Below are 114624 nucleotides of genomic sequence, written 5' to 3' on the forward strand. Positions count from 1 at the left end.
CGAAGGCGTAGGCGTACCGGGGACGCCACCTGCGGGCCGACTTGAAGTGGTGGTGCAGGAACTCGGCCTTGTAGGTGGGCATGTCCACGTTGACGGGGCAGTCGTTGGTGCAGCCCTTGCAGGCCAGACACAGATCGAGCGCGTCGTAGACCTCCTTGGACTGCCAGCCGTCCTCGACGGTCTCGCCGCGCAGCATCTCGTGCAGCAGCCGGGCCCTGCCGCGGGTGGTGTGCTTCTCCTCCCGGGTGACCTGGTAGCTGGGACACATGGTCTGTCCTTGGGACGCGTCGGGCACCCGGCAGGCGCCGATCCCCACACAGCGCAGGCTGGCGTGGGCGAAGTCGCCGTCGTCCTCGGTGTAGGCGAACTTGACCTCGGGCCTCGGCGGGTTGAAGTCGGGGCCCAGCCGCAGGTCCTCGTCCAGCCGGTAGGCGTCCACGACCTTGCCGGGATTCATCTTGGCCTCGGGGTCCCAGATCTGCTTGAACTCCCGCATGGCCTGGACGAGTTCGCTGCCGTACTGCCGCTCCAGCAGCTCACCGCGCTGCTGTCCGTCCCCGTGCTCGCCCGAGAGGGAGCCGCCGAAGGACGAGACGAGGTCGGCGGCCTCCTCCATGAACGCGCGGTAGTCGGCCATCCCCTCGGCGCTGAGCAGGTCGAAGCTGATCCGGGAGTGGATGCAGCCCTGTGCGAAGTGCCCGTACATGGCGCCGCGCAGCCCGTGCTTGTCGAGCAGTCCGCGCAGTGCCGTGACGTACTCGCCCAGCCGGGCCGGTGGCACCGCGGAGTCCTCCCAGCCGGGCCAGTGGTCGCCGTCGGGCGGGAAGGCGGTGGCGCCCAGCCCGCTCTCGCGGACCTTCCACAGGTTCTTGGCGGTCTCCTCGTCCTCGTCGCTGGTGGTGATGCGGTCGGCCGCGTAGCCCCGCTCGCCCGTCAGCCAGTCCCGGAAGCGGTGCGCCTGGGCGTGTGCTTCCTCCTTGGTGTCCGCGCCGAACTCGACGAGCAGCCAGGCGGCGCCGCCCTGCCTGGGCAGCTGTTCGAGGGAGGCGAGGTTCATGTGCTGGAGTTTCTGGTCCTCGATGAGCTGCTGGTCCAGGGCTTCCAGGCCGATCGGGCGGAACTGGTGGGCGCAGATGTTGGCGTCCTCGGCCGCGGCGGCGATCTGCTCGTACTCGACGACGACCAGCGTCCGCTGCAGCAGCGCGGGGGTGAGCTTGACCTGCGCCTGGAGGACGGTGGCGCAGGTGGACTCGGTACCGACCAGGGCGCGGGCGACGTTGAACCCGTTCTCGGGCAGCAGTTCGTCCAGGTTGTAGCCGGAGACGCGGCGGGGCATCTCGGCCACCGAGGGGAAGCCGGCCCTGATGGCGTCGGCGTACCGGTCGCGCAGGTCCCGCAGCTTGGCGTAGATCTCGCCCTTGGGTCCACCCGCGGCGATGATCGACTCCAGCTCCTCCTCCTCGTCGACGCCGACCCAGAAGCGGTCGCCGCCGTAGGTGACGATCTCCAGCGCCTCCACGTTGTCGGAGGTGCGCGGCCCCGGCCCGTACAGCTGGGACTGCACGGAGTGGGTGCCGCAGGAGTTGTTGCCGATGTTGCCGCCGAGCACACAGCGGGAGTGGGTGGAGGGGTCGGGGCCGAAGACGAGGTTCCAGGCGCCGGTGTGCCGGTTCAGCTCCTCGTTGATGACACCGGGCTCGACCGTGACATGCCGCTCCTCGGCGTCGACCGCACCGATACGGGTGAGGTGTTTGGAGTGGTCGATGACGACGGCGTAGTTGACGGTCTCCCCCGACAGGCTGGTGCCGCCGCCGCGGTTGAGGATGGGGGCGCCGTACTCGCGGCAGATCCGGTGGGTGGCGACGACGTCCTCAAGGGTCTTCGGGATCACGACGCCGATCGGCACCTGGCGGAAGTTGGAGGCGTCGTGGGCGTAGAGCCCCTTGGCCGAGCTGTCGAAGCGGACCTCCCCCTCGATCGCCTTGCCCAGCGCCCTGGCCAGCTTCCCGACGGCGATCACCTGGCGGGCGCGGGGCGGCCCCGCCACCGCGGGGTCGGTCTTCGCGGGGACCTCTTCGGTACGTGAGGTGCGGGGGCGGGTGCGGTCGGGCGTCGTGGCCATAGCGGGTCGCCTTCGGTCGTGTGCGGTCGGTCCCTTCGTGCGGGCGTTCGCCCGGTGGCGGTGATGCTCAGCCGGGCCGACGGCCGCGGACCCGGTACGGCTCGGCGTCCGCCCACCGCATCTCCAGGCCGAGCCCCGGCCGGTCCCGCGCCGGGTGCAGCGCCCCGTCGACCGGCCGCCGCACTCCGTCGAAGAGCAGTTCCTCGACCCGCACGTGGTCGTGGAAGTACTCCAGATGGCGCAGCCGCTCCACGGCGCAGAAGGCGTGGGCCGAGACGGCGGGTGCGCAGTGCGCCGACAGGTCCACACGGTGCGCCGCGGTCAGTCCCGCGACCTGGAGCAGCCCGGTGATACCGCCGCAGCGCGTCACGTCCGCCTGCAGACAGTCCACGGCTCCCGCGTCCAGCAGTGCGGTGAAATCGCCCAGGACGAATCCGTACTCCCCCGCCGCGATCTCCAGCCGCCCCGGGCCCTGGTCGCGCAGCAGACGAAGGCCCGGGGTGTCCTCGGAACTGACCGGCTCCTCCAGCCACCGCACGTCCCACTCCTCGGCCAGCCGCCGCGCCCAGTAGAGGGCTTCCTTGCGGGTCAGCGCCCCGTTGGCGTCGGCGTACAGCTCCACGTCGGGGCCGATGGCCTCGCGCGCCGCCGCCAGCCGGGCCGGGTCCTGCTCGGGGTGGCGGGAGGTCTTCAGCTTGACCCGGGGGATGCCCTGCTGCACCCAGCCGGAGAGCTGTTCTGCGAGCCGGCCCAGGGGATAGTTGGTGAAGCCGCCGCTGCCGTAGACGGGCACCTGGTCGTGCAGGGCGGGCAGCAGCTGGTGGAGCGGCAGCCCCAGCAGCCGCGCCTTGAGGTCCCACAGCGCGATGTCGACGGCGGAGACGGCCATGGCGCCGAGCCCGGGCCGGCCCGCGTTGCGTACGGCGGCGAACATCCGGTGCCACTGGGCCGCGGGCGCGAAGACGTCGCCGCCGCGAACGACGGAGGCGAGCTGGGAGTGGATGAACCCGGCGATCGAGTCGTCGCCGTAGGTGTAGCCCAATCCGGTGAACGGTCCGGCGTGTGCCTCCACGACGACGGCGGTGGTGGCCTCCCAGCGCAGGGTGCCGTCCTCCTCCGCGCCGTCGGGGCCGTCGGTGGGCACCCGGAAGGCGTGGAGGGTCAGGTCGTCGACGGTCACCCGGCCCGACCCGGCCACCTGCCGCGCTGCACCTTCGGTGGTCACCCTGTGCCGTCCCCTTCCGCTGTCGGCGTCCTCCTCCACCCCGCGCGGCCCGGGCCGCGCGGGTCATGGGTACCTCGTCGGCGGCCCGTGAAACGGCACCGGTGGCTGAGCAGCGACTTGTTTGCGGCCCTGCGCAGCGTGGGACCCGGCTGCGGACCGTCGCGTCGACCATGTGAATGGGGAGTACCAATGGCGCAGCAAGTAGCCGACTACGTTCTTCAGCGCCTCCGCGAGTGGGGTGTGCACCGGGTCTACGGGTACCCCGGCGACGGCATCAACGGCATGCTGGGCGCCTTCGACCGCGCCAAGGGGGATCCGGAGTTCATCCAGACCCGGCACGAGGAGATGGCGGCGTTCATGGCGTGCGGGCACGCCAAGTTCACCGGCGAGGTCGGAGTCTGCGCCGCCACGTCCGGGCCGGGCGCGATCCACCTGCTCAACGGGCTCTACGACGCCAAGCTGGACCACCAGCCGGTGGTGGCGGTCGTCGGGCAGCAGAAGCGGCTCGCCCAGGGCACCCACTACCAGCAGGAAGTCGGGCTCGAACAGCTCTTCTCCGACGTGTCGGAGTTCTGCCAGATCGTGATGCACCCGGGCCAGATGCGGCATGTCCTGGACCGCGCGTTCAAGACGGCGCTGACGACCCGTTCCGTCGCCACGGTCATCATTCCCGAGGACATCCAGGAGTCGGAGGCCCAGCCGTCGCCGCCCAAGACCCACGGCTCGGTCTACTCCAGCGTCGGCTGGAGCCAGCCGCGGGTGCTGCCCAACAAGGAGGAGCTGCGCAAGGCCGCCGACATCCTCAACGAGGGCCGAAAGGTCGCCATCCTCATCGGCCAGGGCGCCGCCAACGCCGAGGCCGAGGTCGTGGAGGTCGCCGAGCTGCTGGGCGCCGGGGTCGCCAAGGCGCTGCTGGGCCGCGAGGTGGTCCCGGACGATCTGCCGTTCGTGACCGGCCCGATCGGGCTGCTGGGCAGCAAGGCGAGTGACGACATGATCATGAACTGCGACACCCTGTTCATGATCGGCAGCAGTTTCCCGTATGCGGAGTGGCTGCCGGACGAGGGCCAGTGCAAGGGCGTCGAGATCGACATCGACGGCCGCATGATCGGCATCCGCTATCCCATGGACGCGCACCTGGTCGGCGACTCCAAGGAGACGCTCCGGGAGCTGATCCCGCTGCTGCAGCGCAAGGAGGACCGCTCCTGGCGCGAGCAGATCGAGGAGAACATCCGCACCTGGAACACGGTGCTGGAGAAGCGGGCCGCGCAGACCTTCGACGGCAAGATCAACCCGCAGGCCGTAGCCCACCAGGTCTCCTCGATGCTGCCGGACGGCGCCATCCTCACCGCGGACTCGGGTTCGGCCACCAACTGGTGGGCGCGCCACATCAAGCTCCGCAAGGGCATGCAGGCCTCCCTTTCCGGCACCCTGGCCACCATGGGCCCGGGGGTCCCGTACGCCATCGCGGCGCGCTTCGCCTATCCGGACCGGCCGGTGATCGCCTTCGTCGGAGACGGTGCCTTCCAGATGAACGGCATGAACGAGATGATCACCGTCAAGCGGTACGCGGAACGGATGGCGGGCTCGCCGCCGCTGATCTTCTGCGTCCTCAACAACCAGGACCTCAACCAGGTCACCTGGGAGCAGCGCGCCATGGGCGGGGACCCCAAGTACGAAGGCTCCCAGTATCTGCCGGACTTCCCGTACGCCGAGTACGCCGAACTCGCGGGGCTGCGCGGCATCCGCTGCGACGACCCGAAGAAGGTCACCTCCTCCTGGGAGGAGGCGCTGGCCGCCGACCGTCCGGTCGTCCTGGAGTTCGTGGTGGACAACGAGATCGCGCCGATCCCGCCGCACATCATGAAGGAACAGGGCAAGAAGGCCGCCAAGGCGGCAGTTCGCGATCCCGAACGTACCGGGATCGCCACCCGGGGCTTCCGGCAGAAGCTGACAGAGGTCTACGAGAACCTGCCGGGCCGCAAGCACGACTGAGATGCAGCAAACGTGCAAACTCAACTGGGGCTCGTAGCCGCCCGGTTGTGGCGGGCACGATCCGGGGGCTGGAAGTGGGCCCCCGGACCTTCGCCAATTCAGCCGTCTGACTGACGGGTCGTCGTCGCCTCGCTACCGTGAACGCCATGGACGACAGGGACGCCGACCCCGCCGACACCTGGCCGCTCCCTCCCGTGTGGATGTGGGGGTGCGAGAAGTGCATCGAGCTGTACAAGGCGATGAAGCACGCCTGCGAGGTGACCAACGCCGCTCGTGAGGAGTACGGGCCGGCGTTCGACTGCGACCCGTTCGACACGGTTCTCACCAGCCAGATCCGCCTCGCCGAGCACCTGGCCACCCAGCACACCGAAGAGGTCCCCGACAAGGACCCGGCGTGTGCCAAGTGCATCTCCCCGGAGATGGTCCATCTCCCCGAGCGTTTCGTCCTGGAGCACCGGGCCCGCCATCTGTTCGCCCCACCCAGCATCGTCGATCTGCTGTGAGGCGGCGTCACCACCGCGGCGGGCCCCGGCTCGCGGCCGACCGCTACACCGTCGGCTTGAGGCCCACCGCCGCCCAGCAGCCGACCTCCTCGGGGCTGATGGAGCCGGGCGGGCGGCGCATGCCGTCCTGACTGTCGACCATCTCCGGGCGCCAGTCGCAGGTGGCGACTATGCCGGGCTCGACGAGGGTGAGCCCCGTCGCGGTGAAGAACTCGCGGACGTCCTCGGCGCCGCGCAGCTGCACGGTGATGCCCTGCGCCCCGTAGATGTCGACGACCTTGCGCAGGGTGACGTCGAGTTCGTCGGTGCCGTGGGACATGATCAGCGCGCTGCCCGGTACCAGCGCGTCCACAAGAGTGCGCACGATGCCCTGCGGTTCGTCCGCGTCGCCGATGAAGTGCAGCAGGGCGACGAGGGAGAGGGCGACGGGCCGGTCGAAGTCGAGGGTGCCGCGGGCGTGGTCGAGGATGCGCTTGGGGTCCCGCGCGTCGGCTTCGATGTAGTCGGTGGCGCCCTCGGGGGTGCCGCTCATCAGGGCTCGGGCGTAGGCGAGCACGATGGGGTCGCTGTCGGCGTAGACGACCCGGCAGGTCGGGTCCTCGCGCTGGGCGACCTGGTGCAGATTGGGGGCGCTGGGGATGCCGGTGCCGATGTCCAGGAACTGCCGGATGCCCTGTTCGCGGGCCAGATAGCGGACCGCACGGTGCATGAACTCGCGGTTCTCCCGGGCCGCGGTCGCCACGTTGGGGAACGCCGCCATCGCCTGTGCCGCAGCCTGGCGGTCCGGACCGTAGTTGGTCTTGCCCCCGAGGAAGTAGTCGTACATCCGGGCCGAGTGCGCCTTGGCTCCGGTCGACTCGGGCATCTGGTGGCTCATGAGCGGCGGCTCCTGGGTAGGGGAACGAGCACGAACGTCTCCCGGGCCCGCCTGGCATATGCGGGCCTGTTGGAGACAACTACTTTCGTACACGCGGGGTTTGAAATCCAGGGAGCCCCCCTCGGAACGAGGGCCCAAGTCCCGGAAGCGCGGTGGCGGTACGGCCGGAGTGGGCCGTACCGCCGTCGGCAACCGCGCACCTGCCGGGGCCTGGTTCAGGAGGCGGGCAGCTTCGCCTTGATCCGCATGAACGTGACCGAGTTCGGCGCGAAGGTGTGGGTGAACTCCTCGTCGACGCCGTGCAGGGTGGACTTCTCGGGCTCGATCGGCCGCTCGGTGGCGGTGTTGACCGCGTCCGGGTCGCCTTCGAGCGTGGTCAGCCTCGCCGTGTCGCCCAGGACCCTGGCCCGGCCCAGTCCGATGCGGGTCCTGGCCTGCGTGTCCTGCGCGTTGACCACCTTGACGACGAGCTCGCCGCGCTTGTCGTCGTAGGTGACGACCTGGCGGAAGGGCTCGGCGGGCTTGTCGGTGAAGCTGCCCCACTTCTCACCGTCGAGGTAGAGCGTGACCTGACGGCCGCGGACCTTGACGTGCAGGTCGTACTCCTTGCCCGCCGTGATCTTCGTTCCGTCCTCGATCACCGTGTCCCGGGCGCCGCCGCTGGCCTGCTCGACCGCGGATCTGGTGTTGTTCCAGCCACCGAGGTTCCACCAGTAGTAGTTGCCGGTGTCCTTGACTCCGAAGGCGAGCATGAAGCCCTCCTTGCCCGCCTTCTTGGTGGCCTTCGCCCGGACGTCGTAGTCGTGCCACTTCGGGTCGCCCGCGGTGACCATGGTGTCCTCGGCCGCCGTGTCCGACTGGACGTAGGCGCCGTCCTCGATCTTCCAGGAGCCGCGCTGGGAGGCGGGGGTCCATCGGGAGTCGCCGTGCGAGAAGTCGTCCTTGAGCAGGGTCTCACCGTCGGCCGAGGTGACCGAGACGTCGTCGAAGGCGGCGCTGGTGGCCCACGTCGACAGCCCGATGCCGCCGCTGATCGGCGTGTTGGCCGAGGGTGTCCCGGACGCGGTGCTGGGCACCACCCGGTCGCCCACGTTGTTCATGAACAGCTTCTGCGTCTCGTAGTTGGCCGAGCCCCATGAGGTGTGGTTGTTGAACCAGATCATGTCGGGCTTCCACTGCACATAGTCCTCGTTGGCCAGCAGCGGCGCGTAGGAGGCGAGCCGCACCACGTCGGCGTTGCGCTCCAGTCCGGTCATGAACGCGGCTTCGGCCAGCGCGTTGCGGAAGCGGTTGTCCCGGGAGGCGTACTCGCCGAGGAAGACCTTGGGCCCCTTGCGGTCGTAGTCGTCGTAGCGGTCGTTGTTCTCCAGGAACCAGGCCGGGCTGTTGTAGTAGTGCTCGTCGACCATGGCGACGTCGGATTGCCGGTTGAGGTCCCAGTGCCTCTCGAAGACCGGTCCGGAGTCGTCGGGGCCCGAGTTGCTGATGACGGTGATGTCCGGGTGCTCGGCCTCGATGGCCTTGCGGAACTCCTTGAAGCGGGCGTGGAACTCGTCGGGAAGGTTCTCCTCGTTGCCGACTTCGAGGTGGGTGAGGCCGAACGGCTTCGGGTGGCCCATCTTCGCCCGCTTGGCGCCCCATTCGGAGCTGGTGGGCCCGTTGGCGAACTCGATCAGGTCGAGGGTGTCCTGCACATGGCGCTCGAGCAGTGCGGGATCGTCGGTGGCCTTGTTCTGACCGCAGCCGGTGACCAGCGCGGGGACCACGGGCAGCGGCATGGCTCCGACATCCTCGGCGAACTGGAAGTACTCGTAGTAGCCCAGGCCGTAGGACTGGTTGTAGCCCCAGAAGTTGGCGTTGGTCGCCCGCTGCTCGACCGGGCCGATGGTGTCCTTCCACTGGTAGGAGCGGCGCCGGTCGAAGTCGGGCGCCTCGTAGCCCTGGTGGCTGCCGGTGTTGACGAGGCAGCCGCCGGGAAAGCGGAGGAAGCCGGGGTCGAGATCGGCGATCTTCCGGGCGAGATCCGGGCGCATACCGTTCGGCCGGTTCTTGAACGTCTTGCGGGGGAAGAGCGAGACCTCGTCCAGCCGGAGGGTGCCGGGCCCGCCCGCTCCGACGGTGAGCCTGCCGTCGTTGCGGGTCGCGTCGGCGGTCAGGGTGCCGGTGTACTTGGTCCAGCGGTCGCCGCGCACGGTGATGCGCAGCGGGTCGGCGAGGGCGCCGCCCGATTTCGCGCCGGCGAGGGAGACCGTCAGCGGCGTACCGGAGGCGCGGTCGGTGCGCGCCCATACGGAGAAGTCGTACCGCTCGCCCTTGCGTACGGCCAGGCCGGAGTTGTAGCCGGCGTTGGTGAGGCGGAACTCCTTGCTGCCGCCGGCGAGGGAGACGCGCAGATAGCGGCGGTTGCGCTCGTTGAGGCGCGCCGCGTCGTCGGCCACCTGCGCCGCGGTCGCGCCGGAGCTGGTCCAGGCGGTCATGGGGGTGTAGGAGTCGTTGTCCGCCTTGTCGTACTCGAAGGAGCGGTTCTGAACGAGCTCGGCGTACAGACCGCCGTCGGCGGCGCGGTTGATGTCCTCGTAGAACACTCCGTACATGGAATCGGCGATGTCGGGACCGCGTTCGGCGGCGTCGACGGTGAGCGTGTAGTCGGTCGGCTCGGCGGCGGGCTCCCCGGACGCCACGGCCGGTACGACGCCGACGGTGCAGGCGAGCAGGGCGCCTACGGCGAGTCTCAGACGTGGTCGTAGTCGCCTTCCGACAGGTGCGCGTGATCCGGTGGGGCGGGTCTCCATCTGCTCCTCCTCGACCCTGATGTTCGAGATATCGAATGCAGTTCGGTATTGCGCAGCCTGAGAATGAGGGAGCCTTCGACGCCGGGTCAATGAGGCTGCACGGAACCCGATTTCAGACGCCGCGAGTGTTGACAGCCCGAAGGCGGAGCTCTTCACTGGTGCCGCGTTATCGAACGGTGAACGAGATATCGAACATTCGCCCAGGCCGAGGAGCCACAGCACCGATGACGACGAGCAGACGCACACTCCTGGCGGCAACCACCGGCATCGCGACGGCAGCCGCCACCACGACGGCGGCCACGGCCGCCGCCCCCACGACAGCCGCCCGAAGTTCACGGACCGGCAGCCACCAGCCCCCGACCCGTGAGCACTTCGGCACCCTGGACAACGGCGACCGCGTCGACCGGTGGACGCTCGCCAACGGCGGCACCCGGCTGCGGATCCTCTCCTACGGCGGCATCGTCCAGTCCCTGGAGCTCCCCGACCGGCGGGGCAGGACGGCGAACGTGTCGCTCGGCTTCGACTCCGTGGACGGCTATGTGGCGGACAGCCCGTACTTCGGTGCCCTGATCGGCCGCTACGGCAACCGCATAGCGGGCGCGAAGTTCACCCTGGACGGGAAGACGTACCAACTGCCCGCCAACGACGGACCCAACAGCCTGCACGGCGGCACCAAGGGGTTCGACAAGCGGGTGTGGGACGTCGAGCCGTACCGCAGCGGCGGCGATGTCGGCCTCACCCTGCGGTACGTCAGCAAGGACGGGGAGATGGGCTACCCCGGCACGCTGCGCACCCGGGTCCGCTACCTCCTCACGCCGCGCGGTGAGCTGCGTATCGACTACACGGCGACGACGGACAAGGCCACCGTCGTCAACCTCACCAACCACACCTATTTCAACCTCGCCGGCGAGGGCAGCGGCAGCATCGAGAGCCACCGGCTCCGCATCGCGGCCTCCCGCTACACCCCGGTCGACGACACTCTCATCCCGACCGGCGAGCTGGCGCGGGTAGCCGGGACACCGTTCGACTTCCGGCGCGCGAAGCCCATCGGGAAGGACCTCCGCGACGGCCATCCGCAGATCCTGCGCGGCCAGGGGTTCGACCACAACTTCGTGCTCGACAAGGGCCTCACCGAACGCCCGCGCCCGGTGATCTCGGTGACCGAGCCCGAGTCGGGCCGCACGATGCGGGTGGCCACCACCGAGCCCGGAGTGCAGTTCTACAGCGGCAACTTCCTCGACGGCACGCTCAAGGGAAGCTCCGGCCGCGTCTACCGCGCGGGGGACGGCTTCTGCCTGGAGACCCAGCACTTCCCCGACTCCCCCAACCAGCCCGGCTTCCCGTCGACCGTGCTGCGCCCCGGGCACACGTACCGCTCCTCGACCGTCTACTCCTTCGGCACGGACGGAGGGCGCTGACGGGACCGCCGATACGGTTCGAGCCCCGGTCGGGCCGGACGGCCGAACCGTCCGGCCCGATTCCCGCGCCCTCCCCGTGATCGTCATCGCACGCGGCTGCTCGCCCGGCAGCACTGCTGCGTCACCCGTCGGCAGTCCGCCCCCTGATGCGGGCTCTGGCTCTGTCGTACAGGCCCTTGAGGATCATCACGGGAAACAGCACGGCGCAGAAGATCGGGAGCCCCCCGACGATCAGCAGGAACGCCCCCATGAAGAGCACGATGAACAGGGCCTTGCCCCAGCCGTCGCCGGCGTAGGCCTGGTCCTGATCGGTGCCGGTGAGCCAGTTGTCCGGCTCGGCGCGGATCAGCCGGGCCGCGACCGTGCGGCCCGCCTCGCAACCGCCCTCCACATGCACGCGGATGTCCTTCAGGGGCGCGCCGCCTGCGGCGGGAGCGAAGTCGCCGAAGCAGTGCGTGACCGTGCTGCTGCCGCCCCGGCCGCCGCCCTCGACCACCCGCTGGGAACGGTTGACGGTGACGGTGCCCCGCTCCCCCGACCAGTCGAGCCCGGCCGCCACGACTCTGGCCGAGTACACGGGTACGTCATTGATGAGGTGCCCGAAGAACCAGGCGAGGGGCAGACAGATCAGCAGCCACATCCACAACAGCGGACCGACCGCGATCTCTCCCCCGCTCCACGCCCTGCCCCAGGCTCGGACCGCGCTCCTGGACTGCTTGCCGTCCGACTTCTTCCCCCCGGTCACACACCCATTGTGAGGTATCCGAACAGCACATCGACCCCGCTCCCAGGCAGCACCGCAGTCGGTCGCGGGGTGTGATCACTTGCCCTTGGCGAGCTGATCGACCCGCGGTACCGAGAGGCCGAGCAACTCCGCGATCTCCCGGAGCTTCATGTTCTCCCGCAACTCGACCACCGCCTCACCCCGTACCGACTTCACGCGCCGGGCCGCTTCGGGCAGCAGGTCGTCGGCCAACGCCCGGGCCGTGACCTCGCGGTCGACCGGGTCGGGGATGGAATCGAGGCAGGCAAGCGCGGCTTCGATATGAGCAGCCATGGCCGCGCGCACTCCGGGCGCCACCTTCGGGAGGGGAGCGGGCGTGTCGGTCATACGGTAAGCCTACGGCCCTCCGCAGGCCTCTTCTACCCCCTCTTGATTTCCTTCTAGCCCCCCTCTAAAAAAGGTGGATGCGCCGATGGTAGGGGGTCTTCATGAGCAAAGGGGACGTGACCCTCATCCTCACGGCAATCTCAGCACTGTCCAGCGTGATCATCGCGATCGGGACCATCACCTCCGTCTGGATCGCCCGCGAGGCGATCAAGCAGCGCCGCAAGCACCGCCGCTGAACCGGTACCGGCCACGCGCCCCCTCACTGGAGCCCCCAGCGGTGGTTCGCCGTCGCCACCTTCAACGACATCACCTCCGCACGGGTGGCTGCCCGCAACTGCTGCGGATCAGCCGTCCACGCGGGCCCGCCAGGGCGTACGAGCCGCACCATGCCGTCCTGCTCGATCGAGTGAACAACACCCGCCGTACGACGGGCGAGGTCGGCAACGACCTCGCCCCGACGCCATCCGGTACCGCTCAACGCGCGTGCGGCGCGCACAGCGCCTTGGCCAGCTTCTCCGCCGTCGCCAGATTGCACCCGCCCAGCTCCAGAAGCGGCCCCCGCCACGTGCTGTTCGTGACATCCACACAGGAGGCCAGATCCACCCGCAGCGAGGGCAACACGATGTCCGCCCCGACGAGTGCGACGCGGAGCCGTTCGCATGTCTCCTCCGCGTCGCGGAGCTTGGCCAGTGTCGGGTTCTCGTGACGGCTCTCTGCCATGGAACTGCGCCTTTCTTGGGGGACTTTCACGTTCTGTGGTCCCAGCGTGGCGCTCCGGACATAGCCTTGTGGAGAGCAACCGCTGTGCACCTGTGCTTGTCAAGAGGCGGAGAACCGGAGAACGGAATGACGGCAGAGCGCCCCCGGGTCGACGGCGACCCGAAAGCCGACCCCAAGGTGTCGACCCTCGCCTACTTCGGCACCGAGTTGCGGATCAGGAGAGAAGAGGCCGGACTGAGCCAGGCCGAGCTGGGACGGCGCACCTTCTGCACCCACTCGTACATCTCGCGGATCGAGTCCGCGAGCCGCGTCCCGAGCGAAGAGTTCGCCCAGCGCTGTGACGATGTGCTGGGCACGGGGGGAATGTTCGCCCGGCTGTGGCCGGTCGTGATCGAGCACGCCTACCCGGACTGGTTCCGCCCCTTCGTGGAGCTGGAGAAGGACGCTGTCGCGATTTGGAATTTTCAGAATCAGGTGGTGCCCGGCCTGTTGCAGACGGAGGCGTATGCCCAAGCGCTCTTCGCAGCAGGCAAACTGGCCAATACGGAAGAGCTCGTAGCAGCACGAATGACGCGTCAGCACATCCTGCAGCGGGATAATCGCGCACGGCTGTGGGCGGTACTCGACGAGAACGTGCTGCGGCGAGTGGTCGGGAGCCCGGCCGTCATGGCACGGCAACTGGAGGTGCTTGTCGAGGCGGCTCAAGATCCGCGCACAGTCGTCCAGGTCATCCCATACGAGGTGGGAGCGCACGCCAGCATGGACGGGCCCTTCTCCGGGCTGACGATGGACGAAAGTGCCGACCTCGTTTACATCGACGGCCGTGCTCGCGGCTACATCACAGCTGCTGCGGAGGACGTGGCCGAGTACCGCCATACCTATGATCTGCTGAGGGCAGACGCCCTTCCTCCCCGGGCGTCAATCGCGATGATCGCCGCGAGAGCAAAGGAACTTGCCTCATGACCCGCACGACCGACCTATCCGCCGTGGTGTGGCGGAAGAGCAGCTACAGCGGCCAGAACGGCGGCGACTGCCTGGAGGTCGGCGTCGACCACCCCGGCGCCGCACTCCCCGTCCGCGACTCCAAGAATCCCCACGGCCCCGCGCTCCTCATCGGCCCCCATGCCTGGCAGGCATTCATCGCGCACGCGCGGGCGGACGGCTTCGGGCGGGGCTGAGACACGCCGGGGGAGGTCCGATTCGTTCAAGATGGTGGCGTCGGGCAGCGATTAACGTCGCCGTCATGAACGACAGCAAGGAATCCCGGCACCTGAGCGTCCATATCGACCGTCCCCTCGCGGAGGTCTACGCCTACGCTGCCGACCCCGCCAACCTTCCGGCGTGGGCCCAGGGCCTGGGCGGCTCCATCGAGAAGAGCGGCGGTCGGTGGGTGGCGGACTCCTCCCCCATGGGACGAGTCGTGATCGATCCCGCTCCCCCGAACGAGTGGGGCGTGCTCGACCATGACGTCACCCTGCCCTCCGGGGAGACCGTCTACAACCCGGTCCGGGTGATCGCTGACGGCGCGGGGAGCGAGGTGGTGTTCACCCTGCGCCGGCGGCCGGGGATGAGCGACGCCGCCTTCGAGCGTGACGCGGGCATGGTCGCCGCCGACCTGGCCCGGCTCAAGGAGCTGATGGAGCGCGCCTGAACGCTCGGCGTCACCGCTCGGCGTCACCGCAGCAGCGGTCCCGTCATAAGGGGCAGGACGGCGCCACCCACCAGCCCGAGGAGCAAAGACGCGGCGCCGGCGGTGTAGGCCGTACCGGCTGTCAAGGCGCCCGCCAGGGCATGGCGGTCGGGGGTGTCTCCGGGCGGCCGGAACACCGGCGCCAGCCAGCGCAGATAGTAGAAGAGCGAGGCGACGGTGTTGGCGACGGCCAGGGCGGCGAGCCAGGTGTGGCCGCCGTCCACGGCGGCGCTGAAGACTTCGAGCTTGCCGAGGAAGACGCCGGTCGGCGGGGTGCCCACCAGGCCCAGCAGACAGACCAGGAGGACGGCGGCGAGGCCGGGCCGGTGCCGGGCCAGTCCGCGGTAGTCCTCCAGCGAGCGGGCGTCCGGCAGCGCGGTGACCACCGCGAACGCGCCCAGGTTGGTCAGCGCGTAGGCGGCCAGGTAGAACAGCAGGCTCCGCTGCGCGAGGTCGCTCCGGGTGGCGACGGCGAGGGCCATCAGCAGATAGCCCACCTGGCTGATGGTGGAGTAGGCGAGCAGCCGTTTGGCGCTGGTCTGGAAGAACGCCGCCAGGTTGCCCCAGGTCATGGAGACGGCCGCGAGGACGGCCAGCAGCAGGGGCCAGTTGACCTCGCTCAGCGGCAGCGCCTGGTGCAGCAGCCGGTAGCCGGCGATGAGTCCGCCGATCTTGGGCAGGGTGGTGACGTAGGCGGCGACCGGTGCGGTGGCGCCCTGGGTGACATCGGGCACCCAGAAGTGCGCGGGTACCGCACCGATCTTGAAGAGCAGTCCGGCCAGTACGGCGACGAGGCCGACGGCGACCAGGCCGTAGCCGGCGGTGGGCAGCCCGATGCGCAGCTGCCCGTAGAGGGTGGCGCCGCCCGCGCCGTACAGCAGTGCGATACCGGCGAGCATGGTGGTGCCCAGCAGGGCGCCGAACAGGTAGTACTTCAAGGCGGCTTCGGTGCCTGCGGCGTCCTTGGCGAAGGCGGCCAGGACGTAGCCGGGAAGGCTGGCGAGAAGATAGCCGGCGAACAGCGTCAGCAGGTCGTTGGCGCCGACCATGACCAGGGTGCCGGCGCCGGTCAGCAGCAGCAGGACGTGGAACTCGGTCTCGCGCTTGTGGCCGCGTACGGCGTCCGAGGACATCGCCACGATCAGCAGCAGCGCGGACAGCACCGTCAGCCGTCCGGCGTCCGTGGCGGTGTCGATGACGAAGGTGTGGGAGAAGACGGCCTGTTCGCGGCCGGTGGCCATGGTGAGCGCGGTGGCCACCAGCCCGGTCACGCACGCCGCTGCGGCGAGCACCGCGATGGCCCACTGGCGGCGGCGCGGCAGCCAGCTCCCGGCGAGCAGACCGCAGACGGCGGCGGCGACCAGCGCCGTCTCGGGGACGAGGGCGGCGACGTTCTCGTTCACCGGGCCACCAACTCGGTCACGGCGCGGCCGGCCGGTTCGACCACGTCCAGCAGGAACCGCGGGACGACTCCGATGATCAGGGCCAGGCCCAGCAGCGGAACGGTGGCCGCCGCCTCACTGGGGCGCAGGTCGACGATGCCGGTCGTGGGGATACCGGCCGGCAGGCGCGGCGGGCCGAGGAAGATGGCGCGCAGGGCCCGCAGGAACAGCGCCGCGGTCAACAGGATGCCCAGCAGCGCGATGGCGGTCGCGGTGGCCTGGGAGGCGAGGCTGCCGGTGAAGATCTGGAACTCGGCGATGAAGCCGGAGAAGCCGGGAAGACCGAGGCTGGCGAACGCGGCGACCCCGGTGGCTGCGGCGAAGCGCGGGGTGTGTGCGGCCAGTCCGGAGTACGAGCCGATCGCGTAGGTGCTGCCCCGGTCGTACAGCACACCGGTGAGCAGGAACAGGGCACCGGTCAGCAGGCCGTGGCTGACCATCTGGACGACGGCTCCGGTGACCGCGAGGGAGCGCGCTTGTGCGTCGGAGCCGACCAGGGTTCCGGCGGCGCCGACGGCGAGGACGACGTACCCCATGTGGTTGACCGAGGTGTAGGCGATCATGCGTTTGAAGTCGGTCTGGGCCAGGGCGACCAGCGCGCCGTACACCACCGAGACCACGCCGACGACGACGAACACCAGCGCGTACTGGCGCCAGCTGCCCGGCAGCAGCGGCATGGCGATGCGCACGAACCCGTAGGTGCCCATCTTCAGCAGCACCCCGGCCAGGATCGCCGAGCCCGCGGCCGGCGCGTCGGTGTGGGCCGGGGGCAACCAGGTGTGCAGGGGCACGGTCGGCGTCTTGACGGCCAGTCCGACACCGACGGCCAGCAGCACGAGCCCGGCGTACAGGCCCTGTCCGGCCAGCGGGTTGCTGCGGGTCAGCTCCACGAGGTCGAAGGTGTGCGGGTCGGCCGCCAGATACAGGCCGATGAAGCCGAGCAGCAGGGCGAGGGAGCCGGTGAAGGTGTAGAGGAAGAACTTCAGCGCTGCCGCGCGGGCGCGTTCCCCGTGGCCCCAGCCCGCGATGACGAAGTACATGCCCACGATGGACAGATCGAAGAAGACGAAGAACAGGATCAGGTCGAGGGCGACGAACAGGCCGACGCTGACGGTCTGCAGGAACAGGAACAAGCCCGCGGCGGCACGCACCCGGCGCGTCTCGCGCAGCGAGTAGACGGCCACCGCCAGGAAGAGCACGCAGACCATCGCGACCAGCGGCAGCGACAGCCCGTCCACACCGACGTGGTAGCTCACTCCCGCGCTGGGCATCCAGCGCACCCGCTGCTCGTACTGCATACCGCCGTACGGGTCGAAGCCGGCCCAGAGTGCGACGACGAGGGCGAGGTCGGCGGCGGCCGTACCGATCCACACCAGGACGCAGGCCCGGTCGCCGACCGTACGCGGCAGCAGGGCGAGTACGGCGCAAGCCAGCAGAGGCAGGAAGGTGACAACGGTCAGCACGGGTGGATTACCTCACCAACAGCACGATCAGGGTCAGCAGTGCGAAACCGACGACTGCTTGGGCGTAGTACTGGTGCAGCAGCCCGGTCTGCGGGCGCCGGGCCCAGGAACCCAGGCGGCGTGCCCCGGACGCGACGGCACCCACAGCGGCGTCCAGCCCGCCGTCGTCGACGCGGCCCGCCAGCCGGGACAGGGCCGAGCCGCCCCGTGTGAGCTGCCGTACGGCGCCGTCCACCACCCGGTCGTCGAAGGCGGCCAGCGCACGGGCCAGCCCCATGACAGGCCGGACGAGCAGCGCGTGCGCGGCCCGTTCGAGATGCAGCCAGTCCTGGGCCCACGGAACCGCCGCCCGCTCGGTACGCGGCGTACGGGACAGCCACCACCAGGTGGCGGCCACCGCGGCGAGCGCGAGTACCGCGGAGACCCCTGCCTCCCACGGGTGCGGTGACGGCTCGCCCCGCGCTCCCAGGAGCGTGCGCAGCCAGTCGGCCGGGCCGGGCAGGGCCAGCACCCCCAGCACGGCAGCGGCGGCGGTGAGGACCCACAGCGGCAGGTGGGCCCAGCGGGCGAGGTGCCCGGTGCCGCGCCCGGCGCTCCGCTCAGTGCCGTGCCCGGCGGCCGGTCCGGCGGGCAGCGGCCGGGTGACGTACCACAGCGCCTTGACGCTGTAGACGGCCGAGACGGCCCCCGCCGCCAGGCCGACCGCGTACAGGCCCGGGCTCTCGGCGCGGGCGGCAGCCAGGACTTCGTCCTTGGCCGCCCACAGCGACAGCGGCGGCAGCCCCGCCAGCGTCAGCGCGCCCACGGCGAAGGCCCCGCCGACCAGCGGACGCCCGCGAGCCGCCCCGCTGAGCGCGGGGAGTTGCTTGGTGCCCAGTACGGTCAGCCAGGCCCCGGCGGCCAGGAACAGCCCGGACTTCACGGCGGCGTGCGCGACCAGTTGCACGGTGCCGGCCGCCACGCCCCGGCTGCCCGCGGCGAGCACCATGAAGCCCAACTGCGCTGAGGTGGAGGCGGCCAGCAGCTGTTTGAGGTCGCGCTGGGCGGCGGCGACGAGGCCCAACGCCAGTGCGCTGACGGCACCGGTCCAGGCCACCAGCGGCCCCGCCCAGTCCGTCGCGGTCAGCAGCGGATGCAGCCGCAGCAGCAGATAGGCGCCGGCGGCGACCATGGTGGCCGAGTGCAGCAGCGCGGAGACCGGGCTCGGGCCCTCCATCGCCCGCGACAGCCAGAACGAGAACGGCAGCTGCGCCGACTTGCCCAGCGCGGCCACGACGACACCGGCACTCACCACGTGCAGCCACGCCCCGCCCGTGTGGGGCAGCGCGTCCAGCCGCAGGGAGCCGACACCGCCCGCCATGGCCGCGCCCGCCGCCAGATACAGGCCGAGATCGGCGGTGCGGGTGGTCAGGAACGCGGTGTCCGCGGCGCCCGCCCGGTGCGGCTGCCGCCACCAGTAGCCGATCAGCGCCCAGCTGGTGGCGCCCATCAGCTCCCAGGCCATCAGCAGCAAGGGCAGCGTCGTGGCGGTGACGGTGACGAGCATGGCACCGGCGAACAGCAGCATGACGCCGAAGAAGCGCCCCCGGTTCTCGTCCCTGCCGAACTCGGCCGTCGAGAAGGCCAGTACGGCGGTGGTGACGGCGGCGACGGTGATGACCATGACGGCCGACAGCCCGTCCACCCGCAGCCCCGCCCGTACCCCGGTGAACAGCGGGGCCTCCACGCCGGGGCGGGCCAGGGCAGCGGCCACGGCCAGCCCGAGGGTGACCGCAGCGACCACCGTTGCGGCGAGGGGAGCGACGGCGTTCACTCGCCGCCCGCCCAGCCCCAGTACCGTCCCGGCGCCGAGCGGAAGGGCGATCAGCGCCCACAGCAGTGCGCTCATCCCTTCAGGTCCTCGGCCATGTCGGTCATGTCGACCTGGCGGGCGCGGTAGATCGCGGTGGTGACGGCGAAGCCCATGGCCATCTCCACCGCCATCGCCACCACCGCCGCGACGACGATCACCTGCCCACCGGCGGCGGCCGGGGCGAGGAAGTGCCAGAACGCGGCCGCGGCGACGATGATCCCGCCGATCATCAACTCGATGCCCATCATGATCATGACGATGGACTGCTGGGACAGCGCACCGAACAGCCCGACGGAGAAGAGCCCGGCCGCCAGGACGAGTACGAGTTGGAAGGTCACCGTCCCACCCCTCCCCGTACCGGGTCCCGGGCGGGGCGCTGGTCGAGGTCGTCGCCGAAGCGGTCGTAGCGGCCGCGGTGGGTGGCCAGCACGGTGGCGCCGACCATGGTGGCCAGCAGCACGAAGCCGAGGACCACCATCGTCAGCATCTGCTCGCCCATCAGCGCCTTGCCGACCTGGAAGGTGGTGTCCGACGGCGGCTCGCCCACCTTGGCCGGCCAGGGCGTCACGAAGACCGCCGTGACCAGCGCGACGAAGACCGCACCGCTGACGGCGAGCGAGCCACGCTTGTTGTGCAGCATCGACATCGGCATCAGCCCTGCCGGGTTCATCATGTAAGCGATCATGAAGACGGCCATGACGACCATCTCCATGACCATCATCAGCACGATCACCACGCCCAGATACGGCAGCCCGAGCACCGTGACCACGCCCCCGACGCAGCACAGGGAGCCCAGCAGGGCGAAGGTGACCCGGGCCATCGAGTTGCAGGTGAAGACCAGTACGCCACCGGCCAGGGCGAGCACGCCCAGCGCCGCCAGCACCGCCAACTGCACCGTGTCCACGCTCCGCCTCCCTCGGTTGTCTCTCGTCGGTCGGTTGTCTCTCACCGTCCGGTTGTCTCTCGCCGTCCGGTTGTCCGTCCTCAGCGGTTCAGTACGACCAGCGCGGGGACCAGCGCCTGCAGGATGCTCAGCGGGACGAGGACCACCCAGGCCAGCTCCACGTACCGGTCCGCACGCAGCACCGGCAGCCGCCGCAGCACCCACACCAGGAGTGCGAGGACCAGCAGCGTCTTGAGGGCCGACCACGCCCACGCCGGCAGGCCGGGGCCCGCCCCGCCGCCCAGGAACAGCGGCACCGCCATGGCGGCACCGGAGGTGAGCCACAGCCATCGCCCCGCCTGCAACAGCAATCGGTCGACGCCCGAGGTCTCACCGAGCACCCCGGAGGCGATGTCCCGGCCGACCGGATAGCCGAAGGGCCCCAGGAAACTGAACGCCAGCACCCCCGCCAGATAGACGACGAAGGCGACAGGCATCCACACGGCGAACCACAACCCCTGCTGCGCCTCGGCGATCTCGCCCACCCGCAGCGACTGGGCGCCGGTCGCCGCGGAGATCAGCGCGAACATCAGCGGCAGTTCGTAGGCGAGCCCCTGAGCGACGAAGCGGTAGCCACCGATCAGGGAGAACGCCGCGTTCGGGCCCCAACCCGCCAGCCACAGGCCCGCCCAGGTCAACACCTCCATGGCGTTGAACCACACGACACCCACCGACAGATCGGCGACCGCCCGGTGCCCGAACGGGACCACCAGCACCGACAGCACCGCCGCCACCGGTACGGTCACCACGCCCGACCGCCACAGCAGCCGGTCCGGGGCAGGCATCCGGCGCGGCTGCGCCGCCAGCAGCCGCACCACCTCCAGCAGCGGACGCACCGCAGCCGCGACAGTGCGCGGCCGACCGGCGTCCCGCGCGGCGAGAAGCGCGTCCCCGGCGACGGCCAGCACCGCCCCGGTGAGCAGCAGTGCGGGTGCCGCCGGCAGCGACCACCAGCTCGCCGTCTCAGTCACGCGCCGTCACCCCCCGTGCGGCGGCCGCCAGTTCGTCCGGGTCCGGATCGAGGCTGGCCACGATCAACCGGGCCGCCGCCAGCTCGGCGCCCTCCAGCAGGTCGGGCAGCAGCCGCGCCAGCGCTGCCGACGGCCATTCCCCGCCGGCCGGCCGACCACGCGGGCCCTCCTCGTCCGCAGGCAGCGGCGCCGTCTCCGCCAGCCGGTCCACATCCCGTACGACATCCGCCAGCCAGGTGCGGTAGCGGGCCGGGACATCCCCGTCGGCCCGGGCGGCGGGGCCGCCGACCCCGGCCGCCCGTGCCCGGCTCCCGGCCAGCGGGCCCAGCCCGCGGGTCAGCCAGTACAGCGTCCGGGACCGGCCGACCCGGCGCGCGAACCGCCGCACCCCGGGCCGCAGGGCGGCACCCGGTGCGCCGTCGAGCAGGTCGTCCCGCAGCCGCCGGGCCGTGGTAGCCTCACCGGCCCACCCCGCGACCGCCAGCAGCCGCCCCAGACTGTCCAGCTGGGCAGCCGCCCGGCGCCGGGCCGCCTGCCCGATGCCGATCCGCTCCCCCTCGGCAGCCCGCGCCCATGGCTCCGCCCAGAACGGCACATCCCCGCCGTCACCGAGCTGCTCCCCCGGCTCCTCCAGCTCGGCCCGCTGGATCACATCCCCCTGCAACGTCAGCCGGACGGTCGGTCCGGTGGGCCAGTCGATGAGGAACGGCCCCAAGGCGATGTGCAGTTGGTCCAGCTCCAGCCCGTCCCGATCCGGCCCGGTCCCGGCCATGGGCAACCCTGCGGGCATCTCCATCCCCCCGTGGTCGTGGTGGTCGCCGTGACCCTTGTGGCCTTCGTGGTTGCCGTTGCCGTTGCCGTCGCCGTCGGAGGAGTGCCCGGCGTCGACTCGGGAGGGACGGGTGAGATCGGTGCGGCAGCGCTCCAAGGCCGGGCCGATCGCGTCGGGAGTGGCGGCATGGGCTCGGGCGCGGGGGGCCGGGAGGTGCTGCCACAGGCGGTCGACGGCGGGCCGCAGGCCGGGGCGGTCGGGGCCGGCGACCAGCAGGATGTCGGCCTCGGCCGGAGTGCGGGCGAGTGGCAGGTCGTCGAGCCGCAGACGGCGCTCGGCGGCCAGCCGGGCCGCCGTTCCTCCCGGCGTGGCCACCAGCAGCACATGCGGCCGGGCGGCCACGGCCCGCAGCGCACCAGCTGTCAGGTCCATCGCAGCGCGCCCTCCCGCCAGGCGTACAGCACACCGGCGACCAGCACCGCGAGGAAGACGAACATCTCCGTCACCGCGCCGGGTCCCATGGCGGAGATGACGCGCGTCCACGGATACATGAACACCATCTCCATGTCGAAGGCGAGGAAGAGCATCGTGATCGTGTACCAACGGACATGGAAGCGGCTGACCGCGTGCTCGCTCGGTTCCACTCCTGACTCGAACGGACCGGCGGGCAGCGGCTCGGACGTGCTCCGCAGCGCCCGGGCGGCCCCGTACACCGTGCCGACCCCGAGCAGAGCGACCCCCAGCAGCGCCAGGGCAGCGGTGGTCCCGGTCATCGGATGCCCGCCGCTTCCGTACGCCGTTCGTGCCGTACCGCCATGCTCGTTGCTCACTTCCTTCCGTGCCGCTGGTGGCCCGGCGTACCCCTAGGGGGCATACTCAATCGCCCCGATTCCCACCTCGGCTTCTTGAGGGTGCCCGCTGCCGGACCGGCTGGACCGCACGCCACGCCCGCGACGATCGAGCGACGATCTGTGGTGCGCGGACGCTTGTCGGGGTCCCCGGCTGCTGTTTGACTGCGTGTTCGGCTGCGCCACGTCGGTCCGGCTCTCCCGGGGAGGCCCCATGGAGATCACGCGTAGACATGTGTTGTCCCTCCTGTCCGCTGCCGGGCTGGCAGCGGTGATTCCCGCCTCCGAGGCGTCCGCCGCGTCGGGCGCCCCACCGGGCCGACTCCGCGACACCGGCGCGGGCACCGGCACCGGGGTCGAGCGACTGCTCGGCAACGCCCGTGCCGTGCTCGCCGGGACGGCCGAGTCCAACTCCCGTCCCGAGACGGCGGCGAAACTGGCGGCGGTCGCCCGAACAGCGCGCGGTCATCTGGCGGACATGGCCGCAGCGGGCGAGAACGAGTTGTTCCGCGGACTGCCGCTCGGCACCAGCGACGCCAACCTGAACACGACCTTCCGGCGGCTGTACGAGATCGCCCTCGCCTCCCGCACGCCGGGACTCCCCCCGGGCGGCCCACCGAACGACCCGGCCACCCGGCGCCGGGTCGTCGACGGGCTGGTCCGACTCCACGAGCGCTACTACGGCGACCAGTCGCAGGGCTACTACGGCAACTGGCACCACTGGGAGATCGGCATCTCCACCAGCGTCACCGCCACCCTCCTGCTGCTCGCCCCCGAGGTCGCCGACGAACAGCCCGAGCTGACCCGCCGCTACGTCGCCTCCATGGACGCGTACCTGCGCAACGGCAAGGACGGAGACGTCGACCTCGACTCGCGGTTCCACACCGGCGCCAACCTGGCCGACATCACCACCAACCGCATCCTGCAGGGCGCCCTGCTGGACGACGGGGCCCGGATCCGCAAGGCCCTGGAGGACCAGCTCACGGTCTACGCGACGATCGACCCGTACCAGCTGCGGCACGGCGTCACCGACGGGCACTACGCGGACGGCTCCTTCATCCAGCACGCCTCGGTCGCCTACACGGGGTCGTACGGCAAGGGCCTGCTGGCCCGTGCCGTACAGGTGCTGAAGTTCCTGGACGGGACCGGGTACGCCGACACCGGTGCGCTGGTGCCGGTGGTGCACCGGTGGGTGACCGACGGGTTCGCACCCGTCATCTTCGAGGGCTGGATGATGGAGATCGTCAAAGGCCGGGCCGTCTCGCGCACGGGCAGCGGCTACGCCGACAGCGCCGCGGTCGCCGAGGCCGTCACCGATCTGTCGGCCTACGCGGACGACGAGCGGGCCGCCGCGCTCAAGAGCTACGTCAAACACCTGGACGCTGCCTCGGCCGCTCCCCCGGACCCGGCCCGCTTCGCGTCACCGCTCACGGTGGTGCGCCACGCGGAGATCATGGCGGACGGCTCGGTACCGGCCGCGGACCTCAACCCGGCGGCCCGCTGCACCGCCTTCAACGCCATGGACCGGACGGTGCACCGCCGCCCGGGCCACGCCTTCGCGCTCGCCCGCAGCTCGGAGCGGATCAGCAAGTACGAATACATGAACGGCGAGAATCTGCTGCCCTGGTTCCAGGGCGACGGCGCCTACTACCTCTATCTGGCCGGCGAGGACCAGCGGCAGGCCTTCGGCGTCGACTACTTCACCACCGTCCCGCCCTACGGACTCGCCGGTGTCACAGCCCCCGAGGAACGGCGGAAGACGATCCCGGAGCTGTACGGGAAGCCGTACTACGACAACCCGGACCACCCGCTGCACTTCACGGCCTCGTCCGAGTCGCAGAACACCTACGTGTACTTCCCACGCGGCACCGACCGCCACTCGGGCGGCGCCGTGCTCGACGCGTACGGGACCGCCGCGATGGTGCAGTCCGACGATGTGGCGTACGCCGAACGCGACCGGCTGCCCGAGGACTTCGCGGTGTACCGCAACGCGACGGCCACCAAGTCCTGGTTCCTGCTGGACGAGGAGATCGTGGTGCTGGCGGCGGGCATCGGGGACCGGGGCGGGGAGGGACGCGGCCGGCCGGTGACCACCACCGTGGACGCCCGCACCGCCGGCCCCGACGACAGGCTCCTCATCAGCGGGGAGCGACACGGGGGCGGCCGGTGGCCGGGCGGCGCGGGGCCGCGCGGCGAGGCGGCGGACGGCGACGCGCCGCGTGGCGGTACCGAGCGGTTGCGCTGGCTGCGGTACGCGAATGAGAGCCGGGGCACGGCCGTCGGCTACCTCTTCCTCGACTCGCCCGGCGCCGACCGCCACCCGGTGACCGTCGGGCTGGAGACCGTCACCCGCAGCCGCCGGGTCGTGCGCACCGCCAGCCCGGACACCGCCGTCACCCGGCAGGTCTTCCACACCGCCTTCCGACAGGACGCCGGCACCGAGCCGCGCTCCCTCGCCTACGCGCTCGTCCCGCACGCCACCGAACGGGCCCTGCGCGGATACGGCGCCGACGGCGGACCCCTCTCCGTCCTCGCCAACACCACCCGCCTCCAGGCCGTCCGCCACACCGGTCTCGACCTGCTGGCGGTCAACTCCTTCGCCCGGGGCCGGCAGACGGTCGCAGGTCTCCGGGTCGACGGCCCGGCCTCGGTGCTCGTCCACCGCGAGAGGGGCGGACGCCGGGTGACCGTGGCCGTCTCCGATCCCACCATGCGCCGCGACCGGCTCACCCTGCTGGTGCGGGGTCGCCGACTGCGTCCCGTCTCGTCCGATCCCGGGATCCGGGTCGGCCACACCGCCGGCGGCACCCTGCTGCGTGTCCGCACCCACCATGCGTACGGGCGCACCTTCACGGTCACTCTGCGTTGAAGCTCCGCTCACCGTGCGCCGGGCGCTAGACGGCTCGCCGCGCGGGGTACCCGGCGTACCGAGGGGCCGCGCGGTCGCCGCGCCCCGCCGCGGTGAGCGAAAGGAGCATGACGATGAGTGACCAGACCCCCATGCCGTCCCAGGCCGAGGGCGAGCGCGACAACGGCTTCGCCGAGACCCGCTCCATGCTGCCCGACGAGCGCCGCAAGGCCGAGCACCCGGACTGCCCGCGCACCACGCCTTCCCAGGCCGAGGGGGAGCGCGAGGAGGACGCCGGGTGAGAGGCGACGCCCGGTCAGCCGCCCGAGTGGCCGCCGCGCCGGTTCGGGCCGCCGCCGTTGCGGCTTCGCGCCGTTGCCGGGGACCGGTCGTTTGTGGCTGGGCGCGCCGTTCCTCGCGCCCCTGACGGCGGCCCGCCGCTGCAGCCTTGCGCCGTTGCCGGGTGCCGGTCGTTTGTGGCTGGGCGCGCCGTTCCCCGCGCCCCTGACGGCGAACCGCCGCTGCAGCCTTGCGCCGTTGCCGGGTGCCGGTCGTTTGTGGCTGGGTGCGTAGTTTCTCGGGGCCCCTTCGGGGGGTCAGGTGGGGTTTGCTCGGTTTCGGGCTTGGGCCAGGGCCCGGTCGGCTCGGCGAAGGCGGTCTCGGGCCGCTCGTTGTTCCTCCTCCGCCTGCCGCAGTCGCTCGCGCAGCTCCGCGACCTCCCGTTCGACCTGCCGGCGTCGTTCCTCGGCGCGCTCGGCCTCGTCCTGCGCCGCGCGCTGCTCTTCTTCGCGGGCCTTCAGTTCCCGTTCTGCCTTGCGCGCCTCCTCGCGCGCCTTGGTTTCGGCCTTGGCCGGAGGTTTGGCGGCGCGGCGGGATGGGGCGGACGCCACGGCCTCTTCCGTGAAGCCGACCGGGGCCGCCAGGGGTCTGCTCAGGCGGCCGGCCGCCCAGGCACGTCCGGCCTCCTCGTCGGCCAGGGCCGCGTGCAGGGTCTCGGTCACCTCGCGCTGGGCGTCGTCGCTGAGGTGTCCTCCCGCTCGTTCCGCCAGCTCCCGGGCCTGGCGGGCGAGCGCCGCGGTGATCTGGCGCTGCCGGGCGGACAGCTCGCGAAGCTGTCCGCCGTCCAGGTCCCGGTGGGCGCCCCGCATCGCCTCGCCGAGTTCCAGCAGCAGCCGGGTCTCCTCGGGCTCCTCGCGTACGAGGAGATTGGCCGCCCAGGCTGCCGCGGTCGGGCGGCGCAGCTTGCGGATGTGCTCGGCCAGCTCCCGGTCCCCCGCCTTCCTGGCCTGTTGTGCCCGGGCGTCGCGCGTGGCGGTGAATTCGCCGGGCGGGAGCCCGTACAACTCGTCGGCGACAGCGTCCAGGTCCAACCGTCCTCCCACACAGCTCCGGTTTCTGCCCCCAGGGCCGTACCCGCGGCCCCGTCCGGCTCAGCGGCACCCGGGGGAAAGCACTCGGCGGCGCCACCGGGTTGACCCGGATGCCGCCATTTTTCGATGCCGGCGCAATGTCCGGGCGGCCGATTATCCGCTGTTCGCATTCCTGCTCTGTTCGCATTCCGCGGGTGCGGCAGGAGCCACGTGTTTTTGGAGACAGTGTCTGGTGCGATGCGCCCCCTGCCCAGGTCATGCGCCCCCGGCGCTTCCGCTCCGCACACTCGGGGGGTTAACCGCCAAGTCTCTTGCTTTCCTGGCTTCCTGGCCCCTGAATGGATTTCCACTGAAGGCCGTCTCGGCAGGCGGCCCTTCAGCGCAGTGCCTCCAAGGAACACAAAAAGCGAAGCGGAACTCACGGAAAGGCGGAAATTCCGCGGAGTGCACGACCCGGCCGTGGCCAGGCCGGGAGCCTCCTGGGCACCAGGTGCCCCTGGCCGATGCACCGGACGGTCAGGGGCACTGCCCCGGAGCCCTCAGCCGACCCCACGGGCCACGGTGCGGAACTCCAGCGGAGTCCGGCCGTCGCGGACGCGGAAGAACTTGGTGAAGTCCCCCGGGTCGGCGAAGCCCAGCCGTCCGGCGATCTCGGCCGACGACGCCTCGGTGTGCACCAGGAGCCGCTTGGCCTCCAGCAGGATCCGTGCGTCCAGATACTGCTTGGCCGAGGAGCCGGTGGCAGCCCGAGTGGCACGGGTGAGGGTACGGACGCTGTAGCCGAGCGCCGCCGCGTAGTCGCCGACGCGGTGCGTACGGCACAAGTCGCGTTCGACGGCGTCGTGGAAGCGGCGGAACGGACCGTCGGCGCTCGCGGGTGACGGCGCTTCGGGGCGCGCGTGCGCCAGCCGCAGCAGCAACGCGGACAGCAGCAGGCGCAGCGTCTCGATGTGTGCGTCGAGGGGGATGGACGCCAGGTCGGCGTACTCGTGAGTGAGGTGGCGCAGCGCCAGCCGGGTGGCGCGGGCGTGCGGCCCGGTGGGCAGCACCGGGGACGGGTCGTGGGGCGGGCCCTGACCAGGATCGGTGGTGGGGAAGCCGGGCTGCCAGATGACGATGGTGCCCCGGGCGGCGGCGAGGTCGTCGGGGAAGTACCGGTGGACCTGGCGGGGACGCACCCACAGCCAGCTCCCCTCGGTCAGGGTGTGGTCCGAGAAGTCCACGGTGTGCCGCAGTGCGCCGGAGCCGACGTGGATCAGATGGTGGAAGCTCGGACGTTGCGGCGCCGACAGAGTGATGCCGCGCCGCCTGCCGCGCTCCAGCAGCTCGGCGAAGCCGACCACGTCCATACCGATGGGCGCCTGGAGATAGGGGCGGTAGGCGACGTCCGGGATCGTCCCCACAGGCTGTCCGTTTTTCCCCATCATCAGTCCCCAGCGTACCGTCGGCCCCGCTGGCCCCGCTTCTACCGTCGAAAGGCGCACAGACGGTGCGGACGCCGCGCCGAGGTGTTCCCCATGCCGACACAGGGGGACTCGCGCCGACGTGGCACGAAGCGGGAGAGGAGCCGACTGTTGCGGCTGATCGTGGGAATGACCGGGGCCACCGGTGCCGTGCTCGGTGTACGGCTGCTGACACGGCTGGCGCAGCTGCCCGGGGTGGAGACGCATCTGGTGCTCAGCCGCTGGGCGCGCACCACGATCGAGCTGGAGACCGGGCACAGCGCCCGTGAGATCACCCAGCTCGCCGACGTGGCCTACAGCCCCGAGGACCAGGGTGCGCCGATCGCCTCCGGATCGTTCCGCACGGACGGCATGGTGGTCGCCCCCTGCTCCATGAAGACCCTGGCCGGAATCCGGGCGGGCTACGCCGACGGGTTGCTCGGCCGGGCCGCCGACGTGGTCCTCAAGGAACGCCGCCCGCTGGTGCTCGTACCGCGCGAGACGCCGCTGAGCGAGATCCACCTGGAGAACATGCTCGACCTGGCCCGCAAGGGGGTGCGGATGGTGCCGCCGATGCCCGCCTTCTACAACCACCCCGGGTCCGTCGACGACATCGTCGAGCACCTCGTCGCCCGCGTCCTCGACCAGTTCGAGCTGCCCGCGCCCGCGGCGAAACGCTGGGAGGGCATGCGCGCGGCCCGCACCGCCGCCCCCCGCTCCGCCACCCGGCCCACTTCCTGAGTCCCCGCAGAAGGAGAGCAGAGCAGACATGGCGTACGACGACCTCCGCAGCTTCCTCGAAACCCTCGACAAGCAGGGGCAGTTGCTGCACATCGGCGAGGAGCTGTCACCCGAGCCCGACCTCGCCGCGGCCGCCAATGCGGCGGGCCGGATCGGTGACGGTGCTCCCGCGCTGTACTTCGACAATGTGCGGGGCTTCACCGACGCCCGGATCGCCATGAATGTGCACGGCTCCTGGCGCAACCACGCACTGGCCCTCGGACTGCCCGCGGCCACTTCCGTGAAGGACCAGGTCGAGGAGTTCGCCCGGCGCTGGGACGCGTTCCCTGTCGCCCCCGAGCGCCGCGAGGACGCGCCATGGCGCGGCAACAGCCTGACGGGCACCGATGTCGACCTGTTCGCCGTCCTGCCGCTCTTCCGGCTGAACGACGGGGACGGCGGCTTCTACCTCGACAAGGCCGCGGTGGTCTCGCGCGATCCCGAGGACCCGGACAACTTCGGCAAGCAGAACGTGGGCACCTACCGTATCCAGGTCATCGGCCGCGACCGCCTGGCCTTCCAGCCGGTTCCGATGCACGACGTGGCGCAGCATCTGCGCAAGGCCGAGGAGCGCGACGAGGATCTGCCCATCGCGATCACCCTGGGCAACGACCCGGTGATGTCGATCGTCGCGGGCATGCCCATGGCCTACGACCGGTCCGAGTACGAGATGGCCGGTGCCCTGCGCGGCGCGCCCGCGCCCATCGCGACGGCGCCGCACACCGGCTTCGACGTGCCCTGGGGGTCCGAAGTCGTCATCGAGGGCGTGATCGAGGGCAGGAAGCGGCAGCTCGAAGGGCCCTTCGGGGAGTTCACCGGGCACTACTCCGGTGGCCGCCGGATGCCGGTGATCCGCGTGGAGCGGATCTCCTACCGCGACGATCCGGTCTTCGAGTCGCTGTATCTGGGCATGCCCTGGACCGAGGTGGACTACCTGGTCGGCCCCAACACCTGTGTTCCGTTGCTGAAGCAGCTGCGTGCCGAGTTCCCCGAGGTACGGGCCGTCAACGCGATGTACACCCACGGCCTGGCAGTGATCATCTCGACCGCCAAGCGGTACGGCGGCTTCGCCAAGGCCGTCGGTCTGCGGGCGCTGACGACGCCGCACGGGCTGGGCTACGTCAGCCAGGTGATCGTCGTCGACGAGGACGTGGACCCCTTCGATCTGCCGCAGGTGATGTGGGCGATGTCGGCGAAGGTCAATCCGGCCGACGATGTGGTCGTCATCCCCAACCTGTCGGTGGTCGAGCTGGCGCCCGCGGCGTCCCCGGCCGGCATCACCAGCAAGATGCTCACCGACGCCACCACGCCGGTCGCCCCCGACAACCGCGGCAACTTCAGCACCCCGGCCAAGGACCTCCCCGAGACCGAGGAGTGGGTCGGCCGGCTGAAGTCCCTGCTGGCCGCGCGCTGAACCGACCGTCCCCGCACTCCCCCAGCCCTTCCAGGAGCCGTCCGTGATCTGCCCCCGCTGCGCACACGACACGATCGAGACCGTCACCGCATCACCCGTCCCCGGCGTCTGGGACGTCCTGCAGTGCCACCGCTGCCTGTACATGTGGCGCACCACCGAGCCCGAGCGCCGCACCCGGCGCGCGGCGTACCCGCCCGAGTTCCGTCTGACGCAGTCCGACATCGACACCGCGCACGAGACCCCCGCGATCCCGCCCCTGCTCACGCACTGACATCCTCACCGAAGGACGCGCCCGCCGGCTGGAGGTCCCTTCCCCGGACGCCCACCGCGTGACACGGGCCACAGGAACTCCTCCCGCCGCGCGGAGAGGTACGGGTGTGAGGGATTCAGATAACGAGGTGCGCCACCGCGTACGCGAGGGGAACCGTGCGGCGTTCGCCCAGCTGTACGAGGAGTTCGCCCGCGCCGTCTACAACCATGCGCTGCGCCTGACCGGCGACTGGTCGTCGGCCGAAGAGATCATGTCGGAGACGTTTCTGACCGCATGGCGCACACGCGCCCGTGTGCGGGAGGACGGCGGCTCGCTGCTGCCGTGGCTGCTGGGCATCGCCACCCACAAGGCGGACAACGCCCGACGGGCACGGCGCAGACGGCAGCTCTTCCTGGCGCGCCAGCCCCGGCCGCGCGCCGAGGAGGACTTCGCGCCCCGGACGGCAGCGCGCATCGACGACGCGCGGCGGCTGCGCGCCGTCCAGGCGGCGCTGGGCCGACTGCGGCGTCAGGAACGGGAAGTGCTCGCCTTGTGCGTGTGGTCGGGGCTGGACTACCAGCAGACCGCTGAAGCATTGGACATTCCCGTCGGCACCGTACGCTCCCGGCTGTCGCGGGCACGCAAGAAGCTCGCACGGCTCGCGGCCGAGGCTCAGGACGCCGCACAGGAGACCTCGGAACCGCACGCCGCCCGCGGAGAGATGACAAGTGCGGCCGCACTGGCGGCCCTGCCCGTACGGGAGGAGCTCACATGATCGGCAGGCGCACCCCGGCTTCCCCCGGGTCCCACGAGCGGCACGACCGCGAAGAGCTCGCCCGGCTGCTGCCGCCCCCGGCCGACCAGGACCTTCCGTACGAGCAGCACCTTCGTCACAAGGAACTGCTGATGCACCGGATCGACCGCGACCAGAACGCCGCCGACTCCCGCACCCGGGACGCCCGACCGGCCCGGCGGTGGCTGCGGCCCGCCGTTCTGGCACCGGCCACCGCGCTGGCCCTGGCCTGCGCCCTCACCGCGGGAATCGCCCTGAGCGGCGACGACGGCCGGCCCGCCGACACCGCACGGCACGGCGCGGCCACCGATATGCAACCCGCCGCGGCTCTCCTGCACCGCATCTCGGACGCCGCACAGCAGCGGCGCGCCCCCACCGTGCGGGACGACCAGTTCCTCTACACCAGGGAGAAGGCCCGTGACGCGGAGCTGACCGGTGGAAAGGCGAAGATCGGCCCGTTGAGGACCCGGGAGAGCTGGACCGCGCAGCATCCCGGGCCGCTGCACAAGCTCGGCCTCGTCCGGGTCGACGGGGAGACCCTGCCCATCAACGCGGAGCTCGGCGACACCGAGGGCACACCGGCCGGCATCAACCGGCCCACCTACCGCTGGCTCAGCTCCCTGCCCACCGACCCCGACAAGCTGCTGGACAAGCTGTACGCCGAGACGCCCCGGCCCGAGGGCGGCACGCTGGACGAACGAGAGCGCGATCAGGCCGTCTTCGAGCAGATCGGGCAGCTGCTCGGCGGTGTGATGCCGCCCGACACCGGCGCCGCCCTCTACCGGGCCGCAGCCAAGATCCCCGGGGTCGAGCGGGCTCCCCGGGCCCACGACGCCGTCGGCCGGCAGGGGCTGGGCATCGCGCGCGACGACAAGCGGCACGGCATCCGCACCGAATGGGTCTTCGACAAGAAGGACTTCTCCTTCCTCGGCTCCCGTAGCTATCTGACCGAGGACACCGGCTACGGAAAGGCAGGAACGTTGCTGTCCAGCAAGGCGGAACTGGAACACGCCGTGGTCGACAAGGCCGGACGCCGCCCCGGTGGCACGGGCGAGCGTGCGGGTACCGCGCACCGGAGCTGACCGGATCACGCCCGCCGTCGGGCTCCGGCCGCACTCCGCGTGAACCCGCTGGTGTGCCGGGGCCCGGCGCCGGGTCAGCCGGGTCAGCCGGGTCGACCGGGAGCCGGTGCCGTCGGCACCCCGAGCTTCACGAGGAACTGCTCCAGATTGCTGCGCAGACGTTCGATCTTCTGCTCGACCGGCAGCGTCTCCGGGGAACGCCGGTCGCCGCCGCTGTGCTTCTTCCCCCGTATGTAGAGGGAGCAGTCGAGATCCGCGCACAGATAGGTCCCCACCGTGTTGCCCTGCCGTCCCGCCGGACCGACCCGGGGCGCGGCCAGCAGCGCGACTCCGGTGCCGGGATGGGACGTCAGGCATACGGAACAGACCGTCGTCTTGGTGAAGCTGCGCTGCACCCCCTGGGAGGCGCGGAGCGTGACACCGACGAGGCGGCCCCCGTACTCGGTGACGAGGTGGCCCCGGTCGCGGGCGCCCGGATCGCGCCAGCCGAAGAAGTCCAGATCGTCCCATGGGCGCTCGTCCAGATCCCGGGGGACGGCCATCCTCCGGGCTTCTCCCTTGGAGCAGTTGACGAAACAGGTGCGGATCATCCGATCGGTGAGCGGTTCCATGATCGGCGACGCTAGGAAGCAACCGTCCGTGCTGTCATCCGGATTTCCGCAGGTCGCCGCCGCGGATCCGGGCCCGGCGAAGGCAAAAGTGACGGGCGTCACAGTATGGAGTGAGGCCCGCGGTGAACTTTTCACTCGACAGGCGCATCCAATCTCCCGTAAAGCGAACAAGCGCCCTATTGGGAGGGGAAGACCCGATATGACTGAGCAGCACCGCAACACCGCCGCCGCACGGGGGCGCATGGTCAAGCGTGCCGGCGCCGCGGGTCTGGCCGTCGCCGCAGCAGCGGGGCTCGGGCTCGCTGCTGCCGGGGCGGCACAGGCGCTCGGCAGCCAGGCGGCTGCCACCGCGGCGCCCACCTGCAAGACCTCGGACCTCACCGCCTCGTTCGGGGAGAAGCTCGGCGGCGGAATGAACCACGAGGGCGTCGTGCTCAAGCTGAAGAACACCAGCGGCCACACCTGCAATCTGCGCGGCTACCCGGGACTGGGCCTGGAGGACTCCGGCCACCGGACGCTGGGCTCCTCCGTGCACTGGGGCGACACCTACTACGCGCAGGACCCCGGCAAGAAGACGCTGTCGCTCAAGAACGGCCGGAGCGCCGAGGCCGTCATCTCCTGGACGCACGCCAACGCCGGCACCTCCGAAGCCCGGCACGCCGGCTACCTCCAGGTCACTCCGCCCGCCAACACCACCCACAAGACGCTCAAGCTGCCCACCTGGGTGGACCACGGGCGCCTGGAGGTCACCGCCCTCGCGCCGAATGTCCCCCTCGGCTGACCGCGGTCCGTCAGCAAGACGGCCTCGCGCACCCGGTGCCCCCGTCGGCTGCTCGCCGACGGGGGCACCGGCGTCAGAGGCACCGGCGTCGGGGGGCGTCGACGCCTCCCTTCACCCTCCTTCCGAGGGCCGGGCCGTACGGCACCGGTTCCGGCGTCCGGTGCCGTACTGAGCGCCCAGGTCGGGCTGCGGGTCGGCTACTTCGCCGCGACCACCGGCTTCTCCTCGACGGCCTCGGTCACCCCCAAGACCAGCCGCAGCTTGCGCACCGCGTGGTACAGCCGGGACTTCACGGTGCCCGGCGGAATACCGAGGAGGAGCGAGACCTCACGTGTCGACCTGCCGGTGTAGTACGTCTCGTACAGCACCTCCCGATGTGCGGGCGAGAGCGCTTGGAACGCCTTTCCCAGCACCAGGGAGGAGAGCACCCGGTCGACATCGTCGTTGTCGGCCAGCACATCCTCCAGCCAGGCGGTGCCGTCGACTTCCTTGGGGCGTGCCCTGCGCAGCCGGTAGTCGTCGATGACGAGGTTGCGCGCCACCTTGAACAGCCATGGTCGCAAGTCCTGCTCCCCACTGACCAATTGCTGATTCCGCCAGCAGCGCAGCAACGTTTCCTGCACCACGTCCTCAGCTCTTTGCAGATCACCACCGAGCAGTTGGAGTACATATCCCTGTAAGGGCCGTGCGTGCTGTTCGTACAGCGAACGGGTCGCCCGTTCCTGGGCGCTGGCCGCTCCGACTGACCCCAAGACGGTCCAGCTCACGGTTGTATCCCCCTCGATTCGCGCCGCCGACCACGGCGGCCTGGCCTCGGGACTCGCACAGCGGCCCCCTCACGAGGCAGAGAGTTTTCTGAGGGGAGATCCACGCGACGTTGATGACCGATTACCTCGAGGCGGCACGACATCGGGCCGCACGAAGGGCTTGAATCGGTCGTATCCCTGTAAACCAGTTTCTAGTGCGCTTTACGAGGACTTAGATGCGCACTCAGCGGGGGAAGTTCACGCCCGAGCCGGGCAACTTGCTGTGACCCACGTCACAACGACTGTCGATGTACTCCTTTCCGCACCGTCATCTCTCCGGCGTCAATCCGATGTTGATGCCGCAGGTCAGTGGCGTATATCGGCCTCGGCAACGGCACGAAGTCGCTGCCGGACATGACGCGGCAGCACCGTGTCGTCGGCCGCGGGGCCGGCCTCCGAGGCGAGCGCGGCCCACGTGGCGAGGAGCCCCCGGCCATGAGTGAGCACCGCCTGCGGATCCGTGAGCATCTGCCAGTTGCCGGCGGCACGCTTGAGATAGCCGTATGCACGGGAGCTGCCCTGCCGATGGCAGACCCGCGCGAGTTCGAGGTAGATCCCCGCGGCCTTCGCGTAGTTGCCGCCCAGGCGTGCGACGAACGCCTCCAGGTCGCGCGCCTCCAGGGTGTAGGGGTGCTCCTCGCCGTAGCTGCGCACGGCGTGTTCGCGCAGCCGGAAAGCCAGCACCATGGCGCGCTGCGGCTCGCCCCCGCCCGCCGCCCGGTTGATGTGCGCCACGGCTTCCGCCAGTTCGCCGGGGACCGGGGCGGACTGCGGCTCCTCGGACGCGGACTGCGGTCCCTCGGGCTCGGGGGCGGGTCCTGGGCCGGGCTCGGGGCCGGGCTCATCGCCGAGCTCGGGGCCTGGGCCGGGCTCGGAGTCGAAATCGGGCTCGGGCTCGGGGCCGGTGCCGCCTCCGGGGTGCGGGTCGGTACCGGCAGGTCGCCCGTCGTCTGCCGGTGGTACGTCATCGCCCGCGGGGACGAGCAACCGGCTGGAACCGTCCGGAGCGACCTGGATGAAGGTCGCGCTGCCGTTCTCCCGCAGATCGAGGACCGTCGCCTCGACGGGCTCGTCCCGCTCCTGTGCGGCGCGATGCAGCACGTCGAGCACCGCGACGTGGACCTCCTCCCCGTCCGCCGTCGGCATGCGCTCGCCGTTGAGGGCCACGGAGCCGTCGCGGGCGATGAGCACCTCGAACCGGGAAGGCGGCGGCGGAGCAGGCTGCGGCGTCCCGCCGCCTGCCGATACCGCCTGTTCCTCCGTCACTTCTGCGGGTTCCATGTGGAGCATGTGGCGCTCTCCCTCTCCACTCTCGTCGGGGTCGGGCCGTGTCGTGGTCCGGGGTCAGGACTCGGACGCGGGCGGGGTCGGGAACTCGGACGGTGACACGGCGCCGCCGATCCCCTCGAACCGCGGGAAGAGCGACCGAACGGTGATCACATAGCTCTGCGCCGCGCCGGACTCGGGAAGGCCCTTGGCGTCCTGCACGTCCTTCAGCCCCACGTCGTAGGCGGCGAGGGCGAGGTCGAGAACGCTCTGCCCCTCCGGGGCCTGACCACTGTCGACGAGCGGCTTGACCTTCTCGGCCAACGAACACATGTAGCGGCCCTGAGCCATGATCGAGTCCTTGGGATCGGTCGCCGAGGTCTCGTCGTTGTCGTCCTCGTCCTCGCCGAACTCCTCGAACTTGTCCGGCGGCAGCTGCGAGATGCCCTTCTCCCCGTTGGGGCCGAGCATGTCCTCGTTGAACGAGGACTCGTGCTCGATCTGCGCCGCGATGACGACAGGTCCGATGGCGTCGCAGATGCCTCCGGCGTCCTCGATGGTGTCCGCCAGATGTGAGGGCACCGTCTTCGGGTTCAGCTCGCCCTTCCCATCGCCCTGGACCGACTCGGACACCGCGTCGGTGTCGATGTCCGAGGGCGAGACGTCGTCGCCCCCTCCTCCGCCGCCGAAGAACAGGATGAGGGCGATGATGGGCGCGAAGAGGACGCCGAGCCCGCCGAAGACGATCAGCAGGACGATCAGGCCGGCTGCCGCGGCCGGCAGCGTCATGCACCCGCACCCCGCGCCGGCCACGCCGATCATCGTCGCCTTGCTGGACATCCCCTCGTTCTCGCTCATGGGCCCACCACCCGTCTCCCCCTCCCCCTTCACCGAACGTCGCCGCATTGCCCAAGAACGGTGAACCACTTCCGCTGAAGTCCCGTTGTGGCTCTCCGACGGAGGGCACCGCGCTTGCAGATCGGAACGGGCTCGGGGACGAATCGGTTCAATTCGTCTTCCCGCCCGGCCTCGGTCCGGACGCAGGACAGCGGCAGCACAGGAATCCAGGAGTCGTAGGAGAGGAGGCTGGACACGCGATGAGCGTCCCCCCACCGGCGTCAGCCGGCCAGGCACCCGCCGGCCCGCACATGTGGGTACGCGGACCGACGGCACCTCAACCGGCCGCTGAGACGCGGGATCCGGTCGGTCAGGAAGGAGCGCCCACGGACCCGGCAGCCCCGGCGGCTCCGGTAGCCCCGGCGGTCGCGGCGACCGCAGCGCCGGACCCGGCCGCAGTCGCCGGTCCGGCCGGACCGGCCACAGGCTTCCAGGACCGTGCCGTACGGACTCCGGCTCCGGCTCCGGCTCCGGCTCCGGCTCCGGCTCCGGCTCCGGCTCCGGCTCCGGCTCCGGCTGCACCGAATACGCCGTCGCCGGGTCCGGGCACGGTACGCAGCGCGCCGGCCGCGCCGACCGCACCGTCACCGGCCCCGCTCGAACACGGCGCCATGGCCGTCGATCCGGCGGGCCCGGCCACCGTCGCACCCGCGAGCCGGTCGCCGCGCCCTCCGGCGCCCGGGGAGCCCGTCGTCCCCGGCGGCGGTCCCGTGAGCTGGGTCGGTGCCCATGGCGGCGCCGGGACCAGCACGCTCGCCGAAATGGTGGGCGGACACGACCTGGGACGCCGATGGCCCGATCCCTCCCAAGGCGAGCCCGGCCGGGTGCTGCTGGTGGCGCGGACCCACGGCTCAGGACTGCGCGCGGCATCCCGGGCGCTGGAAGCCCTGCACTCGGGAGAACACCCGGCGGGGGTCGACCTGCTCGCCGTGGTCCTCGTCGCCGACGCGCCCGGGCGGCTGCCCTTCCACCTCGCGCAGCGCGTCCGCGTACTGCGCTCGGTCGCGGACGTCCACCGGGTGCCCTGGGTTCCGGCGTGGCGGGGGGAGAAGCGGACCGGGCCCGTACCGAGAACCATCCGCACGCTGGCCGAGCTGGCCGGGACCCAGCTCGCCCCTTCCAAGAAGCGGGAGAAGAAACGGTGACCGCCATGAGCCAGATGCCCCAACTGCTGGCCGAAGAACTCGCCCCGTACAAACCGGGGGGCGATGCGACTCAGATCCTCAGCTGGCTGGCCTGGGCGGCGTCGGGGGCAGGCGTGCTCGGACTCATCATCGTCGGCACCCAGATGTCCCTTCAGCTGCGGCGCGGAGAAATGGGCGAAGGCGCCACGTATTTCCGAGGGTTCTTCGTCGTGCTGGTCGCCTCGGTCATCGCCACAACGGCCGCACCGCTCGTGCAGTGGTTCGGCCCTCTCACTCCCTGAAAAACAGCCGGATTCCTCGGCTCAGCAATTGCGCCATGTCCTCGTACCAGTTGACACCACCTCACAGGAGACCCCGATGAAGGCCACCTTGCTCAGCCTCTACCTGGCGGTACCGCAGCCCAAGCGCCAGGCTCCGGACGGCCTCGGGCCGAAGATCGACAAGATGCTCGGCCTGGCCGCGTGGGCCGGTACCGCGGCAGGCGTGCTGGGAATCGTGATCACCGGCGCGATGATGGGCATTTCCCTGAAGCGCGGCGAGAGCTCCGAACACATGAGCCGGCTCGGCATGGTCCTGGGCGGCTGCTGCCTCGTGGCCTCCGCGGGGCCCTTCGCGAACTGGATCTTCTGAGGAATCCGGCAACTCCGGGGCACCGAGGCGGGAATGAGTAGCAATGTTCTCACGCAAGCAGGACGACGAGGCGATTGACTCGCCTTTCTGGAAACAGCGCGGATGGGTGTTCTCAGCCGTTTTCCTGGCGACAGCGCTGGTCATCGCGGTCGTGTCCTATGTCACGAATTCCGGCGGAGCCCGGGCCGACGGCGCCGACGCACCCCGGAAGGCCATGAAGGGGCCGCTCACCTCGCACCGTTCGCAGCAGGACGGGCGGGCGGCGGACGAGCGGCCCAAGGGCTGCCACACCGAGGACGAGGACACCGCGAGCACGAAGAAGGACACCGGGACCACCGAAGAGGGCACCGCAGAGCGGACCGAGGAGGGGGGCGACCAGCCGCAGCGGGCGGAGAGCGGGGCGGATCCGACCCGGCCGACCTCCCCGCCCAAGGACGTCGCCTGGAAGAGGCTGGACCGCACCAGCGTGCCCACCTCGCCGTCGGCCGGACCGACACGGTTCAACGGGCCGGTGTGGTGGTGCTACGCCCACACGCCCATGGGCGCCGTCATGGCGGCGCACGGCATCCTCTCGCACATGAGCAGCGCCGACTGGCGCACCGTCGCAGAGCAGCAACTGGTCGCCGGAGACGGCAAGAAGCAGTTCATCTCCCAGCGCGCCACGGTCTCCCAGACGGAGGTGGAGAACCAGGAGCCGGGCGTGTACTCCGGGTTCTCGGTGCCCTCGTACTCGAAGAAGGCCGCCGAGGTGCGGCTCCTGATCAAGAGCGCGAGCGGAAGTCTGAGCGCGACGACGGTCTCGATGCGGTGGGACGGCGGCGACTGGAAGGTCAAGCCGCGGCCGAACGGCTCCCTCTTCTCCTCCGCGACCTCCGCGATGAGCAACGGCGGATACGTCAAGTGGGGGGCTGCCTGATGGCGGCGTGCGGGAGCACGGGAAATCCGATCCTGGACATCGCGAAGGGGTTCTTCGACTTCCTGGGCGATCCCATCGGCACCATCATCAAGGGCATCGCGAACGCCATCATGACCGGGGCGCTGTCCGCGTTCACCGCGGTGACCGAGGCGATCCCCACCTTTTCCACCACGGCGTCCAGTCCGGTGCACAACCAGGTGAAGTACATCGTCGTCTACCTCGCCATCGGCTCGCTGCTCTTCGCCTGCATCCGGATGGCCTCGGAACGCCGGGTCGACGCCGGGCAGACCGCGCTGCGGGGCATGGTGCGGTTGATCGTGGTGGCCGGCGGGGGGACGACCATCATGGCCGCCGCCGCGGGAGTCGGTGACAGCTACGCCGACTACCTGTTCAAAGGCGCCGTGAACGCGCAGATCAACAACATGGGATGCGGTTCCTCGGACGACGTACCGTCGTTCCTCTATCTGATCCTCGCGTTCCTGCTGCTGATCGCCGCCGTCATCCACGGGATCCTGCTGTATGTCCGGCTCGGCGTGATGATCGTGCTGTTCGGCACGCTCCCGCTGGCCGCCGCGGCGTCCATGAGCGACTGGGGCGGCGGCTGGTGGCGCAAGCACATCGGCTGGATGGTCGCCTGGGTGCTCTACAAACCCACCGCGGGTCTCGTCATCTACGCGGGCACGGCCCTGACCACGGGCGAGTACGAAGGGGCGGAGACCGCGAACATCCACGTCAAGATCGCGGGCATCTGCGTGATGCTCCTTTCGGCCATCTCGCTGCCCGCGCTGCTGAAACTGGTGGTGCCCGCCACCGCGGCGCTCGGCGGCAGCGGTGCCTACTCCGGCGCCGTGACCGGCGCCGCCGGCGGGATCGCCTCCGGCGCCAAGTCGGTCGCGGGCGCGGCGGCGTCGGGCGGGGGCGGCAAATCGGGTTCCGGCGGCAAGTCCGGGGCCTCCGGAGCCACCGGGCCCTCGGGCGGCAGCGGCCAGTCCGGGCCCGGTGGCCTGGCCGCAGCGGCCACCGGCAGCCGGTCGGGCGGCGGCTCCGGAGGCGGCGGCAGAGGCGGAGGAGGCCCGTCAGGTGGCGGCTCGGGCGGCGGCTCGGGCGGCGGCAGTGGCCCGTCCGGCGGCGGCTCGGGCGGCGGCGGGGGCGGCCGGGGCGGAGGAGGCCCCAGCGGCGCCGCACGCGGTGCCGGCGCCGCCGCCGGACCGGTCGGTGTCGCCGCGGCCGCGGCGTCCGCCGCCAAGGACGTCGCCAAGGGCGCCGGGAATCTCGTCAGCAGCGCGGTGGACGAAGCGGACGGAGACCTCGGCCACCACGGGCCGAGCGGAAACCACGACCGCAACCAGTGAGCGGCTGTCCGGGGCCGGGTGGGCACTCCGCCCGGCCCCGGACACCGCCACACCCCGGCCTCGTCGGCGCCCGCCCGACCGTGCGCCTCGCCTGCACCTCGTGTGCACCTCGTGTGCGCCTCGCTCGCCCCTCACCGCGCACCCCACCGAAAGCCCCTCCCAGCACCAGGACTTCACCCCCTCCCCCTCCCGGGACACGGAAGGAAGCCATACCCATGTCAACCCATGCCGCATCGTCGAGTCCCACGTACGGGAACTGGCGCCGACCGAGGCGGCCAGGTCTCGGGCCCTTCGGCATGATCGGTACCGCGGGCGTCTTCGGCGGACTCGTCGTCACGCTGCTGGCCTCGCTGTTCTCACTGGCCGCCGCCATGGTCATCCTCGTCCCGACGGCGATTCTCATCGCGCCGCTGATGATGCGCACCCAGGACGGGCGCAACATGTACCAGCTGATCGCCGTACGCATCGGCTGGATGCGCCGCAAGTCCAAGGGGTCGACCACCTACGTCTCCGGTCCGCTGTCCCGACGGCAGGCAGGGCGGTTCCAGCCCCCGGGCCTGCTGGGACGGATGCAGATGCGCGAGGGCAGGGACGCCTACGACCGGGACTTCGGCGTGCTGTTCCACCGCAGCCGGAACCTGTACACCATCGTGCTGTGCTGCGAACCCGACGGCGGTTCTCTGGTCGACCCCGACCAGGTGGACAACTGGGTCGCCTCATGGGGCGGTTGGCTGGCGCGGCTGGCGCACGAAACAGGGCTGCGCGGTGCCTCGGTCATCGTCGAGACGGCCCCCGACTCCGGTACCCGGCTCGCGAACGAGGTGCTGCCGCGCCTCTCCCCCGACGCCCCGGCCGCCGCGCGCGCCGTGATGGAGGAGGTGGTCGAGCAGTATCCGCAGGCCTCCTCCGAGATGCACACCTACATCACGCTCACCTACGGGCTGCCGGCCGGGCAGAAGCCCAAGCACGAGGAGCTGATCACCGACCTGGCCACCCGCATCCCGGGGCTGCTGTCCGGGCTCGTCGGAGCCGGGGGCGGCGTCGCCTACCCGCTGTCCGCCGAGCGGATCGCCGAGGTCGTACGGGTCGCCTACGACCCCGCGGTCGCCGGTGAAGTCCTCGACATCCGCACCCAGTACGGCGGCACCGGCCTGGAGTGGGACGACGCGGGCCCCGCGGCCTGTGTCGAGGACGTCGCCTCCTACCAGCACGACTCCGGCGTCTCCCGGACCTGGATGCTCACCCTCGCGCCCCGCGGCACGGTGCGGGCCAACGTACTGCGCGGCCTGCTGGAAGCCTCGCCCGGCACCCGCCGCAAGCGGGTGGCGCTGCTGTACCGGCCCATCGACCCGGCGACCTCGGCCCGCATCGTGGAGGCCGACCGGCGCGCCGCCCAGTTCATGGCCACCTCCGGGCGGGGCATGGTCCAGGCACGGGCCGCCACGGAAGTCCGCGCGGCCGAACAGACCGCGCAGGAGGAGGCGACCGGCGCCGGCCTGGTGGAGTTCTCGCTGATGCTCACCGTCACCGTCGACTCCGTGGAAGAGCTCGCCGACGCCAGCGCCACCATGCGCAACCTGCAGGGGGCGGCGCGGCTGTCGATGCGCCCGGCCGACCGGATGCAGGCGGCGGCCTTCAGCTGCACCCTCCCGGTCGGAATCCTCCCGTGGGAGCTGACGTTGATTCCGCGCGACCTGCGGGAGGCGCTGTGAGCCCGCGCGACGGCAAGAGCGACGCCAAGCAGCAGCAGAGAAGGAAGAAGGCACCGCGCAGGGAGCCGATGGCGCCCTCCCGCGGCTGGCCGGGACCCGGGGGCGGGCAGGTCGGCGGCATGGACCCGCCCACCATGTGGCGGGCGACGACCGTGCAGGCGTGCGGGCTGTGGCCGTTCGCCGCGGGTTCGGGAGCGCCGATGTCGGGCGTCCCGCTGGGCCAGCATCTGCACACCGGTGCGACGGTGTGCGGCGATCCGCTCTCGTGGTTCACCCGGGCCCGCTACATCTCCAACCCGTCGCTGTTCATGCTCGGCATGCCGGGTCTGGGCAAGTCGACCCTGGTCAACCGGATGCTCATCGGGCTGGCCGCGACGGGCGTGGTGCCCCTCGTCCTGGGCGACCTCAAGCCCGACTACGCGGACACGGTACGGGCCCTGGGCGGCCAGGTGATCTCCATCGGGCGCGGCATGGGCGGCATCAATCTGCTCGACCCGGGCGCCATGGGGGCCGCCGCAGCCAAGATCGGCGGCTCGGCGGGTCAGGCCCTGGAGGCGGAGGCGCACGGGCGGGTGCTGAACATGGTGGGCGCCCTGGTCACCATCGTCCGCAACCGCCCCGTGGACGACCACGAACAGGCCGTCCTCTCCGCCGTGCTGCACCATCTGCGCGAGCGGACGCCGCCGGGCCGGTCGCCGGTGCTGCCCGATGTGCTGAAGGTGCTCAGCGAAGGGCCGGACCGGGTCCGGGCGGTCACGCTGGACCGGGGGGACGAGGCCCGGTACCGGGATGCCGTCGACCCCTTGCACCGCTCGCTGCTGGGCATTCTGGACGGACCGCTGGGCGACACCTTCGCCTCGGAGACCTCGACCCGTATCGACCTCAACACCCCGGCGGTGTGCATCGACATCTCCCGGATCGGCGAGTCGGACACCCAGCTGACGGCGGCGGCGATGCTGGCGGCGTGGTCCGACGGGCTCGGCTCGGTCGCCGCCTCCCACGCGCTGGCCGACGCGGGCCTGACCCCCCGACGCTGGTTCTTCACCGTGCTCGACGAGCTGTGGCGACCGCTGCGCGCCGCCTCCGGCATCGTCGACCGCATCGACGCCCTCACCCGCCTCAACCGCACACTCGGCCTGGGCGACGCCAAGATCACACACACCCTCAAGGACGCGGAGTCGCTCGGCTCCGAGGCCGACAAGGCCAAGGCACGCGGCTTCGTCGAACGCGCGGGCATGGTCGTCTGCGCCGGACTCCCGAGGGCGGAGATGGAGGAGCTGGGCAAGATCGTCGGCCTGTCCCAGCGGGAGATCGAACTGGTCTCCTCCTGGTCGTCGCCGCCGGGCTGGGCGATGACCGGCGAGCGTGAGGAACCGCCGGGCCGGGGCCGCTTCCTGGTCAAGGTCGGCGGTCGGCCCGGCCTCCCGATCAGGGTCAGCATCACCGACACCGAGCGCCATCTGCACGACACCAACACCCGCTGGGCGCAGAACGCGCAGCCGGACCCGCAAGGGACCGGCCCGGACCTCGGAACCGGTGCCGGGCCGGACCTCGGAACCAGTACCGGCCCGGACCTCAAAACCGGTGCCGGGCCGGCCCAGGACAGGAGGATCGCATGAGCCCCAGCACGGCAGGGGGGATGCAGGGCCGCGACCTGTGGCCCTGGGCCATCGTGGGAGTGACGGGCCTGGGCCTGACGACATCCGCGGGCATCTGGCTCGGCGGAACGCTGGGAGCCGCGCTGAACGGCGCGGGCTGGCAGCCGCCGCCGTTCTCCCTCACACTGCTCGCCACGCTGTTCACCGAAGGTTCCGGCACACTGTGGCCGCAGGCGTCGCCCGTCGCGGTGTACTGCGGCATCGTGCTCGTCTTCGCCGCGGCCACGGCCGCGGTCGTCCTCCCGGTGTGGAAGCTGGTGTCCCGCTCACGTTCCCGGACGAAGGGACTGGCCGGGCGGCGGGAGTTGGCCTCCATGCTCCCCGCCGGCATCGAGAAGCGCGCCCGGGAGCTGCGGCCCTCGGTCAAGAACGAACCCGAACTGCACCCGGACCAGACCGGCAACCTGCTCGGCGACCTGGAGCCGGACGGACCCGAACTGCGTTCCTCCTTCGAGGACGTGGAGCTCGACCTGATGGCTCCGCGCGCCGGCAAGTCCACCGGCATCGCCGTCCCCCGGGTGCTGCGGGCCAACGGCGCCGTACTGCTGACCTCCAACAAGTCGGACGTCTACGCGGTCACCCGGGCCGAACGGCAGAAGACCGGCCTGGTGTGGACCTTCGACCCGCAGGGCATCGCCCACACGCCCCGCGGCATGTGGTGGAACATGCTGGCCGACTGCCACACCATCGAGGGCGCCCGCCGGCTGGCCGGGCACTTCGTCGCCTCCGTCAACGACGACGCCTCCAAGAAGGACTTCTGGATCTCGGCTGCCCAGAACACGCTCACGGCGCTGTTCCTCGCAGCGGCGCGCGGCGGGGCCGCGGTCACCGATCTGCTCGGCTGGCTGGCCGACCCCGCCGACCGCACCCCGGTCGACCTGCTGCGCGACGCCGACATGATCGCCATGGCCGAACAGCTCCAGGGCACGGTACGGGGCGCGGTCGAGACCAGGGACGGCATCTACGAGACGGCACGGCAGTGCGTGGCCTGCCTGCTCGACCCGGAGATCGCCGCCTGGGTCCAGCCCGACCCCTGGCTGCCCGAGTTCCGCCCGCACGAGCACGTGCTGGGCCGCGACACCCTCTATCTGCTCTCCAAGGACGGCGGCGGCTCCGCGGCCGGGGTCATCGCCGGCCTCGCGGACGCCACCCTGCGCGCCGGGGTGATGGCCGCCGAAAGGATGGGCGGCCGGCTCGACCCCCCGATGACGGCCGTGCTGGACGAGGCGGCCAACGTCTGCCGCATCTCCGACCTTCCCGACCTCTACAGCCACCTCGGCTCGCGCGGCATCAACGTCGTCACCCTGCTCCAGAGCTACCGGCAGGGCGCCCGCGTGTGGGGCGAGGCCGGGATGGACGCGCTGTGGAGCGCGGCCACCATCAAACTCCTGGGCGCGGGGCTGGACGATGCCGACTTCGTGGACAAGGTCTCCAAACTCGTCGGCCAGCAGGATGTGAAGACGCCGTCCTACTCCAGCAGCAAGGACGGCGGCTCCCGTTCGGTCTCCTACCGTCTGGACCCGATCCTGCCCCCGGACAAGATCCGGGCACTCCCCAAGGGCACGGCCCTGCTCCTGGCCACCGGCATCCGCCCGGCGCTGATCCGGCTGCGCCCCTGGTTCAAGGAGCCGGGCGCGGCGGCCATCTCCGCCGCGGCCAAGGCCGAGACGGAGGCGATCACCCAGCGTGCGGCGCAGGCGTGGACGGGTCACGCGGTGGGCGCGGACGCGCCCGTGGGGATGGGCGTCGGCGTCGAGCAGAGCGCCTACGCGCCGGACGACGGATACGCCCGGTATCCGGGGGATGCCGTGTACGCGGAGGACACCGGGTATCCAGGGGACGCCGCATTCCCGGGGAATCCCCCCCACCCCGGGAACCCTCCGTACCCGGAGAACGCTCCGTACCCGGGCGTGCCCGCGTACCAGGAGACCATCGGGTACGCGGAGGCCGACGCGTCCGGCCCCGGGAGCAGCGGGAGCGCGGACGGCTACGCGCCACCGTCCGGCCACGCCGACCACCGGCTCAAGTGGACCCGGGAAGCGACGCCGTGACAGCCGGGGGCCGGGCAGCTGGTCAGTGCCCGCGCCCCCGGGTCGCGGTGTGCAGGACCCGTTCGACCGGCCCGTGCCGGAAGCGACGTACCAGCCGCGCGCTGAGCGCCAGTTGCGCGGCGTAGAGGACCAAGCACCCGGCCAGTACGGGCACCGGGCCGACACGGCCGTGGAGGGCGAGGCCGTAGCCGGTGAAGACCAGGGCCATCACCAGCGACTGCGTCAGATAGTTGGTGAGCGCCAGCCGGCCGGCGGCGGCGAGCACCTCGCCGATCCGCCGGCCGAACCGCGTACGCAGCAACAGCAGCAGCCCGCAGCCGTAGGCCGCGGTCAGGGCCGGGGCGGTGAGCAGACCGACGGCCGTACCGATGTCGTACCAGCGCGCGTCCAACGGCCCGTGGTAGCACATCGCCGTGCAGACGCCTCCGGCCAGACCGATCGGCAGCCCGTATCCGACCAGCCGCCGGGCCTGCGTGCGGTAGCGGTCGAACTCCGCGAGCAGCTGCCGCTTCCCCGCGGCCAGCCCCACCAGGAATGCCGCCAGAATGTGCGGCGCGTAGAGCACGTCCCCGGCCAGCAGATCGTGCCACTGCCGCAGATTGGCGTGGACGACGGATACCGGATCGCCGCGGTAGGCCGCCACGGCGGTAACCGCCTCGGGGGCAGTGGCGCCGCTCGGCACGGTGGCGGCGAGGGCGAGCAGGCCCTTGCCGAGCAGCAGGGCACTGAGGGAGACGACGAGCCCCGCCGCCACGCGAACCGCCGTCCGCGGCGCCAGACCGCGCGCGGCGAACAGCACCAGGCCCAGTACCGCGTACGTCATCAGGATGTCGCCCGGAAACAGCAGCACGGCGTGCGCGAGCCCCAGGCACCACAGAGTGAGCAGCCGCCGCAACTGCCGCCCCGTGAACCCGGCCTGCTCCCGCTCGGCCGAGCGCGCCTGGAGGGTGAAGCTGTACCCGAAGAGGAAGGCGAAGAGCAGATAGAACTTGCTGCTGACCAGCGCGGTGACGAGCCAGGCGGCAGCCCTCTCCCCCGCCGACCCGTACGGTCCCTGACCCGCGTACGGGTCGGCCATCACCTGCACATTGACCAGCAGAATGCCGAGCAGCGCGAAACCGCGCAGCGCGTCCACATCGCGGATGCGCCGCGTCCTCGCGGTTGCCTTCGCGGGTGCGCCGGGTGCGGCGGTCACCGATACCGTTCCCTCACTCACGGTCAATGCCGTCCTCGCCCCTCTCGGCAGCACTGCGACGCAGCGCACGAAGGCTCGACGGCCGCCCACCGTGGGACGGCCGTCGAGGCTGTCAGCGATGCTCGCTCACCGACGTGTCACGGGATCGGATCCGGCGGGACCCGTCCGCTGTCATCTCCCTCCTCCGGCGCCTCCTCCACGTTCCCGCCTGTTGTTTGCTGCTGTCGGCCCCTGTCCGGAGGTGTTGTCATGGCCAACTCTCCGTCCTCTTGGTGAGGTTCTTCCGGCACTACGGAGAAGGCGGGCCCTCGGTTCACCCGCGACCGGGTGCGTACGGCACGTGATCGGCAGAACGGCGAGGACCGGAGGCGGGCGCACTACCTGCCCGGGGCTCTGCCCCGCTGCGGAGCGGTGTTCTGTTGCTGCGTCACCGAGCGGCTGTACGGGGACGGCCTCTGGAGACCCGGGCCTCCGGCCCTTCCCGCCTCGCTGCCGGAACGGTGATGTTCGAGCGACTGGTTGGCCACAGCCGGGCTGAATGCGGGCGAGACCGGCCGCGACACCGGGCTGGGAGGAAACACGGGGCTCGTTGACGGACTGACCGGGCTCACGGGTGGGCTGACCGGGCTCACGGGTCGACTGACCGGGCTCACCGGCGGCATCACCGGGCTCGCGGGGGAACTCACGGGGCCGGCCGGCGGGGACGGCTGGAGCCCGCCGGGAGAGGCGCCCGGGCTTCGACCGGGTTCGGCGCCCGGCGTGTCCAGCGGGATCTTGGGCGGCACGATCGGCACCTTCGGCGGCACGGGCGGCGGCGCCGTGTGCGAGGCGGAGTTCCCCTGAGCCGGAGCCGCCACGCGGGCGACCGCCTGGGTGACGGCGTTCTCCGCGCGGGGGCCGCGCACCTGTCCGGAGGCGTAGTCGGGCAGGTGGGGCAGCCGCGGCGGCGCGGCCAGCCGGGCACCGGCAACAGCGGCGGCGCGGCTGGAGGCGGCGGGCTCCGCCTTGGCCGAGCGCCCCTCGGTGTTGCCGGGCTTCGCCGACCGCCAGGGGGTGAGCCTGGACAGCCAGGACCGTTCGGGCTTGGGCGCCGCGGTGTTCTTCGCCTTGGCCTCGGCCGCCTCTTTGAGCGACGCCGCGAAGGGCACCAGGTTGCGGCGGGCCGCCTCCCGGTAGCGGGTCCTGCCGTCGATGAGCTTTCGCATGGCGTTCTGAACCGCCGTCTGCTGCTCCGGACGGTTACGCAGGCTCTCGTACTCGTCACGGGCCGACGTGGCGCCTTCGGAGGGTTGCTTCATGAGCCGCCGGCCGTCCGGCTGCTGCGCGGGCGGTACGAAGGCCCATTCCGGCCGCGGCGGTGCGAAGCCGGGCCTCTGCGGAGCGAAACCCGGTGCCTGCGGTACGAAGCCGGGTGCGGGAGGGGCGAACCCCGGGCCCTGCGGAGCGAAACCCGGTGCCGCAGCGGGTCGCTGGAAGCCCGGCCCCTCAGCAGCCCAGGGCGGAGCGGCGCTCGCCATGGGTTGGGGCTGCGGCGGCGGAGCCGCCCAGAAATCCGGGCCCTGGACGGGCCAAGGCTGCTGGAAATCCTGCCCCGCGCCCGGTTCTTCCGTCGGCCGACGCCCCCGTCGGTTGCGCAGCCGACGCAACAACTCGCGAAAGAACCCGAACAGCTCGTCCGCCACGTCGTCCGCAGCGCGACCGGTCGAGCCCGAGCCCCGCCCCCCGCGTTGCGGTGCCGGGCCCGAGACGGAGTTGGCGCCTGGGGTGTTCCGCCGCGCGGCGGCCTTCAGCTCCTCGTCGAGCAACCGTCGCGCCAATCGCCTCGGCCTGATGCGGCGTGGACCGGTCGGCTCAGGCATAGCAACGTCCTCCGTGTCGTCGACGACCGATGCTCATGGAAGACACGGACACGTTGGGCGATCGGTTCACTCGCTTCGCTCAAGAGTCCGGGCCGGCCCGAGTGAACCGGGCGCGACGCGCACACGTGGTGCTGTTGAAAACGGTGCCGGAAGACCGGACGACCCGACCGCAGGAGCTCATCGTGATGACCCGAACCAGCGACGCCCCCGAGGGTGCCCGGAACGCCGACGAGCCACCGGGCCGTACGCAGGACAAGGGCGAAGACTCACCGGCGGCCAAGCCCAAGTTCATCCTCTACCTGGACGGACCGGAGTATCAGCAGGAGTTGTACCAGCTCGTCCAGTGGACTCACCATGTCCTGCTCCCGGTCTACGGCCGGGAAGTCACCTCCACCGCCCCTTGGTGCTCACGATGGTGGGAACACCCCGGGGTGGTGGCCCAGCTCCACGGTCTGTGGCTGGCGTGGTCCCAGCTGACCGGTCCCGACGCCGATCTGGCGGGCCCGGCATCGTGGCACCGCGACTTCTTGGGCCCGGTGATGGGTGTACTGCGCGACCCGGCGGGCCCGTTCGCCGGGTGCAAGCCCGGGTATCACCGCCCGAAGGAGGTCCCGCCGGTCGATCAGCTCGCCCCGCCGCAGCCGCACGCGGCCTGAGACCTCCGACCTCTGCGGCGGCGATGAGCGCCTGGCTGGTCCCTCTCGATCAGATCTCGGGTGTGTGACGTCGGGAAGTCCGGGCGGGAACCACTCGGTTAGAAATGCAAGGGGGTACTTCCGGATCGTTCACACCTCGGTAGAGTCGAACTTGTGAACGCGAGTCATACGAACTCCCTGCGCATCACCGTCTTAGGACCTGTCCGGGCCTGGCGCGGGGAGCAGGAACTGGCCCTCGGGTCACCACAGCAGCGAGCAGTGCTGACAGCGCTGCTGCTGCGACGCGGGCGCCCGACGACCGTCGGCGAGCTCGTCGACGCGCTCTGGGGCGAGAGACCGCCGTCGGGAGCGGTCACCGTGCTGCGCACCTATGTCTCACGGCTGCGCAAGGTGTTGGAGCCGCGGCGGGAGGCGGGCGAAGCGCCCCAGGTGATCGTCTCGGCCGCCGACGGCTACCTCGTCCGCCTCCCCGAGGACTGCCTGGACCTGGGCGTGTTCGAACGACGCGTGGCCGAGGCCAAGAAGCTGCGTACCGGCGGCGACCTCGCCGCGGCAGCCGAGCTGCTGCACTCCGCGCTGGAGCTGTGGGACGGCAAGCCGCTGGCCGGTCTCCCCGGGCCGCTGGCCGAGGCCGAGCGGTACCGGCTCGACGAGCAGTGGCTGGGCGCGGTCGAGACCGGGACGGACGTCGATCTGGAGCTGGGGCGCCACGAGGAGGTGGCGGCCCAGCTGTCGTCGCTGACCTGTGAGCATCCGCTGCGCGAGCGGCTGTGCGAACTGCTCATGCTGGCGCTGTACCGGTGCGGGCGCCAGGCCGAGGCGCTGGCGGCCTACCGCAAGCTGCGGGACGCGCTGGTGGCGGAGCTGGGTGTCGAGCCCGGCCCCGCCCTGCTTGACCTGCACGCCCGCATACTGGCCGCCGACCCGACACTGCGTGCACCCGTACCGCCTCCGCAGGCCGCCTCCCCGGCTCCCTCGGTGTCCGCGCCGCCCTCCGCGGCAGCGGCCCGCCCGGCGCAGCTGCCCGCCGATCTGCCGGTCTTCACCGGTCGGGACAGCGAACTGGCGCAGACCAACGCTCTGCTGCCGGCCGAGGGGAAGCGTCCGACCGCCGTGGTCATCAGCGCGATCGGCGGCATGGCCGGTGTCGGCAAGACCACCTTGGCGGTGCACTGGGCGCATGAGATAGCCCATCGCTTCCCCGACGGCCAGCTGTACGTCAATCTGCGTGGCTTCGATCCGACCGGTTCGGCCATGCCTGCCGACGAGGCCGTTCACACCTTCCTGGACGCGCTCGGCGTGCCACCCAGCCAGATGCCGGGCCGTCCCGACACCCGTGCCGCGCTGTACCGCAGCCTGCTGGCCGACCGGCGAGTGCTGCTGTTGCTGGACAACGCCCGTGACACCGAACAGGTCCGCCCGCTGTTGCCCTCCGGTCCGGGCTGTCTGGCCATCATCACCAGCCGCAATCAGCTCACCGGCCTGATCGCCAGCGACGGGGCGCATCCGCTGACGCTGAACCCGCTGCCGCTCGCCGAGGCGCGGGACTTCCTGGCCCGCCGTATCGGGCCGGAGCGGATGGCCGCCGAACCGACGGCGGCGGACGAGATCATCGCCCGCTGTGCCCGGCTGCCGCTGGCCCTGGCCATTGTCGCCGCGCGGGCCGCGACAAACCCCAGCTTCCCGCTGCATGCCGTCGCCGACGAGCTGCGCGCCAGCCACGGCAGCCTGGACGCCTTCACGGGCGGCGACATCAGCACGGATGTGCGGGCGGTGTTCTCCTGGTCGTACCACGCCCTGTCGGCACCGGCCGCCAGGCTGTTCCAGCTGCTGGCCGCGCACCCGGGCCCGGACATCGCGGCGCCCGCGGCCGCCGCGCTGGCGGGCCTCCCGCTGCGCGAGACGCGCGGCCTGCTCGGTGAACTCACCCACGCCCATCTGCTGACCGAGCATTTCCCCGGCCGCTACACCTTCCACGATCTGCTGCGGATCTACGCCGCCGAACGCGTCGGCTGCGAGGAGTCCGCAGCCGACCGGGGCCAGGCCTTCGAACGGGTCCTCACCTGGTATCTGCACACTGCCGACGCCGCGTCCCGGTTCATCACCCCGGAACGCCCCCGAGCGCCCCTCCTGCCGCTGCCGCCCGACTGCCGACCCTTGACCTTCACCACCTACGACGAGGCGCTGGAGTGGTGCTCGACCGAACGCGCCAACCTCGTCGCGGCGATCAACCAGGCGGCCACGGACGGCATGGCCCCACTCGCATGGCGGCTGACCGCCGCCCTGTGGGGGTTCTTCTACCTGCGCAGCCACCGGAACGACTGGCTCGCCTCCAACCGCGTCAGCCTGGCGGCCGCCCGGAGCGCCGGGGACCGGCGGGGCGAAGCCGAGTGCCTGACCGGTCTGGCCAACGCCCTGTCGGTCAACGGCAGCCTGGAGGAGGCCATCGACCACTACAAGCAGGCACTGCCGGTCTTCCGGGAGTTGGACGACGAGAAGGGCGCGTCGAGGATCATCGGCAACCTCGGTGACGTACATCTGAGAGCCGGCCGGATCGAGGAGGCGCTCGGATACCTGGAGGAGACGCTGGAGACCGACCGCGCCATCGGCCACGGCTGGGGCGTGGGGATCTGCCTGAACAACCTGGGCGAGGCGTACTTGCGTCTCGGTCGGCTGGATGAGGCCCGCGCCTATCTGGAGGAGGCCCTGGAGGTCCTGCGGGCCACCGACAACCGCTGGGTCGAAGGCATCACACTGGACTTCCTCGGCACGGTGTACCACCGGCTCCGGCGCCATGACGACGCGGTGCAGCAGTACCACCTCGCGCTGCAGGCGCATCGGGAGGTCGGCAACCGCTGGGCCGAGGCGCACAGCATCAGCCACCTCGCCGAGACCCGGCTGGCCGTGGGCGAGCGGGACGCCGCCCGCACGGGCTGGGGACAGGCGCTGCAACTGCTGGAGGAGTTCAACCACCCCGACGCCGAAGAGATCCGCGACAAGCTGCGCGGCCTCGACGACGCAGTACCCGACGCCCCACCGGACGAGCCGTCCGGCGTCGCGGGCGCCTCCACCGCCTCCCCGCGCGACCCCGGTGGGCGCGCCGGGGGGCGGTGACCCGGCGGCCCCGGCCGCGGTGCGCCCGGTCATGGACACCGGCTCGCGTCGCCTGCGCGGTTCACGGCTTTCGGAAGCGCCATCGCTGCACGGAGTTGTCCTCGCAGCCCACGATCCTCAGTTGGGAGTGGGCCCGCTTCCGGTCCGCCAGGTCCAGGCACAGGTGGCCGCTCTTGTGGTTGCGGACCGAGAAGGTTCCGTCGGACTGCTTGTCGAACCACCACAGCTGGTTGTCGTTGTCGGCGCGGCAGTGGTACTCGGTCACCGGGGTCGTGGACTTGGCGGGACCGAAGGCGGGCAGGTCCAGGCAGAGGTTGTCCTTGACGTTGCGGATCAGATAGAGGTCCGCGTCCCCGGGCCCGGCGTCCTTCTTCTTCAGATCCAGCCGCCACCGCTGATTGCCGCCGCGTGACCCGGCGGAGGTGTCGCAGGCGCCCTGCTGCACCCGGCCGTCCGGCTTGCCCTTTCCGGTGCCGGGCAGATCCATGCACTTGCCCGTCCTCCGGTTGACGACCATGGTCGTCCCGGAAGGGATCTTCGCGGTGCTCCTGCTGACCTTCTTCTCGTCGCCGGACGAGGAATCCCTCTCGTGCGACTCCTCGTCCTTGTCGTCGTCCGAGGCCTCGTCGGACTTCGGCGGTGATGACGGCTCGGACAGTGACGACTTCGGCCTGTCGGCGTCCTTGCCCTTGTCCCTCTTGGACGGATCCGAGGAGGGCGTCCCGGAAGGAGAGCCGGTCGGAAACCCCGGCGGGGACGGCCGTACGGTGCCGGACGGGCCGCGGCCCGCCTCGTCCTTGGAGCCCTCGACATGCTTTTGGCGCGCTTCGTTCTCCTGCTGACCGTCACCGGTTCCGGCCAGCGCCAGCGGGGTCGTGACGAGCGCCGCCACGGCGACGGCCGTCGTGACGACGACCCACGGCTTCTTCAGCAGGCTGCTCGCCTCGAACTCCTCGTCCGAGCCGCGGGAACCGCGTGGCCCCGCCCCACCGCCTCCGGGCGAGCGCCGGCCGAGCGAGGGGCGGGGCAGCGAGGGGATCGGCGGCCGGGGCAGCGAGGGGCGCGGCACCGACGCCGGCCCGACCCGCGGCTTTCCCGCACCGGTTGCGGCCACCGGGTCACCGCCCGCCACCGCCCCGCCCGCGGCTGCCCCGCCCGTCGTCGTCCCGTCTGCCGGGGCACCGCCCGCCGGTGCGGGCCCGCCACCGGCCGCGGGCCCACCGGTCTGCTCCCCCATCGGCCCGGCGGACTCCGCCGCGCGGCCCGCGCCCTGCCCCAGCAGTCGGCTGGAGCCGTCCGGGTCGACCTCGACGCGCACCGAGTAACCCGTGGCGGGGTTCGAGATGGCCGCCGTGACGGGGGATTCCCTGAGCTGCGCGTACCCGTGCAGGGTGTCGAGTATCGCGGTGTCCAGCGGCTGATCGCCGATCACCGGGACCGGATCGCCGTCGATGGTGGCGGCGCCGTCACCGCCGATGACCACCTCGAAAGGGGCGGCGGACGGCTCGGGCGGGGCGCCCGGCGGCCGCGTTCCTCCGTCCTCGCTCATGTGAACCACTTCCTGACGCTTCAGCTTGCGGCGAACGCACTCACCGAGAAGAACGGGCCCTTCGGCGGACCGGTTCACACCGGCCGCCGGGAGCGGTACCGCACACCGCCGGGCGGACGGTCCGGACCGGGGCGCCGACGGCGGCGCGCCCGGCCCGGCTCGGGCGGAGGCCGCGGTGGGGGCGCGGCCTCCGCCCCTCCCTACGGAGCCGGGAGCGGAACGGTTCACCGCGGTACGGCCGCGGATGCCGCCACCACGGTCGCCCGCTCACTTGTTCCACCTCTTGTTGGTGTTGTTGACGGCCAACTCGCCCGGTGTCAGGTCCACATGGAGGGGGATGCCGGGGCGGCTGCCGACCTTGACGAGGAAGTTGCCCAGGCCCGGCGGGTCGGCCTGGCGGCTGCGGGCGCTGTCCCACGCGGGAGGCGTCGACCAGTCCACCAGCAGCCGCTTCTCGACCTCCGTCAGCTCCACCACCTGCCCGAGCTGCGGCATCTCGGCCGGCGGCAGCCCCGCGCAGACCACCATGCCCGCGCGTTCCACGAATCCCTTGGCCTTGATGCGGTCCTCCTCGGTCGGCAGGGCGAGCAGGTCGCCGATGGTGTGGGTGACCATGGCCAGGCCGACGCCGCGCTGCCGGTCCAGCCGGGTGAGGGCATTGACCCGGTCGACGAGGCCCCGCCCGGCCTGCAGCACCCGCCACAACTCGTCCATCACCAGGAAGTAGTTGCGCTGCGGCTCCAGTCCGGCGTCCGCGAGGGCGTGCGCGGCGGAGACCGCGCCGAACCCGTAGGACCAGCACGACAGCAGCGCGGCGGCCTGCAGCAGGGTCTCGCTGTCGTCGATGCTGCTGATGTCGAAGCACACCGGCCGGTCGAGTTTCATCGGCTCGGTGGTCGGCCGGGCGAAGGAGTCGCCCAGCAGGCCGTCCCCCAGCAGCGCGGTCAGCGAGGCTTCCAGGTTCTCGGTGATGTCCCAGTAGCGTGTGATGTCGCCGCGGTCGAGGGCGACGGCGCGCAACGGCTCGGGGGCGTCCTTGATCACCTGCACCAGATCCGCGAGCACCGGTGTCCGTTCGGTGCCGTGCCGGTCGTCGAGGATGTCCAGGGCCGCGGCGAGCAGCGTCTCCTCGCGGTCGCTCGGCGGCTCGGAGCGCAGAATGGTCACCAGGGCGGAAACCATGTGGAGACGGCGGCTGTGGGTGCCGGCCAGCAGCTGGCGGCGCGCGGCGCCGGTGAGGCGGGCGGCGGCCGAGGTGGACTCGCCGGGGTCCAGGACGTTCAAGTGCCCGCGCCCCCGGCCCAGGCTGATGACCTGTCCGCCGATCGCCCTGATCAGGTCGACGTAGTCGGGCTTGAGGTCGCCGAAGACGAGCGGGTGGACCCCGTAGCCGGACAGGCCGAGCGCCATGCGCCGCACCACGGTGGACTTGCCGAGCCCGGGGCGGCCGAGCACGAACATCGAGGGGTTCGCCAGCAGGCCCGTACGCTGGAACCAGCTCACCGGGTCGCAGCACACCGTGGCCCCGGAGTCCAGGTCGCGGCCGAGCGGTACGCCCACCGTGGGGGTGCCCGCGCCGGCGCCGAACGGCCACAGCCCGCAGACCTGGACGGAGGTGCCCCGCCATTCGGGTGCGGGGTCGACATAGCCGACAGCGCCGCCGCCCCGGCCGGGCCAGCCCCGCGCCGTGGGCTGCGACCGCCGGGGATCGCCGGCCTCCCGCGCCTTCGGGGGCTCGCCCGCCTCGGCCGGGCGACGGGTCTTGAGGGTCCTGGGTGCCATCGGGTCCTCCTGTGCTGGATGGCGACTGCTGCTGCGTCGCGTCGGCGCCGGAACTGGCCTGCGCCGGAACTGCCCTGCGCCGCATCGGTCCGCGCCGCATCGGTCCGCGCCGGATCGGTCCTTCGCTACATCGCGTCGCGCACGGTCTGCGGCAGGGCGGTGTGCAGCGGCAGCACCAGCCCCAGCGGCAGCGCCGCGGCGAACGCGGCGGCCTGCGAGCCGTAGACGGGACGGACCGCGATACGCGCCGCGGGGGCCAGGTTGTCCACCGCGGCGGCGGCCCGGGGCAGGTCCTCGGCGGAGTCGACGGTCGCGGTGATCAACATGCCGAACTGGATCACCCCGTGCCCCTGGGCCTGTTCCTCGGCCGCCTTCCTGGCCGCCACCACCTCCACGTCGTCGCTCGCGCGGCCGATCGGCGACTGCTGGGCGGTGAACAGGGCGTTCTTGTAGTCCTGTTGGACGACGCGGGCGCCCTCGGCCCGGCTGTGCGGGCGGTACAGCAGAGTGACCCGCTTCCGGGCGATGTCACGGTTGGGCTGCACCAGGCCGGTCAGTACGTTGGACAGCACCTCCCCCTGGGGGGCCTGCGTCATGGCCCAGGTGATGCTGAAGACCCCGTCGTGCCGATAGTGGTCCCACGCCTCCTGGGCCGCGGTGGGGCCCGCCTCGTCCCAGGACAGTCCGGTGCCGCCGGCCGTACGCGCCTCCTCCACCAGCTGGGCGACGGTCGGGTCGTAGGCGACCCGCACCGCCTCGGCGAGCTCGGTCGTCGTCATCGGTACGGCCGTTCCCGCGCCGGTCATGGACAGCCCGGCGGTCAGACCGGGCAGCCGGGTGCCGATGTGCACCGCCATGTCCTCGACGTTGCGGCGGGGGGCGCCGGGACGGGCGGCGCCGGAGTACGTCAGCGCGATACGGGTGCTGATCTGCGCCGAGCCGCTGGGGTAGGCCGCGAGGACGTCGCGGAGCATCTCCCGCGCCAGTTCGGGGGCGTCCTCGGCGGAGTTGGCGTCGATCTCCTGCTGGAGCCGGACACCGGGGTCGGGGGCCGTCTCCACGGTGACGCTGGCGGCGACGAGACCCGGCTCCGTGCCCAGCGCGGACAGCCACTGGCCCCAGTGCGCCACCCAGGTGTCCACCTGCAGTTCGTCGACCAGCGCCGCACCGTCCGCGTCGCAGGACAGGACCACGGTGTGATGGTTGGTCGCCGGAACGGTGATCATGGCGAAGGAACGGCCGTAGCCGTCCCGCGCCTCGCTCAGGGACGACTGGGCGGCCAGACCGGGCAGTCGGCAGCTGCCGTTCCCCGCCCGGCCCAGCGGACCCGACCGGTACAGATTGCCTCCGGAGGAGGTGGTGCGCCACCAGGCCAGCCGGACACCGGCACGCTGCATCAGCGTACGGCCGTGCCGGTCGCGCACCGCCAGCGGAGCCATCGCCACGGCCAGTACGACGGCCAGCGCCAGCGCGGCCCACAGGGAGACCAGCGTGGTGAGGACGACGGCGATCAGACCGCCGAAGAGCAGCAGCGTCGCCCCCAGGGACAGGCCCCGCAGACCGGAGGCGCGCGGCTTGCGGAAGTTGCCGTAGGTGCGCGGGGTGGATGCTTCAGTCGCTGCCACGGGGTTCCCCCTGCTGGTCGTCGTGGTGTCGGTGGGTCGTCGGCACCGGCGCGGCGGGGGTCGGCTCCCCGTCCGCGGGGCCGGTGGGAGCGGCGGGGATCAGCTCCTCCACCGCGGGGTCGGCGGGGTGCCGCCGGTCGCCCGGCCCGTTCCGGGCGGCCACCGGGTGCGCCTGCCGGGCGCGTTCGCCGACGGTCGCCACGGTGCTCTCGCCGCCCGAGGGGGTGTGCGAGACATCGGCGCCGTACGCGGGCCGGTGGCCACCCGTTGCCCTGCCCGGGGTGCCGTGCGCACCGGTGGCCTCGACGCGGTCCCTGCCCGCCGTGGCCCCGAAGACCGCGCGGCCGGCGGCGAGACCGCGCAGTTGCGGGACGGTCTGCGCCCCGGTGGCCACGACCTCGCCCCCGCTGTCGGTGCGGGAGCTGGAGCGGCCGCCGATTCCCGCGAGCGTGGTCTGGGCGACGGGAGCCGCCAGCCGCAGCAGCGCGGGCAGGGTGAAGCAGGCCAGCACCAGCAGGACGACGCCGGAGACCATGGAGATGATCTCGTTCCCCGCCCCGTCCCGCGCGGTACCGGACATCGAGAACGCGGCCGCGTACACGATCGCGGCGGTCGGTTTGTAGAGCACGAACGCCAGCAGCCAGCCCACGGACTTGCGGAACCAGGCACGGCCGGCCGGCGTGGAGCTGGCCGCCGCCGACAGCGGGAGCGTACCGGCGAGGATCACCAGCAGTGCCACCCGGACGATCATGAGGGCGATCTGCACCAGGCTGCCGCCGATCACCAGCAGCGACATGATCAGCACCAGGAAGGACGAGTCCGTGTCCCCGAGGGCGAGCATGGCCGACACCCGGTTGTCGAACTCGGTCACGCACTGCTCGACCGGCTCGCCGTCCGGGCTGATCTGCCTGCAGCCGGTGGATCTGTCGATGATCCAGACACTGAATTTGTCGCCCGCCACGGTCAGCAGATTGACGGCGGCCACCCCGGCCGAGGAGACGACGACGAGATTGAGCAGACCCTGCAGAGCCTGTCTGCCGGGCTCGCTGCGACGCTGCCAGGCGATGTGCCCGGCCGCGACGAGCAGGCACAGTACGGCGGTGAAGGAGGTGAACCACAAGGTGGAGCCGGTCAGGAACGCCACCGGCCCGCTGTCCCCGCTGAGCCGGGGGCTCTCGATCTGCGTCCACGCACTGCCGAGCGCCTTGACGGTGGAGGCCGCCGCCTCGGCCGCGCTGTCCACGATGTTGTCGAACGCGCTGTCGCCGACGTCCTTGGGGCTGGTGCCCTGTCCCTCGCCTACGCAGTAGCCGCCGACGGTGGGGCGTACGAAACCGAAGTCGCAACCGGCCATCACACACCACCCCATGCGACGTATCCGGCCAGGGAATCGACCGGAGTGGGGGCGGCCGGATCGGCCGGGTACTCCAGCCGCCAGTCCCCGTCCCGCCACAGGGCCGTCGTGGTGGCGGCCTGCATCCGGCCGTCGGGGAACCGCCACACGGTCTGGATCACCGCCGTGCTGCCGGTGTAGGTGACGAACTTGAAGCCGGCGATCTGCCCTTGGCCTGCGCCGTCGCCCGGCTGCCGGTCCGCCTTGCGCTCCGCCTTGGTGCGCGCGTCGATGTAGGACGCGCGGCCCGCGCCCACGGTCTGGGCCCGCGTCACCTTCAGCCAGTCGTCGGCGGCCAGATACCGCACGCTGATCTGGCTGGTGGCGAGCAGGGCACCGACGGGGGTGTGTGCGTAGCAGCGCGCCACGTCCTGCTCGACCACGGCCGGGCCCGCGGCCTTCGACGACGGCAGGGCGACGGTGTGGAAGAGCTTCCAGGACAGGCCCTTGGGCGCTTCGGTGGGCACATCCTGCCGCTTGTCGCCCAGTTCGGGGCACTTGGCGCCGCTGTCCGCTGCGCCGGACGGTGCCGGCTCAGGTGCCGGACCGCCGTCCGAGGGCTGCCGTGCCGCCGCCGTCCTGGACGCCGAGGCGGTGGCGCCGCCTTCGGAGGCGGCGTCCGAGGAGAAGAGGACCACCGCCCCGATGACGGCCACGAAGCCGATGAACGCGACCGCGAGGACGAAGCCGGTCCTCAGCCATGGGCTGTGCGGCTCATCCGTGCCGGCACGGTTGCCGGACTCTGCCATGTCCCTCCTCCTCCCTGTGATCCGCATGTGCGCACTCTCCGCCTCCGGCTGTCTGCCGGGCGGCCTGCTGACGGGGCGTCATACCAGGGCGCCGACGACGCCGGAGGCGGAGCCGACGAGCACACACGCCCCCAGCACGAAGCCCAGCCCCTTGACGTGCTCCCGGCCGCCGCCCCGGGAGTGGTCGACGGCCATCCGCGCGGCGACGCCGAAGATTCCCGCGACGCACAGCGCCGTGACGCTCCAGGCCACCCACTTGAGCACCGTCACCAGTCCGTCGGCTCCGGGAGGTGCCGCACCCCCGCCGACGTCCGGAGGGCCGGAGGCGGCGGAGTGGGCGGCCAGCTGGCTGAGCTGCTGCGAGGCGACCGAGGCGGCCGCCAACAGGCTGGACATACGGTTCCCCTTACGCGGGTCGGATACGGGCGGACGGGTCGGGGGACGCGGGCCGGGCGAGACGGGCCAGGTCACGCGCCAACGGCGCGCACTCCCTGGGCAGATGGGCCGCGGGCGGCTCACCGAGCCGCCACTGCTCCACCCACGGGACCTCCCAGAGCCTGGGCACCGTGCCGGAGACGAGCTGCAACAGGTCCCGCAGCGCCCGGGGGCGCCGGCCGGGGGCGTCCGCGACGACGACCAGACCGAGCAGCTCGACACCGGTGACCATCCGCGAGGCCCACTGCTGTGCGGCGTGCTGCACGGCCTGCAGGCCGCCCGCGCTGGAGCGCGCCACGAGCACGACCGGCTGCGGCACCTCGGACGAGGGCCAGGCGCGTTCCGCGTCCCGTCCGCCGGGCACGGCCCGCTCCAGCGTGGTGACCCCGGCTCCGCCGTGCACACCCAGCCACCACCACGCCGGGCCGGTGACCGGCTGCGGCGAGGCGACCGGCAGCAGTTGCGCGGGCCGCGGCACACCGGCCCCCTGAGGTGCCGTCGGACCTGTCGGCGCCGTCAGCACACTCTGAACCGATCGCTGCGGCTCCCCGTTGTTGCCCCCCGAAGGGCGGGCCGATGACAGCCAGGGGTTGGAGACCGGCGCATCCCCGGCCATGGCATCTCCCTTCGACGCGAACTCGTCGCCGCGTTCCGCTACATGAATTGACAGAGAGTTCGAAGCGCTGTTTTCGACTGCAGGCCCACATACGGACTCTCGATCGAACTGGTTCAAGGGGAGGGGGTGCGGATGACCACGACCACCATGAGAGGGGCGGCGTGCGTCGTCGCGGGACTGCTCGCCTTGTTGGTGGGGCTGTCCGTGGTGGCGGCCGCCGACGAGGAGGAAGCCGGCGCGCCCACCGGGCTCGTCACCGTGCTCGACGCGGGGCGCGTTCCGCCGGAGTACGTGGAGTGGATCGAACGCGCCGGCAAGGAGTGCGCGGAAGTCAGCGCTCCGCTGATCGCCGCGCAGATCGACGCCGAATCGGGCTGGAACCCCACCGCGCGAAGCGGGGCCGGGGCCCAGGGGCTGAGCCAGTTCCTGCCCGGCACCTGGAAGACATGGGGGGTGGACGCGGCCGGCAAGGACGGCAGCGCCGAACCGGACGGTGTCGCCGACCCGTTCACCCCCGGCGACGCCATCATGACCCAGGCCCGCTACGACTGCTGGCTCGCGGACAAGGTCAAGTCGCTGGGGCTGGACGGCGACCCGACACGGCTGATACTCGCCGCCTACAACGCCGGCCCCGGCGCGGTCGAGCGGTTCGGCGGTCTGCCGCCCTACCCGGAGACGCAGAACTACGTCACGAAGATCGTCACCTCGATGGCGGGCTACTCGGGCGATGCCGCCGGGGAGGACGGCGGTACGTTCGGCAACCGGGTGGTGGCCAACGCCAAGAAGTGGCTGGGCACCCCCTATTCGTGGGGCGGCGGGGGCCCCGAAGGCCCCGGGAGGGGGTTCGCCCAGGGCGCGAGCACGGTCGGGTTCGACTGCTCCAGCCTGGTCCAGTTCGCCGTCTACCACGCGAGCGGCGGCAAGACGCTGCTGCCGCGCACCTCCCAGGTGCAGGTCACCGAGGGCAAGGCCGTCCCCCGCGACGAGATGCGGCCGGGCGATGTGATCGGTTTCGACCTGCACGGCAGCTTCGACCACATCGGCATCTACCTCGGCAACGGTCAGTTCATCCACGCGCCGAAGACCGGCGACGTGGTGAAGATCAGCGACCTCGACGACAGCTACTACGCCGGCAGGCCCCAGAAGGTGAGGCGGTTCGGATGACAGCCCCCAGCATGCGCCGTGCTTCCGCGACGGTGCTCGCCCTCGCGTTCGCGCTCGCCCTGCCCGGATGCAGTGTCGGCGGTGACGACGGCGCGGGCGGCAGCGGTGACCAGCGTGCGCGGCCCCGCGCCTCCTCCCCGGCCTCCGACACATCGGCGCCGGACGGCAACGGGTCCGGCTCGCCCTCGCCGACCGGTCCCGCGGACGGCGAGCAGACCGGGAAGCCGCCCGAGGGGGGCGAGCCCAAGGGGGGCGTTCCCCGGCCCGAGGAGATCGATCAGAAGGACGCCGACGCGGTGGCCGAAGGGACGCTCACGGCCATGTGGACGTACGACACCGCCGTCGATCGCGGTCCGCACGACGCCGGCGTACGCACCGCGAACGCCGGCTGGCTGACCGAGAAGTACACCGAGCAGCTCCGCGGACACCGCTCCCGTTCGGCTCCCGGCGCCCAGTGGGACACCTGGGCGCAGCATCGTGCCTACACCACGGTCGAGCTGACGAAGACCGAGGACGCGGCGAAGCCCGCGGACACCGACACCGAGGCCTGGCGGCAGTGGACCGTCACCACCACCCCGCACGGCCGCGACGGATGGCAGCGCAAGCCCACCGCTGTCGTGGCGTACGTCCACCTCGTCCGTGCGCAGGCCGACGCCGCATGGCGGGTCGCCGGCGTCACCGTGCGGTAGTGCCGGAAGTCTCATCCCGAAGGACAGAAGGAGTTCCATGCCCACCACGTACGAGCCCGACGAGGTACCGGCCTGGCCGGCGTACGCCTTCGTCGTCCGAGGCGGCGGCCAGGTGGCCGTCTCCGGCCCGCTCCTGCCCGCCTGCGAACACCCCAGCCGCACCTCGGCCGTCGACGCGGTCGCGGCGGCCGCCGCCGGGCTCGGCCGGCCGGTGCGGGCCGAGGCCACCGAGGCGGACGGCACCGTATGGCATCTGGTCATCTCCCCCGACGGTGCGGTGGGCGAGCTCTCCGGCGGCGCATCGCGCGGCAGGGCCCCGAAGAAGCGCAACGCTCCCGCACCGGCCCCGGCCCAAGCCCGGGCCCAGGCCCCGGACCCGGTGGTGGCGGCGGCCCCGGCGCCCTCACCCGCCCCTTCCCCCGCGCCTGCCTCGCCCGGCGGCCTGCCGGTGGCCTCCGACGCCCTGGCGGAGGGTGTCTCCCAGCTGGAGACGCACGCCGCGGCAGGCCGCATGGACCAGGCCACCGCGCTGGCCGCGCAACTCGACCAGCACGCCGCCGACTCGCTGGGCCTCTCCCACCCCGACGCCCTGCGCACCCGTGAGGCCCGGGCCCGGATCACCGCACTGGCCGGCGACCCCGTCGGCGCGGTGCGGCTCTACCGCGACATCGCCGAACGCTGGCACTACCAGGGAGCCGACGACCAGGCCGAGGCGGTCGCGTCCCGCGCCCACGCCCTGTGGCTGGAGATCCCCGACCTGGAGACGGCCATCGCCGCCGGAGTCGCCATGGTCCGCATGCGCAACCAGATCCCCGGCGAGAACGGCACCGCCTTCGCCGCCACCCTGCAGCACCAGACCCGGCTCGAAGCGGCCAGGAATGCCACCGCGCAGTCGGCGGCGGCCGGATGAACGCCCCGGCGGGCCGGTACGCGGCGCTCCGTCGGCGCTAGAGCGGCAGATGGCAGGCCGCCAGGTGCTGCGGAGCGCCGGGTGCGGGTTCGTCGGCCGGTACGGTGTCGGCGCACACCTGCTCGGCCTTCCAGCACCGGGTGCGGAAGCGGCAGCCCGACGGCGGATCGGTCGGCGACGGGACCTCGCCGAAGAGCACGATGCGCCGGCTCCGGCCGTCCTGCGGCGCCGCCGTCGGCGGGCGGGGCGCCGCGGACAGCAGCGAGGCGGTGTACGGGTGCCGGGGAGCGGTGAAGACCTCCTCGGCCGGTCCCGACTCGACCACCCTGCCGAGGTACATCACCGCCACCCGGTCGGCCACGTGCCGCACCACCGGCAGGTCGTGCGAGATGAACACATAGGCCACCCCCAGCTCGGTCTGCAGTTCGGTGAGGACGTTGAGGACCTGTGCCTGCACCGACAGATCCAGCGCCGAGACCGGTTCGTCGCAGACGATCACCTCCGGGTTGAGCGCCAGCGCCCGGGCGATTCCGATGCGCTGCCGCTGTCCGCCGGAGAACTCCTGCGGATGGCGGCGCGCGTCCCCGGCCCGCAGCCCCACCATCTCCAGCAGTTCGCGCACCCGCCGCTCGCGCCCGGAGCGCGGCACCAGGTCGGGGTGCGAGAGCCAGGGCTCGGCGATCAACTCCCCCGCTGTCATCCTGGGGTTGAGCGAGGCGAACGGGTCCTGGAAGACCATCTGCACCCGGCGCCGCCAGGCCAGCAGCGACTTGCCGCGCAGCGTGAACGGGTCGACGCCGTCGTAGCGCACCGTCCCCGCGTCCGGGCGCTCCAGCATCAGCAGCACCCGTGCCAGCGTGGACTTCCCGCACCCGGACTCGCCCACCAGGCCCAGCGTCTCGCCGCGCCGCACGGTGAGGTCCACCCCGTCCAGTGCGTGCAGCCGGGTGCTGCCCGAGGCACTGCGCGGCACCCGGAAGGTCTTGGTCAGGCCGTGCGCTTCGAGGAGCGGCTCCCCGGCGGTCGGACCGGTGGTGCCCGCACGGTCGGCGGTGCCCGCGGTGTCGGCGGTCTCAGACATCGGCCAGCTCCTTCCAGTAGTGGCAGGCCGACGCCCGCCCCGGCCCGGTGGCGACCAGCGGCGGCAGATCGGTGGCGCACCGGTCGCGCGCCAGCGGGCAACGGGCGCGGAACGCGCAGCCGGTCGGCACCGACCCGGGCCGCGGCGGGCTGCCCTCGATGGACGGCAGTGTGCTGCCGCGCGGGTGACCGGCGGGCACCGAGTCCAGCAGGCCCCGGGTGTAGGGGTGCCGGGGGGCCGCGAAGACCTCCGCGACGGGGCCGGACTCCACGACGGTGCCGGAGTACATCACCGCGACCTGGTCCGCCTGCTCGCCGACCACCGCCAGATCGTGGGTGATGAGCACGAGCGCCATCCGCGTCTCTCGTCGCAACTGGGCGAGCAGTTCCATGATCTGCGCCTGCACGGTGACGTCGAGCGCGGTGGTCGGCTCGTCGGCGAGCAGCACAGAGGGCCGCAGCGCCACCGCCATCGCGATGAGCAGCCGTTGCCGCATACCCCCCGAGAACTGGTGCGGATACGCCTTGGCCCGCAGCCCCGGCTCCGGAATCCCGACCCGCTCCATCAGCTCGACGGCCTTGTTGCGGGCGACGCGCCGGGAGGCCTGCTCGTGGATACGGAACGGTTCGGCGAGCTGCGAGCCCACCGTGTAGACGGGGTTGAGGGCGGTGAGCGCGTCCTGGAAGACCATCGCCAACTGTGGTCCGGCGAGGCTGCGGCGCTCCCTGCGGCCCAGCCGCAGCACGTCCCGCCCGCCCAGCCGCACTTGGCCGCCGACGACCTCGGCGACGGGGTCGAGGAGGCCGGCGACGGCCTGCGCGGTCATGCTCTTGCCGCAGCCGGACTCGCCGAGCAGGGCCAGCGTCTGCCCGGAGCGGACCGAGAACCCGACGTCCCGTACCACCGGTGTACGGCCTCGGGGGGTACGGAGCTCCACGGTCAGTCCGCTCACCTCCAGCGCGGTGCCGCTGCCGGTGCTGGTGCCGGTGCCGGTCTCGGTGCCCGACGTGCCATGTCCGGTCAAGGCCGCTCTCCCTTCCGGGTCTTCCTGGGCACGGTCAGTCGCCAGCGTTGGGCGGGGTCGCCGGCCATCCGGGCCCAGCCCGCGAGCACGGTCATCGCTACGGTCGTCAGGATGATCGCCAGGCCCGGGAAGACCGCGGTCCACCAGGCGTTCTGCAGTTCGGCGCGGCCCTGCGCCACCATCAGCCCCCAGGACACGTCCGGTGGCTGGATGCCGATGCCGAGGAAACTCAGCGAGGATTCGGTCAGCATCACGAAGCAGAAGTCCACGGCGGCCACGGTGAGCAGCGTGGGCAGCACGATCGGCGCGACATGGCGCCGTACGATCGCCCAGTTGCCGGTGCCGAAGGTGCGGGCCGCGTCGGCGAACAGCCTGCCGCGCAGCTCCGCCGACTCCGCCCGCGCGGTGCGCAGATACACCGGGATCCGGGCTGTCGCCAGCACCGCGACGAGGTTGGCGACGCTGGGGTCGAACACGTACAGCACCACCACGGCCAGCAGCAGGGAGGGGAAGCTGAGGATCACATCGGCGATCCGCATCGAGACGCTTTCCCGCCAGCCGCGGTGGAAGCCGGCCCACATGCCCCACACCGAGCCGACCACCAGCGACAGCAGCACTGCCGGGACGGCGACCGACAGCGTCGTGCCCGCCGCGACGACCAGCCGCGCCAGTACGCTGCGCCCCAGGGAGTCGCTGCCGAGTACGAATTCCCAGCCCTCGTCGGTGGAGAACGGCCGCAGTTTCACCGCGCGCAGGTGCTGTTCGCGGGCGAGGTCGCCGAGCAGCGGCGGTCCCAGCACCGCGCACAGCCCGACCAGCAGCAGCACCGCGCAGGCCGCCACCGCCATCCGGTCCGCGACCAGCAGGCGCAGCAGCCCGGCGCGGCCGGTCTCCTCCCCGGCCCTCGCGCTCTGTGTCCCGTCGGCCTCGGCGGCCGGTCCGCTTTGGTTCTCGTTCTCGTTCTCGTTCGCGTTCGCGTTTCCGATCTCGTGCGTACTCACGCCAACGCCCCTTGTCTGACCCGCGGGTCGATCAGCACGTAGCAGATGTCGATGAGGAGGTTCAGCGCGAAGATCGTCAGCGCGGTCAACAGCACCGCCGCCTGCAGTACCGCGAAGTCGCGCTGGAGGATGGAGTCGATCATCAGCTTGCCGATGCCCGGCCAGCCGAAGATGGTCTCCACCACCACGGCACCGTTGATCAGCCCCACGGCCAGATCCCCGGCGACGGTGAGCGTCGGCGCCCCCGCGTTGCGCAGCGCGTGTTTGAAGATCACCCGCCGCTCGCCGGCGCCCTTGCTGCGCGCCACCTTGATGTACGGCTCGGACAGCGCGGTGACCATCGCGCCGCGCACCACCTGCACCAGGACCCCGAACGGCCGGATGAGCAGGGTCGCCACGGGCAGCACCCAGGCCGCGGCGCCGACCGTACCGGAGGTCGGCAGCCAGTCCAGGGTGACCGCGAAGATCAGCACACCCATGATCGCGAACCAGAAGTCGGGGGTGCTCGCCGCCGTCGAGGACAGGAAGCCGGCGATCCGGTCGGCCGGCGAGTTGGGCCGGTAGGCGGCCAGACTGCCGACGACGACCGCTCCGGCGGCCGCCAGCAGCAGCGTGATGCCCGCCAGTTGCAGCGTGGCAGGGAACGCCCGCAGTACGGCCTCGGCGGCGGGCTGCGCGGTACGCAGCGACTCGCCGAAGTCGAGCCGGGCCAGCTGTGCCAGGTAGTCGCCGAACTGCACCAGCAGCGGGTCGTCGAAACCGTGCTGTGCGGAGAAGGCCTCCCGCATCTCCTGCGTTGCGCTGAGCGGCAGGTACAGGTTGGCCGGATCGCCGGTGAGGCGGGCCAGGAAGAACACGCCCAGGACCACGACCAGCAGCGGAACCGCGCTGGAGAGGATCCGGCGTCTCAGGAATGTCAGCATCGTCCCTCTCAGCCCGCCGGGTGGATCTCGGCCAGGTGCATCTCGTCGCCGCTCGCCGAGTCCGGCTTGTACGTCACATCCGGCGCGAGCGCGATGATGCCCTTCATATGGGCGAGTACGGCGTCCCGGACGACCTTCTCGCTCTGGTGGGCGAGGGCTTCGGCGAAGCGGGTCTGCCGCTCGCTGCCCGCGGCGCGCTCCGCCCGCTGGATCCGCTGGTCCAGGCCGGGGGTGCCGTAGCTGCTCTGCGCACCCTTGCTGCCGTAGATCTGTTCCATGGTGAACGCGGCGTCACCGGCCTGGTTACCGTGCTGGGCCTGGAGCAGGGTCGGGCCCGCGTCCTTGGGGAACGGCCGGAGCAGATACTCCGTCCAGGCGTTCACATCCAGCATCTTCACCTCCACCCGGAGCCCGGCGTCCCGCAGCCCCTTCTGCACCACCTCCATCGCCTCGGCGGCCTTGGGGTAGATGCCGTTGCGCCCGATGATCGTGATCTCGGTCTCGACGGGGACGCCGTCGGCGCGGGCCTCGGCGATCAGTGACTTGGCCCGCTTCATGTCGTAGGGCCAGGCCTTGATGTCCGGGTTGTAACCGGTGACGCCGTCCGGGACGAGCTGCCCGGCCGGCCTGCCGAGCCCGGCGAAGACGGAGGCGACCAGACCCTTCTTGTCGATGGCGTAGTTGATGGCCTTGCGCACCCGGATGTCGTCGAGCGGCGGCTTGTCGGCGTCGATCCGCAGGTAGGAGGTCTCGTTGTTCGGGTACTCGACGGCGTGGTCGCCGGCCCCGTCCGCCGGTGCCAGGCCCACCGCGACGTCCGCCTCACCGCTGCTGATCATGGCGGCCCGTACGCTGCCCTCGGCGCGCCAGGTGTACAGCGCCGCCCGGTAGTCGGGAGCCTTGCCCCAGTAGCCGTCGTAGCGGGCGAGCCGCAGATTGATGCCCTGGTTCCACTTGTCGATGCGGTACGGGCCGGTGCCGACCGGCTCGCGCACCCGGGAGTCGGCCTTCGTGCTGGTGGGCACCATCTCCACGAAGGACAGCCGCAGCGGGAGGATCGGGTCCGGCTCCTGGGAGGTGACCCGTACCGTGGTGGCGTCGACGGCGGTCGCGGTGATCTCGCTGTCACCGAAGACATAGCCGTCGACGTTGCACTCGATACCGGAGTCGAGCGTCCGGTCGATGGAGAAGGCCGCGTCCTTGGCGGTGAAGGCCGTGCCGTCGTGGAAGGTGACGCCCTTGCGGAGGGTGAACTTCCAGGTGGTCGGCGACGTCTGCTTCCAGCCGGTGGCGAGCTTCGGCTCCAGCTCGCCGGTCTCGGGCACCCGTTCGGCCAGCGGTTCGGTGATGTTGGAGCGCACGACCCGGCCGGTGGCGGTCAGCGAGGCGTCGCACGGCTCCAGGGTGGGCGGCTCCTCGGGCAGCACGATCTGCACGGTGTCGGCGCCGGCGGCCGACCCGGAGTTGGCGACGGTGCACCCACCCGTCAGCAGCACCGCCCAGGCGACGGCGAGCACGGTGGCACGCCGACCCGGCGGGCCGATGGCCACGGGTGGGCGGAGAGGGGACTTCATGATTGCCGGTGCTGCTGAGGGAGCGCCATGAGGCCAGCCTTCCGTCCGCTTCCGTCCACATACGTAAACGCGATCTGTCATTGTGAACGGGAGTAAAGTGCGGGCGGGACTGGCGCGTCAAGAGATGTGCCAGTGAAATTCCGCGTCGACCGGCAACCGTCGACCGGTCGACGGGGTGCGCGTCGCCAGGCGCTCGCCTCAGCCGCGCTCGCGCAGGTATGTCTCCAACTCGGCGGCGCCGTTCAGCATCGCCCGCCCGCGGGCGGACAGCCGGCCGCGCCAGTCGTCCAGTGCCGCCTCCAGCGGCTCCAGCCCACCGGCCGCCCGCACCTGCGCGAGCAGCGGCGCGATCTGCCCCAACGGCCGACCGCCCCGCCGCAGTTGGTGGGCCAGCCGGGCGTCCCGCACATCGGCCTCGCCGTACACGCGGTACCCGGTCAGCGGGTCGCGGCGCGGGCGCACCACCCCGGCGCGCTCCCATTTGCGCAACGTCGCGGGCCGGATGCCGAGCTTGCCGGCCAACGGCCCGATGAACATGCTGCCGCCGGTCCCGGACCCCGCGGCCGTACCGGACGCCGCAGCCGAACCGGACGCCGCACCGGACTCGTGCGCCGCACCGGACTCCGGCGCCGCACCGGGCTCCAGAGCGCGGAGGGCACTCTCCACGGACTGGAGGGTCCTACGGTCGTCGAGGAGTTGGGCGTGGCTCTCGTCGATGAGGCGGAAGGCCTCATCGACCGCGCCCTCGTTCACCGCTCGCATGATCGACGTCGCGGTCCGGTGGCCGTGGCCGGGCAGCAGGGCGAGAAACGCTCGCAGGGCCCCCGCGTGCAGCGAGGTGTAGGTGCGGTAGCCGTGCGGTGTGCGATCGGCGGCCGGCAGGATGCCGGCCGCCTCGTAGTTCCTGACCGCCTGGGTGGACAGACCGTGCCCGCGCGCCAGATCAACCGGCCTGAGCCTGCCGCCGCTTTGAAGCTTTTCCCCCATGTGCCCGCCGGTAGTGCGAAGAAGTTTCAACCGGAAGTTCAACGATACCGTTGAGGCCCATGGTTACTGACATCAGGGACGCCGTCCATACCGTCGAAGCCGCCGCCGTCATGGCGCTGCTCCCGGCCCGGCCGCGGCTGCTCGCCCTGGGCGAGCCCGCCCACGGCGAGGAGACGCTGCTCGGTCTGCGCAACGAACTCTTCCGGCAACTCGTCGAACAGGCCGGCTACCGGACGCTCGCGATCGAGAGCGACTGCGTGAAGGGGCTGATCGTGGACGACTACGTCACCTCGGGCACGGGCACCCTCGACGAGGTCATGGAGCAGGGGTTCAGCCACCCGGACCTCGGGTTCGGCACCTCCGCGGCCAACCGCGAACTCGTACGCTGGATGCGCGCCTACAACGACGGGCGGCCCGCCGCCGACCGGCTCCGCTTCGCCGGTTTCGACAGCCCCCTGGAGATCACCGGCGCCGCGAGCCCCCGGCAGACCCTCACCGCACTCCACGGCTACCTCGCGGCCCAGGTGGACGCGGATCTGCTCCCCTGCACCGCGAAGACCCTCGACCAACTGCTCGGCGCCGACGACCGGTGGACCGACCCCGCCGCGATGAGGGACCCGGCCCGGTCCGTGGGGCAGTCGGCCGAGGCCGGTCGACTGCGGCTGCTCGCCGACGATCTGCTGGCGCTGCTCGACGCCCAGGCCCCGCACCTGGCCGCAGCCACCTCGCGGGCGGACCTGGACCGGGCGCGCCTGTACGGGCGCACCGCCCTCGGCCTGCTGCGCTACCACTTCTGGATGGCCGACACCTCACCGGCCCGGATGGCCCGGATGGTGGGCCTGCGGGACCAGATGATGGCCGACAACCTCCTCGCCCTCGCCCGGCGGGGCCCGACCCTGGTCCACGCCCACAACGGCCACCTCCAGCGGGAGAAGAGCTCGATGCGCATGCGGGACCAGCCGCTTGTGGAGTGGTTCAGCGCCGGCGCGCTGGTGAGCGCCCGCCTGGGCGAGGAGTACGCCTTCCTGGCCACGGCCCTCGGCACGCTCCGGCACCACGGCGTGGACTCCCCGCCCCCGGACACCCTCGAAGGACTCCTGTACGCCCTCCCGGAGGACCGCCACCTCGTCGACGTCCCCCGGCTGGCCTCCGCCCTCGGCGACACCCGCCCCGCCCACCGCGAGTCCCCCTATTACGGCTACGCCTCGCTCGACCCGTCCCACCTGCCCGGCTACGACGGCATCGTGTTCGTCAAGGACGTACCGGACAGCTAGGACCGTCCTCGATCGGCCTTGCCCGCCCGGCCGGTCTCACGCGCCCCCTCAGCCGATGGTGACGACCCGCGCCCAGGAGGGCGGGGTGTCGGGGGTGTAGTCGGGGTTCTCCTCGTCCACCGCGCCGGCAGGGCGGGGGAAGAGGCCGACGACGGTGCGGCAGGGCGGCGGGGCGGAGGGCCACGGTGTCTGACCGTCCGTCAGGGCGACGATCACATCCGGGCGCGGCCCGGAGCGGAGCGCCCGGGCGAAGCCGGAGCGCAGATCCGTTCCCCCGCCGCCGATCAGCTCGATGTGCTCGGCACGGCAGAGCGGGACGGCGACCCCGGCCGCCGCGTCGCAGGAGATCACCGAGACCAGGTCCCGGCGCCCGCCCACCGCCCGCGAGATCGCCGCCACCTCCAACAGGGCGCTGCCCAGCTCGGCGTCGCTCACCGAGGCGGAGGTGTCGATCACGACGCGGACCCGGGGCGGTGTGCGGCGCAGGCTCGGCAGCAGCACCCCGGGGACACCGGCCGAGCGCCGGGACGGCCGCCGGTAGCTGTGGTCCTCGCCCGCTCCCGGCGCGCCCGCCGCCGAGCGGACCGCCGCCCCCAGCAACTGCCGCCACGGCTGCGGCGGATGGAACACCTCGTCCGCCCACCGGCGCCACCCCTCCGGAGCCTCGCCCGGTCGGCCCTTGATCCCCTCCGCGACCCGGAAGCGGACCGCGTCCCGCTGCTGCCTGCTCAGCCCGTGCGCCCCGTCCGGCCCCAGCTCCCACGGCCGGTGCTGCCCGTCGGCACCGCTGCCGCAGTCCAGCCAGGCCAGGTCGGCGGTGAGCCCGGACATCGACGCCGTCCGCAGGTACTCCTCCATCAGCAGCCCGTCGGGCAGCCGCAGCAGCGACGGCAGTACCGCCCCGGCGGGCCGGGGCAGACCGTCACCGTAGATGTCGTCGTTGATCTCGAAGTCGGCGGCGATGTTCCGCCGCAGCCTCTCCCATCCTTCGGCCGGGGTGGCCGGCGTCCCGCTCCGCCCGCCCGGTCGGTACTCCCGCTGCTCCCCCTGCTCCCGCGCATACCGCTCGCCCCGTCCGTGGTGGTCCCGGAGCAGATGGGAGACCTCGTGCACCCAGACGCCCGCCAGCTCCTCCACCGGGAGGCGGTCCACGAAGCGCGGGGAGACATAGCAGCGCCAGTGCGCGTCCACCGCCATCGTCGGCACCGACCGGTCCTCCACCACGTGCAGCGCGAACAGCGCCTCGGCCAGATAGGGGCGCACCTTGACCGCGTGCAGCCGGGCGGCCAGCAACTTGGCCATGTCCAGGGCGGGTTCGGGACGGCCGACCGGGCCGCCGGAGCCCTCGTGCCGGCTCGGCACCGCGGCCCGCCCGGGGTCCGGGACGGGCGGCGGCGCGGGCCGGGGCACCGGTCGCGGCGGCGGGTGCGGCACCGGGCGCTGTGCGGCCTCCGTCATCGGCACTCCCCCGTCGCACGCCCGGCCTCGGCAGCCGCCGCGGCCCGCTCCACCGACCGGTCGGCGCGCCGGGCGAGGCCGACCACCCCTGCCAGCCGCTCCACCGCCTCCGGCACCTCCCACTCGTCGCGCCGCAGCGCGGCCAGTGCCGTCGCGGGGGCGACCAGCAGGTCCGGGGCGCCGGTCTCCAGCGCCCGGACCAGCACCGCCCAGCCCGCCTCCCACCGCCGGCGCTCCGGCCGCGCCCCGACGGCGGCCACCACCGCCTCCAGTGCCGCCTGACGCAGGTCCCCACGCGCCGGCAGCTCGGCTGCGGCCGGATCGGCCAGCAGCGACTCCGGGTCCGGCAGGTCCATCCGGTCCAGATGGGCGAGGAGTTCGAGTCCCGGCCCGTCACCCACCGCCCCCCGCACCAGCAGCGCGAGCACCTCCCGGGAGACGGAGGCCGCCGTGCCGAAGGCCAGCAGGGTCAACGCGGTCTCCCAGCTCCGGGGCGAGGGCCAGGCGCCACCGCGCCGCGCCTCGGTGCTGGGCAGCCGGTGGATCAGGGTCGGCCGGACCTCCAGGAAGCCGCAGACCGCGCGCCGCGCGAAAGCCACCGCCTCCGGCAGCCGCTCCGGCACCAGCCGGGGCAGCTCCGCCCGCGGCCAGACCCCGCCCAGCCCGCGCACCACCACCTGCCGGTCGTGCACCCAGTTCAGATGTACGAACCGGTTGGCCAGCGGGGGACTGAGCTCCCAGCCGTCCGCCGCCGAGGCGCGCGGATTGGCGGCGGCCACGATCCGTACGCCCGGCGGCAGTTGCAGCGCCCCGACCCTCCGTTCCAGGACGACCCGGAGCAGCGCTGCCTGGACGGCCGGGGTGGCGGTGGAGAGTTCGTCCAGGAAGAGCAGTCCCCGCCCGGCCCGTACGAGTTCCACGGCCCACTGCGGTGGCGCCATCGGCACCCCCCGCACCGCCGGGTCGTCGCCCACGATGGGCAGCCCGGAGAAGTCGGACGGCTCGTGGACGCTGGCGATCACGGTGGTCAGCGGCAGGCCCAGGGAGGTGGCGAGCTGGGTCAGGGCCGCGGTCTTGCCGATCCCCGGCTCGCCCCACAGCAGCACGGGCAGGTCGGCCGCGACGGCCAGGGTGAGCGCTTCGAGCTGCTCGTCGGGGCGCGGCTCGGTGGTGGTCGTCCGCAGGAGGGTCAACAGGTCGTCGGCGACGGCGAGGTGGTCGCCGGTTCCAGATGCGGCGGGTGCGGTGGGTGCGCCGGGCGGGGGCGTGTCGGTGGCCGGGGCGGAGGCGGACAGGACGGTGCTGGTGGTCATGGGCATCACCTGGGGTCGAGTGAGGGGACGGGTCGCCCCGTCCGGACGGCGTGCGGGTGTGCGGCGCGGATCGCGCCGGGTGGGAGAGGACGCTGGGTGGGAGGACTTCGGTGACGGGCGGGCGGTCAGCGGGTCAGGCCCGTGCGGGGCCGGGCCCGGTTGTCCCGCTTGCGGCGCATCGCAGCAGGCGTACGGCGGTCGAGTCGCGGGCGGTGGCCCGCTCCCGCCTCCCGCACCACCGAGGCGCCGTCGCCCCGTTCGGGGCCGGTGCCGGAGCCGGCAGCGGGGTGGACGGCGACCAGCCCCGAGCGGAAGAGTCCGTGGTCGATACGGCGGGCCGCTGCCGTCCGCAGGGCCTCCCGGAGCGGCCCGTCGCGCAGTACCGCACCGGGGCCGAGCAGCCCCTCGACCACGGCCAGCGCACCGGCCACATCACCGTGGCCGAGCCGTTCCCGGACCGCGGGCAGTGCCTGCGGGTCGCGGTGCACCGCGTCGATCGCCCGCAGACAGGGCAGCGCCGGTCCGCCGAGCGCCACGAGCAGCTCCTCCCTGCGCAGTTCGTCCGGATCGTGATCGACCGCCGTCAGTCTCCCGTCCCGCAGTGCGATCCGGTGCACCTCACCCCGACACGCGACCCGGTGCGGATCGCCGGGCTCGGGGACGGAACCGGCCACCGGTGGTGCCGATCCAAACGGCGCCAGCACCGCGGCGACCAGCGGGTGCAGCCGCTCGGCCGTGACCAGCCCGGCGCGCAACAGCTCCAGATCAGGCAGGACCCGGGCCGCCGCTTCCGGCAGCACCGGAAGCGCCGCCACCTCCTGCGGCGGCAGTCCCTCCCGCAGTGGCCGTAGCGCCGGGGCATGGCTGTCGTCGGGAGCGACGAGTTCGAGCACGGCGCGGCTGCGCGTGCCGAGCCGCACGGTGAAGGCCCCGCGAGTACGGCCCGCGGCCCGCAACAGCACCTCCGCCTCGGCAGCCCAACGTGCCACCGCCCAGGGGGAGTCTAGGGCGGTGGACCGTTCGGGCCCCGCGGGCCGCACAGGAGCCGCCATGGACGGTGCGGACGGTGCCTCGTCCGCACCGCACCGGCGCGCCAGTTCACCGCTTCGGTCCACGTCCCACAGGTGCCGGTGCAGATCGAGCCGGAAGCGCCGGTCGGGATGCGGGTGCGGATGCGGGCGTGGGCGCAGCGGGGGCCGCGGGCCGCGCTGCGGGGGCTGTCCGCGGGTGTCGTCCCCGGCCCCTTCCCACAGGGCGAGGGACATCCGCTGCCCGGCGTCCGCCCAGGCCGGCGGTGTGCGCACCACCAACTGCGGGGCCGTGGGGCCGAGGTCCGGGTAACAGGCCAGCGGGACGGTGAGGCCGGGGCGGAGCCGCCCGTCGGGGGCGATCCGGGGCATGTGCCAGCGGAGCAGGTCCGGCGCCAGCCGACGCAGATCCGCGCGGAGACGGGTGACGAGTTCGGTGCCGTGCCGGTTGCGCACGGCGCGCAGAACGAGGTCGACATCGATCCGGGCGGCGGCGCAGGCCCCCGCCCAGTCACCGACCGCACGCCGGGCGGTCGCGGTCTCGATCATGGACGGTGGCACGGCGTACTCACGCACGCGCTGCCACATCAGCAAGCGGGCCGGAATCGGGTTCGCGGGGTGATGTGCCATCAGCACTCACCTTGCGCGAACGATTCCCCCAATCCGCACGAGGAGAAGTTCATCATCTCCGGCATCCTAACCATGCCGGAGATGATCTGTCAGTGCCCGCAGCCGGTCACCGACCGTCGGTGGCGGACGCCGCCGCTGTTCCCGTCACCCCCGTACCAGCGTCACTCCGGTCTCCGCGCAGCGTCCGGCCAGTTCCTCGGGTGCCTCCGCGTCCGTCACCAGCGTCCAGCCGTCCGGGAGTCGGGCCCAGGCGGGCGCGTCGCGCACCCGGAGTTTGGTCGCGTCGGCCAGCACCACGACGCGGTGCGCCCGCGCGGCCACCCGCTCCTTGACGGCCGTCTCCGCCAAGGTCGGCTCCCCCACGCCACGGTGCGGATCCACGGCATCGGCGCCGAGGAAGGCCACCTCGAACGACAGCCGCTCCAGCGCGAGATCGGCCAGCGGTCCGACAAGGCCGTGGCTGAGCGGCCGGACACTGCCGCCCAACATCACCACCTCGACGCCCGGCGCGTCGGCGAGGACCTGCGCGGTCTCCAGGCCGCGGGTGACCACAAGGGCCTGGTGGTCGCCGGCGGCGGCCCACTCCTCGGCCAGGTGCCGGGCCAGCGCGGCGCAGGTCGTCCCCGCGTCGACGAAGACCGCTCCGGTGGCGGGCACCAGCGGCCGGGCCGCCTGAGCGATGGCGGCCTTCGCCCGCAGCCGCAGCCGGGCGCTCTCGGCGACCGGACGCTCGTGGAACGCCTCGGGCACCACCGCGCCGCCGTAGGTCCGGGCCACCTGCTGGTCCACGGTGAGCCGCCGCAGATCGCGGCGGACGGTCGAGGCGGACACCTCCAGCGCGGTGGCGAGTTCGTCCACATGTGTGGTGCCCTCGCGCAGCAGCGCCAGCAGCGCCTTGTGCCGGGCACGGGTGCCGCTGCGTGCGGCGGACGGCTCAGCCATAGGTGGCACGGATGGCCGGGGCGTACGGGCTGTAGTCCACGGCGGCGCGGTAGGCGGAGAGCATGGTGGCATGGTCGGCCCTGCCGGTACCGGCGATGTCGAAGGCGGTGCCGTGGTCGACGGAGGTGCGCAGGATCGGCAGCCCCACGGTGACGGAGATGGTGCCGTCGAAGTCGTAGGTCTTGGCCGGGATGTGACCCTGGTCGTGGAAGTGCGAGAGCACCCCGTCGTAGCGGCCGGTGAGGCCCTGGTGGAAGACCGAGTCGGCGGGCACCGGGCCGGTCACGTCCAGTCCGTCGGCGCGGGCCGCCTCGCAGGCGGGCGCGATGTGCTCGATCTCCTCGTCGCCGAAGGCGCCGTTCTCACCGCCGTGCGGATTGACGGCGGCGACGGCCAGCCGGGGCCGTTCGGTGCCGAAGACCCGCAGTGCCGTCATGGCCTCGTCGACGGAGTTGCGTACCCGCTCCGCGGTCAGCTGGTCGAGGGCCTTGCGCAGCGCCACGTGCCGGGTGGTGAAGAAGATCCGCAGGTGGTGCCCGTCGACCGCGGTGTTGCGGACGACGAACATGGTGTCCTGGCGGGTGACGCCGGTCAGTTCGCCCAGCATCTCGGTGTGCCCGAGGTGCTTCGAACCGGCCTGCCAGATGGCCTCCTTGTTGATCGGGCCGGTGACGATGCCGGCGACCTCGCCCGCCAGGGCCGCGCGGGTGGCGGTCTCGATGGCGGTGACGGCGGCGCGGCCCGCGCGCGCGTCGACGGTGCCCCAGTCGGGCACGTCCGTGCCGAGGACGCCGGTGTCGAGGACGTCGATGACGCCGGGACCGGCGGGCTCGACCGCGAAGTCGGGGACCTCGCGGACCTCCACGTCCGCACCGGCGGCGCGCGCGCCGCGGCGCAGCGCCTCCGCGTCGCCCACGGCCACGCCGTGGTGGTCCGGCTCGCCGGCGACGGCCGCGAGGGTGCGGGCGGTGATCTCGGGTCCGATGCCGACAGGGTCGCCCAGGGTGACGGCGAGGACGGGACGGGCCACGGTGTTCCTCCAGGTGGTGTGTGTGCGGTGTTCCGGTGTGTCTGCTCGGCTCACGGCGGGGGCCGTGGGTCCGTGGCGTCGGCGGCCGGTACCTGGCGCCGCGCCGCCACGGCGGCCCGGCGCAGATAGGTGACGCAGTCGGAGGTCGTACCGGCGTCGCCGACCAGCCCGCCCTTGGTCACCACAGGCAGCCTGGCCCACGGCCCGCCGACGAATGTACCGGCCACCGCGAGCGGTACCAGTTCCTCCTCGACGTCCAGGCCGTGCGCCCCCAACTCGGCGAAGAGCGCGGCCGAGACGTCGCCGCCGGTGGCGAAGAGCCCCTCCACCCCCCGCACATCGGGGCGTTCGAGCGCCCGGCGCACGGAACGGGCCAGTGCGCCGGGCAGCCGTTCGGCGTCCTCGTAGCGGCAGTCGGTGGCGATGTCCGCCTCCTCCAGCACCGTAGCGAGCAGCACCACGTCCCCTCGGTCGGCCGTGGCGAGTGCCGCGCCGAGGGCCTCGGCGGTGGCGTCGACGTCGGGGACGGTCGACTTCCCCCGCAGGCGCGGGCGCACCACGACGACCGGGTGCTCGGCGCGCAGCCGGGACAGCTGAGTGCGGGTGAGGCGGGTGGTGGATCCGGAGACGGCGAGGACCGGGGCGCCAAAGGTGCTGCCGGTCAGCCCCATCGCGGCGGCCAGCGCCAGGGAGGAGGGCCCCGGGTCGACACCCACCCAGACCGCCTCCCCGGCCACCACCGGAGCGGCGTGCACGGCCGCGTCCGCGATCCGGGCCAGATGGGCCGTGGTCAGCGCGTCGGCCACCAGGACGTCCGCGCCGTCCGCGAGCCGCTTCTCCACCAGCGCCCGAAGGGCCGGCTCCGCGCCGGTGACGGCGGATAGCGGCAGATGGGCGATGCGCAGGCCGGGGGCCTGCCGGTGCAGGAGGTCCGCCACCTGCGAGGTGGGCAGCGGAGAGCGCGGGTCCCGGGCCACCTCGGTGTCCTCCAGCCGTGCGCCGTCCAGCAGTTGGGTGCCCTGCACGGTGTGCCGGCCCGCCTCCGGGTGGGCGGGCGCGCACAGCGCGACGGCGCGGCGGCCGGTCCGCTCGCCCACGGCCCGCAGGGCGGCCTGGGTGGACGCCCCGAGGTTGCCGCGCAGTGTGGAGTCGACGCGGTGGGAGACCAGCGTGGCGGCGCCCGCGTGCCGGATGACCGTACGGACGCGTTCGGCGGCCTCCTCCGGCGGGCAGTGCCGGCTGTCGGTGCTGACGACGACGGCGTCGAAGCGGCTGCCGAATCGGGCCGCGGTCCGTGGGTCCTGGTGCGCTCCGACGGTCACCGCCCGCATGCCCGTTCGGGCGAAGCCTGCGGCGGTGGCGTTCGCGCCGGTCAAGTCGTCGGCGACGATCAGTACGGCGGGCCCCGCGCCGCGCAGCGAGCCGGTCCCTTCGCCGGGCGCGGAGCCGCTCCCTTCACCGTGCGCGGCGTCGAGGGCGTTCACAGCACCACGCCCGCGAGCAGGAGCAACGGCAGCGAGCCGAGCCAGACGGCGGTGGTGATACCGGACCAGCCGCGCAGTGCGGCCGTGCCGTCCAGGCCGGTGAAGCGGGTGACGACCCAGAAGTAGGAGTCGTTGAAGTAGCTGAAGACCATCGACCCGGCACAGCAGCCGAGGGCTGCCAGCAGCGGCGTGATGCCGAGCCCGGAGACCAGCGGCGCCGACACGGACGCGGCGGTGATCATCGCGACGGTGCCGGAGCCCTGCGCGAGGCGCACCAGGCTGGCTATCAGGAACGGCACGAGGACTCCGGGCAGGCTCCAGGAGGCGATCGTCTCGGCCATCTCGTCGCCGACCCCGGTGGCGCGCAGCACCTCGCCGAGCGCGCCGCCGGCTCCGGTGATGAGGATGATGAGCCCGGCGGACGCGGCGGCCTGCGACAGCCAGTCGCCGACCTGGCTGCGGGTGGTCCAGCGGGGCAGCAGCACGTACACGGCGAGGACGAGGCCGACCAGCAGGGCCACCACGGGGTTGCCCACGAAGGCGAGGGCTTCCGGGATCGGCGAGGGCTCGTAGCCCTCACCGTCGAGGGTGCCCTGGGCATTCCGGTCGACGGCGGTGGCCACGGTGTTGGCGATGATCAGCAGGAGGGGGACCAGCAGCGGGAGCAGCGCCCGCAGCGGGCCCATCCGGTGCGGCTTCGCACCGGCCGGCGGGGTCCCGAGCGCGGCTGCGGGGTCGTCCTGGGGTCCGTCGGCGGTCGCGGCGGCGGGGTCGTCCCGGGAACCCTCCGCGACTGCCGCTGCGGCAGCCGCCGGGCGATCGGCGGCAGCGCTCCCGGTACCGTCGACGGCTCCGCGCCCGTAGACGGCCTCCCGTACCTCCGGCAGCAGCGAGCCCTCCAGCCGGGGGCCGATCCAGCGCGCGTACGCCACCACGACGGGCAGCAGCAGAACCGCGAAGACGAGCCCGGCCAGCACCAGCCCGCCGAGGTCGGCGCCCAGGATCCCGGCGACCCCCAGCGGGCCGGGCGTCGGGGGGACCAGGTGGTGGGTGAGCGTCATGCCGCAGCCGAGGGCGAGCGCGAGCGTGACATACCCGGCGCGCTTGCGGCGGGCGATGGACCGGGCGAGCGGGTTCATGATGACGTACCCGGAGTCGCAGAAGACCGGGATGGACACCAGTGCGCCGGTCCCGCCCATCGCCCACGGCTCGCGGCCGGCGCCGAGGAGCCGTACGAAGGCCCGCGCGAGGGCGTCGGCGGCTCCGGAGACCTCCAGGATCTTGCCGAGGCCGACGCCGAGGCCGATGACGATACCGATGGAGCCCAGGGTGTTCCCGAAGCCCTTGGTGATCGATTCGATCACCTTCGTGGCGGGGGCGCCGGCGACGAATCCCGTCACCAGCGCCGCGACAAGCAGGGCGAAGAAGGCGTCGAGCCTCGTCCGCAACACGATGACGACGATCGTGGCGATCCCGAGGACGAGCGCCGCCAAGAGCTGAAGATCCACGCCGATCCCCTCTGACGACTGCTGTGCGAGAACGGCTGCCGTGCAAGAGCTGACGGCCTCGCGATGAACGACTGCCGCATCATGCACACCGGAACCTGAGCAAAACAAGCAGTTGGAGCGAGAAAATTGCGCGGACTGGCCAACTCCGTCGAGCGGCCGGGCCCCGCCGTCACATCCCGGTGCCCCAGGGCAGTTCCAGGTGGGCCCCCTGGAAGCGTCGGCGTACCAGCCGGTCGTGCGTCACCACCACCAGCGTGCCGGTGTAGCAGGCCAAGGCCGCCTCGACCTCCTCCACCAGGGCGGGGGCCAGGTGGTTCGTCGGCTCGTCGAGCAGCAGCAGATCGAGCGGACCGGCGGTCACGAGCCGGGCCAGTTCCAGCTTGCGGCGCTGCCCGACGGACAGCTCCCGTACGCGGACGGTCAGATCGGCGGCACGGAACAGGCCGAGCGCCAGCAAGGCGTCGGCGTGCTCGTCGGGGTGTCCCAGCCGGTCGGCCGCGAACGCCGCGAGCAGCGTGCGGTCGTCACCGCGCACGGCGTCGACGAGCGCGCTCGACTGACGGAGGAAACCGACCCTCGGCGCTCGGCGCACGGTACCGCTGTCCGGCGCCAATTCCCCTGCCAGCACCTGGAGAAGGGTGGTCTTGCCGGCGCCGTTCGGCCCGGTGACGAGCAGTCGGTCACCTGCGGCGAGCTCCAGTTCCGGTACGGACAACCGCCCCTGGACCAGGACATCTGTCAGCTGCACCGCTGTTGCCGGCCCCTCGGCCGCCGACGAGCCCTCGACGCGGCCCGTGAACCGCAGCGGCTGCGGGGGCGGCGGCACGGGGTCCTCGGTGAGCCGCTGCAACCGCTCGCGCGCGTTGCGGATGCGGCTTTGCGCACCGTGTGCCCGCGAACGCGCCCGGAAGGCCCCGGCACCGCTGAACGCCCACGGCCCCTTGCGGGGTATCTCGGACAGCAGCCCGATGTTGGAGTCGGCGAGGCGCTGCTGCCGGGCCACCTCGTTGCGCCACTCCTCGTACTCCCGCGCCCAGCGGGCGCGAGCCGCCGCCTTGGCGGTGAGAAAGCCGGCGTATCCGCTCCCGTAGCGGTGGACCGTGCGCCGGTCCTGGTCCACTTCCAGAATCGTCGAGGTGACACCCTCCAGGAACGCGCGGTCGTGCGTGGTCACGACCACGGTGCCCCGGTGGCAGCGCAGCTGCTCCTCCAGCCAGGCCACGGCGCCGTCGTCGAGATCGTTGGTCGGCTCGTCGAGCAGCAGCAGTTCGGGGGTGGCGGCCAGCGTCGCGGCGAGCGCGAGCCGGGAGCGCTGCCCACCGGAGAGGGTGCCCAGCGGACGCCCCCGGTCCAGTGGCGCGCCCTCGCCGAGCCGACGCAGATTCGTCTCGACCCGGCGGTCCGCTCCGTGCCCACCCCGCGCCTCGAACTCGGCCAGCAGATCGGCGTAGTGCTCGAACTCAGCCGGTCCGGCCGTGCCCAGCGCGGCCTCGGCGGACCGGATACGGCGCTCCAGGGCGCGCAGTTCGCCCAGTACGTGGTCCACGGCGTCGCCCACCCGCGCCGTGTCGGGCAGCCCGAGGGTCTGGCCGAGGTGGCCGATCCCGCCCGGCGCCGTGACGGTCAGACTGCCGTTGTCGGCCGGCTCCTGCCGGGCGAGCAGCCGCAGCAGGGTGGACTTTCCCGAGCCGTTGTCCCCGACGATTCCGACCTTCTCGCCCGGCCGGACGGTGAAGGAGACGCGGTCCAGTACCACGCGGTCGCCATAGCGCTTGGTCACCTCGGCAAGGGCGAGCTGGGACCCGGCGGGCGTGGTGGCCGGCACGGTGGTGGCGGTATCAGCAGTGCGCAAAAGCAGTCCTTTACGGGTGGGTGACGGAGCGCGCGACCAGCGGGAACAGCAGCAGCGGAGACAGATACGCAGCAGCCGACTGCCGACCGACGGACCAGAGATTAGACGATACGTACCGTCTCGTCAATGCCGAAGCCAGTGGCCTCGTAGCGCGGCGGCAACCGGCGCCCAGGGCACCGCAGTTGCTCGCCAAGGGCGACCGACAGGATGGAACCGGGCCGCGGTGGGGTTTGGTCAGCGGCGCGGGTGTTACGCGTAGGCGGAGTGAACGGAGTCTGCCCGGGATGGACCCGGCGTGCCGCGGCGCACCCCGGGCGTACCTCCGGACTGACGGGCTGACGGTTTCGGACCAGGAAACGGAACGTCGGCCCCCACGTGCGGGGATGGTCAGTCGGCGGCGGGTCTGCTGAATTCCTCGATGAGCACCGGGTACTGCTCCGCGCCGTGCCCGGCGGCGATCGAACGGTCGGCCATCTTCTTGATCAGTCTCGGCAGTTCGGCGTTGACGCCCAGTGCCTCGCTCTCCTCGATCAGATGGGCCATCGCCCGCGCGTCGGTCTCCAGAGCCGACACCTCGGCCGGGAAGGAGCCGCTGTCGATCTGCTCGGCATACCCGGGCAGCCATTGGGCCACACCGGTAGCGATCTGCCGGGCGAACGGCGCATATGTCGCGGCGTCCACGCCGGCCGTCCGCAGCAGGGCGGTTCCCTGGAGCCAGGCGTTCAGAACGCTCCACATCATGGCCAGACCGGCCACGTCGTACAGGGACGCCAGCCCGTGGTCCGCGCCGAGATGGGTGACGGTGCCGAGGGCGTCGAGCGTCGGCTTGTGCGCCTCGAAGTCCGACTGCGGCCCGCTGTGCAGAATCACCGCCTCGGCGGTCCCGATCGCCTGCGGGACGGCCATGATCGCGCCGTCCAGATAGCGGGCGCCTCGCCGCCGGGCCCAGTCGGCGGTCTCCCGGGCCTGGGCCGAGTCGCCCGAGGTCAGGTTGATCAACGTTCTGCCGTCCAGCTGGATGTCGCTGCCGTCGAGCAGCTCGTGCACGGCCTGGTAGTCGGTGAGGCAGACGATCGTCAGTGGGCCTGCCGCGAGCGCGTCATCGAGCGTGGGCGCCGACCGTGCGCCCTCGGCCACCAACTGGCTGGCCTTGGCCGCCGTACGGTTCCACACGGTCGTGGGGTGCCCGGCCTTGAGGAACGCGCCGGCCAGCGCCTGCCCCATCAGTCCGAGTCCGACGACTGTCACGGGTGTGTCGGGTTTGTTGTTCATGGCAGCATCGTCAACGTTGACACCGGTCTGAAGGTCAAGTGAGGTATTCGATGCTTATCGGGGAACTGAGCCGTCGGACGGGCGTCAACGCCCACCAGTTGCGCTACTACGAGGCCCAGGGCCTGCTGGAAGCGGACCGCGGCGCGAACGGCTACCGCGAGTACGACGAGAACGCCGTGCTGCGGGTGAAGCAGATCCGGCACCTGCTCGGCGCCGGACTGTCCTCCGAGGACATCGCCTATCTGCTGCCCTGCGCCTCCGGAGAGGTCCCGGAGCTGATCGGCTGTCCCGAGTTGCTGGCCGCGATGCGGTCACGGCTGCGGCGGCTGAACGACCAGATGAACGCGCTCGCCCGATCCCGCGACGCGCTCACCGACTACATCGAGGCGGCCGAGCGCACAGGCGCGGAAAGCTATCCGCCCTTCGACGGGACCGGCCGGGAGCCCGTCTCCGCCTGAGCGGTCGGGCACCCGCCCGGGCGGTCAGCCGCCGGCCGCCCGGTCGGCGCCGAGCGGGGAGCGGCGCCGATCGACGATTCCCTCGACGATCCTCATCAGTCGGTCCCCCGCCTGGTCGATACTGCCGTTCTGCGTGCTGACCTGAGCGCCTTCGAGGACGAAGGTGATCTCGGCCGCGGCCTGCTCGGGGTCGGGCAGCCCGGCCCCGGTGCACATCCCGATCAGTCTGCGGGTCTGGCGGGCCTTGTGCTGCTCGATCACTTGCCGTGCGGGATGGGAGCGGTCGGGCAGCTCGGCGAGGGAGTTGATGAACGGGCAGCCACGGTGCGAGAGCGCCGGCAGGCCGTCGGCGATGAAGCGGGCCAGGCCCAGGATCTGCTCCCTGGGCCGGCCGGGGTGTTCGGCCTCGACCCGGTCGAAGGCCGCCTGGTAGTCGGCGGCGACGATCCGCAGCCACTCCGCGACCAGTTCGTCCTTGGTTTCGAAGTGCCGGTAGATCGCCATTTTGGTGGTCCCGGCCCGCTCGGCGATCGTCTGGACGCCCACCCGCCGGATCCCCTCACTCTGGAAGAGCTCTTCCGCCGCGTCGAGGATGCGCTCGCGAGGCGGCAACTTCGCCACCCTGCTCGGCCTTCTGGCGGTCGATGTCATGACTGCTCCGTGACGTCCGGTCGGCTGCGGGCTTCCCCCGACCCCTGCTACGGTACCAGCCCGTTCCTCTTGATACCGCTGGGTATCATCGGGTACTTGTCGGTATCGTTCTTTCCATGGGGAGTGCCAGTGAGAGTGTCCGAGTACGTGGGCTTCGACGCGGTCGGGCTCGCGGAGTTGGTGGCCAAGGGCGAGGTGACCCCCGCCGAACTGGAAGCAGCGGCACGCGAGGCCGCGCACGCGGTCGATCCGCTGATCAACGCCGTCGTGGAGACCTGGCCGGCCGACGACGAGCCGGAACCCGGCAGCACACCACTGGCCGGGGTCCCCTTCCTGATCAAGGACATCGCAGTCGCCATGGCCGGGAGGCGGATGGAGCTGGGCAGCCGGCTCGCGGCCGGGAACGTCGCCGGCGCCGACTCCGCCCTGATGCAGCGCTTCCGCCGCGCCGGCCTGGTGACGTTCGGGCGCACCTCGACACCGGAGATGGCCTACAGCATCACGACGGAACCGGTGCTCCACGGCCCGACCCGCAACCCCTGGGACCTGGCGCGGAGCGCGGGCGGATCCAGCGGGGGCGCGGGCGCCGCTGTCGCCGCCGGGGTGGTCCCGCTCGCACACGCCACCGACGCCGCCGGCTCGCTTCGCATCCCCGCCGCCTACAACGGCCTCTTCGGGCTGAAGCCCACCCGTGGCCGGGTGTCCATGGGCCCCGATGCCGACGAGGTCTTCAGCGGCCTGGCCGTGCACGGCAGCGTCAGCCGCACGGTACGCGACAGCGCGGCACTGCTCGACCGGATCCGCGGCCCGGAACCGGGTGACCCCTACTTCGCCCAGCAGCCTTCCCGGCCGTACGCGGAGGAAGTCACCCGCCACCCGGGCTCGCTGCGGATCGGTGTCCTCGCCCACGCATGGGGCGGCCGCCGCACCACCCCACCGGTCGCCGACGCACTCTCCCGCACCGTGCGTCTGCTCGAATCCCTCGGTCACCAGGTGGAGGAGGTCGAAGTCGGCCTCGGCGTCGGCTGGGAGGAGTTCGTCGAGGCCACCGCCCGGGTGATGACGGCGCATCTCACCGCCTCGGTCGACGGGCTGGCCGCCGCCTTCGACCGCCCCGTCGACTCCTCGACCCTCGAACCGGCGACCCTGGCCGGCTATCGGTACGGACGGCGGGTCGAAGGCGCCCGGTTCGTCGACGCGCTCGCGGTCCGAAACCGGGTCGCTCGAAGCCTGGCGCGGTACTTCGCCGCGCACGACATCCTGCTCACCCCGACCCTGCCGGAGCTGACCATGCCCCTGGGCAGCTATGCCGAGGGCGGCGAGGCGCTGGACGGCCTCGGCTGGATCGGCCGCCTCAACGACCGCTCACCGTTCACCATGGCGTTCAACATGGCGGGCACGCCCGCCATGTCGGTTCCCGTGACGGCCGACCCCGGGACGGGACTCCCGATCGGTATGCAGTTCGCCGCCGGTCACGGGCCCGGGTCCATGGGCCGACGGGGTGGTCAGCCGGCGTCGCGGTAGGCCTTACCGCTCGGGTTGGCGGCGGCACCGTCGTAGAGGCCGGTCGGGCTGGTCCCGGTCGAGAGCGCGAACCACGCGTAACGCTTTACGAAGTCCAGGCTCTCCAGCATCTTCGTCGAGGAGTTGATGAAAGCGGTCTGCTGCTGCTCGCTCGGGTAGCGGGGCTTGTCCTTGGTGAAGTCGATGAGGGCGTACTCGGTCAGCCAGACCGGCTTCTTGTACCTGTCGTGGACGCGCTGCAGATAGTCGGCCAGCTGGCCGGTGGCGGCGGGGCCGAAGTCGGAGCCGTACCAGTGCACCGGGATGAAGTCGACGCGCAGATCGCGCTTCTCGGCCCCCTTCATGAACCGGTCGAGCCAGCCGCCCGGCTTGTCGGCGTCGGTGGCGACCGCCGGGGCCCCCAGGCTCAGGCCGGTCTTCTCCAGCCGGGGCCACAGATCCAGGGCCTGCTCGGGCGTCATGTCGGCCTGCTGGGGCAGATCGGGCTCGTTGAAGGTCAAGAGCCTCTTGCCCTCTTGCGCGGCCTTGCTCAGCTCGGCGTCGGTGACCGAGCCGGGACCCCAGATCGTCGGAACGTACTCGACGCCCTCCGGCTTGGTCAGCCCGCCGCTGGTGGAGGTCCAGTTGTGGTACCAGGAGGCGCCGGAGTCGTTCAGCGCCCGGTCGGCGCCGTCGAGCGGGTTGAGCGCCACGCCCTTGCGGTGCCCGAGTGCGTGGTCATCGCCGGAGCCGGGATCGCCGTGGCCGGGCTTCGGCCCGGGGGGCGGTCCGGGCTTCCCGGAAGCGCCGGAGCCGTGGAAGGTGACGGTCAGGCCCTTGCAGGTGCTGCACTGGCGCACGACCTGATTGCCTTCCTCGGTGTCGTGCTTGGACCAGGCGTACGCCGTGGGGCACTGCTTGGTGAGCGCCTCGCTGTAGGCGGTCTTCGCGTCCCGGTTCGGGTTGACGCACACCAGCCGCTTGCCCGTGGCGTGGTCCTTGGTCAGGTTCTCGGCCGGGCAGTGGGCCAGCAGATCGGTGGGGCAGCCCACCGAGGCGCACTCCCCGCCGTTCTCGGGCGGGGCCACGCCGTCAGGGGTGATGGTGATCGACGACGAGACGGCGTTGACATAGCTGACGTTGTACCAAGGCGCCGCCGAGTCGGCCGGATCGAAATTGAACTCGGCGAGACTGACGGGCTGTTCGCCGGTGCTGCAGCGGTCGGCGTACGGCCCGCAGTCGCCCACCGCACAGTGGAACGTGCTGCCCTCCTGTCCGCTGCAACCCTGGCGGGCGAAGAACTTGCCGCGCCAGTGCCCGGCGTCCGAACGCTCGGGGACGGTGACCGTGGCGGACTGCCCCGGGTCCAGCACCGGCAGTCCGGTCAGCGGCTTGGAGCCGTCGGCGTTGACGGTCGCCCCGACCCAGATGCGGTTGTCCGTCTTGTTCCGCAGGGTGACGGTGTGCTCGGCGCCACCGGCGGCAGCGGCCCCGGTGACGTGCTCCTCACCGCCCTCGGACGGCCCTCGCAGCTGTGCCGAGGTCATCGCCGACACACCGGCGACGACCAGTAGGAGAGCCAACAGGAGGGGTCGGAATGATCGGAACGGTCTCAGCGGTCTCACACGCACAGAACACGCCTCTCGAGTCAGTAGCGTCGATGCACGCACCCACGGATGTACGCGGCGGACGGTTCACCCCTGGGCGGCTCTTCTCGGCCGGGCCGCGCGGAACGGGGGTCGGCTCGATGCCCGAGCAGGAACCGGGAGGCGTTGCGCGGGGCCAGGAGGGCGGCTGCGGGCGGTGCGGCGCGGCACCGGAGCCGGCGCGCGGTCACCGGGCCACGGCCAGGCAGTACTCCTCGTCGGTGGCCAGTAGGTTCCGATGGGTGTCCGCGGCCGTGATGACGCCGTCGTCCAGGACGAGGACACGGTCGGCGGCGTCCAGAAGAGCCGGGCTGCTGGTGAGCACGACGGTGGTGCGGCCCCCGCGCAGCTGAGCGATGTTGCGCGCGATGAGCTGCTCGGTGACCGCGTCGACGGCCGTGGTCGGATCGTGCAGCACCAGGACGTCGGTGTCGGCGGCGAGAGCGCGGGCCAGGGAGAGCCGTTGGCGCTGCCCCCCGGAGAGGTTCGCGCCCCGGTCGCGCACCCCGTGGTCGAGCCCTTCCCGGTGGAGGGCGACGACATCGGTCAGCATGGACGCCTCGACGGCTTCCGGGACCATGCGGCTGGTACCCGACGGGTCGATGTTCGTGCGGAGAGTACCGGCGAAGATCTCCCCGTCGTACGGGTTGACCAGCATGTGCTCGCGGACCGCCTCGATCGACAGGTCCGCGATCTGCTGCCCGCCGACCCGCACCACGCCCTCGTACGCGTCGGGCGGGACTCGCACAGCAAGGATCGACGCCAGATCGGCCGCCGCGCGCGGCTGGTAGGCGGCGATGGCCACGAACTGCCCGGCCGGCACCCGGAAGCTCAGTCCGCGCAGGGTCCCGTACCGGACGGAGTCGACTGCGAGATCTCCGCCCGCGGCAGGCAGCCCCGACCCGGGGCCCATCACCGGCGGTGCGGCCAGCACCAGCGCCATCCGCTCGGCCGACGCGCGCGCCATCATCACGTACTTGGGCATCTCCGAGAACAGCTTGAGCGGTTCGATGATGAACTGCGCGAGCCCCACGGCCATGACGAGTTCGCCGATGGTGATCCGCCGCTCGAACGCCAGCCAGCCCGCCGTCAGGGTCACCGCGGCGGCGAGGAGCGCGTTGAGGGCCAGCGCGGCCCCCTCGTAGGCGCCGTTCACCCTGGCGACGGTGATCGCCTGGCGCTTCGCCTCCGTACTGACCTTCCGGTAGGACAGGAACGCCGGGTGGTTGCCGCCGAAGCCGTGCAACGGGCGCAGGCCGCTGATCAGGTCGGCGACCTTCGCGCCCGCCCGCGCCACCCGGGCCTGCTGTTCGCGGGTACCGGCCCCGATCCACTTGGACATCACGCTGAGGATCGACAGGATGGCGACGGTTCCCACGAGCACCAGCAGGCCGAGCCGGACGTCGGCCACACCCAGCGCGACCGCCGCGACCAGCACCGCGACCAGCGAGCTGACCAGCAGCGGCACCACCTCGATGATGTCGGCGGTCTGGTCGGCGTCCTCGGTGGCGATGGTCAGCACCTCGCCGGACTTGAGGTCGATGTCCCTGGCCACCGGCTGGAGCCCGCAGGCCGCCACCCGCACCCGCCAACGGTGCGCCTCGGTCGTGTTGGCCTTCTGCAGGATGCGCATACCGAACCGCCACGACAGCGACACCGTCGTGATGATCACGGCCAACGCCGCGATCGACAGCGCGAGCGCGCCGAGGCTCCGGTCCCGCATCGTGTGTTCGACGATCAGGCCGAGAGCGATGGGGAAGGCGGTCTCACCCGCCTGGTACATGCCCATCAGGAGGGTGCCCCAGGTCATGGCCCCGAGGTTGCGCCGCAATGCGGTCCACAGGATGCCGGCCCCGGGGCGGGGCCGCTGCCTGGCAGGAGTTGTCATCGGCGTGGTGGGCAATCGCTTCCTGGACGAGTCCGACCGGGGTCCGTTGTGCACAGACCGTCCGGTTGGAGGGGCCATGGCGCCGGTCGGTACGGCTCCACCTGACATGCCCGCGGAGCCGCCCACGGTACACAGGCGTATTCCCGGCCCGGTCCCGGCCCACCCTGTCGCGCGCTCCGGCCCGGACCCGGCCGGTGGGTCGGTGCACGACAGCGCCGCAGGTCACGGATTCCACGGCGTAACCGAATTGAACGAGACGGTTCGTCTTGCTACCGTCGCTTCCCCCGGGAGGATCGGCCCCCTCCCCCCAGACCCCCGACTTCGGGCGCGGACCACACCGTGCAGGACGCCGTCGACCTCGCCCTGTCCACTCCGCGTACCGCCCGGCCTCGACCTGCCCGACAACCACAAGTCCCGCCGAACCGAGGGAGCCGTGCCCCATGACCACCTTCCTGACACCGCAGCAGCTCGCCGACCGCACATCCGCCGCGGTCGACGCGGCCGTCGCGACAGGCCGCGAGCTCGGCCTGACCGTCACCGCCCCCACGGTGCTGCACGACGTCTTCTCGGTCGTCGTCCACCTGGCGCCCTCGCCGACGGTGGCCCGGGTTCCCACCGTTGTGCCGAACCCGGCAGACCTGGACTCCCTCGCGCGCCGCCAGCAGGACGAGTTGGCGGTGACACGTTGGCTCGCCGACCAGGGAGTCCCCGTGATCGCGCCCAGCCCGCTCGTGCCGCAGGAGCCGGTGCAGCGCGACGGTTTCTCGATGACGTTCTGGCAGTTCGTCCCGGAGGACCGGGACAAGGAAGCCGACTACGTGGCGAACGCCGAGAGCGTCGCCGACCTGCATGCGGCAATGCGCTCCTACCCCGGCCGCCTGGAGTTCCTGTCCGCGGCCGACCCGCAGTTCATCGCGGAGAGCCTTGCCCGGCTCGACCGACACCCCACCCTGATCGGTGCGGCCGAGCTGGACCGTGCCCGCCGCGAGTGGCAGGTACTGGAGCCCCTCGTACGCTCCCGCACGGCGTTCGAGGCCCGGTTCCCGGGCGTCGACCTCCAGCCCCTGCACGGCGACTCCCCGCCCGCGAACATCTTCCACGGGGTGGACGGAAACCTCTTCGCCGACTTCGAACTGGTCACCCTGGGGCCCATCGAGTGGGACCTGGCCGCTCTGGGACCCGAGCACGAAGCCGCCTACAACCGCGGCGCGCTGCGCAACGGCACGAGACCGCTCGATACCGAGGTTCTGCGCTTCGTCAACGCCCTGGGCATGCTGCGGGCCGTGGCCACCCTCGCGCTGGTCCCGCAGTTGCCCAAGCTGAGGGAGTACCTCGAACCGGCCGTCGACCACTGGCGGACGACACCGTTCGCGGGCGGCATGGGCAGCTGATACTGGCTGCCGGACCGATTCGCAGGAGCGCGGCCGTCAGCGGTCAGGGAGCGGATGGACTGCCTTCTCGCCAGGCCCGCCACAGTCGGGCGTACCGGCCGCCCGCAGCCACCAGTTCGTCGTGCGTACCGTGTTCCACGACGCGTCCCGCGTCCAGCACGGCGATCCGGTCCGCCGCCATCGCCTGGGTCAACCGGTGCGCCACCAACAGCGTGGTGCGGCCCCGGCACGCCGCCAGGACAGCACGCTCCAACTCGGCGGCACCCTCGCTGCCCGCCTCCGCGGTCGACTCGTCGAGCACCACCACCGGCGACCGGCCCAGCACCAGCCGGGCCAGGGCGATCTGGGCGACCTTGGTGACGTCGAGGCGCTCGCCGCCCTCGCCGACCATGGTGTCGAGCCCGTCGGGGAGCGCGTCGACCCATCCGTCGGCGCCGGCCATGCGCAGCGCGTCCAGCAACTCGGCATCCGTGGCTCCCGGCGCGGCGAGCCGCAGGTCGTCGGCGAGCGGTCCGGAGAAGACGTGCGTCTCCTGCGTCAGAATGCTCACCACGGCACGTGCCCCTGCCTCGTCCAGATCGGCGAGGTCCCTCGATCCGATGCGAACCGACCCGGTCTGCGGGGTTCCGATGCCCGCGATCAGCGCGGCCAGGGTGGACTTGCCCGCCCCCGTCGCCCCGACCAGTGCGAGTGAGCCCCCGGCCGGGATCGTCAGATCGACGTCCCGCAGGACCGGCTCCTCGGCGTCGGGATAGCGGAACGTCAGCCCCTCCACCGTCACCGGATACGGCGCGGTGTCCGCCGGGGCGACGGAGGTGTCTCCCACCAACCGGTCCTCCGCGGCCTCTCCCAGCACCCCCACGAGGCGGACCAGGCTCGCACCGGACTTCTGCGCCTCGTCGAAGGTGAACATGATGGCGCCCAGCGGGGCGAACAGCCCGTGGAACATCAGCGGCGCCGCCGCCACCTCGCCCAGGCTGGCCGCATCGGCCTCCAACAGGGCGTATCCCACCACCAGGATCAGCACGAGCCCGATGAACTCGGCGCGGTTCTCCCTCCCGACGAACCGGCCGAAGAGCCGGAACACCTCGATGCCGAGTTCGCGCACCCGCCATGACTCATGGGTGACCTTCTCGCGGATGGCGTCCTCGAGGCGGTACGCGCGGACCGTGTCGATCCCGTTCAGCCCGCTGATCAGCACCTGCGCACGGTCGGCCTGGGCCGCGCGCTGCTTGCGGTAGAGGGGAGCGGAGCGGGGCAGATACCAGCGCAGGGCCAGCGCGTACGCGGGCAGCGCGCCGGCGCCCGCCAGGCCGAGCCGCCAGTCCAGTCCGAACATTCCGACGGTGGCGATGGCGACCAGCACTCCCGCCGAGAACACCGTGGGGATGGCCGTTCGGATGCCCTTGGACAGCACGGCCACGTCGTCACCGACCCTGGAGAGCACATCTCCCCGGCCGACCTGCTCGATCCGTGCGCTCGGCATTCCCAGCACCGCCCGCACGGCGCCCTCCCTCAGCCGCGCGAGCAGATCCGCACCCAGTCGCCCGATCAGCCAGGTGGAGACCGCGGTGGCCACCGCACCGAGCAGCGCGGCAGCCCCCATCACTCCCCCGAGCGTGACCAGGATGGAGCGCGATCCGCCCTCGACCACCCCGTCGACCACCCGGCCCAGCACAAGCACCGGGAGCACGCGCAGCGCCGCCCCGGTCACCGTGGTGAGCACGGTGGCGACGGTCAGCCACGGCACTTGGCGGCAGTGCGCCGCAACCCAGCGGGTGGCCTCGCGTCCGGTCGCCGTGTGCAGGGTCGCCGGGGCGGCGGGTATGGCGGTCGCGCTCACGCGCGGGCCGAGAGGGGCCGGTGGGCCCGCACGGACCGGGGACGGGAGGGGGCGGCCGGCGTCTCCATCGCTACTCCGCCGACTCGACGAGTTCGTCGATCGCGTACGGCAGTGACAGCAGGGTGCTCTGGGACATGGCCGCGCCGATGGCCGGGCCCTCGCTGTCCAGCAGGTAGGAGACGTTCCCCTTCTTGACCGCCGAGAGGTTGGCGAACAACTCGAACTTCTTCAGCGCCTTCTGGTCCGCCTTGTCGTTGATGACGAAGATGCGGTCGACATCGACCAGGTCGATGCGTTCGGGCGACAGTTCGGTGGAGAATTTGCCGTCCGCGATCTTGTCGATCTTCTTCTGGCCCTTGAAGCCGATGCCTGTCACCAGCCGTCCGCGCACATCGGTGGTGGTGAACGGTGCGATCGAGTCCTTGTACCAGGACAGGACGACAGCGGTCCGGTCCGCGAACTTCGGGTGCGCCTTGCGGGCCGCCGCCAGTTTGCCCTCGATGCCCCGCACCAGCTTGGCGCCCTCGTCCTCCTTGCCGAGCGCCTTGGCGATGTGGCGCGCGTTGTCCTGCCACGGCGCGCTGAACGGTTCCTTCTCGGCCTTGGTGCGGCCCACCGTCGGGGCGATCTTGGAGAGCTTGTCGTACGCGGCCCGGTCGATCTCGGAGTAGACCGCGATGATCAGGTCCGGCCGCAGGGAGGCGATCTTCTCGTAGTTGGGGCCGGAGTCCCCGTTCTTCATGACGACTTCGGGCTTGCTGTCGCCCCACTTGTCCTTCACCCAGGGCCATTGGGTGTTGATGTCGGGGCTCTTGCCCTGCGGGTTGGGGTACTGGTCGACCATCCCGACCGGTTTGGTGCCGAGTGCCAGGACGGCCTGGTCGTCGGTGTAGCCGACGGTGACGACCCGCTGGGGCGCCTTGGTGACCTTTGTGGATCCGAACGCATGCTCGACGGTGACCGGGAATGTGCCGCCCGCGGCAGCCTGGGTGTCGTCGCTCGACCGGTCCGACGTGTCGGAACCGCATCCCGCGAGAAAGCCTACCCCGAGGGTCGCGGCGGACAGTACCGCCGCCCATCGCCGCCAGGACTTCACAAGGGTCGTTCTGTGGAGGAGCATTCGTGATCCTCTGCTTTCGCGCTGTCCGCCGTGCCCCTGATCAGGAGCAGGGAAACTGTACCCGCAGAGGTGAGGTTAGCCTAGCCTAATCCCCCTTCCTCCGGGCCCGGTCGAGGCGGACATGGGTGCGGCCGATCGGCACGATGAGGGGCCGGTCGCCCACCGGGTCGTCGATCACCTCGGCGCGCAGCGCGAACGCCTCGTACAGCAACTCGGCAGTGATCACGTCACGCGGGTGCCCCTGCGCCAGGATCGAGCCGTCCCTCATCACGATGAGGTTGTCGCTGTAGCGCGTGGCCAGATTGAGGTCGTGCAGCACCATGACCACGGCACAGCCCGACTCGTGCAGATCGTCCACCAGGTCGAGCACGTCGATCGCGTGCGCCAGGTCCAGATAGGTGGTCGGCTCGTCCAGCAGCAGCAGATCGGTGCCCTGCGCCAGGGTCATCGAGATCCAGACACGCTGGCGCTGACCGCCGGAGAGCGAGTCGACGGGTCGGTCGGCCAGGTCGGACACCCCGGTCATGGCAAGGGCGCGCTCCACCACGTCGGCGTCGTCCGACGACCACTGCCGCAGCCAACTCTGGTGCGGGTGACGGCCCCTGGCGACCAGATCGGCCACCGTCAGCCCCTCCGGCGCGACCGGCGCCTGCGGCAGCAGACCGAGCTTCTTGGCCACGTCCCTGGTCCTGAGCGTGGCGATGTCCTCGCCGTCCAGCACGACCGTCCCCCTGGCCGGCTTGAGCAGCCGCGACAGGGTCCGCAACAGGGTCGTCTTCCCACAGCCGTTGGGGCCGATGATCGTGGTCACCAGCCCCGGGGGTATCACCGCGTCCAGGTCGTCGATGACGGTCCGGCCCCCGTACCCGACCGTGACGCCCCGGACTGCCAGCCGGGAGACGCCAGTGGTCCCGGACTCCATCCCGGTGCTGCGCTGAGCGGCCACCAGTCCCCCTCCACTTCGGTTCGCCTCACCTTACTTGCCCGCTATTTGCGGTTCGCCCGCACCAGCAGATACACCAGGAAGGGCCCACCGATCGCGGCGGTCACCACGCCGACCGGGAGCGTGATCGGCAGTGCCGTCCGCGCGATCAGGTCCGCGCCGGTCAGCAGCAGCGCCCCCACCATGCCGGAGGCGGCCATCGGCGGCGTCGGGTACCTCGCCAGCCGCATCGCCACCTGTGGCGCCACCAGCGCCACGAACGGCACCGGACCCGCCGCGCTCACCGCCACCCCCGCCAGCAGCACCGCACACAGCAGCAGCACGCCCCGCACCACCGAGTACCGCACGCCGAGGCCCGCGGCGATGTCGTCACCGAAGTGCAGCGGTTTGAACTGGAACGCGACACAGCACACGACGGCCAGCAGGACGAGGGTGCCCCAGAACGCCACCCGGACCTCGCCCCACGACCGGTCGTCCAGCGAGCCGACCAGCCAGGCCTGGGCCCGGGCCACATCCCTGATATCGGCCCTGACCAGCAACCAGGTCGTGATCGCCTGCGTCATGGCGCTCACCGAGATACCGATGAGGATGAGCCGGAAGCCGTCGATCCCACGCCGCCACGCCAGGAAGTACACCAGCAGGCCCGTAGCGAGACCGCCCGCGAGCGCCGCCGCGGACAGCCCCATGGCGCTGCCGATCGCCGCGGCCGTTCCGCCCGACACCGTCACCAGGAACACGGCGACCATGCCGGCGCCCCCGGTGATGCCCAGCACGTCCGGGCTCGCCAGCGGGTTGCGCGCGACGGACTGCGTGATCGCCCCCGACACCCCCAGCGCCGTTCCCACTATCAGCCCGGCCAGCGCGCGCGGCATCCGCAGGTCCATGATGACGAATGCGTCGGCCCGCTCCCCCTGGCCGAGGATCGTGGCGATCACCCGGGGCAGCCCTATGGAGAAGTCCCCGGTGCTGATGGAAAGACAGAACACCAGGAAGGCCGCCGCCGCCAGCAGCAGCGTGACACCGGCGACCCAGGGGCGCCACACGAACGACACCTGTCCGAACCGCACGCCCGGCGGCACTGCTCGCTTCATGTCCGGTCCGTTCATGCGCTCTTGAACTTTCCACGCCACACCAGCGCCGCGAAGAACGGGGCCCCCAGCACAGCGACGACGACGCCCGCGTCCAACTCGCCCGGCCGCACCACCAGGCGCCCCACGATGTCGGAGACCAGCAGGACGACGGCTCCGAGCACGGCCGCGTACGGCACCAGCCAGCGATAGTCGGGGCCGGTCAGATACCGCGCCACATGGGCCACCATGAGCCCGAGAAACGCAATCGGGCCGCATGCCGCGGTTGCCGCGCCCGCCAGCAAGGTCACGGCGACGATGCCGATGGTCCGGCTCCGCGCGATGTGCACACCCAGCCCCCGGGCCACATCGTCGCCCAGGTTGAGCAGGTTGAGTGCGGGCAACGTGACCAGCGCGAGCACCAGTCCGACCGCGACGAACGCGGCCACCGGCCAGATGACGCCGAATCCGACGCCGGCCACGGAGCCCGCGTTCCAGAACCGCAGCGCGTTCAGCGACTTCTGGTCCGACAGCGCGACCGCCGTCGTCATCGCCGCCAGGAAGACCGTGACGCCCTGTCCGGCCAGCGCGAGCGTCAACGGGTTGCCCGCCCCCCGGCCGATACTCGCCAGGCCGAACACGACGACACCGGCGACCGCCGCGCCCACGAAGGCGAACCAGACGTACTGGAACGGGTCGGCGAAGCCGAACACGGCGATCACCGACACCACGGCGAACGAGGCCCCGGCGTTGACCCCCAGCAACCCTGTGTCGGCGATGGGGTTGCGCGTGTACCCCTGGATCAGCGCCCCGCCGACCCCCAGGGCGAGCCCCGCCACGACCGCGAGCACGGTGCGGGGCACCCGCACGGTCTGCACGATGAGCCTGATCTCGGTGAGCCGCCGGTCGGGTTCCGGCGCCGCGAACAAGCCGTGCCACACCTCGCCGGGGCTCAACGCCCGGGCGCCGACAGCCAACGACACCGCCCCCGCGATCAGGAGGAGGAGCACCAGCATGCCCAAACCCACGGCCCGCCGCCGGCGGACGTCTGTTGTGCCCCTGGGCGCGGAGCGCTCGACTGCAGTCGTACACATGTCGACGTACGTTAGCCGTGACGTCTCAGGAGGTCGGTTCCGCGCTGCCCTTCGTGGTCGGTTGCCGGGGAAGGCGCAGAGCGGTTCCGGCTGCCGGTGGGCCGGCGGCGGGGCGGTGTTGCCGCGTGAGCGGATTTGTGCGCGTCACCGTGACAACCGTTCGGCGGCCGCCGGGGTGACGGGGGTGAAGAAGTTCACGAGGTTGCCGTCGGGGTCCCGGAACAGCAGGGACCGGTTGCCCCAGGGCATCGTGGTGGGCCCGCTGACGAAGTCGGTGACGAAGCCGGTCAGGTTCCGGTGCACGCGGTCCACGTCCTCGACGAGGAACTCGGTGATCACGCTGTGGTTGTCCGCCGGGCGGGCAGAGCCGGGGGCGAACAGCGGGACGGTGCGGCTGCTTGCGATCGCGAGGGTGGCGCCCGCGGTCTTGAGTTCGGCGAAGTCCTCGGTGGCCCATATCGCCTGCACCCCTGTGGCGCGCTCGTAGAACTCGACGAGGCGTGCTGCGTCGTCGGTGATGATGCGGATCGAGACGAAGTCCATGGAAATCTCCTTGGTTGTTCCGGGGGCGTGCACCTCGCAGGCTAGGAGAGATAGTGGACAGAATCGGTCCACTATGCGCGTTACGTTGTGCATATGCCTCGACCCACTGGCCGCGTGCTGACGCTCCTGGAACTGCTGCAGTCGGGCGGCACCCGGACGATTGCCGAACTCGCCGACCGGCTCGGCGTCGAAGGGCGCACCGTGCGGCGGTATGTGGACCATCTGATCGATCTGGACGTGCCCGTCGAATCGGTGCGCGGCCGCTACGGCGGGTACCGGCTCGCTCCCGGATACCGATTGCCTCCGCTGATGCTCAACGACGACGAGGCGCTGGCCGTACTGCTCGGCCTGATCGCCGGCCGCCGAGCAGGGTTGGCGACCACGCAGCACACGGCGAACGAGACGGCGTCGGCGAAGATCCGGCGAGTGCTGCCCCGGCATCTCACCCGGCGGCTCGACACGCTCCTGGAATCCCTCGCCTTCACCGACCAGCCCGGCGAGTTCGACACCCCGGACGCCGGCGTCCTGCTCACCCTCGCCGATGCGGTGAGCCACCGCCGCCCGGTCTCGATCCGCTACACCGACCGCGACGGAAGGCGCAGCGAGCGCACGCTGCACGCGTACGGGATCGTCGCCCATGCGGGCCGGTGGTACGTCACCGGCCAGGACGCCCGGCTCGACGAGGACCGCACTTTCCGGCTCGACCGCATCGCGGACGCACGGACGATGCCCGGCTCTTTCGATGTGCCCGGTGGTCCCGACCCGGTACAGCGCGTGCTGTCGGGGTTCGCCACTGCCGAGTACCAGCATGAGGTGACCTTGCGGATCCACGGGACGGTCGAGCAGATCCGTGCCCGTCTTCCCGCCGGTGTCGCGAGGCTGGAGGAGCACGACCCCGCGGCAGGCCGGGACCGGGCCGCCGAGCGCTGGCTGCGTGCCGAGCTACGGGCGGAACGGCTCGACTGGCTGCCTCCGGTGCTCGCCTCGCTCGACCGGCCGTTCGTCATCGAGCGCCCCGACGAACTGCGCGACCTCGTCACCGCGCTCGCCGACCGTCTCGCGTCCTGCGCCCGCCAGGCCTGACCCCAAGGCACCACCGGGACCGGGGCGCCGCCGAGCCGCTGGGCGCTCGCCTACGCCCGTCCGTCCGGGAGCGCCCGGACGGACGGGCGGCTCACGACGGCACAGGCGAAGCGGCCGGGAGTTCCTCGGTCCCGCCGAAGTCGGTGCACCCCTCATCGCCCGACTTCAGCTCCCAGCACGCCCTGACCTGCTGCGGGGCCGGAGCGCCCAGCATGAAGGTGAAGGCCGCGAGATTGGGGTCGTCCGGCACCACCTCGTCGTACCGGCGCTCGTCCTTGCGCACCAGTTCGATACGGTCGCCGGGTGTCGCGGACTTGATGCGCGCCCAGGCGGCACGGCATGCGCTGCTGTAGCGCAGCTCGACGTAGGACTTCCCCACCCGTTCGCTGGCAGATGTCCAGGCGTCCCCGCCGCAGCCCTTGTCGACGGGGTCCTTCCCGTTGCAGGAGTCCCCGTGGCAGCTGACCCGCACATCCTCGACGGGAAGTTTCGAGGCGTCGGCCCCCTCGCGGCTGCCGTTCTCCTGCGACGTCGCCCCACCGGCGAAGGCGAAGGCGGCGAGGGCGCCCGCGACGGTGAGGACGGTTCCCAGCGCCACGGCGACGGCCCTGCCCGTCGGCCGGCGCCCACGCCCGGGCGGCACCGTGCTGCCCAGGGCCGTCACCGACCGGTCCGAGACCTCCGTCTCCCCCGCCGCTTCGGTCTCTCCCGTCCCGGCTGCGCTGTCCCCGCGCCCGGTTCCGCCCCGATCGCTCCACGCGGCCTCCGCGAGCTCCCAGCGGGCCAGCAGTTGCTCGGGGTCCGTACCCGCCCGGGCGGCGAGGGCCTCGACGGCCCACGAGGGCGGGAGCCCGCTGCCGTTGAGGCAGCGCTCCCAGGAGGACTTGCTGTAGGCGGTGGCTTCGGCGAGCTGGGCGAGCGTGAGGCCTGCCGAGTCCTTGGTACGGCGCAGTTCCTCGACGAAGCGCCGCACATCCAGTTCGAGTGCGTCGGGTAGTGCCTTCCACCCACTCATCGGCGTGCGGCCCCTCCTTCGAATCGTCCCGGCGCTGACCGTCTCAGCCCTGATGCACTGGCAATTGTGCATACGCCCTGACCCCCTGTCCCGGCGTGGCGGACAACGGTCACCGGGTGGGGAGAGGATGTTCCCATGTCTCGACGCATGGTTCGCCTCCTGACCCTCTTGGTAGCGCTCACGGGAACGGGCTGTTCCGCCGACAGCAGCGACGCCTCGCCCACCCGGAAGGCCGACTCGCCGTCTCCGTCGGTGGCGGGGGGTCACCTCTATGTGCGGGGTGGCGGCACGGTCACCGACGACTGGGACGACGAGGGCCTTCTGGGCGAGAATCTGCCTGTCCGCAGCGACTTGGCGGCGATGTGGCAGACGGTCCTGTGGGCGGACGGATATCTCGACCGTTCCCGGATCGACTGCCACTACTCGAAGCGCACCCGCCGTGCGACGCGCGCCTGGCAGAGCAACCATGCGCTGCCCGCCGACGGCATCGTCGGTCCGCAGTCCTTCGGACGGGCGACCGAGCGGCTTGTCCGGCGCGGCGGAATGGTCGTCTTCAAGGGCGAGCGGCACGAGGTGCCCTTCAAGCTGGCCCGCGACGGAAGGTATCTGGTCGAGGACTCGGGCACCTACAAGCCGCTGCGGCGGGACAGGCCCACCCTGCGGGTGTGCGGCAGCGCCACCCGTTGAGCCCGTGCCCGTCCGTCGGGCGGGCGTTCGGTCGGTCCGCCCGGCACCTCGCCGGGCCCGCCGTCGCCCGGTCGATCACCCCCGGTCAATCCGTCCAGGCACGCTTCCCGGCGTCCACGCAGGAGTGCCTGTCCGCGATGACGGCGCACACCTGCACGTTCGAGCCGAGGTTCTCGGGCGCCGGCGCCATCGCCGTACGTCCGTCCTGGGAGTCCTCCCACAGCTGTCCGGCGCCGGGGGCGCTCAGCGAGATGCCCTTCACATCGTTCGCGGGCGTCACCGCGCCCCACACCGCCGCGCACCGGATGCTCCGGTAGACCTCGATGCGGTGGTGCCTGATGTCGTAGCGACCCACCACCCGCCCGTCCGCCTGGCAGCCCGCCCGTACCGGATCACGCCCTTCGCACGCCTCTCCCCGGCAACGGGGACGCACCTCGTCGGCCGCGGGGCCGGCGGCCTCGGACGGGAGCGGAAAGGGCCAGGCAGGCCGTCCGATGCCTCTGCCCGACGCGTCAGGTACGCACGCCAGCAGCACAAGAGAGGCGAGCGCTACCGACCATCGGGCCGCTCGGACGGCGACGGACCGGGCGCCGGGGCCGCCCGGGGCCCGCCACCCCCGCACGGCTGCGGTGTTCGGTCCCGCTTCGTCGGACACGCCGGTAGCGGCGGCACCGGCGGAAGTCGCCGCGACACCGGAAGGTGCGGGGGCGGCCGGGGCCGTCGGCACCGGCTTGGTGCGCGCACGCCGGCGGTTCGCCTCCTCCCACGCCTCGTTCGCCGACTCCCACTGCACACTCAGCCGGACCAGCAGGCGGCGTTCGGTCCCCGAGAGCTTCGCAAGTGCTTCGACCGCCTCCCACGGGGGTAGGGTCACCGCGCTGAGGTAGCGCTGCCAGCTGGACGCGCTGTAGGGGGTCTTGGCCGCGAGGGCGGTATAGCTCAGGCCGCTGCGGTCCTTGAGCAACCTCAGCCGCTCCACGAGCCGACGCACTTCCGGCCGCACGTCCTGAGGCAGTGGACGCCAGCGTCCCATCGTCTTCTCCCCTCCCCGAGCGCGGCCGTCACACCGGGCGCCTCACTCCCGGGTCCGGCCGACCCCAGTGTCCCCCACCGTGCTCACGCGGCCGACCCAGCGTCCCACGGGAGTGTCACCCCGGGCCACATCACCGCTGGTCACAGCGCTGGTTTCCCATTCTGCCCCAGGTTGGGGCCGCCGCGTTCCGCTGTCGCCGATCACGGCTCAGGCTGGTCACCGAGCCGGTCGGGACGGCACTGCCGACCGGAGCGAACAGGCGGACAGAGAGCGAGGGTCGGGGTGCATCGGTTTCACGTACGGGTGCTGGGTCCACTGGAGCTGGACCGGGACGGGGAGCCCGTAGCCCTGCCGAGAGGGAGGCAACGTACGCTGCTCGCCACCTTGGCGCTGCGCCCCGGCAGCCCGGTACCGACCGGCGTGATCGCTGACCGGCTGTGGGACGAACGGCCTCCGGCCAGTGCCCAGGTGACCATCCGCAACCACGTCAAACGGCTGCGGCGGCTGCTGGACCCGGCGGGCCGTACGCCTGTCGTCCCGTTCGAGGGCGGCGGCTACCGGCTCGCCGTCGCCGAAGCGCACGTGGACCTGTACCGCTTCCGGGACCTCACCGGGCGGGCCGCCGCCACCGCGGACCCCGAGCAGGAGGCACGGCTGCTGCGGCAGGCCCTGGCACTGTGGCGCGGTCCCGCGCTGGGTGACATCGACAGCGCCTCCCTGCACCGGGAGGTCGTACCGACGCTGGCGGAGGAGTACGCACAGGCTCTGCACCGCCGGATCCGCCTCGACATGCGGCGGGGCGCCCACGCCGAGGTGATCACGGAGCTGCGGCGCCTGGTGAGCGAGGACCCGCTGCGGGAGCGTTTCTGGGCGCAGCTGATGCGGGCGCTGCACCACACGGGCCGGCGGGCGGAGGCACTCGTGTGCTACGAGCAGTGCCGTCGCGCGGTGGCGGACGCCCTCGGCGTGGAGCCCAGCGCGGAACTGCGCGAGCTGCACCGGCAGTTGCTCACGGGGGACGCCGCCGTCCTTCGCCCCGGATCTTCCGCGGTAGGGCAGGACCGCCGGGTGCCTCGGCAACTTCCGCCCGACATCGCACACTTCACCGGCCGCTCACACCACCTCGCAGCCCTCGACAAGGCCTGCGCACCCGCCGCGGGGCGGTCGCCCGCCGGTCTGGTGGCACTGGTCGGCGAGGCCGGTGTGGGCAAGACCGCACTGGCCGTGCGCTGGGCACACCGGGTACGCGAGTCGTTCCCGGACGGCCAGCTCCATGTCGACCTGAGGGGATACGCGCCCGACGCGCCGCTGTCTCCTTCCACGGCACTCGCCACCCTGCTGTCCGACGTGCACGAGGGTCCGCTGCCGGAGGGAGCCGACGCCCGTGGTGCGCTGTTGCGCAGTGTCCTGTCCGGCAAGCGGGTCCTCGTACTGCTGGACAACGCCCGCGACGCCGAACAGGTGCGCCCGCTGCTGCCGGGCGGAGACCACACGGTCGTGGTCACCAGCCGCAACCAGCTGCGCGGGCTGGTGGCCAAGGAGGGCGCCCACCGGCTGCCGGTGGACCGGCTCACCGCCGAGGATGCCGCCGCCCTGCTCGGCGAGTTGATCGGGCACCACCGCTGCAGGGCCGAACCGGAAGCCACCGCGCGGCTCCTGGGCCGTGGCGCCCGACTGCCGCTGCTCCTGCGGAACATCGCGGAGCGGGTGAACCGCTATCCCCGGGCGCTCCTCGCCGAGGTGGCCGACGCGTTGTACGACACGTTGTACGACGGGGATGGTCCGGCGGGGGTGCTGTGCGCGCCCGGTGCCGGGGCCGATCCGTCCGCGCTCGTGTCGTGGACCTACCGCACCCTTCCCCCCGAGGCACGGCGGCTGCACCGGCTGCTGGGCACCCGGCCGGAAAGGGTGGTCGGCCCCCGGGCCGCCGCCGCCGTGTCGGGCACCTCCGTGCGGGAGACGGGCAGGCTCCTGGACAGCCTTGCCGAGGTGAACCTGTTGCTGCAGTGGACCCCCTACGAGTTCGAACTCGACGCCCTCAGCACCTCCCGGGCGCGGGCCGACGACGCGGCACGGCCACCTCACCCCGGCGTCAGCAAGGCCGTCTCGGTGGGGGCGATGTCCAAACGCAGGATCTCGGCGGCGCCCGCGCGGAACAGCGCGATCTCGGTCGGCTCCAGCGACGCCGTCACCTGAGCCGCGTACTCACCCGCCACCGGCAGCACCGCCTCGGCGAAGGAGGCGCCCAGCGCGAGCAGGGCGTCCAGGTCGTGCCAGAAGCCGCCGTGCCGGGGCGCCTGACGGCGCACATGCACGGTGGTGCACCAACGGCCCGCTCCCTCCCCGGCCGGCAGCGGCGGTGCACGCCGCACGTCGGAGATCAGCGCCTGCGGGCCGTGGTCCACGCCCGGCGGTCGCGGAGCGCGGGAGGGCCAGGAGCCGGGATCGTCCTCCAGCGACAGCCGGTCCCCGGCCGCGTCACGCAGCCTCGCCCACAGGGCGGGAGTGCGGGTGGCGGCTGTGACATGCGCACCCACCGCCAGCAGCCGACAGGCCAGGAGCCGGCCGAAAAGGGATTCGCCCAGCACGCCGATCCGCACTCCCAGGACCCGCAGGGTGACGGAGCGCCCCGAGCGGTCGGTGCCCAGGTGGAGGCCGGCGAGTGCGTCGTACAGCGGGAACCCGAGGGCCGCCTCGACACCTTCGCCTGCGGGTCCGGTGCGCCAGCGGGCGGGGGGCAAGGCGGCCAGCCCGGGTTCGAGGGACCGGGGCCCGCCCCGGGACGGGCGGGGCGGGTGCGCTGCCGTGTGCGGGGGTGTGTTCACCGTTCTCCCATCCCGACCGCGAAGCCGGTCGTCTCCACCAGCGACCGTCCGGGAACGCCCAGCGGCAAGGTAGCCACCAGGCCGTCCTCCTGACCGCCCGTCACCAGACCGGCCACGCCGGACTCGCGCACCAGCAGGTCGCGGGCCCGGGCGGCCCGCTGGTCGAGTGGGCTGACCAGCCGCACCGCGGTGCGTACCTCGACGACTGCCTCGCCACCGTCTCCACAGCCACTCAAGTCACCGGGAGCCACGGTCGCCGCGACCACAGCACGCTCCGCCTGGGACTCGGCGACCGCGGTGAGGAGCCTTGACCAGTCGTCGGCCGAGCGGACGTCGGCGACGGCCGTGCAGTGCGTCATGGACGCTCCCGCCCAGCACTCCGGCGTCACCTGCCCGCTCCCCTCAGGATCGCCCACCTCCCTCAACAGCGCCTGTACCGCGGCGGCGTCCAAGGGCTCGGCCGGCGCACCCGCCCGTGCCAGACGGGCCCGCAGCCGCGCGGTTGCGGCGACGGTCGCGGCGCGTGCGCCCACGGTCCCACCGCCCCTGCGTTCGGCGGCCTCGGGCGCTTCCCAGGGCTCGTACCGCAGGACGAGCCAGGCACGCACCGCCACCAGGTGCCGCCGCGCGGGGAGTTGGCGATAGGCCATGGCCGGCTCGAAGCGCTGTCGGAGGTCCCAGGACGGCAGGCCGTGCTGCTCCACCAGCAGTTGCACGGCGGCAGGGCGCACCGGGTCGTTCCGTAGCCAGCTGGCCAGCAGTCCTGCGGGCAGGCCGGGGTGCACGCCGTCGGGAAGCCGCAGTACGGCGGCGAAACCACGCCCGTCGCACGCGACGCCCACCGGCGGCCCGTTGCGGTCGGGAACCGAGGTGACCTCCAGGGTGGGAAAGAGGGATCCGGCGAGGCCGAGGTGCTCCGGGCCCCGGTCGTGCGGCGTGCCGTCCGCCCGGGCGGCCTCGGCCGGATCGGACCTGGCCCGGTACCTAGGGGCGGGAGCAGGAGCGGGAGCGTCGAAGGTGCCGCGGCGCAGCCACCGCACCAGATGTCCGCCGGCCGTCCGGCCCCGTACGCGCAGCAGCGTGAGCCCCGTGAGGAGAACGCCCGCGCCGGCCAGTACGCCGCCGCCCGCGCCGCCGAGGGCGCCTCCGGCGGCGGCGCAGCCCGCAGCCGCCTGCAGCGCGACGAGGCGGCCCCGCCGCACGCGGCGGGGCCATGGCACCGTCGTGGTCATTCCCGCTCCCCCTCGCCGTGCGGCTCGTCCTCGCCCGCGGCCTTGTCCCGGTCCTTGCTCTTGGCCGCGCCCTTGTCCCGACCCGGGTCCGTGTCCGCGCCGCCGTCCGTACGTTCCGTACGGCTGCCGCCGTGCTCCTCGGCGGCCGAGCGCGGGTCCAGCACCGGGCCCGTGGGCAGCAGACCGACGAACCCCTTGGGCAGGGAGGGCGCCTGTTCGACCGGGTAGCCCAGCCGTGTCACCGCGTCCGCGGAGGCGAACGGGTAGGCGGTGCCGGTGTCGGTGACCAGCGTGTACGTGCCGCCGGAGCCGGCCGATGCCGTGGCTCTGACCACCGCGCCCCCACCCGGCGGTACGTACAGTTCGTCCACCCGTCCGAGGGGCTTGCCACCCGCCGCCGACACCGCGGGGACGCCCTTCGGCTGCGGCATCCGCTCCGGCAGCGCCACTGTCGCCTGCCACGGGGCGTCGCCGGGGGTGCTGCCCGGGGCCGTACTGACGCACAGCGGTCGGCCCCGGTCGCGGGACGCCGCCTCGGGCAGCCGCTCGGGCCAGGCCGGATCACCCGGCGCGGAGGCCTTCGACCGTGGGGCGGCGGTCACCTGGGCGGGAGTCAGCTCGTGTTCGTCCACGCCGGTGGTGCGCAGCAGTGTGTAGACCAGCTCGGAGACGGCGACCAGCCCGTCGGCCCGTACCTGGTAGTACTGCGGGTTGACGCCGCCCACATCGCTGCCGGCCAGGTCACCGACGGCGGCGCCACGGACCGGCAGCCGCACGTCGGGGGCTTCGCCCTCGCCCCGCACCGACTGCGGTGTCCGGATCGCCGGCCCTTCCGGGACGGTGGCCAGAACCTCGTCGGACAGCGGTGTCTGCTCGGTGCGCTGGAGGCCCAGCGCGTTGCGGACCGGCACGGACAGCGAGAACCTCCGCCCCTGCGTCAGCAGCCAGAAGTCACCGCCCGGCGCGGTCGCGAGCACGGTGGCGGCCGAGGCGTCTTCCGGGACGGCGTCGGGCACTGCGACATACAGGTGGGTCCTCGCCTGCTGACCGGATTCCTCCCCGGGGACCGTGCACACCGTCCACTCCTCGGTGGACAGCCGGGACGTGTCGGGCAGCGCGTCGGGGGCCGCCGGGATACCGACGGGCAGCCCTCGTGGTACGCCCTTGAGCGCTTCCGCGCGGACCTCGGTCCGTTTGCCGCCGCCCACCAGCAGCGCCGAGGAGAGATTGAGCGCCGGGTGCAGCACACCGTCCGACATCACATAGCGGTCGCCGCTGCCGCTGACCACCACGGCGCCGTCGCCCGGCAGGTCGGGCCCCTTGCCGCCGCCCAGCCAGCCCGCGATACCGAAGCCCGCCATCACCAGGACGCCGAGCGCGATCCCGCCGCCCAGCGAGCGGTTGAGGCGGCGCCGGGGGTCGCGCAGGGCCTCGTCGGTGCCGCGCAGCAGGCTGGTCTGCTGTCGCCGGTTGCCGTACGCGTGGGCTTCCGCCAGTTCTCGTGTGGTCGCCATCAGCTCAACTCGTCCGGTGGGTGCGGTGGGTCGGGTCGGTCCTGCCGCGCCGGGTCCGGGAGACGCCGCCGGTCAGCCCGTCCAGTGCGGGTGCCACCGGCGGCCGGGCACGGTCGGTGCGGAAGCGATCGGCACCGGCACGGTCGGCACCGGCGCCACGGGGCCCGCCGCCGACGGGCGCCGGCCGCCAACGGCGGGCGGCCGCGCGGCGGACGGCGGGAGCGCCGAGCACCGCGAGCAGTACGGTCAGCAGCAGTCCACCGCTCCAGGCGAGCGCGGTCGCACCGGTCGGCGAGAGCAACGGGCGGGGACGCGGCACGGCTTGCACGGGGATGGCACCGGGCCGCGCTGCGGCTTGCCGGTCTTGTTGCGCTCCGGCCCGCCCGCCGTCTCCCGCAAGGTGGGTGAGGGCGCCGAACGGGTCGACGACGCCCGCGCCCGTGCGCTCGTTCGTGCCGCCGCCGACAGGCGCCGCCGCGTCCACCAGCCGCTCGCGCACCTGACGGGCGGACAGTCGGGGAAAGCGGGAGCGGACCAGTGCCGCGGCGCCGGAGACCTGCGGGGCTGCGAAGCTGGTGCCCTTGTCCCGGCGGTACCCCGAGCCGCCTGCCGCCAGTACGACCTCGTCCTGGCCGTAGCCGGCAAGATCCACCCAGCCGCCGCTGTTCGACTCCTTCATCGGCTGCCCCGTCGGCTGCACGGCGCCGACCGCGAGCACACCATCGTAGGCGGCCGGATACATCTTCTTCCCGCTGGTGCCCTCGTTGCCCGCCGCCGCGACCACGACGACGTCCTGGGCCACCGCGCGTTCGACCGCCTTCCGGACGGGAGCTCGGTCGACGGGCAGCGCGAAGGAGAGGTTGAGCACCTGCACGCCGCTGTCCACGACGCGGTCGATGGCGGCGGCCAGCGCCTCGGCGGGTGCGTTCTCCACCCCGCCCACCACCCGCACCGGCTCGACACGGGACGCCGGCGCCACCCCCGTGATACGGGCCTCGCCGCCCCGGCGTGCGGCGATGAGCCCGGCCACAGCGGTGCCGTGGCCCTCGCAGTCGAGCGCGGGGGGCTTCGGCCGCTGGATGCGGTAGCCCTTCTTCGTCCGTACCGTCACCACCTCGGCCCCCTCCCGGACGGCGCCGGACAGTTCCGGGTGCCGGTCGTCCACCCCGGAGTCGACGACACCGACGGTGATCCCCTCCCCCTCGGCGAGGTCCCAGGCCTGTGCCAGCCCGAGGCGGTCGGTGAGGTTGCGGCCCGGAAGCGCGTCGGGCAGCGGCTCGCCCTGCTGCGGGGGACGACGACAGGAGGTGTCGACCCGGTCGGCCGCCAGGGCCGGCGGCGCGGGCAGCGACAGCTGACCCAGCGCCGCCGTGACAGCCGCGGCAGCCAGTGTTCGCCTGCCTCGTCGTCCTGTCATGCCTTCAGCTCCAGCAGAGCCGCATAGACGTCCCACACGGCCAGGATCAGCGGCACCACCGTCAGCAGCAGCAGCGTCTCGACCGTGTCCAGCAGCCGCGACAGCCGGGGGTTGAGCGTGCGACGGCCGCTGAAGAGCCCGACCGCGCATGCCACCAGGGCGATCGTCAGGGCCAGCGGCAGCACCACACCCAGCAGCGGCAGTGGCCGCCCGGCGAAGTCCAGGACCAGCAGTACGGCCGCGCCCAGCAAGGCGGCCACTCCCGTGGCGAGGGCGACAGCCACCTGCGGGGTCTCCCGGAAGAGCCGCGCCCGCAGCAGTGCCAGCACACCGAGCACTCCGGCCAGCACACCGGCCCACAGGCCGCCTGTGCCCAGCAGCACGAGGATGCCGCCGAGCAGTACCGCGTTGCTGCCGGCGAGCAGCCCCGTCAGCAGTTCCCGTGCCCGGTCGACCCGGACCCGGAGGGGGCCGTGGCCGATGAGCCCCGGAAGTCGCTCCAACTCCTCGGTCGCGGAGGCGAGCTGCGGGCCGGGGATATGAGCGAGGCGCAGGGCGAGGGCCGGCCACAGCGTGGTGACGGCCAGCGCGAGGGGTGCGCACACCGACGCGGCCCGGGCGGGGCTGGTGTCCCACACGGTGACGGTGAACGCCCCGACCGCCGCCAGCACTCCTCCCGCCACCAGCGTCGCGAACGGCCCGTCCCCGCTCCCGACCACCACGGGCCCGGCGGCTCCGACGGCCGCCACCACGGCACAGGCCAGCAGCAGTTGCGCGGCGCCCGTCCCACCGAAGGCGTCCAGACCGCGTGCGGCCTGCGCGGTGCCGCCGCCGAGCAGCCGTACCGCGCCGACCGCCGCGAGCAGCGCTGCGAGGACCACGGCGCAGGTGGCCGCCACGGAATCCGCGAACGCCCGGGAGAGCAGGGCGCCCAGCCCGATCCCGAGCAGTGCCGCCGCCAGCCCGAGGAATCCGGCGAGCACTCCGGGGGCGGCGGCCAGCGCCGCCGCGGCTGCCACGACGGCGACCCCGGCGAAGAGGGCGGAGGTACGGCGCACCGCCGCGGTGGGCCAGGCTCTCTCGGCGCTGCCGTCGCCGATGACCTCCACGACGTCGTCGTAGAGGGGAGGGCCGAAGTCCTCGATGCCGTGCCGGAGGAAGAGGATGTCGCCTTCCCGTACCTGCTGGGCGCCGAGAGTGCGGGCGCCGTCCAGCCGCGCCCCGTCGGCGGTCCGCAGGGCCCAGCCCTCGTGCAGCGCGCCACCGTCCGGGCCGGTCTCCTCACCGGCGTGCCGCACCAGTGCCGGCATCAGCCGGGAGAGGGGGACACCGAGCGGTACGGCGAGGTCCGCGCGGCTGCGTGGGCCCGCTATCGCGATCCGGCAGAAGGCGCTTCCGGTGCGGGCGGCGCTGTCCGCCGCCGTGTTCGCGTGCACGCCCGCGTCGGCGTCGGCGTCGCCTGCCGCGGGCAGGGTGGGAGCACTCATGTCACCTGTCCACACTTGAGGTCGTAAGCGGTGGTCGTGCCGAGTCGCCGCCGTCCAGAGCCGGCGCTTCGCAGCGCACCAACTGCACCGGAGTGGTGCCGAGCTTGCGGTGGAGCATCAGGGCCCGGCCGCGCTTGCGCCGGGCCGAGCGGTGGCCCCATACGGCGCTCTCCTCCCTGGGCATGCTCATCAGCAGGCCCGGGAAGTTCAGCTCCCGCATCCGGCCCAACACCGGGTCGCCGGTGGCGCGCGCCGCTCCGCCGGCCTGTCGCGTCACATACAGGTGCAGCCCGATGGCGCGGGCCTGCGGCAGGAACTCCACCAGTTGCTTGAGCGGGTTGCCTGCCGAGGTCGCCACCAGGTCGTAGTCGTCGACGAGGAGGTAGATCTCGGGCCCCGACCACCAGGAGCGGTCGCGCAGTTGTTCCGGGGTGACGTCGGAGCCCGGCAGCCGCTCCCGGAATCCGGCGACCAGGCCGGCCACCACCTCCATGGACGTGTCGTGGTTGGTGGTGTAGCCGAGCAGGCTGTCCCCGGAGAACTCGCGGAGCATGGTCATGCGGTAGTCGAAGATGACGAGTTTGGCCTGCGAGGGCTGCCAGGTGTCGACGACCTGGCGACCCACGGCGCGCAGCAGGGAGGTCTTCCCCGTCTCGCTCTCGCCCAGGGCGATCAACCCGTGGTCGTCTCCTGGCCGGAAGACGACCGGCTCCAGCCTGCTGCCCTCCACGCCGACGACCACGCCCTTGTCCTCGCCGTCCTCCGTCCGCCCCGCGCCGGCGGGTACCTCTTCCAGGGCGTACTGGGTCGGCAGCAGCCGTACCTTGGGGGCGGGGGCGCCCTGCCAGGCGTCGGCGACCCGCCGTACGAGATCGGCGATGCCGTCCGCCAGTCCGGCGTCCGAGCGCTCCCCGTCCACCCGGGGCACGGCGGTGAGGAAGTGCAGCTTCTCCTTGGTGACGCCTCGTCCGGGCTTCCCGGCGGGAACGGTGCGCTGTGCCTTGCGGTCCACCTCGGAGTCGAGCGCGTCGCCGAGCTTCAGTTCCACCTTGGTGCCGATCAGGTCGCGCAGCCCCATGCGCATGTCCAGCCAGCGGTTGCCGGAGACGACGAGGTGGACGCCGTAGGTGAGCATCCGCCCGGCCACCCCCATCAGGGCCTCCTCCAGCTCCGGGTAGCTCTGGCGCAGCACCTGCCAGCCGTCCACCACCAGGAACACATCGCCGAACGGGTCCTCGGACGAGTCGTCGAAGGGGCCGTCGTCGCCCGCTCGCCGGTCCGCGCGCAGGGCGCGGTAGTCGGCCATGGAGTCCACGCCGAGCCCTCGGAAGCGCAGCTCACGCTGCTCCAGCACCTCCAGGACCTCGGCCACCGTGCGGTTGACGACCTCGGCGTCCAATCGCCCGGCGACACCGCCGACATGGGGCAGCCCCGACAGCGCGAAGAGCGTGCCGCTGAAGTCGAGGCAGTAGAACTGCACCTCGCGCGGGGTGTGCCGGAGCGCCAGCGAGGTGATGAGCGTGCGCAGGGCGGTCGATTTGCCGCTGCGTGGCCCGCCGACGACGGCGACATGCCCGCCCGCGCCCGACAGATCCAGGGTCAGCGGCTCGCGCCGCTGGTGGAAGGGGCGGTCGACGGAACCGATCAGGGCGTGCAACTGCGGCCTGCCGGGGGCCGCGCCCAGTCCACGGGTCTCCCGCACGGCGAGATCGCCGTACAGTCCGTCGAGGGTGTCGGGCTCGTCCAAGGGCGGCAGCCACACCTGGTGCGCCTGGGGGCCCTGCCCCTCCATCTGCTCGGCCATCACGCTGAGGACCGTGGTGTGCAGCTCCTCGTCCGCACCGAACTCGTCGTCGGCGAGGTCCGGCTGCGGCTCCGGCTCGCGCAGCCCGAGCGGCACGGGTACGTACCCGTTGGGGAACGGCCGCACGTCGTCGGGGCCGCTCAGTGTGGCGCCGCTGCCTTCGTCGGCGGTGCGGTGGGCGCCGGAGACGTAGGCGGCACGGAAGCGCTTGAGGGTGGTGGTGTCCGTCTTGAGGTAGCCGTGGCCCGGCGCGGAAGGCAGATGGTGGGCGTCGGGAACGCCGATGGCGGTGCGGCTCTCCTGCTCGGAGAAGGTGCGCAACCCGATGCGGTACGACAGATGCGCCTCCAGACCGCGCAGCCGCCCCTCGTCCAACCGCTGCGAGGCGAGCAGCAGATGCAGGCCCAGGGAGCGGCCCAGCCGCCCCATCTGCACGAAGAGATCGGCGAAATCCGGCTTCTGGGCCAGCAGTTCGGAGAACTCGTCCACGACGACGAACAGGCTGGGCAGCGGCGGCAGCGCGGCCCCGCGCTGCCGGGCACGCTCGTAGTCCCGTACGGACACCAGGTTCCCGGCGTCCCGGAGCACCTCCTGCCGGCGGTTCATCTCGCCGGCGAGGGCCTCCCGCATCCGGTCCACGAGGCTGAGGTCGTCCTCCAGGTTGGTGATCACGGCGGCCACGTGCGGCAGCTCGGACATTCCCGCGAAGGTGGCGCCGCCCTTGAAGTCGACGAGGACGAAGTTGAGCTGCTCGGAGGAGTGTGTGGCGGCCATCGCCAGCACGAGCGTGCGCAGCAGTTCCGACTTGCCGGAACCGGTGGCGCCGACCAGCAGTCCGTGCGGGCCCATGCCGTTCTGCGCGGACTCCTTGATGTCCAGCTCCAGCGGGCCGCCCTCGGCGGACAGTCCGATGGGCGTCTTGAGCCGGTCCCGCATCGGGCGGGCCCGCCACAGGGTGTCCAGATCGAGGCGTCCCGCGTCGCGGATGCCCAGCAGCCCCGGCAGCGAGGTGTCGGCCGTCGCCAGGTCCTCGCTGCGTACGGTGGCGGCGTCCAGCCGGAACCCGGCCAGCTGCTGGGCCAGCGCCTCGGCCTCGGGGACCGGGAGCGTGTCCGCGGCGCCGAGTTCGTCGCTGCTTTCTCCCGTGAGCACCCGCAGTGCCCCGTCCGAGACGTCGAGACGCACGCCGTGTGCCTCGGTGAGGGCTGCCGCCCGGCCGTCCAGGTCGAGGACGGTGACGCCCTGCATGCCGTTCGGGTCGAGCAGCGCCTCCGAGCCCATGACCAGCCCGCCGTCGAGCACGACGAGAAGGTGCGGCACATCGGGGTCGGCCTCGGCGTCCCGGCTGAAGCGGGTGCGGCGGCTCAGTTCACTGCCGAGCAGGTCCTCCAGGCCGGCGAGGCTGCTGTGCACCATGCGCACCGGGCCGGCGTGGTCGAGCTCGTCCGGGTGGTGCGCGTGCGGGAGCCACTTCACCCACGCCCAGTCCGCGCCGTCGGGTTCGCGCGTACAGACCAGTACCCGCAGGTCCCGGGGGGCGTGGAAGGTGGCAGCGTGCGCGATGACAGCGCGCAGCAGACCGCGGCACTCGGCCGGGTCCCCGGACACCGCGAGGGAGGCGAACCGGCGCAGCGCCACCTGCACCGGCAACTCGGGGACGACGGAGTGCGCGTCGATGAAACGCTTGAGCGCGACGGCACTGAGCGGGTCCAGGT

The 114624-nt window shown here is 72.1% G+C and carries 98 protein-coding genes (2 of these 98 cut by a window edge); 35 read left to right on the plus strand and 63 right to left on the minus strand.

Translation table 11 applies throughout. The features are described from left to right. Together JW613_RS02730 and JW613_RS02735 are read right to left on the minus strand one after the other, a co-directional pair. A protein-coding gene (locus tag JW613_RS02730; protein WP_209209047.1) for an FAD-binding and (Fe-S)-binding domain-containing protein crosses the window boundary here: on the minus strand, positions 1-2122 show its 5' portion. Its footprint begins 1052 nt before the window's first position; only the first 2122 of its 3174 coding nucleotides appear in the window; its start codon is at positions 2120-2122; its stop codon lies beyond the left edge, outside the window. Between the two features lie 67 nt (positions 2123-2189). After that, positions 2190-3347 carry an enolase C-terminal domain-like protein gene (locus JW613_RS02735; RefSeq protein WP_307865761.1) on the minus strand — a complete coding sequence of 386 codons (1158 nt, stop codon included), beginning with the start codon at positions 3345-3347 and terminating at the stop codon, positions 2190-2192. A 189-nt stretch (positions 3348-3536) separates the two neighbouring features. Here JW613_RS02735 and JW613_RS02740 point away from each other — a divergent pair, with 189 nt between their 5' ends. Together JW613_RS02740 and JW613_RS02745 are read left to right on the plus strand one after the other, a co-directional pair. Continuing rightward, a complete protein-coding gene (locus tag JW613_RS02740) occupies positions 3537-5342 on the plus strand; it encodes a thiamine pyrophosphate-requiring protein (protein ID WP_209209048.1) in 1806 nt (601 codons plus the stop codon). Positions 5343-5488: 146 nt separating this feature from the next. Further along, a complete protein-coding gene (locus JW613_RS02745) occupies positions 5489-5845 on the plus strand; it encodes a hypothetical protein (protein ID WP_209209049.1) in 357 nt (118 codons plus the stop codon). 43 nt (positions 5846-5888) lie between these two features. On the opposite strand, the gene JW613_RS02750 is transcribed toward JW613_RS02745, so the two are convergent. Further along, complete coding sequence (locus JW613_RS02750; RefSeq protein ID WP_209209050.1) at positions 5889-6722, minus strand: SAM-dependent methyltransferase; 834 nt, start codon at positions 6720-6722, stop codon at positions 5889-5891. A gap of 215 nt (positions 6723-6937) precedes the next feature. Continuing rightward, positions 6938-9514 carry an alpha-L-arabinofuranosidase family protein gene (locus JW613_RS02755; RefSeq protein WP_209209051.1) on the minus strand — a complete coding sequence of 859 codons (2577 nt, stop codon included), beginning with the start codon at positions 9512-9514 and terminating at the stop codon, positions 6938-6940. Between the two features lie 224 nt (positions 9515-9738). On the opposite strand from JW613_RS02755, the gene JW613_RS02760 reads away from it, so the two are divergent. After that, positions 9739-10932: an aldose epimerase family protein gene (locus JW613_RS02760; RefSeq protein ID WP_209209052.1), complete on the plus strand. Its 1194-nt coding sequence runs from the start codon at positions 9739-9741 to the stop codon at positions 10930-10932. A gap of 121 nt (positions 10933-11053) precedes the next feature. On the opposite strand, the gene JW613_RS02765 is transcribed toward JW613_RS02760, so the two are convergent. After that, positions 11054-11677 carry a hypothetical protein gene (locus JW613_RS02765; protein ID WP_209209053.1) on the minus strand — a complete coding sequence of 208 codons (624 nt, stop codon included), beginning with the start codon at positions 11675-11677 and terminating at the stop codon, positions 11054-11056. 75 nt (positions 11678-11752) lie between these two features. Continuing rightward, positions 11753-12043: a hypothetical protein gene (locus tag JW613_RS02770; RefSeq protein ID WP_099885195.1), complete on the minus strand. Its 291-nt coding sequence runs from the start codon at positions 12041-12043 to the stop codon at positions 11753-11755. A 101-nt stretch (positions 12044-12144) separates the two neighbouring features. Between JW613_RS02770 and JW613_RS36265 the strand changes: the two genes are divergently transcribed. Further along, positions 12145-12279, plus strand: a complete 135-nt coding sequence (locus JW613_RS36265; RefSeq protein WP_280635082.1) for a hypothetical protein — start codon at positions 12145-12147, stop codon at positions 12277-12279. A 23-nt stretch (positions 12280-12302) separates the two neighbouring features. Here JW613_RS36265 and JW613_RS02775 read toward each other — a convergent pair whose 3' ends face one another. Continuing rightward, entirely contained in the window at positions 12303-12539 is a 237-nt protein-coding gene (locus JW613_RS02775; RefSeq protein ID WP_209209054.1) for a hypothetical protein, read from the minus strand. Continuing rightward, positions 12518-12763, minus strand: coding sequence for a hypothetical protein (locus tag JW613_RS02780; RefSeq protein ID WP_209209055.1), 246 nt, complete (start codon positions 12761-12763; stop codon positions 12518-12520). The genes JW613_RS02775 and JW613_RS02780 overlap by 22 nt, the downstream gene beginning before the upstream one ends. 126 nt (positions 12764-12889) lie before the next feature. Between JW613_RS02780 and JW613_RS02785 the strand changes: the two genes are divergently transcribed. The 3 genes from JW613_RS02785 to JW613_RS02795 all read left to right on the plus strand — a co-directional run bounded on the left by JW613_RS02785 (position 12890) and on the right by JW613_RS02795 (position 14414). Next, positions 12890-13726, plus strand: coding sequence for a helix-turn-helix domain-containing protein (locus JW613_RS02785; protein ID WP_209209056.1), 837 nt, complete (start codon positions 12890-12892; stop codon positions 13724-13726). Next, the gene (locus tag JW613_RS02790) at positions 13723-13941 is read left to right on the plus strand and encodes a DUF397 domain-containing protein (RefSeq protein WP_209209057.1); all 219 of its coding nucleotides are present in this window, start codon (positions 13723-13725) and stop codon (positions 13939-13941) included. Before JW613_RS02785 ends, JW613_RS02790 begins: the two co-directional genes overlap by 4 nt. A 65-nt stretch (positions 13942-14006) precedes the next feature. After that, positions 14007-14414 carry an SRPBCC family protein gene (locus tag JW613_RS02795; RefSeq protein WP_209209058.1) on the plus strand — a complete coding sequence of 136 codons (408 nt, stop codon included), beginning with the start codon at positions 14007-14009 and terminating at the stop codon, positions 14412-14414. A 23-nt stretch (positions 14415-14437) separates the two neighbouring features. Here the strand turns inward: JW613_RS02795 and JW613_RS02800 are convergent, their stop codons facing one another. The 8 genes from JW613_RS02800 to JW613_RS02835 all read right to left on the minus strand — a co-directional run bounded on the left by JW613_RS02800 (position 14438) and on the right by JW613_RS02835 (position 22669). Then, positions 14438-15856, minus strand: a complete 1419-nt coding sequence (locus JW613_RS02800; RefSeq protein ID WP_209209059.1) for an NADH-quinone oxidoreductase subunit N — start codon at positions 15854-15856, stop codon at positions 14438-14440. After that, on the minus strand, positions 15853-17358 hold the full coding sequence (locus JW613_RS02805) for a complex I subunit 4 family protein (protein ID WP_209209060.1): 1506 nt from the start codon (positions 17356-17358) through the stop codon (positions 15853-15855). Before JW613_RS02805 ends, JW613_RS02800 begins: the two co-directional genes overlap by 4 nt. Before the next feature lie 7 nt (positions 17359-17365). After that, the gene (locus tag JW613_RS02810) at positions 17366-19246 is read right to left on the minus strand and encodes an NADH-quinone oxidoreductase subunit 5 family protein (protein ID WP_209209061.1); all 1881 of its coding nucleotides are present in this window, start codon (positions 19244-19246) and stop codon (positions 17366-17368) included. Further along, entirely contained in the window at positions 19243-19548 is a 306-nt protein-coding gene (locus JW613_RS02815; RefSeq protein WP_209209062.1) for an NADH-quinone oxidoreductase subunit NuoK, read from the minus strand. The genes JW613_RS02810 and JW613_RS02815 overlap by 4 nt, the downstream gene beginning before the upstream one ends. After that, the gene (locus JW613_RS02820; protein ID WP_209209225.1) at positions 19545-20105 is read right to left on the minus strand and encodes an NADH-quinone oxidoreductase subunit J; all 561 of its coding nucleotides are present in this window, start codon (positions 20103-20105) and stop codon (positions 19545-19547) included. The genes JW613_RS02815 and JW613_RS02820 overlap by 4 nt, the downstream gene beginning before the upstream one ends. Positions 20106-20194: 89 nt before the next feature. Beyond that, positions 20195-21124 carry an NADH-quinone oxidoreductase subunit H gene (locus tag JW613_RS02825; RefSeq protein ID WP_209209063.1) on the minus strand — a complete coding sequence of 310 codons (930 nt, stop codon included), beginning with the start codon at positions 21122-21124 and terminating at the stop codon, positions 20195-20197. Next, positions 21117-22328, minus strand: coding sequence for an amino acid adenylation domain-containing protein (locus tag JW613_RS02830; protein WP_209209064.1), 1212 nt, complete (start codon positions 22326-22328; stop codon positions 21117-21119). Before JW613_RS02830 ends, JW613_RS02825 begins: the two co-directional genes overlap by 8 nt. Continuing rightward, complete coding sequence (locus JW613_RS02835; RefSeq protein ID WP_209209226.1) at positions 22319-22669, minus strand: NADH-quinone oxidoreductase subunit A; 351 nt, start codon at positions 22667-22669, stop codon at positions 22319-22321. Before JW613_RS02835 ends, JW613_RS02830 begins: the two co-directional genes overlap by 10 nt. A gap of 289 nt (positions 22670-22958) precedes the next feature. On the opposite strand from JW613_RS02835, the gene JW613_RS02840 reads away from it, so the two are divergent. Beyond that, complete coding sequence (locus tag JW613_RS02840) at positions 22959-25613, plus strand: polysaccharide lyase family 8 super-sandwich domain-containing protein (protein WP_209209065.1); 2655 nt, start codon at positions 22959-22961, stop codon at positions 25611-25613. 113 nt (positions 25614-25726) lie between these two features. Beyond that, positions 25727-25894 carry a hypothetical protein gene (locus JW613_RS02845; RefSeq protein WP_180289804.1) on the plus strand — a complete coding sequence of 56 codons (168 nt, stop codon included), beginning with the start codon at positions 25727-25729 and terminating at the stop codon, positions 25892-25894. 294 nt (positions 25895-26188) lie between these two features. Here JW613_RS02845 and JW613_RS02850 read toward each other — a convergent pair whose 3' ends face one another. Further along, positions 26189-26962, minus strand: a complete 774-nt coding sequence (locus JW613_RS02850; RefSeq protein ID WP_209209066.1) for a hypothetical protein — start codon at positions 26960-26962, stop codon at positions 26189-26191. 539 nt (positions 26963-27501) lie between these two features. Then, positions 27502-28365 (minus strand): helix-turn-helix domain-containing protein, encoded by an 864-nt coding sequence (locus JW613_RS02855; RefSeq protein WP_307865762.1) that lies wholly within the window; start codon positions 28363-28365, stop codon positions 27502-27504. Positions 28366-28536: 171 nt separating this feature from the next. On the opposite strand from JW613_RS02855, the gene JW613_RS02860 reads away from it, so the two are divergent. The 5 genes from JW613_RS02860 (at position 28537) to JW613_RS02880 (ending at position 32723) form a co-directional block, all read left to right on the plus strand. Next, positions 28537-29145 (plus strand): non-oxidative hydroxyarylic acid decarboxylases subunit B, encoded by a 609-nt coding sequence (locus JW613_RS02860; protein WP_209209228.1) that lies wholly within the window; start codon positions 28537-28539, stop codon positions 29143-29145. 28 nt (positions 29146-29173) lie between these two features. After that, positions 29174-30598, plus strand: coding sequence for a non-oxidative hydroxyarylic acid decarboxylases subunit C (locus JW613_RS02865; RefSeq protein ID WP_209209067.1), 1425 nt, complete (start codon positions 29174-29176; stop codon positions 30596-30598). A 43-nt stretch (positions 30599-30641) separates the two neighbouring features. Next, a complete protein-coding gene (locus tag JW613_RS02870) occupies positions 30642-30869 on the plus strand; it encodes a non-oxidative hydroxyarylic acid decarboxylases subunit D (RefSeq protein ID WP_209209068.1) in 228 nt (75 codons plus the stop codon). 127 nt (positions 30870-30996) lie between these two features. After that, positions 30997-31623, plus strand: a complete 627-nt coding sequence (locus tag JW613_RS02875; protein ID WP_209209229.1) for an RNA polymerase sigma factor — start codon at positions 30997-30999, stop codon at positions 31621-31623. Continuing rightward, on the plus strand, positions 31620-32723 hold the full coding sequence (locus JW613_RS02880) for a CU044_5270 family protein (RefSeq protein ID WP_209209069.1): 1104 nt from the start codon (positions 31620-31622) through the stop codon (positions 32721-32723). Before JW613_RS02875 ends, JW613_RS02880 begins: the two co-directional genes overlap by 4 nt. Positions 32724-32806: 83 nt before the next feature. Here the strand turns inward: JW613_RS02880 and JW613_RS02885 are convergent, their stop codons facing one another. Continuing rightward, positions 32807-33334 (minus strand): FBP domain-containing protein, encoded by a 528-nt coding sequence (locus tag JW613_RS02885; RefSeq protein WP_209209070.1) that lies wholly within the window; start codon positions 33332-33334, stop codon positions 32807-32809. 199 nt (positions 33335-33533) lie between these two features. Between JW613_RS02885 and JW613_RS02890 the strand changes: the two genes are divergently transcribed. Further along, entirely contained in the window at positions 33534-34115 is a 582-nt protein-coding gene (locus JW613_RS02890; protein ID WP_209209071.1) for a DUF4232 domain-containing protein, read from the plus strand. Positions 34116-34312: 197 nt separating this feature from the next. Here the strand turns inward: JW613_RS02890 and JW613_RS02895 are convergent, their stop codons facing one another. The 3 genes from JW613_RS02895 to JW613_RS02905 all read right to left on the minus strand — a co-directional run bounded on the left by JW613_RS02895 (position 34313) and on the right by JW613_RS02905 (position 37045). Next, complete coding sequence (locus JW613_RS02895) at positions 34313-34882, minus strand: sigma-70 family RNA polymerase sigma factor (RefSeq protein ID WP_209209072.1); 570 nt, start codon at positions 34880-34882, stop codon at positions 34313-34315. A 345-nt stretch (positions 34883-35227) separates the two neighbouring features. After that, positions 35228-36211 carry a hypothetical protein gene (locus JW613_RS02900; protein WP_209209073.1) on the minus strand — a complete coding sequence of 328 codons (984 nt, stop codon included), beginning with the start codon at positions 36209-36211 and terminating at the stop codon, positions 35228-35230. A gap of 54 nt (positions 36212-36265) precedes the next feature. Continuing rightward, positions 36266-37045, minus strand: a complete 780-nt coding sequence (locus JW613_RS02905) for a transglycosylase SLT domain-containing protein (RefSeq protein ID WP_209209074.1) — start codon at positions 37043-37045, stop codon at positions 36266-36268. Positions 37046-37695: 650 nt separating this feature from the next. Between JW613_RS02905 and JW613_RS02910 the strand changes: the two genes are divergently transcribed. The 8 genes from JW613_RS02910 (at position 37696) to JW613_RS02945 (ending at position 46548) form a co-directional block, all read left to right on the plus strand. Beyond that, positions 37696-38229, plus strand: coding sequence for a DUF6668 family protein (locus tag JW613_RS02910; RefSeq protein ID WP_209209075.1), 534 nt, complete (start codon positions 37696-37698; stop codon positions 38227-38229). A gap of 5 nt (positions 38230-38234) precedes the next feature. After that, positions 38235-38510 (plus strand): hypothetical protein, encoded by a 276-nt coding sequence (locus tag JW613_RS02915; RefSeq protein WP_245224800.1) that lies wholly within the window; start codon positions 38235-38237, stop codon positions 38508-38510. A 76-nt stretch (positions 38511-38586) separates the two neighbouring features. Then, positions 38587-38859 (plus strand): hypothetical protein, encoded by a 273-nt coding sequence (locus tag JW613_RS02920; protein ID WP_209209077.1) that lies wholly within the window; start codon positions 38587-38589, stop codon positions 38857-38859. Positions 38860-38902: 43 nt separating this feature from the next. Next, a complete protein-coding gene (locus tag JW613_RS02925; RefSeq protein ID WP_209209078.1) occupies positions 38903-39775 on the plus strand; it encodes a DUF8175 domain-containg protein in 873 nt (290 codons plus the stop codon). After that, complete coding sequence (locus JW613_RS02930; RefSeq protein ID WP_245224802.1) at positions 39775-41127, plus strand: hypothetical protein; 1353 nt, start codon at positions 39775-39777, stop codon at positions 41125-41127. The genes JW613_RS02925 and JW613_RS02930 overlap by 1 nt, the downstream gene beginning before the upstream one ends. Before the next feature lie 215 nt (positions 41128-41342). After that, positions 41343-42839: an SCO6880 family protein gene (locus tag JW613_RS02935; protein WP_209209080.1), complete on the plus strand. Its 1497-nt coding sequence runs from the start codon at positions 41343-41345 to the stop codon at positions 42837-42839. A 134-nt stretch (positions 42840-42973) separates the two neighbouring features. Further along, positions 42974-44458, plus strand: a complete 1485-nt coding sequence (locus tag JW613_RS02940; RefSeq protein ID WP_372447891.1) for a putative type IV secretion/conjugal transfer ATPase — start codon at positions 42974-42976, stop codon at positions 44456-44458. Then, a complete protein-coding gene (locus tag JW613_RS02945) occupies positions 44455-46548 on the plus strand; it encodes a type IV secretory system conjugative DNA transfer family protein (RefSeq protein ID WP_245224806.1) in 2094 nt (697 codons plus the stop codon). The genes JW613_RS02940 and JW613_RS02945 overlap by 4 nt, the downstream gene beginning before the upstream one ends. Before the next feature lie 22 nt (positions 46549-46570). On the opposite strand, the gene JW613_RS02950 is transcribed toward JW613_RS02945, so the two are convergent. Both JW613_RS02950 and JW613_RS02955 read right to left on the minus strand, forming a co-directional pair. Continuing rightward, entirely contained in the window at positions 46571-47764 is a 1194-nt protein-coding gene (locus JW613_RS02950; protein ID WP_307865764.1) for a DUF418 domain-containing protein, read from the minus strand. A 356-nt stretch (positions 47765-48120) separates the two neighbouring features. Further along, positions 48121-49041, minus strand: coding sequence for a hypothetical protein (locus JW613_RS02955; protein ID WP_209209081.1), 921 nt, complete (start codon positions 49039-49041; stop codon positions 48121-48123). A 746-nt stretch (positions 49042-49787) separates the two neighbouring features. Here JW613_RS02955 and JW613_RS02960 point away from each other — a divergent pair. Both JW613_RS02960 and JW613_RS02965 read left to right on the plus strand, forming a co-directional pair. Continuing rightward, complete coding sequence (locus JW613_RS02960) at positions 49788-50258, plus strand: DUF4913 domain-containing protein (RefSeq protein ID WP_209209082.1); 471 nt, start codon at positions 49788-49790, stop codon at positions 50256-50258. Positions 50259-50411: 153 nt separating this feature from the next. Continuing rightward, positions 50412-53372 (plus strand): AfsR/SARP family transcriptional regulator, encoded by a 2961-nt coding sequence (locus JW613_RS02965; protein WP_209209083.1) that lies wholly within the window; start codon positions 50412-50414, stop codon positions 53370-53372. Positions 53373-53433: 61 nt separating this feature from the next. On the opposite strand, the gene JW613_RS02970 is transcribed toward JW613_RS02965, so the two are convergent. From JW613_RS02970 to JW613_RS03000, 7 genes are all read right to left on the minus strand, one after another. After that, positions 53434-54921 (minus strand): RICIN domain-containing protein, encoded by a 1488-nt coding sequence (locus JW613_RS02970; RefSeq protein WP_209209084.1) that lies wholly within the window; start codon positions 54919-54921, stop codon positions 53434-53436. Positions 54922-55188: 267 nt separating this feature from the next. Next, the gene (locus JW613_RS02975) at positions 55189-56703 is read right to left on the minus strand and encodes a putative type IV secretion/conjugal transfer ATPase (protein WP_245224808.1); all 1515 of its coding nucleotides are present in this window, start codon (positions 56701-56703) and stop codon (positions 55189-55191) included. A gap of 125 nt (positions 56704-56828) precedes the next feature. Next, entirely contained in the window at positions 56829-58328 is a 1500-nt protein-coding gene (locus JW613_RS02980) for an SCO6880 family protein (RefSeq protein ID WP_209209085.1), read from the minus strand. Continuing rightward, positions 58315-59682 (minus strand): hypothetical protein, encoded by a 1368-nt coding sequence (locus tag JW613_RS02985; protein ID WP_209209086.1) that lies wholly within the window; start codon positions 59680-59682, stop codon positions 58315-58317. Before JW613_RS02985 ends, JW613_RS02980 begins: the two co-directional genes overlap by 14 nt. Continuing rightward, positions 59682-60470 carry a DUF8175 domain-containg protein gene (locus JW613_RS02990; protein ID WP_209209087.1) on the minus strand — a complete coding sequence of 263 codons (789 nt, stop codon included), beginning with the start codon at positions 60468-60470 and terminating at the stop codon, positions 59682-59684. Before JW613_RS02990 ends, JW613_RS02985 begins: the two co-directional genes overlap by 1 nt. A 78-nt stretch (positions 60471-60548) precedes the next feature. Next, complete coding sequence (locus tag JW613_RS02995) at positions 60549-60866, minus strand: hypothetical protein (protein ID WP_099885165.1); 318 nt, start codon at positions 60864-60866, stop codon at positions 60549-60551. Between the two features lie 10 nt (positions 60867-60876). Continuing rightward, positions 60877-61383: a DUF6668 family protein gene (locus JW613_RS03000; RefSeq protein ID WP_209209088.1), complete on the minus strand. Its 507-nt coding sequence runs from the start codon at positions 61381-61383 to the stop codon at positions 60877-60879. Positions 61384-61653: 270 nt separating this feature from the next. Between JW613_RS03000 and JW613_RS03005 the strand changes: the two genes are divergently transcribed. From JW613_RS03005 to JW613_RS03015, 3 genes are read left to right on the plus strand one after another with little or no spacing between them, the layout of a single operon-like run. Continuing rightward, complete coding sequence (locus JW613_RS03005; RefSeq protein ID WP_209209089.1) at positions 61654-62685, plus strand: bifunctional lytic transglycosylase/C40 family peptidase; 1032 nt, start codon at positions 61654-61656, stop codon at positions 62683-62685. After that, positions 62682-63374, plus strand: a complete 693-nt coding sequence (locus JW613_RS03010; protein WP_209209090.1) for a hypothetical protein — start codon at positions 62682-62684, stop codon at positions 63372-63374. The genes JW613_RS03005 and JW613_RS03010 overlap by 4 nt, the downstream gene beginning before the upstream one ends. Positions 63375-63411: 37 nt before the next feature. Continuing rightward, a complete protein-coding gene (locus JW613_RS03015) occupies positions 63412-64284 on the plus strand; it encodes a hypothetical protein (protein WP_209209091.1) in 873 nt (290 codons plus the stop codon). 37 nt (positions 64285-64321) lie between these two features. Here the strand turns inward: JW613_RS03015 and JW613_RS03020 are convergent, their stop codons facing one another. The 6 genes from JW613_RS03020 to JW613_RS03045 form a co-directional block, all read right to left on the minus strand. Continuing rightward, positions 64322-65365 (minus strand): ABC transporter ATP-binding protein, encoded by a 1044-nt coding sequence (locus JW613_RS03020; protein ID WP_209209092.1) that lies wholly within the window; start codon positions 65363-65365, stop codon positions 64322-64324. Beyond that, entirely contained in the window at positions 65358-66389 is a 1032-nt protein-coding gene (locus tag JW613_RS03025; protein WP_209209093.1) for an ABC transporter ATP-binding protein, read from the minus strand. The genes JW613_RS03020 and JW613_RS03025 overlap by 8 nt, the downstream gene beginning before the upstream one ends. Continuing rightward, positions 66386-67390: an ABC transporter permease gene (locus JW613_RS36270; protein ID WP_307865765.1), complete on the minus strand. Its 1005-nt coding sequence runs from the start codon at positions 67388-67390 to the stop codon at positions 66386-66388. The genes JW613_RS03025 and JW613_RS36270 overlap by 4 nt, the downstream gene beginning before the upstream one ends. Further along, positions 67387-68313, minus strand: coding sequence for an ABC transporter permease (locus JW613_RS03035; protein ID WP_209209094.1), 927 nt, complete (start codon positions 68311-68313; stop codon positions 67387-67389). Before JW613_RS03035 ends, JW613_RS36270 begins: the two co-directional genes overlap by 4 nt. 8 nt (positions 68314-68321) lie before the next feature. Beyond that, positions 68322-69887, minus strand: a complete 1566-nt coding sequence (locus tag JW613_RS03040) for an ABC transporter substrate-binding protein (protein ID WP_209209095.1) — start codon at positions 69885-69887, stop codon at positions 68322-68324. Positions 69888-70085: 198 nt separating this feature from the next. Next, positions 70086-70874 (minus strand): TioE family transcriptional regulator, encoded by a 789-nt coding sequence (locus tag JW613_RS03045; protein WP_209209096.1) that lies wholly within the window; start codon positions 70872-70874, stop codon positions 70086-70088. Positions 70875-70933: 59 nt separating this feature from the next. Between JW613_RS03045 and JW613_RS03050 the strand changes: the two genes are divergently transcribed. Next, positions 70934-72148 carry an erythromycin esterase family protein gene (locus tag JW613_RS03050; protein WP_209209097.1) on the plus strand — a complete coding sequence of 405 codons (1215 nt, stop codon included), beginning with the start codon at positions 70934-70936 and terminating at the stop codon, positions 72146-72148. A gap of 48 nt (positions 72149-72196) precedes the next feature. On the opposite strand, the gene JW613_RS03055 is transcribed toward JW613_RS03050, so the two are convergent. The 9 genes from JW613_RS03055 to JW613_RS03095 all read right to left on the minus strand — a co-directional run bounded on the left by JW613_RS03055 (position 72197) and on the right by JW613_RS03095 (position 84665). Next, positions 72197-73450, minus strand: coding sequence for a vWA domain-containing protein (locus JW613_RS03055; protein WP_209209233.1), 1254 nt, complete (start codon positions 73448-73450; stop codon positions 72197-72199). A gap of 152 nt (positions 73451-73602) precedes the next feature. After that, the gene (locus JW613_RS03060; RefSeq protein ID WP_209209098.1) at positions 73603-74919 is read right to left on the minus strand and encodes an AAA family ATPase; all 1317 of its coding nucleotides are present in this window, start codon (positions 74917-74919) and stop codon (positions 73603-73605) included. A gap of 125 nt (positions 74920-75044) precedes the next feature. Continuing rightward, entirely contained in the window at positions 75045-76577 is a 1533-nt protein-coding gene (locus tag JW613_RS03065) for a hypothetical protein (RefSeq protein ID WP_209209099.1), read from the minus strand. A 144-nt stretch (positions 76578-76721) separates the two neighbouring features. Then, complete coding sequence (locus tag JW613_RS03070; protein ID WP_209209100.1) at positions 76722-77519, minus strand: DeoR/GlpR family DNA-binding transcription regulator; 798 nt, start codon at positions 77517-77519, stop codon at positions 76722-76724. After that, complete coding sequence (gene pdxA, locus JW613_RS03075) at positions 77512-78549, minus strand: 4-hydroxythreonine-4-phosphate dehydrogenase PdxA (RefSeq protein WP_099885150.1); 1038 nt, start codon at positions 78547-78549, stop codon at positions 77512-77514. Before pdxA ends, JW613_RS03070 begins: the two co-directional genes overlap by 8 nt. 50 nt (positions 78550-78599) lie before the next feature. Next, complete coding sequence (locus JW613_RS03080; RefSeq protein ID WP_307865766.1) at positions 78600-80033, minus strand: four-carbon acid sugar kinase family protein; 1434 nt, start codon at positions 80031-80033, stop codon at positions 78600-78602. Then, entirely contained in the window at positions 80030-81541 is a 1512-nt protein-coding gene (locus JW613_RS03085; protein WP_307865767.1) for a GntP family permease, read from the minus strand. The genes JW613_RS03080 and JW613_RS03085 overlap by 4 nt, the downstream gene beginning before the upstream one ends. Before the next feature lie 169 nt (positions 81542-81710). Beyond that, positions 81711-83366 carry an ABC-F family ATP-binding cassette domain-containing protein gene (locus JW613_RS03090; protein WP_372447892.1) on the minus strand — a complete coding sequence of 552 codons (1656 nt, stop codon included), beginning with the start codon at positions 83364-83366 and terminating at the stop codon, positions 81711-81713. Positions 83367-83780: 414 nt separating this feature from the next. After that, positions 83781-84665, minus strand: a complete 885-nt coding sequence (locus tag JW613_RS03095; RefSeq protein ID WP_209209101.1) for an NAD(P)-dependent oxidoreductase — start codon at positions 84663-84665, stop codon at positions 83781-83783. Between the two features lie 50 nt (positions 84666-84715). Between JW613_RS03095 and JW613_RS03100 the strand changes: the two genes are divergently transcribed. Then, positions 84716-85123, plus strand: a complete 408-nt coding sequence (locus tag JW613_RS03100; protein WP_209209102.1) for a MerR family transcriptional regulator — start codon at positions 84716-84718, stop codon at positions 85121-85123. 24 nt (positions 85124-85147) lie between these two features. Here the strand turns inward: JW613_RS03100 and JW613_RS03105 are convergent, their stop codons facing one another. Continuing rightward, positions 85148-85774, minus strand: a complete 627-nt coding sequence (locus JW613_RS03105; protein ID WP_209209103.1) for a TetR/AcrR family transcriptional regulator — start codon at positions 85772-85774, stop codon at positions 85148-85150. Positions 85775-85903: 129 nt separating this feature from the next. On the opposite strand from JW613_RS03105, the gene JW613_RS03110 reads away from it, so the two are divergent. Then, positions 85904-87298: an amidase gene (locus tag JW613_RS03110; RefSeq protein ID WP_209209104.1), complete on the plus strand. Its 1395-nt coding sequence runs from the start codon at positions 85904-85906 to the stop codon at positions 87296-87298. Here JW613_RS03110 and JW613_RS03115 read toward each other — a convergent pair. Next, positions 87280-88824, minus strand: coding sequence for a glycosyl hydrolase (locus tag JW613_RS03115; protein WP_209209105.1), 1545 nt, complete (start codon positions 88822-88824; stop codon positions 87280-87282). The two genes, JW613_RS03110 and JW613_RS03115, sit on opposite strands and share 19 nt — an antisense overlap. Positions 88825-89110: 286 nt before the next feature. Next, entirely contained in the window at positions 89111-90811 is a 1701-nt protein-coding gene (locus JW613_RS03120; protein WP_209209106.1) for an ABC transporter transmembrane domain-containing protein, read from the minus strand. Positions 90812-91251: 440 nt separating this feature from the next. On the opposite strand from JW613_RS03120, the gene JW613_RS03125 reads away from it, so the two are divergent. Continuing rightward, positions 91252-92202: an aminoglycoside phosphotransferase family protein gene (locus JW613_RS03125; protein ID WP_209209107.1), complete on the plus strand. Its 951-nt coding sequence runs from the start codon at positions 91252-91254 to the stop codon at positions 92200-92202. A gap of 43 nt (positions 92203-92245) precedes the next feature. On the opposite strand, the gene JW613_RS03130 is transcribed toward JW613_RS03125, so the two are convergent. The 6 genes from JW613_RS03130 to JW613_RS03155 all read right to left on the minus strand — a co-directional run bounded on the left by JW613_RS03130 (position 92246) and on the right by JW613_RS03155 (position 98812). Further along, the gene (locus JW613_RS03130; protein WP_209209108.1) at positions 92246-94045 is read right to left on the minus strand and encodes an ABC transporter ATP-binding protein; all 1800 of its coding nucleotides are present in this window, start codon (positions 94043-94045) and stop codon (positions 92246-92248) included. Positions 94046-94115: 70 nt separating this feature from the next. Beyond that, on the minus strand, positions 94116-95165 hold the full coding sequence (locus JW613_RS03135; protein WP_209209109.1) for an iron-siderophore ABC transporter substrate-binding protein: 1050 nt from the start codon (positions 95163-95165) through the stop codon (positions 94116-94118). Between the two features lie 85 nt (positions 95166-95250). Further along, positions 95251-96087 (minus strand): ABC transporter ATP-binding protein, encoded by an 837-nt coding sequence (locus JW613_RS03140; RefSeq protein ID WP_209209236.1) that lies wholly within the window; start codon positions 96085-96087, stop codon positions 95251-95253. Between the two features lie 65 nt (positions 96088-96152). Continuing rightward, positions 96153-97214, minus strand: a complete 1062-nt coding sequence (locus tag JW613_RS03145; protein ID WP_209209110.1) for a FecCD family ABC transporter permease — start codon at positions 97212-97214, stop codon at positions 96153-96155. Then, the gene (locus tag JW613_RS03150) at positions 97211-98269 is read right to left on the minus strand and encodes a FecCD family ABC transporter permease (protein ID WP_209209111.1); all 1059 of its coding nucleotides are present in this window, start codon (positions 98267-98269) and stop codon (positions 97211-97213) included. Before JW613_RS03150 ends, JW613_RS03145 begins: the two co-directional genes overlap by 4 nt. 144 nt (positions 98270-98413) lie before the next feature. Continuing rightward, a complete protein-coding gene (locus tag JW613_RS03155; RefSeq protein WP_209209112.1) occupies positions 98414-98812 on the minus strand; it encodes a VOC family protein in 399 nt (132 codons plus the stop codon). 93 nt (positions 98813-98905) lie between these two features. Here JW613_RS03155 and JW613_RS03160 point away from each other — a divergent pair, with 93 nt between their 5' ends. Continuing rightward, on the plus strand, positions 98906-99895 hold the full coding sequence (locus JW613_RS03160) for a helix-turn-helix transcriptional regulator (RefSeq protein ID WP_209209113.1): 990 nt from the start codon (positions 98906-98908) through the stop codon (positions 99893-99895). 91 nt (positions 99896-99986) lie between these two features. Here JW613_RS03160 and JW613_RS03165 read toward each other — a convergent pair whose 3' ends face one another. Next, a complete protein-coding gene (locus JW613_RS03165) occupies positions 99987-100910 on the minus strand; it encodes a helix-turn-helix domain-containing protein (protein ID WP_209209114.1) in 924 nt (307 codons plus the stop codon). Positions 100911-101045: 135 nt separating this feature from the next. Here JW613_RS03165 and JW613_RS03170 point away from each other — a divergent pair, with 135 nt between their 5' ends. Further along, on the plus strand, positions 101046-101597 hold the full coding sequence (locus JW613_RS03170; protein WP_209209115.1) for a peptidoglycan-binding domain-containing protein: 552 nt from the start codon (positions 101046-101048) through the stop codon (positions 101595-101597). 85 nt (positions 101598-101682) lie between these two features. Here the strand turns inward: JW613_RS03170 and JW613_RS03175 are convergent, their stop codons facing one another. Beyond that, positions 101683-102630, minus strand: a complete 948-nt coding sequence (locus JW613_RS03175; RefSeq protein WP_209209116.1) for a helix-turn-helix domain-containing protein — start codon at positions 102628-102630, stop codon at positions 101683-101685. A 282-nt stretch (positions 102631-102912) separates the two neighbouring features. Here JW613_RS03175 and JW613_RS03180 point away from each other — a divergent pair, with 282 nt between their 5' ends. Continuing rightward, on the plus strand, positions 102913-104826 hold the full coding sequence (locus JW613_RS03180; RefSeq protein ID WP_209209117.1) for an AfsR/SARP family transcriptional regulator: 1914 nt from the start codon (positions 102913-102915) through the stop codon (positions 104824-104826). Here JW613_RS03180 and JW613_RS03185 read toward each other — a convergent pair. The 6 genes in view from JW613_RS03185 to eccCa are tightly spaced (at most 4 nt apart) and all read right to left on the minus strand, a layout consistent with a single transcriptional unit that may run on beyond the window. Beyond that, on the minus strand, positions 104712-105455 hold the full coding sequence (locus JW613_RS03185; protein ID WP_307865768.1) for a hypothetical protein: 744 nt from the start codon (positions 105453-105455) through the stop codon (positions 104712-104714). The two genes, JW613_RS03180 and JW613_RS03185, sit on opposite strands and share 115 nt — an antisense overlap. Further along, positions 105452-106687, minus strand: coding sequence for a type VII secretion protein EccE (locus tag JW613_RS03190; protein ID WP_209209118.1), 1236 nt, complete (start codon positions 106685-106687; stop codon positions 105452-105454). Before JW613_RS03190 ends, JW613_RS03185 begins: the two co-directional genes overlap by 4 nt. Beyond that, complete coding sequence (gene eccB, locus JW613_RS03195) at positions 106684-108201, minus strand: type VII secretion protein EccB (protein ID WP_209209119.1); 1518 nt, start codon at positions 108199-108201, stop codon at positions 106684-106686. Before eccB ends, JW613_RS03190 begins: the two co-directional genes overlap by 4 nt. A gap of 4 nt (positions 108202-108205) precedes the next feature. After that, positions 108206-109618: a S8 family serine peptidase gene (locus JW613_RS03200; protein ID WP_209209120.1), complete on the minus strand. Its 1413-nt coding sequence runs from the start codon at positions 109616-109618 to the stop codon at positions 108206-108208. Next, a complete protein-coding gene (gene eccD / locus JW613_RS03205; RefSeq protein ID WP_209209121.1) occupies positions 109615-111105 on the minus strand; it encodes a type VII secretion integral membrane protein EccD in 1491 nt (496 codons plus the stop codon). Before eccD ends, JW613_RS03200 begins: the two co-directional genes overlap by 4 nt. Position 111106: 1 nt before the next feature. Beyond that, positions 111107-114624, minus strand: partial view of a type VII secretion protein EccCa gene (gene eccCa / locus JW613_RS03210; protein WP_209209122.1) — the 3' portion only. Its footprint extends 535 nt past the window's final position; only the last 3518 of its 4053 coding nucleotides appear in the window; its start codon lies off the right edge, out of view — the gene reads right to left on this strand; it ends in the stop codon at positions 111107-111109.

The sequence above is a fragment of the Streptomyces smyrnaeus genome (genome assembly GCF_017676345.1).
Taxonomy (GTDB): domain Bacteria; phylum Actinomycetota; class Actinomycetes; order Streptomycetales; family Streptomycetaceae; genus Streptomyces; species Streptomyces smyrnaeus.

Coding starts and splice junctions, on each gene's coding strand:
- JW613_RS03010 (WP_209209090.1), top strand. CDS start 62,682: ATGACAGCCCCCAGCATGCGCCGTGCTTCCGCGACGGTGCTCGCCCTC.
- JW613_RS02970 (WP_209209084.1), bottom strand. CDS start 54,921: ATGAGCGAGGACGGAGGAACGCGGCCGCCGGGCGCCCCGCCCGAGCCG.
- JW613_RS03160 (WP_209209113.1), top strand. CDS start 98,906: ATGCCTCGACCCACTGGCCGCGTGCTGACGCTCCTGGAACTGCTGCAG.
- JW613_RS03050 (WP_209209097.1), top strand. CDS start 70,934: ATGGTTACTGACATCAGGGACGCCGTCCATACCGTCGAAGCCGCCGCC.
- JW613_RS03005 (WP_209209089.1), top strand. CDS start 61,654: ATGACCACGACCACCATGAGAGGGGCGGCGTGCGTCGTCGCGGGACTG.
- JW613_RS02785 (WP_209209056.1), top strand. CDS start 12,890: ATGACGGCAGAGCGCCCCCGGGTCGACGGCGACCCGAAAGCCGACCCC.
- JW613_RS03150 (WP_209209111.1), bottom strand. CDS start 98,269: ATGTGTACGACTGCAGTCGAGCGCTCCGCGCCCAGGGGCACAACAGAC.
- JW613_RS03120 (WP_209209106.1), bottom strand. CDS start 90,811: ATGACAACTCCTGCCAGGCAGCGGCCCCGCCCCGGGGCCGGCATCCTG.
- JW613_RS03175 (WP_209209116.1), bottom strand. CDS start 102,630: ATGGGACGCTGGCGTCCACTGCCTCAGGACGTGCGGCCGGAAGTGCGT.
- JW613_RS03070 (WP_209209100.1), bottom strand. CDS start 77,519: ATGGCTGAGCCGTCCGCCGCACGCAGCGGCACCCGTGCCCGGCACAAG.
- JW613_RS03045 (WP_209209096.1), bottom strand. CDS start 70,874: ATGGGGGAAAAGCTTCAAAGCGGCGGCAGGCTCAGGCCGGTTGATCTG.
- JW613_RS02790 (WP_209209057.1), top strand. CDS start 13,723: ATGACCCGCACGACCGACCTATCCGCCGTGGTGTGGCGGAAGAGCAGC.
- JW613_RS02810 (WP_209209061.1), bottom strand. CDS start 19,246: ATGAGCGCACTGCTGTGGGCGCTGATCGCCCTTCCGCTCGGCGCCGGG.
- JW613_RS02945 (WP_245224806.1), top strand. CDS start 44,455: ATGAGCCCCAGCACGGCAGGGGGGATGCAGGGCCGCGACCTGTGGCCC.
- JW613_RS02830 (WP_209209064.1), bottom strand. CDS start 22,328: ATGGACCTGACAGCTGGTGCGCTGCGGGCCGTGGCCGCCCGGCCGCAT.
- JW613_RS02975 (WP_245224808.1), bottom strand. CDS start 56,703: ATGGCACCCAGGACCCTCAAGACCCGTCGCCCGGCCGAGGCGGGCGAG.
- JW613_RS02770 (WP_099885195.1), bottom strand. CDS start 12,043: ATGACCGACACGCCCGCTCCCCTCCCGAAGGTGGCGCCCGGAGTGCGC.
- JW613_RS03015 (WP_209209091.1), top strand. CDS start 63,412: ATGCCCACCACGTACGAGCCCGACGAGGTACCGGCCTGGCCGGCGTAC.
- JW613_RS02960 (WP_209209082.1), top strand. CDS start 49,788: ATGACCCGAACCAGCGACGCCCCCGAGGGTGCCCGGAACGCCGACGAG.
- JW613_RS03060 (WP_209209098.1), bottom strand. CDS start 74,919: ATGACCACCAGCACCGTCCTGTCCGCCTCCGCCCCGGCCACCGACACG.
- JW613_RS02910 (WP_209209075.1), top strand. CDS start 37,696: ATGGCCGTCGATCCGGCGGGCCCGGCCACCGTCGCACCCGCGAGCCGG.
- eccD (WP_209209121.1), bottom strand. CDS start 111,105: ATGAGTGCTCCCACCCTGCCCGCGGCAGGCGACGCCGACGCCGACGCG.
- JW613_RS02750 (WP_209209050.1), bottom strand. CDS start 6,722: ATGAGCCACCAGATGCCCGAGTCGACCGGAGCCAAGGCGCACTCGGCC.
- JW613_RS03145 (WP_209209110.1), bottom strand. CDS start 97,214: ATGAACGGACCGGACATGAAGCGAGCAGTGCCGCCGGGCGTGCGGTTC.
- JW613_RS03100 (WP_209209102.1), top strand. CDS start 84,716: ATGCTTATCGGGGAACTGAGCCGTCGGACGGGCGTCAACGCCCACCAG.
- JW613_RS03040 (WP_209209095.1), bottom strand. CDS start 69,887: ATGAAGTCCCCTCTCCGCCCACCCGTGGCCATCGGCCCGCCGGGTCGG.
- JW613_RS02890 (WP_209209071.1), top strand. CDS start 33,534: ATGACTGAGCAGCACCGCAACACCGCCGCCGCACGGGGGCGCATGGTC.
- JW613_RS02760 (WP_209209052.1), top strand. CDS start 9,739: ATGACGACGAGCAGACGCACACTCCTGGCGGCAACCACCGGCATCGCG.
- JW613_RS02885 (WP_209209070.1), bottom strand. CDS start 33,334: ATGGAACCGCTCACCGATCGGATGATCCGCACCTGTTTCGTCAACTGC.
- JW613_RS03115 (WP_209209105.1), bottom strand. CDS start 88,824: ATGACCTCGGCACAGCTGCGAGGGCCGTCCGAGGGCGGTGAGGAGCAC.
- JW613_RS03105 (WP_209209103.1), bottom strand. CDS start 85,774: ATGACATCGACCGCCAGAAGGCCGAGCAGGGTGGCGAAGTTGCCGCCT.
- JW613_RS02935 (WP_209209080.1), top strand. CDS start 41,343: ATGTCAACCCATGCCGCATCGTCGAGTCCCACGTACGGGAACTGGCGC.
- JW613_RS02955 (WP_209209081.1), bottom strand. CDS start 49,041: ATGAAGCAACCCTCCGAAGGCGCCACGTCGGCCCGTGACGAGTACGAG.
- JW613_RS02915 (WP_245224800.1), top strand. CDS start 38,235: ATGAGCCAGATGCCCCAACTGCTGGCCGAAGAACTCGCCCCGTACAAA.
- JW613_RS36265 (WP_280635082.1), top strand. CDS start 12,145: ATGAGCAAAGGGGACGTGACCCTCATCCTCACGGCAATCTCAGCACTG.
- JW613_RS02940 (WP_372447891.1), top strand. CDS start 42,974: ATGTGGCGGGCGACGACCGTGCAGGCGTGCGGGCTGTGGCCGTTCGCC.
- JW613_RS03200 (WP_209209120.1), bottom strand. CDS start 109,618: ATGACAGGACGACGAGGCAGGCGAACACTGGCTGCCGCGGCTGTCACG.
- JW613_RS02745 (WP_209209049.1), top strand. CDS start 5,489: ATGGACGACAGGGACGCCGACCCCGCCGACACCTGGCCGCTCCCTCCC.
- JW613_RS02925 (WP_209209078.1), top strand. CDS start 38,903: ATGTTCTCACGCAAGCAGGACGACGAGGCGATTGACTCGCCTTTCTGG.
- JW613_RS02905 (WP_209209074.1), bottom strand. CDS start 37,045: ATGAGCGAGAACGAGGGGATGTCCAGCAAGGCGACGATGATCGGCGTG.
- JW613_RS03095 (WP_209209101.1), bottom strand. CDS start 84,665: ATGAACAACAAACCCGACACACCCGTGACAGTCGTCGGACTCGGACTG.
- JW613_RS03020 (WP_209209092.1), bottom strand. CDS start 65,365: ATGTCTGAGACCGCCGACACCGCGGGCACCGCCGACCGTGCGGGCACC.
- JW613_RS02930 (WP_245224802.1), top strand. CDS start 39,775: ATGGCGGCGTGCGGGAGCACGGGAAATCCGATCCTGGACATCGCGAAG.
- JW613_RS02835 (WP_209209226.1), bottom strand. CDS start 22,669: ATGACCGGGACCACCGCTGCCCTGGCGCTGCTGGGGGTCGCTCTGCTC.
- JW613_RS02920 (WP_209209077.1), top strand. CDS start 38,587: ATGAAGGCCACCTTGCTCAGCCTCTACCTGGCGGTACCGCAGCCCAAG.
- JW613_RS02780 (WP_209209055.1), bottom strand. CDS start 12,763: ATGGCAGAGAGCCGTCACGAGAACCCGACACTGGCCAAGCTCCGCGAC.
- JW613_RS03055 (WP_209209233.1), bottom strand. CDS start 73,450: ATGGCCAAGTTGCTGGCCGCCCGGCTGCACGCGGTCAAGGTGCGCCCC.
- JW613_RS02840 (WP_209209065.1), top strand. CDS start 22,959: ATGGAGATCACGCGTAGACATGTGTTGTCCCTCCTGTCCGCTGCCGGG.
- JW613_RS03125 (WP_209209107.1), top strand. CDS start 91,252: ATGACCACCTTCCTGACACCGCAGCAGCTCGCCGACCGCACATCCGCC.
- JW613_RS02740 (WP_209209048.1), top strand. CDS start 3,537: ATGGCGCAGCAAGTAGCCGACTACGTTCTTCAGCGCCTCCGCGAGTGG.
- JW613_RS02990 (WP_209209087.1), bottom strand. CDS start 60,470: ATGGCAGAGTCCGGCAACCGTGCCGGCACGGATGAGCCGCACAGCCCA.
- JW613_RS03065 (WP_209209099.1), bottom strand. CDS start 76,577: ATGGCACATCACCCCGCGAACCCGATTCCGGCCCGCTTGCTGATGTGG.
- JW613_RS02985 (WP_209209086.1), bottom strand. CDS start 59,682: ATGGCCGGTTGCGACTTCGGTTTCGTACGCCCCACCGTCGGCGGCTAC.
- JW613_RS03170 (WP_209209115.1), top strand. CDS start 101,046: ATGTCTCGACGCATGGTTCGCCTCCTGACCCTCTTGGTAGCGCTCACG.
- JW613_RS02880 (WP_209209069.1), top strand. CDS start 31,620: ATGATCGGCAGGCGCACCCCGGCTTCCCCCGGGTCCCACGAGCGGCAC.
- eccB (WP_209209119.1), bottom strand. CDS start 108,201: ATGGCGACCACACGAGAACTGGCGGAAGCCCACGCGTACGGCAACCGG.
- JW613_RS02865 (WP_209209067.1), top strand. CDS start 29,174: ATGGCGTACGACGACCTCCGCAGCTTCCTCGAAACCCTCGACAAGCAG.
- JW613_RS03155 (WP_209209112.1), bottom strand. CDS start 98,812: ATGGACTTCGTCTCGATCCGCATCATCACCGACGACGCAGCACGCCTC.
- JW613_RS02845 (WP_180289804.1), top strand. CDS start 25,727: ATGAGTGACCAGACCCCCATGCCGTCCCAGGCCGAGGGCGAGCGCGAC.
- JW613_RS02755 (WP_209209051.1), bottom strand. CDS start 9,514: ATGGAGACCCGCCCCACCGGATCACGCGCACCTGTCGGAAGGCGACTA.
- JW613_RS02795 (WP_209209058.1), top strand. CDS start 14,007: ATGAACGACAGCAAGGAATCCCGGCACCTGAGCGTCCATATCGACCGT.
- JW613_RS03140 (WP_209209236.1), bottom strand. CDS start 96,087: ATGGAGTCCGGGACCACTGGCGTCTCCCGGCTGGCAGTCCGGGGCGTC.
- JW613_RS02995 (WP_099885165.1), bottom strand. CDS start 60,866: ATGTCCAGCCTGTTGGCGGCCGCCTCGGTCGCCTCGCAGCAGCTCAGC.
- JW613_RS03135 (WP_209209109.1), bottom strand. CDS start 95,165: ATGCTCCTCCACAGAACGACCCTTGTGAAGTCCTGGCGGCGATGGGCG.
- JW613_RS03165 (WP_209209114.1), bottom strand. CDS start 100,910: ATGAGTGGGTGGAAGGCACTACCCGACGCACTCGAACTGGATGTGCGG.
- JW613_RS02900 (WP_209209073.1), bottom strand. CDS start 36,211: ATGCTCCACATGGAACCCGCAGAAGTGACGGAGGAACAGGCGGTATCG.
- JW613_RS03035 (WP_209209094.1), bottom strand. CDS start 68,313: ATGCTGACATTCCTGAGACGCCGGATCCTCTCCAGCGCGGTTCCGCTG.
- JW613_RS03190 (WP_209209118.1), bottom strand. CDS start 106,687: ATGACCACGACGGTGCCATGGCCCCGCCGCGTGCGGCGGGGCCGCCTC.